The 114,204-nt window shown below is 63.3% G+C and carries 116 protein-coding genes, 1 CRISPR repeat array, 3 riboswitches and 1 other annotated feature (2 of these 121 only partly in view); of the genes, 24 read left to right on the top strand and 92 right to left on the bottom strand.

What is annotated here, in order from left to right; genetic code table 11:
* On the bottom strand, positions 1-842 hold the 5' portion of the coding sequence (locus tag K5554_RS05635; protein ID WP_221040163.1) for a ribonuclease H-like domain-containing protein. 211 nt of this gene lie to the left of the window's left edge; only the first 842 of its 1,053 coding nucleotides appear in the window; the start codon lies at positions 840-842; its stop codon lies beyond the left edge, outside the window.
* The gene (locus tag K5554_RS05630) at positions 839-3,163 is read right to left on the bottom strand and encodes a DEAD/DEAH box helicase (RefSeq protein ID WP_221040162.1); all 2,325 of its coding nucleotides are present in this window, start codon (positions 3,161-3,163) and stop codon (positions 839-841) included. Before K5554_RS05630 ends, K5554_RS05635 begins: the two co-directional genes overlap by 4 nt.
* A 69-nt stretch (positions 3,164-3,232) precedes the next feature.
* On the opposite strand from K5554_RS05630, the gene K5554_RS05625 reads away from it, so the two are divergent.
* The 5 genes from K5554_RS05625 (at position 3,233) to K5554_RS05605 (ending at position 7,786) form a co-directional block, all read left to right on the top strand.
* Positions 3,233-3,373, top strand: a complete 141-nt coding sequence (locus K5554_RS05625) for a hypothetical protein (protein WP_221040161.1) — start codon at positions 3,233-3,235, stop codon at positions 3,371-3,373.
* A gap of 113 nt (positions 3,374-3,486) precedes the next feature.
* Positions 3,487-3,738, top strand: a complete 252-nt coding sequence (locus tag K5554_RS05620; protein WP_221040160.1) for a DUF1540 domain-containing protein — start codon at positions 3,487-3,489, stop codon at positions 3,736-3,738.
* Between the two features lie 192 nt (positions 3,739-3,930).
* Entirely contained in the window at positions 3,931-5,211 is a 1,281-nt protein-coding gene (codB, locus tag K5554_RS05615) for a cytosine permease (protein ID WP_221040159.1), read from the top strand.
* Positions 5,212-5,227: 16 nt separating this feature from the next.
* Positions 5,228-6,514, top strand: coding sequence for a cytosine deaminase (gene codA, locus K5554_RS05610; RefSeq protein WP_221040158.1), 1,287 nt, complete (start codon positions 5,228-5,230; stop codon positions 6,512-6,514).
* A 108-nt stretch (positions 6,515-6,622) separates the two neighbouring features.
* Complete coding sequence (locus K5554_RS05605; RefSeq protein ID WP_221040157.1) at positions 6,623-7,786, top strand: hypothetical protein; 1,164 nt, start codon at positions 6,623-6,625, stop codon at positions 7,784-7,786.
* Between the two features lie 165 nt (positions 7,787-7,951).
* Here K5554_RS05605 and K5554_RS05600 read toward each other — a convergent pair whose 3' ends face one another.
* The gene (locus K5554_RS05600; protein WP_221040156.1) at positions 7,952-8,749 is read right to left on the bottom strand and encodes a bacterial transcriptional activator domain-containing protein; all 798 of its coding nucleotides are present in this window, start codon (positions 8,747-8,749) and stop codon (positions 7,952-7,954) included.
* 37 nt (positions 8,750-8,786) lie between these two features.
* Positions 8,787-8,870: riboswitch (cyclic di-GMP riboswitch) on the bottom strand.
* Positions 8,871-9,133: 263 nt separating this feature from the next.
* Positions 9,134-9,296: riboswitch (M-box (ykoK) riboswitch) on the top strand.
* Positions 9,297-9,577: 281 nt separating this feature from the next.
* Here K5554_RS05600 and K5554_RS05595 point away from each other — a divergent pair.
* From K5554_RS05595 to K5554_RS05585, 3 genes are all read left to right on the top strand, one after another.
* A complete protein-coding gene (locus K5554_RS05595; protein WP_221040155.1) occupies positions 9,578-11,305 on the top strand; it encodes an ABC transporter permease subunit in 1,728 nt (575 codons plus the stop codon).
* Positions 11,306-11,421: 116 nt separating this feature from the next.
* The gene (locus tag K5554_RS05590) at positions 11,422-12,723 is read left to right on the top strand and encodes a nitrate/sulfonate/bicarbonate ABC transporter ATP-binding protein (RefSeq protein ID WP_221040154.1); all 1,302 of its coding nucleotides are present in this window, start codon (positions 11,422-11,424) and stop codon (positions 12,721-12,723) included.
* Between the two features lie 127 nt (positions 12,724-12,850).
* Positions 12,851-13,177 carry a hypothetical protein gene (locus K5554_RS05585; RefSeq protein WP_221040153.1) on the top strand — a complete coding sequence of 109 codons (327 nt, stop codon included), beginning with the start codon at positions 12,851-12,853 and terminating at the stop codon, positions 13,175-13,177.
* Here K5554_RS05585 and addA read toward each other — a convergent pair.
* The 9 genes from addA to K5554_RS05540 all read right to left on the bottom strand — a co-directional run bounded on the left by addA (position 13,164) and on the right by K5554_RS05540 (position 26,574).
* Positions 13,164-16,967 carry a helicase-exonuclease AddAB subunit AddA gene (gene addA / locus K5554_RS05580; protein WP_221040152.1) on the bottom strand — a complete coding sequence of 1,268 codons (3,804 nt, stop codon included), beginning with the start codon at positions 16,965-16,967 and terminating at the stop codon, positions 13,164-13,166. The genes K5554_RS05585 and addA overlap by 14 nt on opposite strands.
* Positions 16,964-20,461: a helicase-exonuclease AddAB subunit AddB gene (addB, locus tag K5554_RS05575; RefSeq protein ID WP_221040151.1), complete on the bottom strand. Its 3,498-nt coding sequence runs from the start codon at positions 20,459-20,461 to the stop codon at positions 16,964-16,966. The genes addA and addB overlap by 4 nt, the downstream gene beginning before the upstream one ends.
* 553 nt (positions 20,462-21,014) lie before the next feature.
* Positions 21,015-21,731, bottom strand: a complete 717-nt coding sequence (sfsA, locus tag K5554_RS05570) for a DNA/RNA nuclease SfsA (RefSeq protein WP_221040150.1) — start codon at positions 21,729-21,731, stop codon at positions 21,015-21,017.
* 47 nt (positions 21,732-21,778) lie between these two features.
* Positions 21,779-22,735 carry an ArsA family ATPase gene (locus K5554_RS05565; protein WP_221040149.1) on the bottom strand — a complete coding sequence of 319 codons (957 nt, stop codon included), beginning with the start codon at positions 22,733-22,735 and terminating at the stop codon, positions 21,779-21,781.
* A 601-nt stretch (positions 22,736-23,336) separates the two neighbouring features.
* A complete protein-coding gene (locus K5554_RS05560; protein WP_221040148.1) occupies positions 23,337-23,627 on the bottom strand; it encodes a hypothetical protein in 291 nt (96 codons plus the stop codon).
* Positions 23,628-23,688: 61 nt separating this feature from the next.
* Complete coding sequence (locus tag K5554_RS05555) at positions 23,689-24,009, bottom strand: hypothetical protein (protein ID WP_221040147.1); 321 nt, start codon at positions 24,007-24,009, stop codon at positions 23,689-23,691.
* A 147-nt stretch (positions 24,010-24,156) separates the two neighbouring features.
* Positions 24,157-24,381 carry a DUF2642 domain-containing protein gene (locus K5554_RS05550; protein ID WP_221040146.1) on the bottom strand — a complete coding sequence of 75 codons (225 nt, stop codon included), beginning with the start codon at positions 24,379-24,381 and terminating at the stop codon, positions 24,157-24,159.
* Between the two features lie 38 nt (positions 24,382-24,419).
* On the bottom strand, positions 24,420-25,469 hold the full coding sequence (locus K5554_RS05545) for a YafY family protein (RefSeq protein ID WP_221040145.1): 1,050 nt from the start codon (positions 25,467-25,469) through the stop codon (positions 24,420-24,422).
* Positions 25,470-25,524: 55 nt separating this feature from the next.
* A complete protein-coding gene (locus tag K5554_RS05540) occupies positions 25,525-26,574 on the bottom strand; it encodes an AbrB family transcriptional regulator (RefSeq protein WP_221040144.1) in 1,050 nt (349 codons plus the stop codon).
* A gap of 223 nt (positions 26,575-26,797) precedes the next feature.
* On the opposite strand from K5554_RS05540, the gene K5554_RS05535 reads away from it, so the two are divergent.
* Both K5554_RS05535 and K5554_RS05530 read left to right on the top strand, forming a co-directional pair.
* Positions 26,798-28,948, top strand: a complete 2,151-nt coding sequence (locus K5554_RS05535; protein ID WP_221040143.1) for a cell division FtsA domain-containing protein — start codon at positions 26,798-26,800, stop codon at positions 28,946-28,948.
* 63 nt (positions 28,949-29,011) lie between these two features.
* Positions 29,012-29,671, top strand: coding sequence for a CoA pyrophosphatase (locus K5554_RS05530; protein WP_221040142.1), 660 nt, complete (start codon positions 29,012-29,014; stop codon positions 29,669-29,671).
* Positions 29,672-29,792: 121 nt separating this feature from the next.
* On the opposite strand, the gene amrS is transcribed toward K5554_RS05530, so the two are convergent.
* Genes amrS through rocF form a run of 3 tightly spaced genes read right to left on the bottom strand, consistent with a single transcriptional unit; the run spans position 29,793 to position 33,091 of the window.
* Positions 29,793-30,785, bottom strand: a complete 993-nt coding sequence (amrS, locus tag K5554_RS05525; RefSeq protein WP_221040141.1) for an AmmeMemoRadiSam system radical SAM enzyme — start codon at positions 30,783-30,785, stop codon at positions 29,793-29,795.
* Positions 30,785-32,188, bottom strand: a complete 1,404-nt coding sequence (gene amrA / locus K5554_RS05520; RefSeq protein ID WP_221040140.1) for an AmmeMemoRadiSam system protein A — start codon at positions 32,186-32,188, stop codon at positions 30,785-30,787. The genes amrS and amrA overlap by 1 nt, the downstream gene beginning before the upstream one ends.
* Before the next feature lie 12 nt (positions 32,189-32,200).
* On the bottom strand, positions 32,201-33,091 hold the full coding sequence (rocF, locus tag K5554_RS05515; RefSeq protein WP_221040139.1) for an arginase: 891 nt from the start codon (positions 33,089-33,091) through the stop codon (positions 32,201-32,203).
* 140 nt (positions 33,092-33,231) lie between these two features.
* Positions 33,232-33,469: a binding site (T-box leader), on the top strand.
* A 112-nt stretch (positions 33,470-33,581) separates the two neighbouring features.
* Here rocF and ilvD point away from each other — a divergent pair.
* The 4 genes from ilvD to K5554_RS05495 all read left to right on the top strand — a co-directional run bounded on the left by ilvD (position 33,582) and on the right by K5554_RS05495 (position 38,183).
* Positions 33,582-35,252 (top strand): dihydroxy-acid dehydratase, encoded by a 1,671-nt coding sequence (ilvD, locus tag K5554_RS05510; protein ID WP_221040138.1) that lies wholly within the window; start codon positions 33,582-33,584, stop codon positions 35,250-35,252.
* Positions 35,253-35,278: 26 nt separating this feature from the next.
* Positions 35,279-36,331 (top strand): TRAP transporter substrate-binding protein, encoded by a 1,053-nt coding sequence (locus K5554_RS05505; protein WP_221040137.1) that lies wholly within the window; start codon positions 35,279-35,281, stop codon positions 36,329-36,331.
* A gap of 95 nt (positions 36,332-36,426) precedes the next feature.
* On the top strand, positions 36,427-36,924 hold the full coding sequence (locus K5554_RS05500; protein ID WP_221040136.1) for a TRAP transporter small permease: 498 nt from the start codon (positions 36,427-36,429) through the stop codon (positions 36,922-36,924).
* Positions 36,921-38,183, top strand: coding sequence for a TRAP transporter large permease (locus K5554_RS05495; protein WP_221040135.1), 1,263 nt, complete (start codon positions 36,921-36,923; stop codon positions 38,181-38,183). The genes K5554_RS05500 and K5554_RS05495 overlap by 4 nt, the downstream gene beginning before the upstream one ends.
* Here the strand turns inward: K5554_RS05495 and K5554_RS05490 are convergent, their stop codons facing one another.
* The 50 genes from K5554_RS05490 to K5554_RS05245 form a co-directional block, all read right to left on the bottom strand.
* Complete coding sequence (locus K5554_RS05490; RefSeq protein WP_221040134.1) at positions 38,184-38,555, bottom strand: EamA family transporter; 372 nt, start codon at positions 38,553-38,555, stop codon at positions 38,184-38,186.
* Positions 38,556-38,570: 15 nt separating this feature from the next.
* Entirely contained in the window at positions 38,571-39,533 is a 963-nt protein-coding gene (locus K5554_RS05485; RefSeq protein ID WP_221040133.1) for a biotin--[acetyl-CoA-carboxylase] ligase, read from the bottom strand.
* A gap of 55 nt (positions 39,534-39,588) precedes the next feature.
* The gene (locus K5554_RS05480; protein ID WP_221040132.1) at positions 39,589-40,305 is read right to left on the bottom strand and encodes an N-acetylmuramoyl-L-alanine amidase; all 717 of its coding nucleotides are present in this window, start codon (positions 40,303-40,305) and stop codon (positions 39,589-39,591) included.
* Between the two features lie 131 nt (positions 40,306-40,436).
* Entirely contained in the window at positions 40,437-40,829 is a 393-nt protein-coding gene (gene rpsI, locus K5554_RS05475) for a 30S ribosomal protein S9 (protein WP_221040131.1), read from the bottom strand.
* A 30-nt stretch (positions 40,830-40,859) separates the two neighbouring features.
* A complete protein-coding gene (gene rplM, locus K5554_RS05470) occupies positions 40,860-41,276 on the bottom strand; it encodes a 50S ribosomal protein L13 (RefSeq protein WP_370636968.1) in 417 nt (138 codons plus the stop codon).
* A gap of 78 nt (positions 41,277-41,354) precedes the next feature.
* Positions 41,355-42,164 carry a tRNA pseudouridine(38-40) synthase TruA gene (gene truA, locus K5554_RS05465; protein WP_221040129.1) on the bottom strand — a complete coding sequence of 270 codons (810 nt, stop codon included), beginning with the start codon at positions 42,162-42,164 and terminating at the stop codon, positions 41,355-41,357.
* 198 nt (positions 42,165-42,362) lie between these two features.
* Positions 42,363-43,163, bottom strand: coding sequence for an energy-coupling factor transporter transmembrane protein EcfT (locus K5554_RS05460; RefSeq protein ID WP_221040128.1), 801 nt, complete (start codon positions 43,161-43,163; stop codon positions 42,363-42,365).
* Positions 43,156-44,016: an energy-coupling factor transporter ATPase gene (locus K5554_RS05455; protein ID WP_221040127.1), complete on the bottom strand. Its 861-nt coding sequence runs from the start codon at positions 44,014-44,016 to the stop codon at positions 43,156-43,158. The genes K5554_RS05460 and K5554_RS05455 overlap by 8 nt, the downstream gene beginning before the upstream one ends.
* Positions 43,992-44,840: an energy-coupling factor transporter ATPase gene (locus tag K5554_RS05450; RefSeq protein WP_221040126.1), complete on the bottom strand. Its 849-nt coding sequence runs from the start codon at positions 44,838-44,840 to the stop codon at positions 43,992-43,994. Before K5554_RS05450 ends, K5554_RS05455 begins: the two co-directional genes overlap by 25 nt.
* A 65-nt stretch (positions 44,841-44,905) precedes the next feature.
* Positions 44,906-45,244, bottom strand: coding sequence for a 50S ribosomal protein L17 (gene rplQ / locus K5554_RS05445; protein WP_221040125.1), 339 nt, complete (start codon positions 45,242-45,244; stop codon positions 44,906-44,908).
* Between the two features lie 126 nt (positions 45,245-45,370).
* Positions 45,371-46,318, bottom strand: a complete 948-nt coding sequence (locus K5554_RS05440; protein ID WP_221040124.1) for a DNA-directed RNA polymerase subunit alpha — start codon at positions 46,316-46,318, stop codon at positions 45,371-45,373.
* A gap of 57 nt (positions 46,319-46,375) precedes the next feature.
* The gene (gene rpsD / locus K5554_RS05435; protein ID WP_221040123.1) at positions 46,376-47,002 is read right to left on the bottom strand and encodes a 30S ribosomal protein S4; all 627 of its coding nucleotides are present in this window, start codon (positions 47,000-47,002) and stop codon (positions 46,376-46,378) included.
* 18 nt (positions 47,003-47,020) lie between these two features.
* Complete coding sequence (gene rpsK / locus K5554_RS05430; RefSeq protein WP_221040122.1) at positions 47,021-47,413, bottom strand: 30S ribosomal protein S11; 393 nt, start codon at positions 47,411-47,413, stop codon at positions 47,021-47,023.
* A 19-nt stretch (positions 47,414-47,432) separates the two neighbouring features.
* The gene (gene rpsM / locus K5554_RS05425; protein ID WP_221040121.1) at positions 47,433-47,804 is read right to left on the bottom strand and encodes a 30S ribosomal protein S13; all 372 of its coding nucleotides are present in this window, start codon (positions 47,802-47,804) and stop codon (positions 47,433-47,435) included.
* Positions 47,805-47,833: 29 nt separating this feature from the next.
* Positions 47,834-47,947: a 50S ribosomal protein L36 gene (gene rpmJ / locus K5554_RS05420; protein WP_178252557.1), complete on the bottom strand. Its 114-nt coding sequence runs from the start codon at positions 47,945-47,947 to the stop codon at positions 47,834-47,836.
* Between the two features lie 52 nt (positions 47,948-47,999).
* Entirely contained in the window at positions 48,000-48,224 is a 225-nt protein-coding gene (gene infA / locus K5554_RS05415; RefSeq protein ID WP_221040120.1) for a translation initiation factor IF-1, read from the bottom strand.
* The gene (locus K5554_RS05410; protein ID WP_221040119.1) at positions 48,224-48,520 is read right to left on the bottom strand and encodes a KOW domain-containing RNA-binding protein; all 297 of its coding nucleotides are present in this window, start codon (positions 48,518-48,520) and stop codon (positions 48,224-48,226) included. The genes infA and K5554_RS05410 overlap by 1 nt, the downstream gene beginning before the upstream one ends.
* Positions 48,521-48,531: 11 nt before the next feature.
* Positions 48,532-49,278 (bottom strand): type I methionyl aminopeptidase, encoded by a 747-nt coding sequence (gene map, locus K5554_RS05405; protein ID WP_221040118.1) that lies wholly within the window; start codon positions 49,276-49,278, stop codon positions 48,532-48,534.
* On the bottom strand, positions 49,275-49,928 hold the full coding sequence (locus K5554_RS05400; RefSeq protein WP_221040117.1) for an adenylate kinase: 654 nt from the start codon (positions 49,926-49,928) through the stop codon (positions 49,275-49,277). The genes map and K5554_RS05400 overlap by 4 nt, the downstream gene beginning before the upstream one ends.
* 35 nt (positions 49,929-49,963) lie before the next feature.
* Positions 49,964-51,226 carry a preprotein translocase subunit SecY gene (gene secY / locus K5554_RS05395; protein WP_221040116.1) on the bottom strand — a complete coding sequence of 421 codons (1,263 nt, stop codon included), beginning with the start codon at positions 51,224-51,226 and terminating at the stop codon, positions 49,964-49,966.
* On the bottom strand, positions 51,227-51,670 hold the full coding sequence (rplO, locus tag K5554_RS05390; RefSeq protein ID WP_221040115.1) for a 50S ribosomal protein L15: 444 nt from the start codon (positions 51,668-51,670) through the stop codon (positions 51,227-51,229).
* Positions 51,671-51,685: 15 nt separating this feature from the next.
* Complete coding sequence (rpmD, locus tag K5554_RS05385; RefSeq protein ID WP_221040114.1) at positions 51,686-51,868, bottom strand: 50S ribosomal protein L30; 183 nt, start codon at positions 51,866-51,868, stop codon at positions 51,686-51,688.
* 14 nt (positions 51,869-51,882) lie between these two features.
* A complete protein-coding gene (gene rpsE / locus K5554_RS05380; RefSeq protein WP_221040113.1) occupies positions 51,883-52,416 on the bottom strand; it encodes a 30S ribosomal protein S5 in 534 nt (177 codons plus the stop codon).
* Between the two features lie 26 nt (positions 52,417-52,442).
* Entirely contained in the window at positions 52,443-52,811 is a 369-nt protein-coding gene (gene rplR, locus K5554_RS05375; protein WP_221040112.1) for a 50S ribosomal protein L18, read from the bottom strand.
* Between the two features lie 23 nt (positions 52,812-52,834).
* Positions 52,835-53,380, bottom strand: coding sequence for a 50S ribosomal protein L6 (gene rplF, locus K5554_RS05370; protein WP_221040111.1), 546 nt, complete (start codon positions 53,378-53,380; stop codon positions 52,835-52,837).
* A 15-nt stretch (positions 53,381-53,395) separates the two neighbouring features.
* On the bottom strand, positions 53,396-53,794 hold the full coding sequence (gene rpsH, locus K5554_RS05365) for a 30S ribosomal protein S8 (protein WP_221040110.1): 399 nt from the start codon (positions 53,792-53,794) through the stop codon (positions 53,396-53,398).
* A gap of 22 nt (positions 53,795-53,816) precedes the next feature.
* Entirely contained in the window at positions 53,817-54,002 is a 186-nt protein-coding gene (locus tag K5554_RS05360) for a type Z 30S ribosomal protein S14 (protein WP_221040109.1), read from the bottom strand.
* A 19-nt stretch (positions 54,003-54,021) separates the two neighbouring features.
* A complete protein-coding gene (gene rplE / locus K5554_RS05355; RefSeq protein WP_221040108.1) occupies positions 54,022-54,561 on the bottom strand; it encodes a 50S ribosomal protein L5 in 540 nt (179 codons plus the stop codon).
* Positions 54,562-54,584: 23 nt separating this feature from the next.
* Positions 54,585-54,911, bottom strand: coding sequence for a 50S ribosomal protein L24 (gene rplX / locus K5554_RS05350; protein WP_221040107.1), 327 nt, complete (start codon positions 54,909-54,911; stop codon positions 54,585-54,587).
* Between the two features lie 18 nt (positions 54,912-54,929).
* Positions 54,930-55,298: a 50S ribosomal protein L14 gene (rplN, locus tag K5554_RS05345; RefSeq protein WP_221040106.1), complete on the bottom strand. Its 369-nt coding sequence runs from the start codon at positions 55,296-55,298 to the stop codon at positions 54,930-54,932.
* 29 nt (positions 55,299-55,327) lie between these two features.
* A complete protein-coding gene (gene rpsQ / locus K5554_RS05340) occupies positions 55,328-55,582 on the bottom strand; it encodes a 30S ribosomal protein S17 (RefSeq protein WP_221040105.1) in 255 nt (84 codons plus the stop codon).
* Between the two features lie 58 nt (positions 55,583-55,640).
* Complete coding sequence (rpmC, locus tag K5554_RS05335) at positions 55,641-55,844, bottom strand: 50S ribosomal protein L29 (protein WP_221040104.1); 204 nt, start codon at positions 55,842-55,844, stop codon at positions 55,641-55,643.
* Entirely contained in the window at positions 55,834-56,268 is a 435-nt protein-coding gene (rplP, locus tag K5554_RS05330) for a 50S ribosomal protein L16 (protein ID WP_221040103.1), read from the bottom strand. The genes rpmC and rplP overlap by 11 nt, the downstream gene beginning before the upstream one ends.
* Position 56,269: 1 nt before the next feature.
* Positions 56,270-56,950: a 30S ribosomal protein S3 gene (gene rpsC, locus K5554_RS05325; RefSeq protein ID WP_221040102.1), complete on the bottom strand. Its 681-nt coding sequence runs from the start codon at positions 56,948-56,950 to the stop codon at positions 56,270-56,272.
* Positions 56,951-56,962: 12 nt separating this feature from the next.
* Positions 56,963-57,295 (bottom strand): 50S ribosomal protein L22, encoded by a 333-nt coding sequence (gene rplV / locus K5554_RS05320; protein ID WP_221040101.1) that lies wholly within the window; start codon positions 57,293-57,295, stop codon positions 56,963-56,965.
* A gap of 18 nt (positions 57,296-57,313) precedes the next feature.
* The gene (gene rpsS / locus K5554_RS05315; protein ID WP_221040100.1) at positions 57,314-57,598 is read right to left on the bottom strand and encodes a 30S ribosomal protein S19; all 285 of its coding nucleotides are present in this window, start codon (positions 57,596-57,598) and stop codon (positions 57,314-57,316) included.
* A gap of 19 nt (positions 57,599-57,617) precedes the next feature.
* On the bottom strand, positions 57,618-58,445 hold the full coding sequence (rplB, locus tag K5554_RS05310) for a 50S ribosomal protein L2 (RefSeq protein ID WP_221040099.1): 828 nt from the start codon (positions 58,443-58,445) through the stop codon (positions 57,618-57,620).
* 27 nt (positions 58,446-58,472) lie between these two features.
* The gene (locus tag K5554_RS05305) at positions 58,473-58,760 is read right to left on the bottom strand and encodes a 50S ribosomal protein L23 (protein ID WP_370636967.1); all 288 of its coding nucleotides are present in this window, start codon (positions 58,758-58,760) and stop codon (positions 58,473-58,475) included.
* Positions 58,757-59,380, bottom strand: a complete 624-nt coding sequence (rplD, locus tag K5554_RS05300; protein WP_221040097.1) for a 50S ribosomal protein L4 — start codon at positions 59,378-59,380, stop codon at positions 58,757-58,759. Before rplD ends, K5554_RS05305 begins: the two co-directional genes overlap by 4 nt.
* 27 nt (positions 59,381-59,407) lie before the next feature.
* Positions 59,408-60,028 carry a 50S ribosomal protein L3 gene (gene rplC / locus K5554_RS05295; RefSeq protein ID WP_221040096.1) on the bottom strand — a complete coding sequence of 207 codons (621 nt, stop codon included), beginning with the start codon at positions 60,026-60,028 and terminating at the stop codon, positions 59,408-59,410.
* A 19-nt stretch (positions 60,029-60,047) separates the two neighbouring features.
* Positions 60,048-60,359 (bottom strand): 30S ribosomal protein S10, encoded by a 312-nt coding sequence (gene rpsJ, locus K5554_RS05290; RefSeq protein ID WP_221040095.1) that lies wholly within the window; start codon positions 60,357-60,359, stop codon positions 60,048-60,050.
* Positions 60,360-60,484: 125 nt separating this feature from the next.
* Entirely contained in the window at positions 60,485-61,687 is a 1,203-nt protein-coding gene (tuf, locus tag K5554_RS05285) for an elongation factor Tu (RefSeq protein WP_221040094.1), read from the bottom strand.
* Between the two features lie 35 nt (positions 61,688-61,722).
* Complete coding sequence (fusA, locus tag K5554_RS05280; RefSeq protein WP_221040093.1) at positions 61,723-63,798, bottom strand: elongation factor G; 2,076 nt, start codon at positions 63,796-63,798, stop codon at positions 61,723-61,725.
* Between the two features lie 30 nt (positions 63,799-63,828).
* Entirely contained in the window at positions 63,829-64,299 is a 471-nt protein-coding gene (gene rpsG / locus K5554_RS05275; RefSeq protein ID WP_221040092.1) for a 30S ribosomal protein S7, read from the bottom strand.
* Positions 64,300-64,317: 18 nt separating this feature from the next.
* Positions 64,318-64,692 (bottom strand): 30S ribosomal protein S12, encoded by a 375-nt coding sequence (gene rpsL / locus K5554_RS05270; RefSeq protein WP_221040091.1) that lies wholly within the window; start codon positions 64,690-64,692, stop codon positions 64,318-64,320.
* A gap of 17 nt (positions 64,693-64,709) precedes the next feature.
* Positions 64,710-64,958 (bottom strand): ribosomal L7Ae/L30e/S12e/Gadd45 family protein, encoded by a 249-nt coding sequence (locus tag K5554_RS05265; protein ID WP_221040090.1) that lies wholly within the window; start codon positions 64,956-64,958, stop codon positions 64,710-64,712.
* Between the two features lie 118 nt (positions 64,959-65,076).
* Positions 65,077-68,553: a DNA-directed RNA polymerase subunit beta' gene (gene rpoC, locus K5554_RS05260; protein ID WP_221040089.1), complete on the bottom strand. Its 3,477-nt coding sequence runs from the start codon at positions 68,551-68,553 to the stop codon at positions 65,077-65,079.
* A 21-nt stretch (positions 68,554-68,574) separates the two neighbouring features.
* A complete protein-coding gene (rpoB, locus tag K5554_RS05255) occupies positions 68,575-71,970 on the bottom strand; it encodes a DNA-directed RNA polymerase subunit beta (RefSeq protein ID WP_221040088.1) in 3,396 nt (1,131 codons plus the stop codon).
* A 309-nt stretch (positions 71,971-72,279) separates the two neighbouring features.
* Positions 72,280-72,786 (bottom strand): polymer-forming cytoskeletal protein, encoded by a 507-nt coding sequence (locus tag K5554_RS05250; RefSeq protein ID WP_221040087.1) that lies wholly within the window; start codon positions 72,784-72,786, stop codon positions 72,280-72,282.
* A gap of 31 nt (positions 72,787-72,817) precedes the next feature.
* Complete coding sequence (locus K5554_RS05245; protein ID WP_221040086.1) at positions 72,818-73,825, bottom strand: ParM/StbA family protein; 1,008 nt, start codon at positions 73,823-73,825, stop codon at positions 72,818-72,820.
* Between the two features lie 309 nt (positions 73,826-74,134).
* Here K5554_RS05245 and K5554_RS05240 point away from each other — a divergent pair, with 309 nt between their 5' ends.
* Complete coding sequence (locus K5554_RS05240; RefSeq protein WP_221040085.1) at positions 74,135-75,712, top strand: NAD(P)/FAD-dependent oxidoreductase; 1,578 nt, start codon at positions 74,135-74,137, stop codon at positions 75,710-75,712.
* On the opposite strand, the gene pdxA is transcribed toward K5554_RS05240, so the two are convergent.
* The 6 genes from pdxA to K5554_RS05210 form a co-directional block, all read right to left on the bottom strand.
* Positions 75,688-76,731, bottom strand: coding sequence for a 4-hydroxythreonine-4-phosphate dehydrogenase PdxA (gene pdxA, locus K5554_RS05235; RefSeq protein WP_221040084.1), 1,044 nt, complete (start codon positions 76,729-76,731; stop codon positions 75,688-75,690). The genes K5554_RS05240 and pdxA overlap by 25 nt on opposite strands.
* On the bottom strand, positions 76,710-77,993 hold the full coding sequence (locus K5554_RS05230; protein ID WP_221040083.1) for a four-carbon acid sugar kinase family protein: 1,284 nt from the start codon (positions 77,991-77,993) through the stop codon (positions 76,710-76,712). The genes pdxA and K5554_RS05230 overlap by 22 nt, the downstream gene beginning before the upstream one ends.
* Before the next feature lie 12 nt (positions 77,994-78,005).
* Positions 78,006-78,908: a 2-keto-3-deoxygluconate permease gene (locus tag K5554_RS05225; RefSeq protein WP_370636966.1), complete on the bottom strand. Its 903-nt coding sequence runs from the start codon at positions 78,906-78,908 to the stop codon at positions 78,006-78,008.
* Between the two features lie 60 nt (positions 78,909-78,968).
* Positions 78,969-80,126: a UxaA family hydrolase gene (locus tag K5554_RS05220; RefSeq protein ID WP_221040081.1), complete on the bottom strand. Its 1,158-nt coding sequence runs from the start codon at positions 80,124-80,126 to the stop codon at positions 78,969-78,971.
* A complete protein-coding gene (locus K5554_RS05215) occupies positions 80,123-80,425 on the bottom strand; it encodes a UxaA family hydrolase (protein WP_221040080.1) in 303 nt (100 codons plus the stop codon). The genes K5554_RS05220 and K5554_RS05215 overlap by 4 nt, the downstream gene beginning before the upstream one ends.
* A gap of 164 nt (positions 80,426-80,589) precedes the next feature.
* On the bottom strand, positions 80,590-82,470 hold the full coding sequence (locus K5554_RS05210; RefSeq protein WP_221040079.1) for a sigma 54-interacting transcriptional regulator: 1,881 nt from the start codon (positions 82,468-82,470) through the stop codon (positions 80,590-80,592).
* Between the two features lie 683 nt (positions 82,471-83,153).
* Between K5554_RS05210 and K5554_RS05205 the strand changes: the two genes are divergently transcribed.
* The 6 genes from K5554_RS05205 to K5554_RS05180 all read left to right on the top strand — a co-directional run bounded on the left by K5554_RS05205 (position 83,154) and on the right by K5554_RS05180 (position 92,414).
* The gene (locus tag K5554_RS05205; RefSeq protein WP_221040078.1) at positions 83,154-84,674 is read left to right on the top strand and encodes a TIGR02677 family protein; all 1,521 of its coding nucleotides are present in this window, start codon (positions 83,154-83,156) and stop codon (positions 84,672-84,674) included.
* Entirely contained in the window at positions 84,671-85,837 is a 1,167-nt protein-coding gene (locus K5554_RS05200) for a TIGR02678 family protein (protein ID WP_221040077.1), read from the top strand. The genes K5554_RS05205 and K5554_RS05200 overlap by 4 nt, the downstream gene beginning before the upstream one ends.
* 4 nt (positions 85,838-85,841) lie before the next feature.
* Positions 85,842-89,933: a TIGR02680 family protein gene (locus K5554_RS05195; protein ID WP_221040076.1), complete on the top strand. Its 4,092-nt coding sequence runs from the start codon at positions 85,842-85,844 to the stop codon at positions 89,931-89,933.
* Between the two features lie 12 nt (positions 89,934-89,945).
* Positions 89,946-91,247 (top strand): TIGR02679 family protein, encoded by a 1,302-nt coding sequence (locus K5554_RS05190; RefSeq protein WP_221040075.1) that lies wholly within the window; start codon positions 89,946-89,948, stop codon positions 91,245-91,247.
* Between the two features lie 205 nt (positions 91,248-91,452).
* A complete protein-coding gene (locus K5554_RS05185; protein ID WP_255565523.1) occupies positions 91,453-91,956 on the top strand; it encodes a nucleotidyltransferase family protein in 504 nt (167 codons plus the stop codon).
* Positions 91,953-92,414 (top strand): HEPN domain-containing protein, encoded by a 462-nt coding sequence (locus K5554_RS05180; RefSeq protein WP_221040074.1) that lies wholly within the window; start codon positions 91,953-91,955, stop codon positions 92,412-92,414. The genes K5554_RS05185 and K5554_RS05180 overlap by 4 nt, the downstream gene beginning before the upstream one ends.
* A 160-nt stretch (positions 92,415-92,574) precedes the next feature.
* On the opposite strand, the gene K5554_RS05175 is transcribed toward K5554_RS05180, so the two are convergent.
* From K5554_RS05175 to K5554_RS05165, 3 genes are all read right to left on the bottom strand, one after another.
* Positions 92,575-93,006 (bottom strand): DUF86 domain-containing protein, encoded by a 432-nt coding sequence (locus K5554_RS05175; RefSeq protein ID WP_221040073.1) that lies wholly within the window; start codon positions 93,004-93,006, stop codon positions 92,575-92,577.
* 4 nt (positions 93,007-93,010) lie between these two features.
* Positions 93,011-93,448, bottom strand: coding sequence for a nucleotidyltransferase domain-containing protein (locus K5554_RS05170; protein ID WP_255565521.1), 438 nt, complete (start codon positions 93,446-93,448; stop codon positions 93,011-93,013).
* A 113-nt stretch (positions 93,449-93,561) separates the two neighbouring features.
* On the bottom strand, positions 93,562-94,026 hold the full coding sequence (locus K5554_RS05165; RefSeq protein WP_221040072.1) for a pyridoxamine 5'-phosphate oxidase family protein: 465 nt from the start codon (positions 94,024-94,026) through the stop codon (positions 93,562-93,564).
* A 256-nt stretch (positions 94,027-94,282) separates the two neighbouring features.
* Between K5554_RS05165 and K5554_RS05160 the strand changes: the two genes are divergently transcribed.
* Positions 94,283-94,630 (top strand): hypothetical protein, encoded by a 348-nt coding sequence (locus tag K5554_RS05160; RefSeq protein WP_221040071.1) that lies wholly within the window; start codon positions 94,283-94,285, stop codon positions 94,628-94,630.
* Between the two features lie 206 nt (positions 94,631-94,836).
* Here the strand turns inward: K5554_RS05160 and K5554_RS05155 are convergent, their stop codons facing one another.
* From K5554_RS05155 to K5554_RS05130, 6 genes are all read right to left on the bottom strand, one after another.
* Positions 94,837-95,973, bottom strand: a complete 1,137-nt coding sequence (locus tag K5554_RS05155) for a stalk domain-containing protein (protein WP_221040070.1) — start codon at positions 95,971-95,973, stop codon at positions 94,837-94,839.
* 139 nt (positions 95,974-96,112) lie between these two features.
* Positions 96,113-96,201, bottom strand: a riboswitch (cyclic di-GMP riboswitch).
* 273 nt (positions 96,202-96,474) lie between these two features.
* The gene (fliD, locus tag K5554_RS05150; protein ID WP_221040069.1) at positions 96,475-97,755 is read right to left on the bottom strand and encodes a flagellar filament capping protein FliD; all 1,281 of its coding nucleotides are present in this window, start codon (positions 97,753-97,755) and stop codon (positions 96,475-96,477) included.
* A gap of 302 nt (positions 97,756-98,057) precedes the next feature.
* On the bottom strand, positions 98,058-98,225 hold the full coding sequence (locus K5554_RS05145) for a hypothetical protein (RefSeq protein WP_221040068.1): 168 nt from the start codon (positions 98,223-98,225) through the stop codon (positions 98,058-98,060).
* A 69-nt stretch (positions 98,226-98,294) separates the two neighbouring features.
* A complete protein-coding gene (locus K5554_RS05140) occupies positions 98,295-99,113 on the bottom strand; it encodes a type 1 glutamine amidotransferase (RefSeq protein WP_221040067.1) in 819 nt (272 codons plus the stop codon).
* Positions 99,073-100,557 carry a Mur ligase family protein gene (locus K5554_RS05135; protein WP_221040066.1) on the bottom strand — a complete coding sequence of 495 codons (1,485 nt, stop codon included), beginning with the start codon at positions 100,555-100,557 and terminating at the stop codon, positions 99,073-99,075. Before K5554_RS05135 ends, K5554_RS05140 begins: the two co-directional genes overlap by 41 nt.
* Before the next feature lie 137 nt (positions 100,558-100,694).
* The gene (locus tag K5554_RS05130; protein WP_221040065.1) at positions 100,695-101,921 is read right to left on the bottom strand and encodes an MFS transporter; all 1,227 of its coding nucleotides are present in this window, start codon (positions 101,919-101,921) and stop codon (positions 100,695-100,697) included.
* 231 nt (positions 101,922-102,152) lie between these two features.
* Here K5554_RS05130 and K5554_RS05125 point away from each other — a divergent pair, with 231 nt between their 5' ends.
* Together K5554_RS05125 and K5554_RS05120 are read left to right on the top strand one after the other, a co-directional pair.
* Positions 102,153-102,584, top strand: coding sequence for an exoribonuclease R (locus K5554_RS05125; protein ID WP_221040064.1), 432 nt, complete (start codon positions 102,153-102,155; stop codon positions 102,582-102,584).
* A complete protein-coding gene (locus K5554_RS05120) occupies positions 102,481-102,807 on the top strand; it encodes a type II toxin-antitoxin system HicA family toxin (RefSeq protein WP_370636952.1) in 327 nt (108 codons plus the stop codon). The genes K5554_RS05125 and K5554_RS05120 overlap by 104 nt, the downstream gene beginning before the upstream one ends.
* A 137-nt stretch (positions 102,808-102,944) precedes the next feature.
* On the opposite strand, the gene K5554_RS05115 is transcribed toward K5554_RS05120, so the two are convergent.
* The 12 genes from K5554_RS05115 to cas1c form a co-directional block, all read right to left on the bottom strand.
* Positions 102,945-104,648: a diguanylate cyclase gene (locus tag K5554_RS05115; protein ID WP_221040062.1), complete on the bottom strand. Its 1,704-nt coding sequence runs from the start codon at positions 104,646-104,648 to the stop codon at positions 102,945-102,947.
* Positions 104,649-104,710: 62 nt separating this feature from the next.
* Positions 104,711-104,830: a cyclic lactone autoinducer peptide gene (locus K5554_RS14680; protein WP_370636965.1), complete on the bottom strand. Its 120-nt coding sequence runs from the start codon at positions 104,828-104,830 to the stop codon at positions 104,711-104,713.
* Positions 104,831-104,838: 8 nt separating this feature from the next.
* The gene (locus K5554_RS05105; RefSeq protein ID WP_221040060.1) at positions 104,839-105,462 is read right to left on the bottom strand and encodes an accessory gene regulator ArgB-like protein; all 624 of its coding nucleotides are present in this window, start codon (positions 105,460-105,462) and stop codon (positions 104,839-104,841) included.
* The gene (locus K5554_RS05100; RefSeq protein ID WP_221040059.1) at positions 105,440-105,916 is read right to left on the bottom strand and encodes a hypothetical protein; all 477 of its coding nucleotides are present in this window, start codon (positions 105,914-105,916) and stop codon (positions 105,440-105,442) included. The genes K5554_RS05105 and K5554_RS05100 overlap by 23 nt, the downstream gene beginning before the upstream one ends.
* A 285-nt stretch (positions 105,917-106,201) precedes the next feature.
* On the bottom strand, positions 106,202-106,330 hold the full coding sequence (locus tag K5554_RS14390) for an AbrB/MazE/SpoVT family DNA-binding domain-containing protein (RefSeq protein WP_255565519.1): 129 nt from the start codon (positions 106,328-106,330) through the stop codon (positions 106,202-106,204).
* A 132-nt stretch (positions 106,331-106,462) separates the two neighbouring features.
* Entirely contained in the window at positions 106,463-107,470 is a 1,008-nt protein-coding gene (locus K5554_RS05090) for an SWIM zinc finger domain-containing protein (protein ID WP_221040058.1), read from the bottom strand.
* Positions 107,471-107,750: 280 nt separating this feature from the next.
* Positions 107,751-108,044: direct repeats of the CRISPR family, unit length 31 nt; unit sequence TGTTTCCATCCCTCGTAGGTAGGCTTAGAAC.
* Positions 108,045-108,100: 56 nt separating this feature from the next.
* Complete coding sequence (locus K5554_RS05085) at positions 108,101-108,298, bottom strand: CRISPR-associated endoribonuclease Cas6 (RefSeq protein ID WP_221040522.1); 198 nt, start codon at positions 108,296-108,298, stop codon at positions 108,101-108,103.
* A 697-nt stretch (positions 108,299-108,995) separates the two neighbouring features.
* Positions 108,996-109,151, bottom strand: a complete 156-nt coding sequence (locus tag K5554_RS05080) for a hypothetical protein (RefSeq protein WP_221040057.1) — start codon at positions 109,149-109,151, stop codon at positions 108,996-108,998.
* 129 nt (positions 109,152-109,280) lie between these two features.
* On the bottom strand, positions 109,281-109,523 hold the full coding sequence (locus K5554_RS05075) for a hypothetical protein (RefSeq protein WP_221040056.1): 243 nt from the start codon (positions 109,521-109,523) through the stop codon (positions 109,281-109,283).
* 370 nt (positions 109,524-109,893) lie between these two features.
* A complete protein-coding gene (locus K5554_RS05070; protein WP_221040055.1) occupies positions 109,894-110,034 on the bottom strand; it encodes a hypothetical protein in 141 nt (46 codons plus the stop codon).
* A 3,862-nt stretch (positions 110,035-113,896) separates the two neighbouring features.
* Positions 113,897-114,187, bottom strand: a complete 291-nt coding sequence (cas2, locus tag K5554_RS05065) for a CRISPR-associated endonuclease Cas2 (protein WP_221040054.1) — start codon at positions 114,185-114,187, stop codon at positions 113,897-113,899.
* A 9-nt stretch (positions 114,188-114,196) separates the two neighbouring features.
* Positions 114,197-114,204, bottom strand: partial view of a type I-C CRISPR-associated endonuclease Cas1c gene (gene cas1c / locus K5554_RS05060; RefSeq protein ID WP_221040053.1) — the 3' portion only. It continues 1,024 nt past the right edge of the window; the window shows 8 of its 1,032 coding nt (coding positions 1,025-1,032); its start codon lies beyond the right edge, outside the window — the gene reads right to left on this strand; its stop codon occupies positions 114,197-114,199.

The raw sequence follows: 114,204 nt of genomic DNA, 5'->3' as shown, positions 1-114,204 counted from the left end.
TCCAGCGTGACCAGGCGCCGATTCGGGAGGTCCTGCGGCAGGCGCCGGGCGTGGAAGTAGAGGTCCACGTGGAAGGGTTCCGCCGGTTGCGGCAGGCCATGGTAGATGAAGCGCTGCTCAATGTAAGGAAGGTCGAAGCGCTTGCCGTTAAAGGTAACCACCGTCCTTACCCCGCCCAGAACGTCCGCCAGGTAGGTGAGGAGCGCCTTTTCCTCCCGGTAGTGGCGGGCCAGGAGCTGCTCCAGCACCAGCCCTCCCCCCTCCGCCCTGAGAAGGCCCACCAGAAAGAGCGGCTGGTTGCCCCAGAGGCCGGTGGTCTCGATGTCGAGGCAGGCCACTTCCTCCGGCTGGAAGAGGCCCAAAAGCTCCGCGTCGCTCGCCCCGCGCCGCCTGAGCTCCGTCGCCCGGCGCGCGGCGATGAGCGCCAGCACGCGCCGCGCCTCCTCGCCCCAGCGCGGGTGTCCCGTAAGGTCGGTGAGGCTCCTCACCCCCTGGGCCTTGAGCGCCGCCTCCGTAACCGGCCCGATCCCCCAGACAAGCTTGAGGTTGGCCAGGATGCGTTCCGGCTGCGCCAGGAGGGCTGACGGCCGCGCGGCCAACGGGCGGGCACGGCAGCAGAAGGTGCCGCAGGCGGTTTTGATCTCGCAGCCGCCGAAGCGCGCCGCCGGCACCGGCGGCCGGGAGGAGGAGTCCTCCTCTTGTGGCCCCGCCAGGCCTGCCGCCCGCGGTTTAAGCCCGGCCGGCTCCAGGCAGGTCGCCGGCGCTGCGCCGCCGGCCGCTTCCGCTTCCCCTGCCGCCGCCCGCTCCGCCCGCAGCCGGGCCAGGCGCTCAAACAGGCTCATGCCGTCGCCCCCTTCAACCGCCCTACTAAGCGGGCCAGGTTGGCCCGCTCCAGGGCCTTGACGCCCGTAGGGGCCGCCGGCTGGTACTCTTGGCCCAGGAGCCCGTGCAGGATCAGGATGGCCGCCTCCTTGTCCAGCGGGCGGTTGAAGTTCGAGCACTTGGGCGAGTGGATGCAGCTCGGGCAACCGTTTTCACAAGGGCAGGTGGCCACCGCCTCCAGGGTGGCCGCCAGCAGTTCTTCCGCCTTTTCGTAGCCTTTTTCCGCGAAGCCCACCCCGCCCTCGTAAGCATCGTGGATAAACACCGTCGGCTCCCCCGTTTGGGCATGGATGGTGGTGGAGAGGCCGCCGACGTCGCTGCGGTCGCACATGGCAAAGAGGGGCAGCAGCGCAATGGCCGCATGCTCCACGGCGTGCAACCCGCCCATGAAGTCGAGCCCCGCCGCCTGGACCTTGGCTGCCAGCTCTGCGCTCGGTGAAAACCACATCCCCACCGTTTCCAGCACCTCCTCGGGCAGAGACAGGCTTTCCCCGCCCAGCACCTGGCCGGTGAGTTCGTGCTTTTTAATGTACCCGGTGACGCGCGTGCGCACCCTGAGCCGGCCCACGGCAAAATGGTGGCCGTAGAGTTCTTTTTCGGCCAGGGTCTCGAGGATCTCCGTGCTCTTCTCCCGCCCCACCATGGTGTAGTAGTCCACATCCACCCGGCGCAGGTAGGCCGTCTCGCCGGGAATGTCCAGCTCCTCCACCCGGTAGGTTTCGCCCTGGTGCAGGTAGACGGCCCCCGGGTGGGCCTCGGAGAAGGCAGTATGCCCGTCCATGGTACCCACCAGGCGGTTCTTCTCTCCCCGGTCGCGCAGCTGGAAAGTCCTCCCGGTGGTGCGCAGGTTCACCTTCTCCGCCGGGTAATCCTGGCCGGTGTAAAACCAGCGGCCGTCGGCGCGCGTCACCTGGCCGTCCTCCTCCAGGAGGGTGAGCAGATCCACCAGCACCGGATCCCAGAGCGCGAGATCCGCCGGCGCCAGCGGCAGCTCCTGGGCGGCGCAGCGGGCCTGCCCCAAGAGCAGGTATGGGTTGGCCGCGTCGATCAGGGCACTCTCGGTGGGCTTGTCAAAAAACGCCTCGGGGTGGCGTAGGAAGTACTGGTCCAGGGGGTTTGCCACGGCGATAAAGATTACCAGCGAGTCGCGCTCGCGCCGGCCCACCCGCCCTGCCTGCTGCCAGGTGGAGGCGATGGTCCCCGGGTAGCCGGCGATAAGGCAGACCTCCATCTCCCCCACGTCGATGCCGAGTTCCAGCGCGTTAGTGGTCACCACGCCTAAGAGCCGCCCGGAAAAAAGCTCGTGTTCAATCTCGCGCCGCTCTACCGCCAGGTATCCGCCCCGGTAGCCCACCAGCCGGCCGGCCAAGGGAGCCGTGAGCTCCTGGCGCACCTGGCGCAGGATGCGCTCCACCACCTGGCGGGCACGGGCAAAGGCAATGGTGCGCGCCCGTTCCGCCAGGAGCACCTCCAAAAGCCACACCGCCTCGCGCAGGTAGGTGGTGTGCTGGGGTACGCGCCAAAAGAGGAAGTCCCGCGCGCCCTGGGGGGCACCGCTTCCTGCGATGAGCGTCACCGGCAGCCCGGTGAGGTGCTGGGCGTGCTCCGCCGGGTTGGCGATGGTGGCGGAGGTAAGGATGAACTGCGGGCCGGCGCCGTGGTGCGCCGCCAGGCGCCGCAGCCGCCGCAGGATGTGGGCCACCTGCGTGCCGAACACGCCCCGGTAGGCGTGGATCTCGTCGACGACCACAAACTTGAGGTGGGCAAAAAAGTCGTGCCACTTGAGGTGGTTAGGGAGAATCCCCAGGTGCAGCATGTCCGGGTTGGTGAGCACAACGCGGGCCGTGCGCCGGATGTCGCCCTTCACCGTATCGGGTGTGTCGCCGTCGTAGACGGCGGCCGGGACAAGGCCGAAGCGCTGCACCCCCTCCAGTTGGTCCTGGGTGAGGGCCTTGGTGGGAAAGATGTAGAGGGCACGGGCGCTCGGGTCGGCCACAAGCTCTGTCAAGACCGGCAGGTTGTAGCAGAGCGTCTTGCCCGAGGCCGTGGGCGTTACCACCACGATGTTCTCTCCCCGCCGGGCGGCATCCAGCGCCGCCGCCTGGTGGGTATAGAGACGCCTTACCCCGGCGCGCTCCAGGCGGGCCTGGAGCTCCTCCGGCAGCGGCGCCGCCGGCTCGGCGTAGGCCGCCGGGCGCTCCGGCAGGTGCCGGCGGTAGGTTATCTGGCCGGCGTAGCTGTCATGGGTCGTAATCGCCCTCAGGATTGCGTTTACATCCATACCCTGGTTCCCCTTTCCCGCATCACTCCCGCCGGGGCGGGCAAACTAAACCACGAGGAGGGAGTGTCAATGCCGAGAAAAAACGGCCGCAAAAAAGGCCGGACGGCCCCGCCGCAGCCCTTCAGCACCGTCGCCGCCGGCTTCGAAGAGATCGAACGGGCCCTGGACCCGAATGAGCGCAAAGTCGACAGTGAAGAGTGGCATCCCTGAGTACCTAAGTACTTATTAGGCACAAAAGCCGCTTTTCCTGCCGCCCGCCCTGCTGGGAAAAGACGCATAATCAGACTCCCTTCTTGGGAATCATAGGGCAGGAGGTGATACAGATGGCGCAAAACCAACAAATTATGTGCAGCGTCAACAGCTGCCACTACTGGAAAAGCGGCAATCGCTGCGATGCGAACATGATCATGGTCACAGCCGACAGTTTTGCCGACAAGGCGCCCGACCGCATCGACGCCCCCATGGCATCCGCCGTGGGCCCCACTCCAACCGAAAATTGCATGGAAACCTGCTGCAAGACCTTTTCTCCCAAGGGCAGCGGCCGCGAACGCGCGGACGACGTCGTAAAAAGTTAGGGGGCGGTCTTGCCCCCTTGTGCTCGCCGGCACGCTGTGGTATAATCAGACAAAATCAAGGGCCTTTAAGCGAGTCCGGCGAGACTGGCAAGGTTCCCGTAGAGCGGGCCAAAACGCCCCTTGCCGTCACGGGCAGGGGGCGTTTTTTGTATGGCCCCGGGCCGGCAGCAGGCTCTTCAGGGAGGTCTTGGCATGCCAAAGTCAAACTGTGTCCGGGACGAAGACTTCGCCCTCGCCCCCGTTCCAGCGGAAAAGAAGCGCGGCTTTTGGTCGGTCCTGGCGGTGATGCTCGGCTTCACCTTCTTCTCCGCCAGCATGTGGGCCGGGGGCACGCTGGGCACCAGCTTCCGGCTCTGGCCTGATCTGGTGCTGGTGGTGCTGGGCGGCAACCTCATCCTCGGCCTCTATACCGGCCTTCTGGGTGACGTTGCGGCCGGTACCAACCTCTCCACCCACCTCTTGGCGCGCTACGCCTTCGGCCGTAGGGGTTCAGCCCTGGCTTCCTTCCTCCTGGCGGCTACCCAGATAGGCTGGTTCGGTGTCGGCGTGGCCATGTTCGCCCTGCCCATCTATAAGGCTACCGGCTGGAACCTGTACCTTCTCCTGGCGCTGGCCGGGGCGCTCATGACCTCCACCGCTTACGTCGGCTACAAGGCCATGGAAATCTTGAGCTTTATCGCCGTGCCGGCCATCGCCCTCCTGGGAAGCTTTTCGGTGAGCCGCGCCGTCGAGGCGGCGGGCGGAATCGGAGCGCTGGCGGGACTCGCCCCGCAGAACGCTCTCAGCGTGGCCGCTGCACTCACCATGGTGGTGGGCTCCTTCGCCAGCGGCGGCACGCTCACGCCGGACTTCGTGCGCTACGCCCGCACGCGCCGCACCGGCGTAGCGGCCACCATTATCGCCTTCCTCATCGGCAACTCCCTCATGTTCTTCTTCGGGGCGGCAGGAGCGGCCGTAACGGGTAAGGCCGACATCTCCGAGGTCCTCATGCTCCAAGGCCTCCTGGGGCCGGCGGTGCTCCTTCTCGGCCTCAATATCTGGACCACCAACGACAACGCCCTCTACGCCTCGGGACTGGGGCTCTCCAGCATCACCGGGTTTCCCAAGAAGAAGATTGTGCTGGTAAGCGGCGTCCTGGGAACGCTCTTCTCCCTCTGGCTGAATAACAACTTCGTCAGCTGGCTGGTGCTCCTGGGCTCCATCCTGCCGCCCATCGGCGGCGTCATCCTGGCCGATTACTACCTGGTACACGGCGGGAAGTATCCCGCGCTCAGCGATGTCGACCTGCCCGACGTTAACTGGACCGCCCTGGCCGCCTGGGCCGGCGGTGTGGCGCTGGCCCGCCTGGTGCCCTGGCTGCCGCCGCTGGCCGGCATCCTTGGGGCCGCGCTCCTGCATACCTTCCTGGCCCCCCTGGCCGGGCGCGGCTGTGTCCGGCCGGCCGGCCACACTGCCGGGCACGAATCGGCTTAAGCGGAGGCGAAGCGACATGGCCGATCTACTCATTAAAAACGCGCGCCTGGCCGGCTCCGGCGCCCGCGTGGACGTCCGGATCAGCGGGGAACGCATCGCCCGGGTAGAACTCGCCGGTACGCTTAAGGCAGCGGAGGCAGGGGCGGAGGTGGTCGACGCCCGGGGGAACCTCCTCACCCCGCCCCTCATCGACTCCCACGTCCACCTGGACACCGCGCTCACCGCAGGCGAGCCCCGTTACAACGCAAGCGGCACCCTGTTCGAGGGAATCGCCGTTTGGAGTGAGCGCAAAAAAGACCTCACCCGCGCCGACGTCAAAGAGCGGGCCCGTACCGCCCTCCAGTGGGAGGTTGGCCAGGGGGTGGGGTTCGTACGCACCCACGTGGACGTCTGTGACCCGAAGCTTACCGCCCTGCAGGCGCTCCTGGAGTTGAAAGAAGAGGTGGCGCCCTGGGTTGAGCTGCAAATCGTCGCCTTTCCCCAGGAGGGCGTTCTGGCCTACGAAGGCGGCCGGGACCTGCTGGAGGAGGCCCTGCGGCTGGGGGCGGACTGCGTAGGCGGCATCCCGCACTACGAATTGACGCGCGAAGACGGGGTGGCGTCCATCGAGATCATCTTCCGCCTGGCGGAGAAATACGACCGCAAGGTGGACATTCACTGCGATGAAATCGACGACGAACAGTCGCGTTTCCTGGAGTCGGTAGCCGCGCAGGCCATCCGCAGCGGCCTGGGGCCACGCGTGACCGCCAGCCACACCACAGCCATGGGTTCTTATAACGGCGCCTACTCCTACAAACTCACCGGCTTTCTGCGCCGCGCCGGGCTGAACATCGTGGCCAACCCGCTGGTGAACCTGAACCTGCAGGGGCGTTTCGACGCTTATCCCAAGCGCCGCGGGCTCACCCAGGTTAAAGAACTCCTGGCGGCGGGGGTGAACGTGAGCTTCGGCCACGACGACATCCTGGACCCCTGGTACCCGCTGGGCAGGGGCAGCCTGCTCCAGGTGGCGCACATGGGGGTGCACGCCTGCCAGCTGAGCGGGCGGCAGGAACTTTATGAGGCCTTTGCCATGGTGAGCGAACGGGCGGCCCGCACCCTGGCCCTGGGCGCGGACTACGGCCTCGCCCCCGGGCGGCCGGCTGACCTGGTTCTCTGGGCCGCTCCCGACGAAGTTACGGCCCTGCGCCTCGAGGCCACGGCCCTTCTGGTGCTGCACCGCGGGCAGGTGGTGGCGCGCACCACGCCGGGGCGCACCACCTTCGCGGGCGGTGGCGTAACAGAAGACATCACGTTCCAGCTCTAAGGCGCTGAACGTTTGAGGCTCCGGCGGCACCGGGGCCTTTTCGTTCCTGTTTGCCGGTACCCGTAAGCGGCCATACTAACCTCGATCACACCGCAAAGGAGCCGGAGCATGGCGAAGAAGCTCTCACCTTTCACCATCGCTCTAACCTACGTGGGAACGGTAGTCGGGGCAGGGTTCGCCTCCGGGCAGGAGGTGTTGCAGTTTTTCTCCGCCTTCGGCGGGTGGGGGCTCTTGGGCACCGCCTTAGCAACCGGCCTCTTTATCTTTTTCGGTCTCGCCATCATGGAGCTGGGGCATAAGGTCCAGGCCAAGTCCCACCTGCCGGTGATCCAGGCGGCAGGCGGGCGCTGGGCCGGCACAACCATGGACCTCATCATCACCTTTTTCCTCTTCGGCGCCCTGGTCACCATGGCCGCCGGCTCCGGGGCCATCTTCACCGAGCAGTTCCGCCTGCCGGCCCTGGCAGGCGGCCTGCTGCTCCTCGGCCTCACGCTGGCCACGGTGCTTCTGGGCATCTCCCGGGTGATCGACTCCATCAGCCTTGTGGCCCCCGTCCTTCTCGCCTCAGTGCTCGGCCTGAGCCTTATTACCATCCTGGCGCAGCCCCAGGGGCTGGCCGCCAACCTGGCCTGGATTGACCCGGCCAAGACCGCCGTGCCGTACTGGCCCCTGGCCGCGCTGCTTTACACCTCCTACAACCTGATCCTGTCTGTGGCGGTGCTCGCGCCGCTCGGAGCCTTAAGCGGGGCGGTGGCACTGCGCCGGGGCGCCGTTTGGGGCGGGCTGGGCCTGGGAGCAGGGGTGCTGGCCATCGCCGCCGCCATCCTCACGGTGGCACCGCAGGTGGCCGGCCTGGAGGTACCCATGATCGCCGTGGCCGGGCTCATCTCGCCTTACATCCGCAGCTTCTACAGCGTGGTGCTCTTTGCAGAGGTGTATACTACGGCGGTAGCCAGCCTGTACGGCTTCACCTCGCGCCTTACCGAACCAGACAGCCGGGCCTACCGCTGGCTGGCCGTTCTGGCAAGCGCCGCCGCCTTTATCCTGGCCCGCTTCGGCTTTTCCACCATCGTCGGCACCCTTTACCCGGCCGCCGGCTTCGCCGGCCTGCTGCTCATGGGCGCCCTCGCCTTCGGCTACTTGCGAACCCTGTTTGTGCGGGCCGCCCTCCCCGCCCCTGCCGCCAAATTGGAGGGTGAGCCCGGCGCAGGCTCCGGCAACGCCGGCGGGAAAGAGGAGCCGTCCTCTGGCCCGCAGGCACCGGATGAGTAGCTCCCGGGCCGCAAAGTTGACGCCCGGCCCAACTACCAGCGCCAGGCATGAGCAGTGCGCCGCAGGCTTGGGCCTTGAGCTCTTCCACTCTCTGCTGCAGGCCCAGAAAAGCCCCGGCCAACAGCCGGGGCAAGCTGGTTCGCCCCCTGCTCCCTTGCGACCGCACTAGACTAAATCACCGGAAACCAGTCTTTCGTAGAGCCGGCGCGTCTCCGGCGCCGGCAGCAGGCCAAACTCCTGCTCCAGCATCTGCTGGCAGGCCTTATACCGGCGCAGGGCCTCCGTACGCTTACCGGTTGCCGCCAGGGCGGTAATGAGCACGCGGTAAGCCTCTTCGCACACCGGGTCGCGCTGCAGGAGCTCGGCGGCGTAATCGGCTGCAGCGGCAAACTCCCTCAGTGTCAGCGACACATGCGCCAGCCCGTCGAGAACGCGCAGGTACAGCTCGCTGAGGCGCAGCCTTTCCTTAATGATCCAGCGCTCTTCCAGGTTTTCCGTGAGGAAGTCCGTCCGGTAAAGGGCATGGGCCGCCAGGAGTTTCTCCTTGGCCACCGCGTTTTTGTCCGTTCGTAAGGCCCCCAGGCCCTCTTCAGCCCGGCGTTCAAAGGCTTCTGCATCATAAAAGTAGGGGAGGTCCGCATTAAAGCGGCACAAGCCGCGCTCGTATACTATGCGCTGCGGCCGCTGCCGATTACTCTTTCCTTTGTTCAGCACCGAGCGCAGGGTATAAAGCGTAACGGCGAAGTTATGGCGCGCCGCCTTGGGTTCCATTTTGGGCCAGAACTCCTTGAGCAGCTCCTCCTGGGGTACCGCCAGCCCCTTTTGCACCAAAAGATACTTGAACAGCAGCACCACCTTCGTCTGGCGCCAGGCAGCCTCGGGTATGACCTCCTGTCCCACCCAGACGCGGAAGCCATTCAGCGCAACTATCTTGAGCATGGGGTAGTCTTCAGCCGTAGGCATACCTCTCGCCTCCTTGACATCAGAATACAAACGGCTGCCTTGCGGCAGCCGGTTGCGCTACTGGCTCCCCGCCGCCCAAGCGCCCAAATAAGGGCGACGGTTCCTGGCCTCTGCTTTAAGGTATTCGTTTGTACCTCCAGGAGTCATCCTTGCAACGGATCTCCGTGCCGGTCGATAATACTCCACTCATCCCTATTATAGCAGAGGTATTCCGTCAGATGTGGTTGGAGTGAACTTTAAGTTTTAAGCTTTTATAAGGTGCTGCAGCCGGACCTTTTTCCGCCGGCGCGAATTCTCCTTTCTTCGTCGCCAGAAATTGCTGCCGGACCCCGGGCGCGGTGGTTGACAGAAGGTGGGAGGAAGCATAAACTTAAAAGAGAATAAGGTAAACCCTGTTAGGCGAGGCTCCTGTACGAATACAGGCCACTGCCCGGAAATGTCGAAAGACACCAATGGGTGAGCAGGTATTACCGGCTTAAGGTTTTACCTAACGTGGCTGGCGCTGCCAAAGTCGTACAGTGCCAAAGCTCAACGAGGAGGGTGCAGTGCGCATGCCCCTCACCCGTTGAGGGGCTTTTCGTTCGACAAAGGAGGTGGTGCGCGCGATGGACGCTGACCCTGAACCCCAGATGGATCATCCTTACCGAAGAAGCAGGTATCGAAAGCTTGCGTTAGAGGAGGGATTGCCGTGCACTGCGTCAAGGCCCTATATGCGGGCGTTGCCGCGGGCAGCCACATACGCCCGCACCGCCGGCTGTAAGCCGATTCATAGAAGCCTCGCTGGCTGGGCATGGTGAGTATAGCACCGGACCCCAGGGAGGCAAGCGAATGCCGGTTTTTGTCCGTCCGGATTTACCGAAAAAGCGCCACTCGCCCTGGATTGACCTCTGCGTGCTCGTCGCCATCACCGGCCTGTTTTACTTACTGATACACCTGGGGCGGCAGATGGGGGCACCCCTGGCCACGGCGCTGGGACCCGGTTTATCGCTCGACCCGCGTGAGCTGCCCTACTACGCGGCGCGTTCGCTCCTGCGCATGGTCATTGCGCTGGTCCTTTCCTTTCTCTTTACAGTCGTTTACGGCTACGTGGCGGCGTACGTGCCGGGGGCGGACAAGATTCTCGTTCCCCTGCTCGACGTGCTGCAGTCGGTCCCGGTGCTCGGGTTTCTCTCGGTGAGTTTAACCGGGCTTATGGCTCTCTTCCCGGGTAGCACCCTTGGAGTGGAGCTGGCCGCGATTTTCGCCATCTTTACGAGCCAGGTCTGGAACATGACCTTCAGCTTTTATTACTCGCTCCGGAGCATCCCGCGGGATCTCAAAGAGGCCAGCGCCGTCTACGGCCTCAACTGGTGGCGGCGCCTCACCTCTGTAGAGCTGCCGTTCGCCGCCATACCCCTGGTGTGGAACGCCATGATGTCCTTCGGCGGCGGGTGGTTTTTCCTGGCCGCCAGCGAGGCCATCTCCGTACTGGGGCGGGACATCCGCCTGCCCGGCATCGGCTCTTACCTGGCCACCGCCACCAGCGAAGGGAACACCCAGGCGCTCTTCTACGCACTCCTCACCATGGCCGGCCTGATTGTTCTGGTGGACCAGGTTTTCTGGCGGCCGCTGGTGGCTTGGTCGCAGCGCTTCAAGCTGGAAGAGACGGCCGGAGGGGAACGGCCCCGCTCCTGGCTGCTGGAGGTACTGCGCCGTTCGCTGATCCTGGACCGGCTGGGCGAGCACGTGTTGCGCCCGCTGGAAGAGGGGTTGGAGCGGCTTCTGGCACCGCCGGAAACCGGAGCGCGCCCCAAACCGGTCCCGCCGCGGCGCTGGGCCAGGTGGATTATCCCTCTGGCCGCGGGGCTTGTGTTCCTGGTCCTTCTTCCCTACGCCCGCGCCGGGGTCGTGCTCATCGCCCGGCTGGGTGCCGCCGAGCTCTGGTACGTGGTGGTCCTCGGCTTTTACACCTTACTGCGCACCTCGGCGGCGGTCCTCCTGGGGGCGCTCTGGGCCGTGCCTGTGGGCGTCGCCATCGGCCTTAACCCGCGCCTGAACCAGGTTGCCCAGCCGCTCACGCAGCTGGCGGCCTCTTTCCCGGCCAACATGCTCTTCCCCTTTTTCGGCCTTCTCTATGTGCGCTACGGTTTGAGCTTTGAGCTGGGGGCCGTGCCGCTCATGATGCTGGGCACCCAGTGGTACATCCTCTTTAACGTCATCGCCGGCGCCTCCGGGCTGCCCGCCGACCTCAAAGAAGCGGCGGTTATCCTCAAGTTGTCGCGCTGGGAAACCTGGCGGGTACTGATTCTCCCCGGTATCCTGCGCGCCCTGGTGACGGGCGGCGTCACCGCTGCCGGCGGGGCCTGGAACGCCAGCATCGTGGCGGAGATACTGGACCTTAAGGGGCACGAACTGACGGCCAGCGGGCTGGGCGCCTACATCACCCAGGCCACCCGCGCCGGCAACTGGGGCCAGATCATCTGGGGGATTCTGGTGATGTCGCTCTTCGTGGTCACGGTAAACCGGCTCTTTTGGCGGCGGCTCTACCAGCTGGCCGAAGAGAAGTACAGCCTGTGAATTGGCCGTTTGCGATCAGCTGTTGGCTTGAGGGCCTGCGGTAACCATCTAGAAGCCGCCGTCCTCTCAACGCCCAATGCCGACCGCTGAATGCTCATAGGGTGAGGTGAACTCCTGTGGCGGATCTGATTAAGCTGGAACATGTCGCGCAGCAGTACGAGGTCGGTGACCAGAAGGTGACAGTTCTGGATGACATCAACCTCACCGTGCGTGAGGGAGAGTTTTTGGGCATTCTCGGCCCCTCCGGCTCGGGCAAATCCACACTCCTTCGGATCATCGCCGGCCTCGTTAAGCCGACCGGCGGCACCGTCCTCTACCGGGGTCAGGCGCTCACCGGTGTCAATCCCGGCGCAGGCTTTGTCTTTCAGACCTTCGCCCTTTTCCCCTGGTTGACCGTCCTGGAAAACGTTGAACTGGGCCTGAAGCAGAAGAACCTGACGCCGAAGGAGCGCCGCCGGAAGGCCCTGGCGGCCATCGACATCGTCGGTCTGGACGGTTTTGAAAACGCCTACCCCAAGGAGCTTTCCGGCGGCATGCGGCAGCGCGTCGGCTTCGGCCGCGCTCTGGCGGTGGAGCCAGACGTGCTGCTCATGGATGAACCCTTTTCGGCCCTGGACGTGCTCACCGCCGAGAACCTGCGCCGCGACTTCCTCGAGCTCTGGCTGGAAAAGAAGCTCCCCACCCGGGCCGTCATCCTCGTAACCCACGGCATCGAAGAGCTGGTGTACATGGCCGACCGGGCGGTGGTGCTCTCCGGCCACCCGGCGCACGTGGTGGCGGACATTCCGATAGACCTGCCCCACTGGCGGGACCGGGAAGACCCGGCGTTTATGGCCCGGGTGGATGAGCTCTACCGCGTCCTGACCCGCAAGGAGCGGGAGACGGACCACCGGACGCTGCCGGCGACGGAAGAAAAGCGCTTCACCCCTGTCCCGCCCGTACGGGCCGGCGCCATGACGGGGCTCATCGAGATGCTGGAAGACATGGACGGCAAGGCCGACCTGTACCGCCTGGCCGACGACCTGATCCTCGATGTGGAAGACTTTCTGCCCATTGTGCAGGGCGTGGAGCTTTTGGGGTTTGCGCGGGTGGAGGCCGGCGACATCGAGCTTACTCCTAAGGGCGCAGCCTTCGCCGAAGCCTCGGTGCTGGAGCGCAAGGACATCTTTCGGCAGCAGGTGCTGGAGCGCGTGCCGGCCCTGAAGCGCATCATCCACGTCATCAAGACCAAGTCCAACCGCCGCCTGCCGCGCGAATTTCTGCTGGAGATCCTGGAGCGGCAGTTCGGGGTTTCGGAGGCCCAGCGCCAGCTGGAAACCCTGGTGGACTGGGGGCGCTACGCCGAGGTGATCGGCTACGACGAGCACACCCACAACCTCTTTCTGGAGGAGTTTTTCGCCGACGGCAGCGCCCGGTAAGCCGGGACCGCACTCGCCGGTTATAGTGAAGGCTGCCCCCTGCGGGGCGGCCTTCAAACTCAACCTGGAATATGGACAGACTTTTTGCTATAATATGAATACATCCTACAAAAAGGAGGGGCCCGACATGGCACAGGTCTGTGAGGTCGACCTCTGTTCTTTGCCCGATCAGGAACGGCGACTGGTGGCGCGCAACCTACACTCCTTTATTGAACAGCGCTTGGATGTGCTGGGACGGCAGCTGGCGGAGGCCGAAGCGCGGGCGAATTCCTTTGCCGTCAAGTACGGGCAGGACCTTAACACCTTCGCCGAAAGGCGGCTTCCGGAAACCCAGGACAGCGAAGAGTACGGGGACTACGTTCACTGGTTCATGAGCCAGCGGGAGGTGGACGAGTACCGGCGCCTTTTACAGGAATACCGCGACCTGGCTCGGCAGCTAGCTATTCTGGGGTAGGAAAGACGCGCACGGCCCGTCCGGCAGCGAGGAAGTACAGGTAGGCCTCGCTCACCGGTCGGCGGCTCCAGGCCGTCACCGCGCGCACATAGAGCTCCACCTGCTTCTGGTAGCCGGGCAGGCGCGCGGCCAAGACGGCCGGTGGCACCGTATCGGTCTTGAAGTCGAGGAGGAGCCACCCCTCGGGTTCGGCCACCAGGCAGTCGATGATGCCCTGTACCAGGATCGGCTCCGTGGCCTCGGTCGGGGTCAGGGCTGCCGCCGGGTATACCTCCCCCGCCGGCAGGCGCAGGCTGAAGGGCACCTCCCGCCGCACGGCGGCCGGTCTCGACGTGAGCCGCCGCCCCAAGGGACCGGCGAAGAAGGCCGCCAAGGCTGCGGCATCCACGCCGGCCGCCTCCTCCGGGTTGAGGAACTCGCGCTCCGTCAACTTCGCCACCTGGGCCTCGATCCCTGCCGGCGAAAGGTCGCCGGACAGGTCCAGGTGCTGGAGCACCAGGTGCGCGGCACTGCCCCGCGCGGCGCCGGCCAGCTCCCCGGAGCCCCCGGCGAAACGCGGCCGCTCCGCCGGCCGGACGGGGTAAAGCCGGCGCCCCGGCGCTTCTTCCTCCTCCCTACCTGCGCCCAGCAGGGCCCGCTGTTTAAGCTCGCTCACGCTCACCTTGGCAGCCAGCCCGCCGGTCGCCGCCTGCGGGTACCGCCAGGTGAGCCGTGCCCGCACCGCTTCTGCCAGCTCCGGATCCTCCGGCTCGCCCGGCGCCGACACCTGTGCAGCGCCGGGCTCATTGCTGTCCGCGGGAGACCCGGGCTCGGCCAGGGCAGCCACCTCCGCCGCCGGGTAGAGGTGGAGCTCCCAGCGCGAAGGGTCCGCCGCCACCGCCGGGTCGGGCGCCTGAACGGGAAGGCCTGCCCGGAGCACCTCCCCCGCCGGGTGGCGGGCCAGGGCGGGCCCCAGCCAGTCCAGGTAGGTGCGCGCGCCCAGGATGTCGCCCGGCGCCAGCTCCCACCCCGGCCCGCCGGCCGCCTGGGCCCAGTGCCGGCAGCGCGCGTCCAGGTTCGGGGCTGAACCGACCAGCACCAGCCGCTCGCGCGCCCGGGTAAGGGCCACGTAAAGGATGCGGAGCTCCTCCGCCAGCGTCTCCTCCCGCCCCACCACCTGGATGGCACGGTAGGCGAGGCTGGGGTACTTCAAGCGCAGGTCGAGGTCCACCACCAGCGGCCCCAGGCCCAGGTCGCGGTGGAGCAGGATGTCGCCCTTAAGGTCGTCCAGGTTGAACTGCTTCCCGAGATCCGCCACGAAGACCACCGGGAACTCCAGACCTTTGCTCTTATGGATGCTCATGACGCGCACCACGTTCTCGTTCTCGCCCAGTGCCCGCGCCGTACCCAGGTCGCCCTCCTGCTCCTTGAGGCGCTTGAGGAAACGCAGGAAGCGAAAAAGCCCCGGCCGCCCGAAGCTCTCGAACTGGCGGGCCCGGTCGTAGAGGGCGCGCAGGTTGGCCTGGCGCTGGGCCCCGGCCGGCAGGCCGGCGACGTAGGCCAGATACCCCGTCTCGCGGTAAATGCGCCAGATGAGTTCCGCCAGGGTCCCCCGTCGCGCTGCGGTGCGCCACTCCTCCAGCTGGGCGCGAAAATGGGCCAGCTTTTCCGTGAGCGCCGCCCCGCACCCTTCGGGAGCGCTGCCGGCGGCCGCCGCCCACACCGCGGCGGAAAACTCCCCCTCGGGCGCGGCCAGCCGGACTGCCGCCAGCTCCTCGGCGCTGAGCCCGACGAGCGGCGAGCGCAGCACCGCCGCCAGGGGGATGTCCTGGTAGGGGTTATCGATAATCTCAAGGAGCGAGACCAGGGTGGCCACCTCAGGCGCATCGAAGTAGCCGCTGGCCAGGTCGGCATAAGCCGGGATCTCCAACTCCCGCAGGACTTCCAAGATTGTAGCTGCCCGTCCCTGTACCGTGCGCAGGAGAATAACGATGTCCCGGTAGGTGACGGGGCGGTAGCTTTGGGCCGCCTTGTCCCACACCTGGAAGGCGGGGCCGGGCCGCTCCGGTGTCCCGCGGACCATGGCCTGGATACGTCGGCCGATCACCAAGGCCTCTTTCTCCAGGGCGCTCAGATCGAGCGAGGCGGCGGCGTCTTCTTCCTTTTCGTTTACCTCTACCTCGGGCACCTGCCGCTCAATCAGGTGTACCTCCACCGGGGCAGCAGCGCTGGCGCCGCCCGCCGGCGGGTCAGGGTAACGCGCCCCGGCCACCAGCTCGGCCTCCGCATCGTAGGTGAGGCCCCCCACCGCCGGCGTAAACAGCTGGCGAAAGATAAAGTTGACTGCGGCGATCACCTCCGCGCGGCTCCGGAAGTTGGCCCGCAAGCTGATCCGGCGCTCCCGGCCGCCCGCAGCGGTAGGGTACCCGTGGTACTTGGCCAGAAAGAGCCGCGGCTCCGCCAGGCGAAAGCGGTAGATGCTCTGCTTGACATCGCCCACCTGGAAGAGGTGCGGCCGCGGCGTGTCCTGGCCAGAGATGAGGCTTAAAACGGCATCCTGCACCGGGTTGATGTCTTGGTACTCGTCAACGAACACCTCGGCATACTCTGCCGTAAGCTCCCGGGCCAGCGCGGACGGCTTAAGCTCCCCCGGCGCGGCCTCCGCCGCCAAAAGGAGGCGCAGGGCGTAGTGCTCCAGGTCGGCAAAGTCCAGCCGCCCGCGGGCGTGCTTGGCCGCTTGGTAGCGGCGGCCGAAGGCTAGCGCCAGTTCTACCAGGGTGCGCACAGCCGGTGCCACATGGGTCAGCTCGGCCAGCAGGTCGGCCGGCGGGCGGCCGAAGACGTCCTCGCGCAGGTCCTTCAGGATCTTCTTTGCCGCGTCGCGCAGGTCGGTGACCTGCTTTTTCAGCTCCGGGTCCACTTCCTCCCGGCGCACGGAGGGCAGGCGGTCAAAGCTGTAGGCCAGGCCGGCCCGGAGCTCCTCCCAGGTGCCGGCACGCGCCTCCCCGGCCAGCGCCTGGATGGCACTTTGTTCAGCGTTGAGCACGGCCAGGTACGGCTCGGGACCGCCCGGCCGGGCGGCCAGGACGGCGGCCCGTTCCAGGCACAGGGCCGCCTGCTCCAGCTGCCGGGCGGCATACTCCCGGAGCGGCCGCGCCCAGGGTGTGGCCGTAAGTTCCGCGTCCGGCGGCAGGCTGAAGGACGCCGCCGCCTCCCGGAGCCAGTGCTCGGGCCAGGGTTGGCTGCGGCTGAAGGCGTGGAGCTTGAGCAGCAGGTCCTTCAGCTCGTCGTCGCTCCCGGCACTGCTGTAGCAATCGAGGAGGTGGGCAAAGGGGCCGGGGGCGTCCACCTCGCGCGCATACTCCTCCTCCCAGAGTTCGTCCAGCACCTCGTGCGCCACAAGATCCGCCTCGGCCTCGTCCATTACTTTAAAGCCCGGGTCCAGCTCCAGCTGGTAGAAGTAGCGCCGCACCGCCTTAAGGCAAAAGGAGTGCAGGGTGGAGATGGCCGCCCGCCCCAAAAGGGCCAGCTGTCGCTGGAGGTAGGCGCTGCCCGGGTCCGCAGCCAGGGCCGCTTCCAGGGCGCGGCCGATGCGCTGGCGCATCTCGGCGGCCGCGGCCTCGGTGAAGGTCACCACCAGCAGCCGGTCGATGTCCACGGGCCGCGCCGGATCCAGCACGCGCCGGATGACCCGCTCCACCAGTACCGCCGTCTTACCGGCACCGGCCGCCGCCGCCACCAGAATGTTGCCCGGCGCGGCGCCGATGGCCTGTCGCTGTTCCTCGGTCCAGCGGTTTTGGTTTGCCGTCACGCCTGCTCCCCCTCCTTCACCGCCGCCTCGAGACGCCGCCACAGCTGCTCCGGCTGGAGGCGGGAGAGGAGCCGGTACGAATTTCCCGCCAAAAGCGGATCGAAGCCGCAGGCCGCATGCAGGCCGCAGCACTGGCAGGCAGTAGCGTTGCCCTGCTTCGCCGGCGCGGCCGCCACCTCCCCGGCCAGCGCCCTCGCCGCCAGCTCTGTCACCTTGCAGCGCACGAACGCGAGGAGGGTGTCAAAGCCGGCCGCCGGCACCGTACCGGCCTGCTGCCGCGGGGTCCCGTCCTTTTTGAGCGCCGCCGCCACCACCGCCGCCTCGCCGGCGGCGGCTCCCTTATCCAGCAGCTTTACCGCCTCGGCCTCGCCCCGCACCAGGCCCTCCAACCGGAACTCCTTAAGGAGCCGGGCCGCCGCCTCCTGCGGCGGCAGGGGCCCCCGCGTACGCAGGAAGCGCTCGCCCAGGGTGAAGTAAAAAACGCCCGCCGGCACCGGCTCCTTAAGCCCCAGGTCCGCCCCCAGCGCCAGCGCGGCCAGGAGGTAGACCAAAAGCTGCAGGGAAAGGCCGTGGTACACCTCGGCGAGCGCCAGCCGCCGGGGGCTGCTCTTATAGTCCACAATCCTTATGTAGGTGCGCCCTTCCACCGCGGCTACATCGAGGCGATCGATCTGCCCGACCAGGGCGAACTGCTCTCCGTCCGGCAGGATGAAGGTAAGCCCGGGCGCCGCGCCCGGCAGGCCGAACTTGAGCTCCGCCGCCCGGGTGCGGAAGGCGCCGCGGCGGGCCTGTTCCGCCAGGATCTCCACCGCTCCGCTCAGGAGACGGGTGAGGCGCCGGGCCAGGTAGATGTAACGCGGTGAGCTTACGAGGACCCCACCGGCAAAAGCCGGCAGCGCCCTTTCCACCTCAGACGCCACCAAGGCCGCCGCCTCTTCGCCGCTCAGCGAGGCAAAGTCGCGTCCTGCCGAAAGGAGCCGCCCGGTGACAGCGCGCAGGATGCCGTGGGTGAAAAGTCCCAGGGAAGGCAGGTCCAGGCCGAACTCCGCCCGCTCGGCCAGCCGCAGGCCGTGCACGGCGAAGTGGCTGAAGGGGCAGCTGGCAAACTCTTCCAACCGTGTGACGCTGGTGCGCAGAGGGCTGCCGTAGAGCCGGCGCGCCAGGGATGCCGGGAGCGGCCCTACCTGGTTCCGGTGATTCAGGCCGGCGGTGGCCTTTTCCGCCAGGGCCCTGAGGGCCGGCGCGGCCAGGAGATGGCGCTGCACCGCCCGCCACAGCGGGCTCAGGGGCCGGCCGGCCCGGGCGAGGCGGAGCTGCCCCGCCAAATAAGCGGCAGCGCGCGCCGGCGAAGTAAGAAAGGCCAGGTCTTCCGCCACTGCGCCGCTCGGCTCGGAAGCAGCATACGTTTCCAGCGCGGCGGGGAAAAGTTCACGCAAGCGGGTGATGATCCGTGACGGGGCCAAGGCCCGCCCCTCCTCGTCGGCCAAGGGAAAACTCACCCAGAGACGTTCGCCGGCGCGGGTGAGGGCAATGTAGGTCAGGTACTGCTCGTGGAGTTGGCGCTGCCGGCTGGTAGGCGCCAGTTCCAGGCCGGCCGCCCGGAGCTCCTCCCGTTCCCGGTCGGTGAAGACGGCGTCCTCGCTCACGCGGCCGGGGAGCACCCCATCGCTTACGCCCAGCACAAAGGCCGCGCGCACGTTGGGGTGGCGGGACCGCTCCAGTCCCCCCACCAGCACCTGGTCCAGGCTCGGGGGCACGAGGCCCAGGCGCAGGCTCTCCAGGCCGCTGGCCAGGATTTCCCCGTACTCCTCCGGCGTAAGCGGCGTGTCGCCCAGCCCGATAACCAGTTCATCGAGTAGCTCCAGGAAGCGGGTCCACACCTGGCTGTGTTCCTGTGCCGCCGCCAGGTCACCGCGCGCCTCGGCCTCCTTGGCCCATCCCGCCAGGGTTTCGCCAACTTTCAGGCCGTCCAGGAAGTGCCAGAGGGCCGCCGTAAGGGCGGCAGCGCTCACCTTCTCGCCGCGGCGACAGGCAGAGGTAAGGGGGGCCAGGCAGGCGGCCACCTGCCGGCGCAGGTCGTCTACCCCTTCCCACGGGGCCGCCCCGGCGTTCCTGCCCCCGCCGGCGCGGGCAGGGAAATCCCAGTCCTGCGGGCGCTGCCAGGTGGCGCCCCGTACCCCGAAGGCGAGGACGTAGTTCTCCAGCCGGTCCACCTCCGGCCGGCTGAGGGGAAAGAGGTCGGTTTTCAGGCAGCGAAAGACAGCCTCATACGACCAGTTGCTGGTAACCACCTCCAAGGCGGCCAGCGCGAGCTGGGCCAGGGGGTGGTGCAGCACCGGGCGCTTGCGGTCGATGAAGCAGGGGATGCCGTGGTCCGCAAACACGGTGGCGACAAGATCGTGGTACAGCTCCAGGTCCCGCACCACCAGGGCCATCTCCCGCCAGCGCAGCCCCTCCTCCCGGGCCAGGCTGATGATCCGGCGCGCCGCTGCCTCCACTTCCGTGCGCCGGTTGGCCGCCGCCACCAGGGAGAGGCCGGGTGCCGGCCGCGACCAGGCGGCGGTGGGGTAGCGGAAAAAGCAGCGCTCCAGGTGGGCCAGCTCGCGGGCGTGGGCAAAGCGCGGGGGCAGGGCCTGAGGATCATCCAGGACCAGCGGCGGCTCCAGGCGCGCCCCGGCCGCGACCGCCAGGTCGCGCAGTTTGACGTACGTTTCCCGCGTGGGGTGAAAAAGGTCCGTCTCCACAAGGGGCCGGTTGAGTTCCCCGGCGTCCAGGCACAGGGTCACCTCCACGCGCGCCGCTGTCTGCAAAAGGGCGGCCAGTACCTGGAACTCTTCAGGGGTGAAGCCGCTGAAGCCGTCGACCCACACCCGCGCCTGCTGCAGCGAAGGCGCCTGCGGCAGGCGGGCAGCCAGGAAAGTTAGGTAGCCCTCCGGGTCGGTGTAGCGGGGAGCCAGGAAGTCCTCCAGCTCCCGGTAAAGGAGGGCCAGGTCGTGGAGCTTGCCCGCCAGCGGGCTCTCCCCCATCCCTGCCGCGGTGAGCGCTGCCAGGCGCCGGCCCAACATTTCCGGGGAAATGTTGTAGAGCTTGAGCTCCGCCAGCGTCCCGGCCAGGCGCTCGGTGAACCCGGCTGTGGCGGCGCTTTTGGCGAAGAGGCGCAGCTCACCCCGGTGCCTTTGGATGAGGGCGCGCAGCACCATGCGCTTGCCCAGCTCGCCCAGCCAGGGCCGCGCGCCGCCGCCCACCTCCCCCAGCACACGGCGGGCAAGGCGGCGGAAACTCAGCACCTGGGCGCGGGCTGTGGCCGCTATTTGCCCCCGAGCCAAAAGTTCGTACTCCATCTGGAAGGCTGCCTGCTCCGGTACCAGGAGGATGAGGGGCGGGCCGTCCTCGCCCGCGCGCAAAAGCTCCCCTTCGATGGCTTTAAGGCAGGTGTAGGTTTTGCCTGCTCCCGCCCGCCCGAGAATAAAGCGCACGCTGGCCTTATCTCCCATCCCCGGTACCCCCTTAAGCTTCCAGACCTGACGCTTTACCACCATTGGGTCAGGTATCGCGCCCGCCGCAAGAAGTTCAACCTACCTACCCTGCCGGCCCGACGCGGGCCGCACCGCCGCGGCGGACCCCCGGCGCAGACCTGACGCTCTACCATTATTGGGTCAGGTATCGCGCCCGCCGCAAGAAGTTTAACCTACCTACCCTGCCGGCCCGACGCGGGCCGCACCGCCGCAGCGGACCCCCCGGCGCAGACCTGACGCTTTACCACCATTGGGTCAGGTATCGCGCCCGACGCAAGGAGTTCAACCTACCTACCCTGCCGGCCCGACGCGGGCCGCACCGCCGCGGCGGACCCCCCGGCGCAGACCTGACGCTTTACCATTATTGGGTCAGGTATCGCGCCCGACGTGAGAATTCCAACCTACCTGCCCTGCTACCCCAACGCGGGCCGTACCGCCGCAGCGAACCTCCCGGCGCAGACCTGACGCTCTACCTCTGAATGTTTTAGACGCCCGTCGCCCCGATTCCTGCCGCCGCCCGCAGGGGCGCGATTCATTGCGCCCGCCCCAGGACAACCGGTATTTCTTCGATGAGCGTGATAGCCGCACGGGTCACCGAACAGCGAAAGGCCCGCAGCTCGACTCCCGCGGTGGACGCTTCCCAGCAGGCGGCGGCAAATTCCGGGTCCAGCCGCGCGTGGGGCCGAAAGCAGCGGGCATCGGCGCGCTGCACGATGAAGAGGGCCGCGGCCCGGCTGCCGCTCAAGGCAAGCGCCGCCAGGTCGCGCAGGTGGCGGGCGCCGCGGGCGGTGGGTGCATCGGGAAAAAGAGCTGTACCCTCCTTCACCAGGGTACAGCCTTTGACTTCGATGAAGCAATCCGGAAGCCCCGCGCCCCGGAGCAGGAAGTCAAAGCGGCCGTGCCTGGAGCGCGGCTCGGCCTTGACGCTGGAATAGGCGGCAAACGCAGGCCAGGCCCCGGCCGCCAGCGCCCGGGCCACCAGGCGGTTGGGCACGCGGCTGTCCACGGAAACCAGGCCCGCCGGCCCCTCCACCAGGCGCAGGTCGTAGGCCGTGCGCCGTCCCGGCGCGCCGGCGGCAGCCACATACACCGCCGCCCCCGGCAGCAAGAGCTCCTCCAGCCGTCCCGGATCGGGCACGTGCGCCTCTACGGCCGCATCGCCCAGCTCCACCCGGGCCAGGAAACGGTTCGGGCGGGCGACGAGCCGGCCGCGCTGCAGCGGCGGCAACGGCTCAGCTATTTCCGGCACTGCCAATCCCCCCAGCGGCCACCTATTGGGTCAGGTCTCGCGCCCACTTACACTTGCTTGTCGAGGAGGGCCACCACCTGGTCCAGCGCCTGCCGGCCGTAGACATCGCCGGGGAGAAGCGGCAGCCGGGCCAGGATCAGCCCGCGAAATTCGCGCTCAATCTCGGCCAGGTGTTCCTCCTCCAGCTCTTTGCGCCGGCCCCAGAACGCGTCCCCGGCACTGTCCGGAAGCAGGCGGTTGACAATGATGCCGCCCACGGGGATGTGGTTCTTCTGCAGCACCGTAAGCGCCTTTTTCGTCTCGAGAATGGGGAGTTTCTCTGCGTTCACCACGAAAACGAAGGTCGCCTGCTGGTCGTCCACCAGAAAAGCGCGGGCACGGGTGAAACGCGCCCGGCGCCGCTTTAACGTGGCCAGCACGGGATCTTCCCTCTCCGCCTTCTCCTTGAGTTCCACCGCTCCCGCCGCCGCCATGGACAGGAGCCGATTGGCCTTCTCGCGCTGTTTGATCAGACGGTCGATCCAGGCCGCCAAGAGCTCGGGGAGCGAGAGGAGGCGCAGGGTGTGGCCGGTGGGCGCTGTATCGAAGACCACCAGGTCAAACTCGCTTGCCAACCGGTCCAGCATGTCGATAAACTTGTCGAAGACGGCCGCCTCTTCCGAGCCGGGGGCGGCATAGGCCGCCTCCACCTGCCGCTCGATCTCCTCCATGATCACCGGGCTGACCACGTTCTGAAGTTGCTGCTTAACCTCAGCGATGTAACGGGCACTTTCTTTGGCCGGATCGATCTCGTAGCCCCGGAGGCCCGGCGCCAGCTCCCCCTCCTCGGCGATGTGCGTGGCAAAGATATCGCCCAGATTGTGCGCCGGGTCGGTGGACACCACCAGGGTCCGGCGGCCCCGCTGCGCTGCCAGCAGCCCGAACGCCGCCGCGCAAGTAGTCTTGCCTACCCCGCCCTTGCCGCCGAAAAAGACAACCTTCTTGTCCCACCAAGACGCCGCCAAGGTAAGACCCCCTATCTTCAGCCCATTCGCGGACCACTTCACGGCACACCCGGCCCACGCGAGAAACGAGCGTCGGGTTGCCGTGGGGACAGGTCAGGCCCTCCATTCCCGCCCCGAATTGCCGACCTGTCCCTACTGACTCAACTCGAAGCTTCACGGCACACCCGGCTCACGCGAGAAACGAGCGTCGGGTTGCCATGGGGACAGGTCGGGCCCTCCATTTCTACCCCGAATTGCCGACCTGTCCCTACTGACTCAACTCGAAGCTTCACGGCACACCCGGCTCACGCGAGAAACGAGCGTCGGGTTGCCATGGGGACAGGTCGGGCCCTCCATTTCTACCCCGAATTGCCGACCTGTCCCTACTGACTCAACTCGAAGCTTCACGGCACACCCGGCCCACGCGAGAAACGAGCGTCGGGTTGCCATGGGGACAGGTCGGGCCCTCCATTTCTACCCCGAATTGCCGACCTGTCCCTACTGACTCAACTCGAAGCTTCACGGCACACCCGGCCCACGCGAGAAACGAGCGTCGGGTTGCCATGGGGACAGGTCGGGCCCTCCATTTCTACCCCGAATTGCCGACCTGTCCCCTTACCTCTTAACAGCACCAGTCGTGCTTCCCGAACTTCTCGGCCACCACGCTCTTGCGCTCCAAGATGCGCCTTTCCCAGCCCTCCAGCTCCTCCGCCAGATAAGGCAGCAGCTCGATGCTGTAATAGGAGGTGGGAACCGGTACGCCGATGAGATCGGCGAAGCAAAGGAGAAGAAAGGTATCGTTCTCCTCGAAAGCCTCCTTGCGCAGCACCGCCACGGCGCGTTCGCGGAAATCAAAGGATCCTTTGAGCACGCCGCGGACATTGGCCCAAAAATCCTGCCACGAACCTGCCACGGCTCTTCCCTCCTGAGCAGAACTACAAGGCAAACGGCCCGGCATCCCGGGCCGCAGCTGGCTAAGAACAGGTGGGCTCTTTTTCTCCGGTAAGTTCCTGGAACTTCCCCTGCCAGTAGCTAAAACGCTCCTCCATGCGCCCCAGCAGCTTCTGGTCGGCCGGCGTGGCGAAACCACTGGCTACCTTCTCGCGCGCCCGGGTCAGGTAGTTCCCGTAAACGGTAAGTCCCTGGGAAAACAAGGCCTTGGCGTATTCGGCGCGTTCCTTCTCATGGGGCCAGGGAGACTTCTGCCACTCACGCAGCACCGCCTTCAAGAGGTCAAAGAACTTCTCCCCGTCCCGGTACAGGTTTACTTGGACGTCCAGGTCAGCGAGAGCCACCTGTACAACCCCCTTGTCTTGTATTCGCCGCTTAACCGGATCTCAAATTTATTATGTAGTTTCCACATTCATAAGAAGAATTCCTCCCGGCTTCGACAAAAGTTGTTGCTGCGGCAAGCAGAAAACCCGGGATTGTCCCGGGTTCTATTACATCGCCCGCACAAAGGCGATGGCCGCCAGGCGAACGTGGTAGCGGGCGGACGGCGTCTGAATGAGGATGTGATCGGGGAAGGCGTCGACCAGGGTACCCTGTACCGTCCCGGCCCAAGTGGCCGCATCCACCACCTGCCCCACCAAGGCACGCATGTGGTCGTTGAAAACCAGATCGGCCGGGCTGTACGCCTCGTACCCGGGCCCGTACCTTTCCGTCATAAGGCTCCCCCCTCGTCAGGGTTCCTTCCAGGAGTAGTCTATTCCGGCCGGCCTGAAAACGTGTCGGGAGCCGGAGGCGATGCAGCGCAGCCGGCGTATTTTTGCGCCAGGAGGGCCACTTCGCGGGCCACCGCCCGGCGCAGCTCCTCCGGAGCCAGCACCTCGGCGTGGGAGCCAAACCCCAGCACCCAGCGTTTTACCTCCTCCAGGCCGCTCACCGTGACTTTAAAGAGCAGGGACCCGTCCGCAAGGACGGTGAGCTCCTGGCTGGGGTGCCACTGCCGTTCTCGGATCCAGCGCGCCTGCACGGCATCAAAACTGATCATCACTTTTCGGAGCTCGCCCCCGCGTTCGATGCCCAGGCTGTGACCCAGGTACTCCTTCAGGGAAAAGTCCGCGGGCGGCTGAAACTTATGGCCCGTGGGTCGCAGGGACCTGATCCGGTCCAAGGCGAAGATGCGCACCTCTTTCCGGGTATGGCAGTAGGCGATCAGGTACCAGGCGCCCTGGTGGCAGCGCAGATGATAAGGATCCACCAGCCGCCGGCTCTGGGCGTTCCGGCTGGCTGTGTAGTAGATTATGTCCATGGTCTCACGCCCCTGGATGGCCTGCACCAGCTGTTGAAAGCACGCTGCCAAGGCCTCCTCTTCCCCGCGCAGCGGCTCCACGTCAAAGGAGAGGAACTCGTCCACCTCGGCGAGGTCCACCTCGACGCCGTCCGGGAGGAGGGTCTGGATCTTGGCGAAGGCCCGGGCAATGGCCGCCTCATACGGCGTGCCCTTGTACTGGCACAGGAGCTTCTGCCCCAGGTAGAGGGCCACCACCTCACCTTCCGTGAGCTTCAGGCGCGGCATGCTGAAACTGTCGTTGGTGTAAAAGTAGCCCCGCCGCTTGAAATCGTACTTAAGGGGGGCGCCCAAGCGATCGCGCAGGAACTCCAGGTCGCGTTCAATGGTGCGGGTGCTCACCTCCAAGCACCTGCTCAGTGCCGGAACGTTCGGATAACGTTTCTGCCGGATCAACTGGTCAATTTTGTGTAAGCGGAAGAGGCTGTGCCGCTCGATGTTCAGGGCCTGACCTGCCGGCATGTGCGCCCACCTCCCTTTCCAAGCTTTACATTCTCCCCCCCGGCTGGAATTCCTGCTACCAGAGCGGCAGGCGCAGAAGGAGCGGCAGAATCCCGAGGATACTCAGCAGCCGCGCCAGCTGGAGCAGGCTCACCTTAAGCGGGTCGGCGCCCAGTTCACAGGCCAGGATGAAAAACTGTGTGACGCCGCCCGGGGCCGCAGCCAAAAGGCAGGTAAGAGAATCCCAGCCGGTGAGGCGCCGCAGCACGGCGGCCAGGACCAGCCCCGAACCGATCAACGCGGCGGTGCTGGTGAGAACAGGGCCGGCCATACCCCACGTCTGCGCCAGCGCTTCGGGAGTAAAGCTCAGCCCTACCAGGCCGCCGATGCCCACCTGGGCCCACACGCGCAGGTCCTGCGGGAGGGGGCTGAGCTCACGGTAGAAGCTCGAGGTAAGCCCCACGGCGAGGAGCGCTCCCAAAAGCCCGGCGGCCGGCCAGTTGAGGTACTGCCCGATGCCGCCGCCCACTGCCCCCGTAAGGAGCGTGGCGAGGGCGGGGCACCCCCAGGCCGGGCCCACCGCCGCCGGCTCCGCCTCCCCGTCCGGCAGCTGGCCTGTGGCCCGGCGCGCCGCCAGGAAGGGAATCACCATCAGAATGCCCAAAAGGCGCATGATTTGCAGCACCGCCACCACCAGGGCGTCGGCATCCAGGCTGAGGGCCAGCATGCTCATCTCCGCCACTCCCCCGGGTGCCGCCCCCAGAACGGCCGTCACGGGGGTGACCTCCGTGAGCTTAAGAAACACCAGGCCCACCAGAAAGCAGCTCGCCAGCATCCAGCCGGAGACGAGGAACGCCGGCCCGGCCAGCCGCCGCAGGCTGGCCGGCGTGTCCTTTTTAAACCGCAGGCCGATGAAGGTACCGAGGATGATCTGCAGCACCAGTTTCAAAGCCCACGGCACGTGTTCCAGCCGCAGGCCCAGCACCTGAGCTACGCCTACAGCGGCAATGGCGCCCAGGAGACTCGCCGCCGGCACCTGCAGACGCTCGAACACGCGCCAACCTACCCAGCCCAGGAAGTACAGGCCGGCGCTGTCGCGCACCGCCAGCCAGAGCCCCTCCCCCATTCCCCGGCCTTCCTCCTCTGTAGTCACATGCGAGAATAATACTACGTTTCCCCCCGCTCCTCCTTCTCCGGGGTCAGGTATCAACTTCTCACGGTTTTTATCATATCTGCAACAGCGTTGTCACCTCTGTCCGGCACGAGCGACATAAATACGCCGCCGCAACCTTCTCCGGCAGGAAACGGGAAGAAAGATGGCGAAATCTGATGAATGAGGTGGTCGAGGCATGCCCGCACAAACGCCGGCTGATAAGGAAGTCTTTGCCCTGGACATCGGCACCCGCACCATTGTGGGACTTATTCTCGCACAAACCCCGAAGGGGCTTCACATCCGCGCGGCGGAAGTGTTCGAGCACACCAGCCGCGCCATGTACGACGGCCAGGTACACGACGTAGCCGCAGTGGCAGAGGGAGTGCGCAAGGTGAAAACGGCCCTGGAACGGCGCCTTAAGCACCCGCTTACCCGGGCCGCCGTGGCCGCCGCCGGCCGGGCCCTCAAGACAGCGCGCGGGGAGGCACAGCGGGAAAAGAGCGCCTCCCAGGAGGTGACGCCGGCCGATGTGCGCGCCCTGGAGCTGGAGGCGCTCCGGGCAGCGCAGGAGTCCCTGGCCCGCAACGAAGGGCAGGCGGCTGCCGCCGGTTATTTCTGCGTGGGTTACAGCGTCACCCAGTACATACTAGAAGGCGCCCCCATCAGCGAGCTCACGGGGCAGTTCGGTCGTGAGATCGGCCTCAGCCTCATCGCCACCTTCCTCCCCCGGGTGGTGGTCGACAGCCTGTTCGCCGTCCTGCGCCGGGCCGGTCTGGAGGCAGCCAGCCTCACCCTGGAGCCGATCGCCGCCGCCGAGGTGAGCATCCCCCCCGGCATGCGCCAGCTCAACCTGGCCCTGGTCGACATTGGCGCCGGCACCTCGGACATCGCCCTGGTGCGGCGCGGCAACATCTACGCCTACGCCATGGTGCCGGTGGCCGGGGACGAAATCACCGATGCCCTCTGCCAGCGTTTTCTTCTCGATTTCACCGCCGGGGAAGCAGTAAAACGGCAGCTCAGCACCGCCGACACGGTTACCTTTACCGATATCCTCGGCCAGAAACAGGAGCCGGCGGCGGGCACCGTGGTGCGCGAGCTGGCCCCGGCCATCGACAACCTGGCCGGCCAGATAGCTGCAGAAATCCTCTCCCTTAACGGCCGCGCGCCTGACGCCGTCCTCCTGGTGGGCGGCGGCAGCCTTACCCCTACCCTGCCCGCGGCCCTGGCCCGAGCGCTGGAGCTGCCGGAAAACCGGGTGGGCCTCCGGGGCCGCGAGACCATTGCCGCCGTGAGCGGGCAGGCAAAGAAGCTCAGTGGGCCGCAGGCGGTGACACCCATCGGCATCGCCGTCACCGCCCTGAAGGGCAGCCCGCTCCACTTCCTTAAGGCCAGCGTAAACGGCCAGCCGGTCTACCTCTGGAACCTGGCCGGCCAAACGGTGGCCCAGGCACTGCTGGCGGCCGGCACCACCTGGAACCGCCTCTTCGGGCGCCCGGGCCTCGCCCTCACGGTGGAGGTTAATGGGGAGCTCACCGTGATTCCGGGTGGGCAGGGCGAGCCGGCCACCATTCGTGTCGATGGGGAGCCGGCCGACCTGGATACGCCGCTTACGGAAGGTGCCCGGGTGGAATTCGCGCCGGGTGCCGACGGCCGGAATGCACAGGCCACGGCCGGGGACCTGGCCGGAGCCGCGCGCTTTTACCGGCTCAACGGGACGGACACGCCTTTTCCGCCGCGCCTAACGGTAAACGGGCTCCCGGCCGATCCGGCGACACCGGTTCCCGACCGCGCCCGGGTGGGCATACTATGGCAGCGGCCGGCCCGTGAACTCCTCCTTTTGGCAGGGGTGCCGGCCGAACAGCTGGTAGAAGAGGATTTCCCCTTCCTGCTCGGCGGCCGGCGCTGTACTTTACCCTTTTCCCCGTGCCGCCTGAGCATCAACGGGCGGGCAGCCGGGTTGAAAGACCTGGTGCGCCCGGGTGACGCTCTGGATTACACCCTGGCGGAGGCAGCTCCCAGCGTGGGCATGGCCCTGGCGGGGCGCATCGCGCCGGTGCCGCCTGTTACGGTAAGCGTCAACGGCCAGCGGGTGAACCTGCCCGGGAGCGGCACCACCATCCTGGTGAACGGCCGCCCGGCACGGCTCCAAGACCCCTTGCCGCGCGGGGCGGCCATCAGCCTGGTACCCGGCCGCAGCACAGCCATCTTGAGCGACCTCTTCGCCCTGGTGGACGTGAAAAAGAACGCCCAGCCCGGTGCCCGCCTCGTCATGACCGTAAACGGCGAGCCGGCCGACTTCACCACGCCGCTCAAGGACGGGGACAAGGTGGAACTCAGTTGGGCCTAATGGAACATCTTTTCCGGCCTGGCAAAAGCAGGCCGTCCCGGGATCTTCAGCGGTTCAGAAGGAGTGATAACCCTGTCGGAACGGCTGAGCCATGACGACCTCGCGGCACGCTTCCGGGGCCGGCGCCGGCAGCTGCTGGATGCCGGGCTGTACACGCGCTCGGCGGTGCTGCTGCCGCTCCTTAAAGATAGCGAGGGCGCCTGGCAGGTGCTCTTTGAAGTGCGGGCGGCGCGCCTGTCCCGCCAGCCGGGCGAAATCTGCTTTCCCGGCGGCCGGGTGGAGGAAGGCGATGCCGACGAAAAAGAAACCGCCTGCCGGGAAACGGCCGAGGAGCTGGGCCTTACCCGGCAGGCAATTACCGTGTGGGGCGAACTGGATTACATAATTACGCCGTTCAACCTTTTCCTTTATCCTTTTGTGGGGGAAATCCGTCCTGCCGGCGAGTTCCGGCCCAATCCCGCCGAGGTGGCGGAGGTATTCACCCTGCCGCTGATCAAGCTGCGCGCCCTTACGCCCGCGACCCACTTCGTCTCCGTAGAGGCCGTGCCGCCGGCCGATTTCCCCTTCGCCAAGATCCCCCACGGCCGCGCCTATCCCTGGCGCACCGGCCTCCTGCCCGAGGTCTTTTACGAGGTCGAGGGCCGCGTTATCTGGGGCCTCACCGCGCGGGTCCTGAAGAACTTTCTTGATCTCGCAGGAGGAAGACCTGCCGGACGTGGTTAACAACGGCCGTCGAAGGATAGAACAAGAAAAGATTGGTTTTTCGGCGCATTTCCTTAACCGGAAACGCTGTTGAAGCGCGTTCTCAAACCCAGGCCAGAGCGAGCAGCAGTGTAGGTCCGGGTCAGCAGGTGACTTCCGTCACCCGGCCGCAGGCGCGGCAGCGGCGGTGCTCAAGGCCGGTCGGCCGGGCGCTGAAGCCGCGGCGTTCGATGAGCAGCGCCCCGCAGCCGGGGCAGTACGTGTTCTGCCCCTTTTCGGTAAGGGCATTGCCGATGTAGACGTAGGCGAGCTTCTCCCGGGCGATTTCCCAGGCGCGTTCCAGCGTGGCCAGGGGAGTGGGGGGAAGCTCCATTTTGTACTGCGGGTAGTAGCGCGTAAGGTGAAGTGGGATGGTGGGCGCAAGTCCCGCTATCCAGCTTACCAGGGCACGGATCTCGTCGGGCGCGTCGTTAAGGCCGGGCACGAGGAGGGTGGTAAGCTCCACGTGGCAGCCGGCACGCACCGCCGTCTCCACGGTTTTGAGCACCGGCTCCAGGCCGCCGTGACACACCCGGCGGTAGTAGTCGCCGGTAAAAGCCTTGACGTCGATGTTCAAAGCATCAATAAAGGGCAAAAGCGCTTCCAGGGGCTCGGGCTGGATAAAGCCGTTCGTCACCAGCACATTCTTGAGGCCCGCCTCCCGCGCCGGGCGCGCGGTATCGAGGACGTACTCGTACCACATGAGGGGCTCGGAGTAGGTGTAGGCGATACCGATGCAGCCGCCTCCTTCGCGCCGGGCCAGGGCCACCGCCTGCTCCGGCCCGAGCCCGCGCGTGGGGGCGTCCTCCTGGGCGATCTCCCAGTTCTGGCAAAAGCTGCACTTAAGGTTGCAGCCGATGGTGCCGAGGGAGAGGACGGTGCGGCCGGGGTAAAAGTGATAGAGGGGCTTTTTCTCCACCGGGTCGAGGGCCACAGAGCTGACGCGGGCGTAGTTGGTGGCGTAGAGCACCCCGGCTTTATTCCGGCGCACGCGGCAGGCGCCGGCCCGCCCGGGCGCAATGCGGCAGTCCTGCGGGCACAGCTCACACTGAACCCTATCCCCTTCCAGCTTGTGCCAGTAAAGCGCTTCTTTCATCAGTAGTACCTCTTCACCTCAAACCGCTCCAGGCTCACCTTGTCGCCCGGTCCCAGCCCGGCCTTCTGCTTGGCGATGGCCACCTGCTCCTCCGCCGTGTCGATCCCTTCCAGGTCGGGAAGGAGCAGGCCGCTCCGCCCGCGCGCCCGCACGATGATACCGTAGCGTTTCGGGTCCAGATCCTGAAGCCCTTTTACCGGCTCCGGCTCGCTCAAGACATCCACCGAGTAGGTGATTTCGGGAAGTTCCTCCGCCTGCACCGGCCAGAAGCGCGGGTCGCGGGTGCCGGCGCTGATGGCGTTCTCGATGATCTCCTCCGCCAGCGTGGGCTGCGTGGGGCCGGTGGTGCCGATGCAGCCCCGCAGCTGCCCGTGCTTCTTCAGCGAAACGAAGGCTCCCGCCCGGCCGGCCAGCTCCGGCGGCAGCGGCGCGGGCACCGGCAGGCGTTTTCCCGTGCGCACGTAATGCTCAAGGCTCTTGCGGGCCAGGCGCACAAAGACACTCTCGTGGGCCCGCCGCTCCTCCACCGCCCGCTCCCGGGCGCCGCGCAGGCGCTGAAGGCGCCTGAGCTCCGGCAGCGCCGCGCCGGGAACGAGCTTCGCCACCAGGTAGCCCACGCCGAAGGGGCCCTCGTACGAGAGCACCTCCGGGCTTACCACGCGCCCGTCCAGGGCACCGGCCATCATCATGAAGCTGCGCCAGCCGCACTCGCCCGCCTTCTCCGCCAGGGCCGGATCGAGTTTGAGCAGGCCTTCCAGGTCCCCTTCCCGCACCTTTTGTACCAACAGCGCGTCGAAGCGCGCCGCCTCAGGGTGGTACCCCGCCGGGGCCTCACGCGTGAGGCGGTGCGAGAGGTCGCCGCTGGCCAGGAAAGCCACCCGCCGCCCGCACTTCTCCGCGGCCCGCGCCACCGCCACACCGAAGGCGTACAGCTCCTCCGGGGGTAAAAACGACATCCCCACCCACACCAGGTGCGCCGCAACGCCGGCGTGCGCCAGGTAGTAAAACGGCACCAGCACCCCGTGGTCGAGCTCCTCCCCGGCCCGCCAGCGGCGCACCTCCTCTCTACCCAGGCCCACCACGGGCACCTTCAGCTCCCCGCCTTCCGCCATAATCGTCCGGGCCAGCTCCAGGTCATTGCCGCGCGTAACCTGCACCTGAGGCGCACCAAAAGCGGCCAGGCCGCCCGTAAGCTCCGGCAGCAGCGACACCGCCACCGCATCTCTAAAAACCGGCCCGTGCGGGCTGGTGATCACCACCGTCTCCGGCGCCGCCGCCTTGAGATCCGCCGCCAGCCGGCGCATGGCACTACAGGTGGCCGTCACCTTCTCGACCTCCGCGCCGCCTACCTCCGGCACGATAATGGGTGGATGAGGGGCAATCCCCGCCCAGACAACGCCCACAACAAAGCCCCCTCAGATGATCTTTTTGCCCAAGGCCGAGGCGATGAGTTCCACCGCCAGTTCCGCCGTCTGGTTGCGGTAGTCCAGAATCGGGTTCACCTCGACCACCTCGAGCGACAGGAGCGCTCCCGTCTCGGCGATGAGCTCCATGGCCAGGTGCGCCTCGCGGTACGTCAGGCCGCCCCGCACCGGCGTCCCTACCCCCGGCGCCTCCAAAGGGTCGAGGGCATCCATGTCCAGGCTCACGGCGATTCCCTCCGTGCCGTCGAGCGCCGCCGCAACAGCCTGCTGCATCACCCGCTTCATGCCCATCTCATCGATGTCCTGCATGGTGAATACCGAGATGCGGGAACGACGCAGGGCATCGCGTTCCTCGGGATCGAGGTCCCGCGCCCCGATGAGGGCCACGTTCTTCTCCTTGGCCTTCGCCACAAAACCGCCGCAGCTCACCAGCCGCTCGTCACCGCGACCCAAGGACGCGGCCAGGGGCATCCCGTGGATGTTACCGCTGGCGGTGGTCTCCGGCGTGTTGAAATCGCCGTGGGCATCGATCCAGATCACACCGCATTCTTTCACCGCCGCCACCCCGGCCAGGGTGCCGATGGCAATGCTGTGGTCCCCGCCCAGCACCAGCGGGAGGTCCCCCGCTTCCACCGCCTCCCGGACCGTTTGCGCCAAAAGCTCGCTCGTCTGCTGGATCTCGGGCAGGTAGCGCAGCCGCGTATCCCCTGCTGTTCGCTCGTCGCGCAGGGAGACAGGGATATTCCCCCGGTCCTGCACGGTGTAGCCCAGGCTCTCCAGGCGCTCCCGCACGCCGGCATAACGGATGGCGCTCGGCCCCATGTCCACACCGCGCCGGTTCGCTCCCAGGTCCTGCGGCACGCCGATGATCTGTACGCGCAAGGTGGCTCCCCCTTTTTGCCTTTATTGTTCCCCTTCATCCAGATTATAGCACGTTGCGGCCGAGCCGGGGGCAGTTTCTCGGCGACAACTTTCTCTTTACAACGGTCGCAAGAGTGATTATAATGGGAGGCAATATAACGCCAACCGCGAGGAAGGGAAAAGTAAGGCCTGCCGCGGCTGGAGAGAGCCGGGGCTTGGTGCAACCCGGTGCCTGGGCCGGCCTGAAAGATCATCCTGGAGCGGCTACCCTGAAAGCTTGCGCCGGTAAGGGCAGACGGCCGGGGCCGTTATCCCCTGGAGATGGGTATACTCTACCCGTCTCGGTGAGGCCGCTGCGGCGAACGAGGGTGGTACCACGGTAGAAACTCCGTCCCTTACCTTAAGGTAGGGGATATTTTTATAACCTATTTGTAGGTAATTCTTGGAAAGAAGCGAATAGGTTGAAGGTAAGGAATGGGGTTTTGTACTACTCGGGAGGGAGGAGAAACAAGTGCGCAGTGATGAAGTCAAGGTGGGGCCGACGCGGGCCGCCCACCGCTCGCTCTTCTACGCCGCAGGTTACACGGAAGAAGAGCTTAAGCGCCCGCTCATCGGAGTGGTGAACGCCCAGAACGAGATCATCCCCGGCCATGTGCACCTGGATACCATCGCTCAGGCGGTGAAGCTGGGGGTGGCCGCGGCCGGGGGCACGCCCATCGAGTTCCCCGCCATCGGCATCTGCGACGGCATTGCCATGGGGCACTCGGGCATGAAGTACCCGCTTCCCAGCCGCGAACTCATCGCCGACTCCATTGAAGCCATGGCGGAAGCGCACAAATTCGACGGGCTTGTACTTATCCCCAACTGCGACAAGATCGTCCCCGCCATGCTGATGGCCGCAGCCCGGCTTAACCTACCGGCAGTGGTGGTCTCGGGCGGGCCGATGCTGGCCGGACGCTGGCAGGGCCGGGACATCAGCGTGACGCAGATGTTCGAAGCCGCCGGGGCACTGGAGGCAGGGCGTATCACCGCCGCCGAGCTTACCGCCATGGAACACGCCGCCTGCCCCGGCTGCGGTTCCTGCGCCGGCATGTTCACCGCCAACACCATGAACTGCCTCACCGAGGTGCTGGGCATGGGCCTTACCGGCAACGGCACCCTGCCGGCCGCCTTCTCCGGCGCCCGCACCGCCCTCGCCAAGCGCGCCGGGATGCGGGTGGTGGAGCTGGTGCAGCAAAACATCCGCCCGCGCGACATCCTGACGCGCGCAGCCTTTGAGAACGCCATCGCCGTGGACATGGCGGTGGGCGGCTCCACCAACACCGTGCTACACCTGCCGGCCATCGCGCGCGAGGCCAAAGTGAAGCTGGACCTGGCCACCTTTGATGCCATCAGCCGGCGCACGCCTTATCTCGCCAGCCTGAGCCCCGCCGGGCCGCACCACATCCAGGACCTGCACGAGGCCGGGGGCCTGCCGGCGATCATGGCGGAGCTGAAGGAACTCGGCCTCATCCACACCGAGTGCCTTACCGTCTCCGGCGAAACCGTGGGCCGGCGCATCGCCGGGGCCAAGGTGCTCAGGCCCGAGGTGATCCGCCCGCTCACGAACCCGCACCGCACCACCGGCGGTATCGCCATCCTGCACGGCAACCTGGCGCCGGACGGCGCAGTGGTGAAAGAAGCCGCCGTGGCCCCGGAGATGCTGGTGCACGAAGGCCCGGCGCGCGTGTTCAACTCGGAGGAAGAGGCCATCGAGGCCATCTTGGGCCGGCGCATCCAGAAGGGTGACGTGGTGGTGATCCGCTACGAAGGGCCGAAGGGCGGGCCGGGCATGCGCGAGATGCTGAACCCCACCGCCGCCATCGCCGGGATCGGCCTGGACAAGGACGTGGCGCTCATTACCGACGGGCGTTTCTCCGGTGCCAGCCGCGGCGCCAGCATCGGCCACGTTTCGCCGGAGGCGCAGGAGGGCGGGCCCATTGCGCTGCTGGCGGAGGGGGACATTGTGAGCATCAACATCCCGGAGCGGCGCCTGGATGTCAAGCTGAGTCAAGAGGAGCTGGCCCGCCGCCGTGCCACCTGGCAGGCACCGGAGCCCAAGGTGAAGTCGGGATACCTCTACCGCTACGCGCTCCTGGTGTCCTCCGCCAGCACGGGGGCCGTCCTCAGGTCCGGGGAGTAGATACCACTATGAAGGAGGAACGCACTATGAAACAGCAGTGGAGAAATCGCATCGTGGTCCTGGGAGCCCTGATCCTGGCCCTGGTCCTCGTCGTCGCCGGCTGCAGCCGGCCGCAGCAACCGGCCGGGCAGAAGCCGGCCGAAAGTCAGGGCGGCCAGGGGCAGGCCGCCGACCGGCCCCGCACCCTGCGCCTGGCCCACGTGGTGAACGAGAAGGACGGCTTCCATGTGGCCGCGACCAAGTTCAAGGAGCTGGTGGAACAGAAAACCGGCGGCCAAGTGAAGATCGAGATCTACCCCAACGCCACCCTGGGCGACGAGCGCACCCTTCTCGAAGGCATGCAGATGGGCACCGTGGACATGGGCGTCATCACCGACGGCCCCATCGCCAACTTCCTGCCGGAGATCGCCGCTTTCGAGCTGCCCTTCCTCTTTAAGTCCCGCGAGGAAGCCTACCAGGTCCTGGACGGCTCAGTGGGGCAGGAGGTGCTGAACAACCTCTCCAAAGTAAACCTCAAGGGCCTGGCCTTCGCCGAGCGCGGCTTCCGTAACCTCACCAACTCCAAGCGCCCCGTGAACAGGCCGGAAGACGTAAAGGGCCTCAAGATCCGCGTCATGGAAAACCCGGTTTATATCGATACCTTCAAGGCCCTGGGCGCCAACGCCGTGCCCATGGCCTGGACGGAGGCCCTCACCGCGCTGCAGCAAGGTACCATCGACGGGCAGGAGAACCCTGTTAACGTGATCTACGCCTTCAAACTGTACGAAACCCAGAAGCACCTGGCCCTCACCCGGCACACCTACGCCCCGGCCACCATCATGATGAGCCAGCAGGTGTGGAGCTCCTTCCCGGCCGATGTGCAGCAGGTACTGGTGGCTGCCGCCAAAGAAGCCGCTGCCTACGAGCGCCGGTGGAACGCGGAGCAGGAGGAAGGCCAGCTCAAGGAGCTAAAAGACAAGGGCATGCAGATCACCGAGCCCGACGCCGCACCTTTCCAGGCCGCCGTGCAGTCCGTATACGAGAAGAACCAAGACAAGTACGGCGCCCTAGTAACCAAAATCCAAGAGGCGCTCAAGTAAGAGCGCGCCGCCCGCGCAGGGCCGCAGGGCAGCCGCCCGCAGCCCCGCCCGGTTCCCTGGTTCCCATCGCCTTATCCCCGAAGGGAGTGAACCTCATGCCCGCCACATCGTTCCTGGCGCGTCTCAGCGACCTGGCCGACCGGGTGATGTGCCGCCTGGTCTTCTTGGCCCTGGCGGCCCTCACCCTTACCATTACCCTCCAGATAGCCGCCCGCATCTTTTTCAGTGCCTTGCCCTGGACGGAGGAACTCTCACGCTACCTCCTCGTCTTCAGCACCTTCGGCGGGGCCAGCCTGGCTTACAAACGCGGCAATCACATCGCCGTGACCTTTCTCATCGGCTTCGCGCGCGGGAAGTTGCGCGAGCTCTGCGGCGCCGTAGTCCAGCTCTTGTCCCTTTCCTTTTTTCTCCTCGCCATCCGCTCCAGCGTGCAGCTCATAACCCTGCAGATTTACCAAACCTCTCCGGCCCTGGGCCTGCCCATGCGCCTGGTGTACCTGGCGCTGCCGCTGGGCTTCGCCACCATGGCCCTCCACGCCCTCACGGAGCTGGCCGCCTGCTGCCGCCGGGCCTTAGGGGGTGAAGCTGCGTGATCGGCCTTCTCTTCGGCAGCTTCGGCCTGCTCCTTCTTCTCGGGGTGCCCATTGCCGTAAGCATCGGCCTGGCCTCTTACCTGGTGCTCAGCCAAGGCCACCTGCCCCCTGTTCTTATCGCCCAGCGCATGTTCGCCGGCGCCGACTCCTTCCCTTTGGTGGCCGTCCCCTTCTTTATCCTGGCCGGCGACCTCCTCGCCAAAGGCAAAGTTTCTGAAAAACTCGTGGAATTCGGCGACGCCGTCCTGGGTTTCCTGCGCGGCGGCCTCTGGCTGGTTTCCGTGGCGGCCTCCATGTTCTTCGCCGCCATCTCCGGCTCGGGCGCCGCCACCACTGCCGCCGTCGGCACACCGCTCGTGCCGGAGCTGAAGAAAAAGGAGTATGACGAAGCCACCTCCGCCGCCCTCATCGCTGCAGCTGGAACCATCGGCGTCGTCATACCGCCTTCTGTGCCTATGGTGCTTTACTGTGTCATCGCCGACCAGTCGGTGGCGCGCCTTTTCCTCAACGGCTTTATTCCGGGCGTTCTTATGGGCCTTTCCCTCATCGGCCTCGCCCTGGTCAAGGCCTACCGGGACAACTACCCGCGCGGTGCCGCCTTCTCCCTGACCAACATCTGGCGCACCTTCAAAGGCGCGTTTTGGGGGCTGCTCACCCCGGCCTTCATCCTGGGCGGTATCTTCTCCGGGTATTTCACACCCTCCGAGGCCGCCGTGATCGCTGTGGACTACTCGCTTTTCGTGGCCGTCTTTGTCTACCGCGATCTTAAGTGGAAGGACATCTACCACATCATCGTCAATTCGGCCGTCACCATGTCGGTGGTAATGTTTATCATCGCCACCTCCAGCATTCTGAGCTGGGTTCTCGCCAACTGGCAGATCCCTACCCTCATCGCCCGCTCCATCCTGGCGCTGTCCCAGAACAAGTACGTGATCATCTTCTTTATTGACCTGATCATCCTCATCGCCGGGGTATTCATGGAGACGGCCTCGGCCCTCATCATCCTCACGCCGGTTTTCCTGCCGCTGGTGAACCAGCTGGGGGTAAACCTCCTGCACTTCGGTCTCCTTGTGGTGGTAGGTCTGGCCATCGGCATGATCACGCCGCCCGTGGCCATCAACCTCTATGTAGCCAGCACTGTGACCGGGCTCTCGCTGGAGAAGATCAGCCAGGCTGTGGCGCCGTTTCTCCTCGGCCTCATCGCAGTGTTCTTCCTCCTTACTTACCTGCCGCTCTTCATCCCGGCTCTCATCCTTTAGCTACGAGCGACCGATCAGGATGACACCGGCGATGATGGCCGCCACCCCGCCCAGGCGCCAGGCGGAGATGCTCTCGCCCAGCACGAAGTGCGAGAGGAAAAGAACAAAGACGTAGCCCAGGCCGACCAAAGGGTAAGCCAGGCTGAGCTCTACACGGGAAAGAACGATGAGCCAGAAAACGGCACTGGCCACAAACCCGGCCAGGCCGGCCAGAAGGTAACCGTTCGTCACGACGCGCAGCGCGAGGGCCGCAAGGCCCGCCGGCGAAAGCTCCAACCGCCCCGCCCCTCTAAGCCCCAGTTTGAGCAGCAGCTGCGCCAGCGAGCTCAGCGCCACCGAACCGATGAGCAGGAGCCAGACCTTGACGTTCATGGATCTTCCCCCGTACTACCGGAGACTTACGTCCCCGCTCAAGATGCGGACGAGGTCTCCGGTTTCTGTCTCGAGAAGCAGGGCGCCCTCGCGGTCGATGTTTCGCGCCAGGCCGCTCACGGTAAAGGTGGGTGCGGTTACAGTGACGCGCCGGCCCAAGGTGACGGAGAGTTCGCGCCACCGGCTGCGCAGGGCCTCGGCCTCTCCCGGCAGCCGGTCGTACCAGAATTCGAACCGTTCGAGAAAAGCCTGCAGGAGTTCCCGCCGCGACACGCTCTCCCCGCGTTCCTGGTAGAGCGAGGTGGCCAAGGCAGCCAGCTCCCCCGGAAAAGAAGGCGTGTTCACATTGATGCCGATGCCCAGGATAACGTACAGCACCACGTCCTGCTCGGCGCTCAGCTCCATAAGGATACCGGCCACCTTGCGGCCGCCGATGAGAAGGTCGTTCGGCCACTTGATGCCGGCCGTAAGGCCCGTCACACGGCGGATGGCCTCCGCCCCGGCTACCGCAGCCGTAAGGGTGAGGAGCGGCGCCTGGCTGGGGAGAAAAGCGGGCCGCAGAAGGAGCGAGGCCCAGATTCCCACCCGGGGCGGCGAAGACCAGGCCCGGCCCCGGCGGCCGCGCCCGCTCTTTTGTTCCTCGGCCACCACGAGCGTGCCTTCCGGTGCGCCCCGCTCCGCCAGATCCTTAGCGACGTCGTTGGTGGAGGTGATGGTTTCAAAATGGTGCACCGCCTGCCCCAGGCGCGCCGTTTTCAGGCCGTGGCGCACCTCCGCCGGCAGGAGTTTGTCCGGCCGGGCCAGCAGCCGGTAGCCCAGGCGCGGGTGGGCTTCGATGTCATAGCCGCTCTGCCTGAGGTCATTTATGTACTTCCACACTGCCGTGCGCGACACCCTGAGTGCCCGGCTGATTTCCTCCCCCGACGTATACCCGCCCTTTTCCCCGGCCAAAAGCGCGAGCAGGGCGTCCTGGTCCATGGCTACCACCTCGCCCCGATTGTAACAGCCGGTTGAGGCCCTGTCAAGGCAGGCTTTACTCCCTTCCCCCGCCGCGCAGGAAGGCCACCGTCCCGGCGAAAATGTGCCAGGCCAGCTTTTTCTGGTAAGTAGGGTCGGCTAAAAGCGCCTCTTCCCGGGGATTGGACAAAAAACCGATCTCCACCAAGGCCGCCGGGCAGGGAGCGTTGCGCAGCACGTGGAAATCGCCCTCCTGCACGTCGCGGTAGTTTTCCCCCAACGGCGAGGGCAGCCTTAGGAGCTCGTCCTGAATGCAGCGCGCCAGCCGCGGGCTTGCCGGGTGGTTCGGGTAGTAAAAGGTCTGGGCCCCATACTCATACGCCGAAGGGAAACTGTTCCCGTGGATGCTGAGAAACACAGTAGCCCCCGCGTCCTTGGCCAGGCGCACCCGCGCCCGGAGATCCTCCACCAGGTCCTCGGAAAGCTCCCGGTCGTCGGTGCGCACCAGCAGCACCCGCGCGCCGCTCTGCTGAAAGTACTCCTTGAGATACACGCATACCGGCAGGGTGATGTCCTTCTCCACCACCCCCGCCGGACCGGCTGCGCCGGTGTCGATGCCGCCGTGCCCCGGGTCCAGCACGATGACCTGCGGCGCCAGAACGCGTGCCTCCGCAAACACCCGCTGGCGCGCCCGGCGTTCCGGTGTGGCCAGGGCAGCCAGCACCAACGTAAGCAAAATGGCCGCCGCCAGCCAGCGCCCGCCCTTTTCTGTCCGCTCTCGCCTTCCCAGCACGGTTAACCCTCCCCCTACCGCCCGGCGCTTGCGGGCGAGCCTTTTCGCTACAGCATACTCAGGAGGGCCGGCCTTTAGACCGGCGGCGGCAGGGCAGAAGAAAACCCCGGCTCGCGAGCCGGGGCGGAAGCTTAACGCTTGGAGAACTGGGGCGCACGCCGCGCCTTTTTCAGGCCGTACTTCTTGCGCTCCTTCATCCGCGGGTCGCGGGTGAGGAGGCCCTCCTTCTTCAACGTGGGACGCAGGATCTCATCCACCCTGAGCAGTGCCCGCGCGATGCCGTGCCGTACGGCGCCTGCCTGCCCGGTAATGCCGCCGCCTTCCACTTTGGCGAGAACGTCGAATTTCCCCAGGTTGCCCGTCACCTTGAGGGGCCGTTCCACTATGGTCTGCAGGCTGCGGAGGGGGAAGTACTCCTCCACCGGTTGACCGTTAACCACAAAACGCCCGCTCCCGGGCACCAGCCGTACCCGGGCTACCGATGTCTTGCGCCGCCCGGTGCCGTAGTAAGTGATCCCTGGCATGCCTGTCTCTCTCCTCCTTTCCCCGTCCGCTTAAAAGCTCCAGACCTCTGGTTTCTGGGCGTGGTGCGGGTGTTCCGACCCGCTGTACACCTTGAGCTTCTTGGCCATGGCACGACCGAGTCGGTTGTGGGGCAGCATGCCCTTTACCGCCATCTCAACGGCCAGCTCCGGCCGCTTGGCCATAAGTTCCCGGTACTTGGTCCGCTTCAGTCCACCGGGATACCCCGTGTAGCGCACCCATTCCTTCTGCTCGGCCTTGCGCCCGGTGAGCACCACCTTGTCGGCATTGACAACGATCACATGATCCCCCGTGTCGATAAAGGGGGTAAAGGTAGGCTTGTGCTTGCCGCGCAGGATGTGGGCCGCTTGAACCGCCAGCCGGCCGAGGGGCTTCCCGGCACCATCGAGAACATACCACTTGCGCTGTATTTCCGCGGGTTTGGCCATATAGCTTTTCACTTTACTTTCCTCCCGCTACGGAGATCCGAGGAGCTCCTGCCGCCGGGGCTCGGGGGCGGTAGAGACTCACAGGGTGATTTTAACACAGGCCCACGGCGGTGTCAAGGCAACGCCGCCGGGCGTTTCCGGCCCGCGGCCCCGCCCGTAGTCCACCTCCCAGAGGATGAGCCCCTGGGGCGGGGCCGTGGGGCCGGCCAAGCTCCGGTCCCGGCCGGCCAGAATGCGCTGTACGTCGTCCGGGGTGAAGGCGCCCCGGCCCACCTCCACCAGGGTGCCCACCAGGTTGCGCACCATCTTGTAAAGAAAGCCGTCCGCCGCCGCCTCCACCAGGAGGAGGCCGCCCTCCCCGCCCAGTGTCAGGCGGCGCAGGGTGCGGACGCGCGTCTTGGCGGCGCCGCCCGCGGCACAAAAAGAGGAGAAGTCGTGCTCACCGATGAGCTGCGCCGCGGCGGCCTGCATGGCCGTGACGTCGAGGGGCCGGGGAAGGTGCCAGCTGTAACGGCGCAGGAAGGGGGAGGGCTGCGGCGCCTGGTGGATGAGGTAACGGTATGTTTTGCCTTGGGCCGCGTAGCGGGCGTGGAAGTCCGCCGGCACCTCCTCTGCCTGCCAGACGGTGAGGTCGGGCGGCAGGCAGGAATTGAGCGCGGCGGAGAGGCGGCCGGTGGGGATCGGGGCGGCGGTCGCAAAGTTGACCACCTGGGCGCGGGCGTGGACGCCGGCGTCGGTGCGCCCGGCGCCGATTACCTTAACCTCTTCGCCCAGGATCTTCGCCAGCGCCGCCGTAAGCTCGCCCTGCACAGTGCGCTTTCCCGGCTGCACCTGGAACCCGGCGAAATCCGTTCCGTCATACGCCAGCACAAGCTTGATGTTCCGCACCACACATCCCCTACCTGGTTAATAGGAGTCGAGTACCGCTCCCCACGCACAGTTCCCCCACCCAGCGGCCGGATGCCCGCCGCCGGCCGCAGGCCATTCCATCAGGCCGGAACCCCGCCGGAGAGCGGAGCCGCGCATAATACTCTCCGCGAGCTTTCAGGAGAGGGGGGGCCCACCGCGGAAGAGATCATGCCCGCATCAGTGCAGCAGGCGGTCGGCCACGCTGAGGACCACGAGGAGGACGCTGACGCCAAGGGCGACAAAGTCGCGGGCAGCGAACTTGAGCTCGCGCAGGCGCGTGCGCCCCACCCCACCCTGGTAGCAGCGCGCCTCCATGGCCGTGGCCAGGTCGTCGGCGCGCCGGAAAGCCCCGACGAAGAGCGGCACCAGGAGCGGGATCATCCCGCGCGCCCGCTGCACGATGTTCCCCGTCTCGAAGTCTGCGCCGCGCGCCATCTGTGCCTTCATGATCTTGTCCGTCTCCTCGAGCAGCGTCGGGATAAAGCGCAACGCAATGGTCATCATCATCGCCAGCTCGTGGGCCGGCACGCCGATGCCCCGAAACGGGTTCAGGAGGTACTCAATCCCGTCGGTGAGCGCGATGGGCGAGCTCGTCAAGGTGAGCAGCGAGGTGGTGAGCACCAAAAGCAGCAGCCGCCAGCCCATGAAGATGCCCAGGCGGATTCCTTCGGCCGTCGCCTTGAGGGGCCCCAGCTGCCACACCACGCGGCCCGGGGTGAGAAAGAAGTTCAGCACCAGGGTAAAAAGAACAATGTAAAAAATGGGGCGCACACCCCGCAGCACATAGCGCCAGGACAGGCCGGAAAGAAAGATGAGGGCGAAGCTGAAGGCGGTAATGATGACGTAACCCGGCAGGTCGTTGAGGACAAAGAGGGCGATGATGTAGAGGATCGAGCCCAGGATCTTGGTCCGCGGGTCCAGCCGGTGGAGCAGCGAGTTCCCTGGTATATACTGGCCGAGGGTGATGTCTTTAAGCATGGGCCCGCCTCCTCAGGTGCGCCAAGATCTCCTCCGCCGCTTCTTCCACTGTGATAACATCCGTGCGCACGCCCGGATGCCGCGCACCCCAGCGGCGCATGAACTCGGTGATCTGCGGGATGCCCAGCCCCAGCTTTTGCAGCTCCTCCGCCCGCTGGAAGAGCTCGCGCGGGGTACCCTGCGCCGCCACCTTGCCGCGGTGTAGCACCACCAGGCGGTCCACCAGACGCGCCACATCCTCCATGCTGTGCGACACCAGGATAACCGTAAGCCCCAGCTCCCGGTGCAGGCGCGCCACCTGGCCCAGGATCTCGTCCCGTCCCCGCGGGTCCAGCCCCGCCGTAGGCTCGTCCAGCACCAAGTAGCGGGGCCGCATGGCGAGCACCCCGGCCACGGCCACCCGCCGCATCTCACCCCCGGAGAGGTCAAAGGGCGAGCGCGGCCCGTACTTGGCCGCATCCAGCCCTACCATCTCCAGGGCCGCCTCGACCCGCTCCTTTACCTCATCTTCGGGGAGGCCCAGGTTGCGTGGCCCAAAGCCCACGTCCTTGGCCACCGTCTCCTCAAAGAGCTGGTGCTCGGGGTACTGAAACACCAGCCCTACCTTCCGGCGCACCTCGCGGCGCGTGGCCCGGACGCGGGTGTCCACCCCGTCCACCAGCACCCGGCCTTCCGTTGGGAGCAGCAGCCCGTTCAGGTGCTGGATCAAAGTGGATTTGCCGGAGCCGGTGTGGCCGATAAGGCCCAAAAACTCGCCGTCGTGAATGGTTATCTCAATGTGGTCCAGGGCGGCGGCCGCAAACGGCGTCCCCGGCTGGTAGGTGTAGCTCACATCGTCGATTCGTATCGGCATAGCTCCGCCACCATCTCCTCTGTGGTGAGAATCCCAGGTGGCAGCTCCACCCCGCGCTCCTTAAGGCGCAGAGCCAGTTCCGTCACCTGCGGGACGTCCAGCCCCAGGCGGCGCAGCTCCGCCACCCTGGCAAACACCTCGCGGGGGGGCCCGTCCAGTACCACGCGCCCGTCGTCCATCACCACCACGCGCCCGGCGCGCACGGCTTCTTCCATGAAGTGGGTGATGTAAACGATGGTGATGCCCTCTTCCCGGTTCAGCCGGACCACGGTCTCCAGCACCTCACGGCGCCCCGCCGGGTCGAGCATGGCCGTCGGCTCATCCAGGATGAGGGCCGCCGGGCGCATGGCCAGCACGCCGGCGATGGCGATGCGCTGCTTCTGCCCGCCCGACAGAAGGTGCGGCGCCACGCGGCGAAACTCGCTCATGCCCACAATCGCCAGGGCCTCGTCCACCCGCCGGCGGATCTCCGCCGGCGGCACGCCCAGGTTCTCCGGCCCAAAGGCCACGTCCTCCTCCACCGCCGTGGCCACAATCTGGTTGTCGGGGTTTTGAAACACCATGCCCGCCGTCTGGCGGATATCCCAGAGGTGTTCGCTCCGGCGCGTATCCAGCCCCTTCACCAGCACCCGCCCCTCGGTGGGCAGCAGGAGGGCATTGAGGTGCTTCGCCAGGGTGGACTTGCCCGAGCCGTTGTGGCCGATTACGGCGACGAACTCGCCGGCGGCGATGCGCAAGGTGACGTCCGCGAGGGCCGGTCGCCCGCCCGCGTCCCCCCCGCTGTAGGCGTGGGAGACGTGCTCGAGCTGAAACATTGCCGTCATGTTTACCACCCGCTTAACAAAACAGGGACCATGCGCCCGGCGAGGCTGGTCCCTTGCTCAGTATCTTACGCCAGCTCCAGGATGGCCAAGGGAGCTGCATCGCCTTGGCGGGGTCCGAGCCTGTAAATCCGCGTATAGCCGCCGGCCCGCTCCTTATAGCGGGGCCCCACCGTATCGAACAGCTTTTTCAAGACTTCTTTATCCGGCACCAGCACCGCCGCCTGCCGCCGCGCGTGCAGGTCGCCCCGCTTGGCCAGGGTAACCAGGCCCTCAGCCAGGCGCCTCAGCTCCTTGGCCTTGGCCTCGGTGGTTTGGATGCGCTCATAGCGGAAAAAGGAGACGAGCGCATTCCTGAGCATGGCCTCCCGGTGGCCGCTCAGGCGCCCGAGTTTGCGGTAACCCATACCTTTCACCTCCAGTTTTGGCGTTCAGCGTTCGGCATTGAGCATGGGCGAATTACCGCCCACTGCGAGTGCCCAACCCTTGGTCCAACGCCCAAGAGCCGACACCCAACAGCTCACCGCCGACCGCTACTCCTCCTTGGGCTTCAGGGACAGCCCCAGCGCCGCCAGCTTGGTCTGCACTTCTTCCAGCGACTTGCGCCCGAGGTTGCGCACCTTCATCATGTCGTCTTCCGTCTTCTGCGTCAGCTGGTAGACGGTATTGATCCCGGCCCGCTTGAGGCAGTTGTATGAGCGCACAGAGAGATCCAGCTCCTCGATGGTCATATCGAGGGCACTCCCCTTGTTCTCCTCTTCGCGCTCCACCATGATCTCCATGTCATTGGAAACCTCGGTGAGGCCGGTGAAGAGGGCCAGGTGCTCGGTGAGGATGTGGGCCGCCAGGCTTACGGCCTCGTCGGGACTTATCGTCCCGTCGGTCCACACCTCCAGCGTCAGCTTGTCAAAGTCTGTCCGCTGCCCCACGCGGGTGTTCTCCACCAGGTAGTTCACGCGGGTAATGGGGCTGAAGACGGAGTCCACGGGGATCAGCCCGATGGGATCATCCGGCTTTTTGTTCCGGTCGGCCGGCACATAGCCGCGGCCCTTGGCCACGGTGATCTCCATGACCAGCTCCGCGCCTTCGTCCAAAGTGGCGATGTGCTGCTCCGGGTTAAGGATTTCAATGTCCGGGTCGGTGGTAATGTCGCCGGCCTTGACATCGCCGGGCTGCCGCGCCTCGAGGCGCATCATCTTGGGGCCGTCGCTGTGCAGTTTCAGCGCCAGCTCCTTCAGGTTAAGCACGATCTCCGGCACGTCCTCAACCACGCCCGGTATCGTCGACAGCTCGTGCAGAACACCCTGGATCTTCACCGAGGTGACCGCCGCCCCCGGCAGGGAGGAGAGGAGGACCCGCCGTAGAGAGTTGCCCAGGGTGGTCCCGTACCCCCGCTCGAGCGGTTCGACCACGAAGCGGCCGTACCGGTCATCGTCGCTGATCTCGGCCACCTCAATCCTCGGTTTTTCCATCTCAACCATGAACCTTGCCCCTCCTTATCCACTCAGTTTCTGGCGAGGGCTTTTCCTTCAGGTTCATTACTTGGAATAAAGCTCCACGATAAGGTGTTCCTGCACCGGCACATCGATTTCTTCCCGTTCCGGCAGCCTGAGCACCCGGGCCTTCAGCTCGGCCGGTACCGACTCCAGCCAGGCGGGGACCGTGCGCGCCGCCGCCACCTGAGCCAGTTCCGCAAAGAGCGGCAGGTTGCGGCTCCCCTCCCGTACGCTCACCTCGTCGCCGGCGCGCACGCGGAAGGAAGGAATGCTCACCTTGCGGCCGTTCACCGCGAAGTGACCGTGGCGCACCAGCTGCCGCGCCTCCGCCCGCGAACGGGCGAACCCGAGGCGGTAGACCACGTTGTCGAGCCTGGTCTCCAGGAGCGTCAAGAGGTTCACGCCCGTCATGCCCTTCATGCGCGCCGCGAGCTCATAGTAGCGGCCGAACTGCCGCTCCAGCACGCCGTAAATGCGGCGCGCCTTCTGCTTCTCGCGCAGCTGCACACCATACTCGGAAATCTTCTTCCGGCCCTGGCCGTGCTGGCCGGGAGCATAACCGCGCCGGTCTATCGAGCACTTGCCCGTGTAGCAGCGGTCACCCTTGAGGAAGAGCTTCATGCCTTCCCGCCGGCACAGCCGGCAAACAGCAGCCGTATACCTTGCCATTCAGCTGGACACCTCCTCTTAGACCCGGCGCCGCTTGGGCGGCCGGCAACCGTTGTGCGGAATGGGAGTCACGTCTTTAATCAGGTTTACCTCCAGCCCTGCCGCCTGCAGCGAACGAATGGCCGCCTCGCGGCCGGCCCCCGGACCCTTAACCTCCACCTCTATCTCCCGCATGCCGTGCTCCATCGCCTGCTTGGCGGCCTTCTCCGCGGCCATCTGGGCGGCGAAGGGTGTGCCCTTGCGGGAGCCCTTAAACCCTTGTGTGCCGGCGCTGGACCAGGAGATAACGTTGCCCGCCGTATCGGTGATGGTAACCAAAGTATTGTTGAAAGTGGAGCGGATGTGCGCCACGCCGCGGTCGACGTTCTTGCGCTCACGCCGCTTCACGCGCGTCTGCGCTTTCTTCGGCATCCCTTTCCCTCCTTAGAGCTTACTTCTTACGCCGCACGCCCACCGTCTTGCGCGGACCCTTCCGGGTGCGGGCGTTGGTGCGCGTCCGCTGCCCGCGCACCGGCAGGCCCCGGCGGTGGCGCAGACCACGGTAGGTCCCGATTTCAATGAGGCGCTTGACGTCCAGAGAAACATCGCGCCTGAGGTCGCCTTCCACCTTGTAGTTCTTGTCGATCTCTTCGCGCAGCCGGGTGGCCTCTTCCTCGGTCAGGTCCTTCACGCGGGTGTCCGGGTTGATGCGTGTCTGGGCCAAGATCTTCTGCGCCGAGGTGGGGCCGATCCCGTAGATATACGTGAGCGCCACCTCAACCCGCTTATCGCGCGGCAGATCTACACCGGCAATACGTGCCATGCGTCACACCTCCATCGGCAGCCCGGGCTTCAGCCCTGGCGCTGCTTATGCTTGGGGTTTTCACAGATAACCATCACGCGCCCCTTGCGCTTGATCACTTTACACTTCTCGCAGATTGGTTTCACCGACGGCCTCACCTTCATCGCCAACCCTCCTTCAGGCGACCCGACGCTGTTCACCTTGGTTTATCTTTACCTATTTGTACCTGTACGTTATCCGTCCCCGGCCCAGGTCGTAAAGCGACAGCTGCAGGCGCACGCGGTCCCCGGGAAGGATGCGAATGAAGTTCATACGGATCTTACCGGAAACATGGGCCAAGACACGGTGGCCGTTATCCAGTTCCACCCGGAACATCGCGTTGGGAAGCGGCTCCACTACCGTACCATCGACCTCTATGGCATCGTCTCTTTCCTTAGGCATCAATCGCCCTCCTTCCACGACGGATCAGCGCCCGCAACCTCAGCCAGAGCCGCGCGCACCATCAGGTCGCTCACCGGCTCCTTGCGCTCGAGCCGCGCGGCCACTTCCTCGGCCACCCGGCCGGTGACCTCGAGGTGTGCGATGTTCTTGACCTTCGGCCTTTCCACCGGGCGGCGCCTGCCGTCGGCCACCCGGAGACGCCGGGCGTCCTGCCAGCCCACCACCAGGTAGTACCGGCCCCGGTCGCGGCCGGCGCGCGAACACACAATCTGCCCCAGTTTCACTTTTCCCGGCATAAGCGTTACCCTCACAGCCGGGTAAGGATCTCCGGGCCCGACTCGGTAACGGCCACGGTGTGTTCGAAGTGCGCCGACAGGCTGCCGTCGGCGGTGACAACCGTCCAACCGTTGTCCAGCACCCGGACCTCGAACGTTCCCCGGTTCACCATCGGTTCAATGGCCAGCACCATGCCCACCTGCAGCCGCGGGCCCCGGCCCGGCGGCCCGTAGTTGGGAATGGGCGGATCCTCGTGCATCTTGGTGCCGATCCCGTGGCCCACGTAATCCCGCACCACCGCAAAGCCGGCGCGCTCGACGTACGTCTGCACGGCGTGCGAGATGTCGGAGAGGCGGTTCCCGGGATGCGCCTGTTCGATAGCGCGGTAAAGCGAGCCTTCGGTCACCCGCATGAGCTCCTCCGCCTCGGGGCTCACTGCGCCCACCGGCGCGGTGAAGGCCGCATCGCCCACATAACCGTCGACGATGGCGCCGATATCGATACTAATAATATCTCCAGCTTTTACCTGCCGTAGACCAGGGATCCCATGCACCACCTCGTCGTTGATGGAGGCGCAGATGCTGCCCGGAAAACCCTGGTAGCCCTTGAAGGCCGGTACGCCGCCGTGGCGGGTGATAAAATCCTCCGCCAGCGCATCGAGCTCGCCGGTGGTAACACCGGGCCGGATGGCCCGCTTGAGTTCCGCGATGGCCTGGGCGGTAAGCCGTCCCGCCGCCCGCATGCAGTCGATTTCCCGCGGTGACTTAAGGACGATCATGCTGCACCTTCTCCTAAAGCTGCTTTAACCCGCGCCAGGATCTCCGCCGGCGTCCCGGTGCCCGGTACGCGCACGAGGAGCCCTCTGCGGGCGTAAAACTCCACGAGTGGTGCAGTCTCCTTTTGATACACCTCAAGGCGCCGCGCGATTACGTCCGTGCGGTCATCTTCGCGCTGCACCAAGGGAGCGCCGCAGGCGTCGCAGCGCCCGGCTTCCTTGGGCGGCCTGTTCACCAGGTGAAAGGATGCGCCGCACTGGGGGCACACGCGCCGCGCCGTGAGGCGCGCCAGCAGTGTTTCGCGGGCCACATCCAGCAGCACCGCGGCCGTGAGCGGCCGCCCCAGCTCCTCTAAAAATGCGTCCAGATCCTCCGCCTGGGCCTCTGTGCGCGGAAAGCCGTCCAGGATAAAGCCGGCCTCGGCGTCCGGTGCCGTCAGCCGCTCCCTGACGATCCCGACAACCACCTCATCGGGTACCAGCTCGCCCCGGGCGACGTAGCGGCGCGCTGCCTCGCCCAGGGGTGTCTCTGCCGCCATGGCCCCCCGTAGGAGGTCTCCAGTGGCGATGTGGGGGATGCCGTATTCCTGCGCCAAGAGTTCGCCCTGCGTCCCTTTGCCTGCCCCCGGCGCCCCCAAGAGTACAAGCTGCATGGCCCTACCTCCCCTCTGGCCGCGCCCCGGCGGTCTTACGACTTCTTAAGAAATCCTTCATAGTGCCGCATCAGCATGTGCGCCTCGATCTGCTTCATGGTCTCGAGCGCCACACCGACCACAATGAGCACACCGGTGCCCCCGAAGTAAAGACCCTGCACGCCGGTCAGGCTGCCCATGAACATGGGAAGCACCGCCACCAGCGCGATGAAGAGCGCGCCGGCCACCGTAATCCGGTAGAGCACCCGGCTGATGTAGTCGGACGTCGGCCGCCCGGGCCGGATGCCGGGAATGAACCCGCCGTACTTCTGCATGTTCTTGGAAATGTCCACCGGGTTAAAGGTTACCGCCGTGTAGAAGAACGTAAAGAACACGTTGAGGCCGAAGTAAAGCACCGTGTTGAGGGTGGTCCCCCACTGCAGGGCGTTGGCCACCGCCTGCGCCCAGGGGTGATGCACAAACTGAGCCACCGTGCCTGGGAAAAGCAGGACCGACATGGCGAAAATGATGGGGATCACACCGGCCTGGTTCACCTTGAGCGGGATGTGCGTGCTCTGCCCGCCGTAAACCCGGCGCCCCACCATGCGCTTGGCGTACTGCACGGTAATCCGCCGCTCGCCTTCCTGCATGTAGATGATCGCCACGATCACCGCCAGCACCACCACAGCCAGGAGCAGAATGTTAAGGACGTTGATGGCCCGCACCTGAACGTACCCGATAACCTTGCCCAGGCCGGCCGGGAGGCGCGAGACGATGCCGGCAAAGATGATGAGCGAGATCCCGTTGCCAATACCTTTATCGGTAATCTCCTCGCCCAGCCACATGAGGAAGGCCGTCCCGGCCGTCAGCGCCACTACGATGATGGACCAGCTCACCCAGCCGGGGTGAGTGACGGCATCCCGCATCCAGGCCACCATGCCGGCCGCCTGGATCAGCGCCAGCACCACGGTGCTGTAGCGCGTGTACTGGGCCAGCTTTTTACGCCCCTCTTCGCCTTCTTTAGCCAGCTCCTCGAGCTTGGGGATAACAATGGTGAGGAGCTGGATAATAATTGAGGCCGTAATGTAGGGGGTTACGCTCAAGGCAAAGATGGAAACCCTCTTTAAGGCACCGCCGGAAAAGAGGTCCAGGAACCCGAGCAGGTTGCCCTGGTTAAAGACATCCTGCAGCACCCGCGGGTCGATGCCGGGCACGGGAATGTGGCTGCCGATCCGGAACACCAGGAACATGAGCAGGGTAAAGGTGAGCCGCCGCCTTAGGTCCGGAATCTTCCAGGCATTCCGCAGCGCATCCAGCACTTAAATCACCTCAGCTTTGCCGCCGGCCGCAGCGATCTTCTCCTGGGCAGCGCGGCTGAAGGCATGCACCCGGACGGTAAGGGGTTTGGTTATATCCCCCGTGCCCAGGATTTTGATCCGATCGTTCGCGTGCTTCACCAGCCCGGCCGCACGCAGGGTCTCGGGTGTCACTTCGTCCCCGGCCGCAAATTTCTCCTCTAAAGCAGCCAGGTTCACCACGGCGTACTCCACCCGAAACGGATTATAGAAACCCCGCTTGGGCAGGCGCAGCTGCAGCGGCTTCTGACCGCCCTCGAAGGCCGGTCCTTTAACGCCGCCCGAGCGGGCCTTTTGGCCCTTGTGACCACGTCCGGAGGTTTTGCCGAGCCCGGAGCCGATGCCGCGCCCTACGCGCGTCTTCGCCTGGCGGGAACCGGGAGCCGGTGACAGCGTAGACAGATTCATGGCTACACCTCCTTACTATTCGTCATTCTCAACAAGAAGCAAGTGCTGCACTTTATGGATCATGCCCTGGACGGCGGGACTCACTTCTTTCACTACCGACTGGTGCAGGCGGTGGAGGCCCAGAGCCCGCACCGTGGCCCGCTGATCGGCCGGACGGCTGACCAGGCTCTTCACCAGGGTGATCTTAACCTTGGCCATGCTCTCCTACCTCCTCAGCCGATCAGTTCTTCGACGCTCAGGCCCCGCAGGCGGGCCACATCCTCCGCCGTTTTCAGGGATTTCAACGCCGCAATCGTCGCCCGCGCCACGTTGTTCGGGTTGGCCGAGCCCAGGGACTTGGTGAGAACGTCCTTCACCCCGGCGAGCTCCAGGATGGCCCGGACCGCGCCGCCGGCGATCACGCCTGTGCCCGCGGCGGCCGGCTTAAGGAGTACCCGCCCGGCACCGAAGTGGCCGATCACCTCGTGGGGAATGGTCGACTCCCGCAGCGGGACGACAAACAGGTTCTTCTTTGCATCGTCTACGCCCTTACGAATGGCATCGGGGACCTCCGCCGCCTTGCCCAGGCCGACGCCCACCTTGCCCTTGCCGTTACCCACGACCACCAGCGCGCTGAAGCTGAAGCGCCGGCCGCCTTTGACCACCTTGGCCACGCGGTTGATGGTTACTACTTTTTCCTGGAACTCGCTTACCGCCTGCTCTTCCCGGCGCTCGCGCCGCCTTCTCGGTTGCTCGTGCTTCTGCAAGTCGCTTCTCCCTCCTTTACCTCGGCCTACAGTTCCAGCCCAGCCGCCCGGGCTGCTTCTGCCAGGGCCGCCACGCGCCCATGGTACAGGTAGCCGCCGCGGTCAAAAACCACCTTGGTGATTCCCCGTTCTTGAGCCCGCCGCGCCACCAACTCGCCCACCAGCTTGGCCGCTGCCACGTTGCCGCCCTTTACCCCCCGCGCCCGGATCTCCGGGTCCAGGGTGGAGGCGGAGACGAGGGTGGTGCCGGTCTCGTCGTTAATCACCTGGGCGTAGATGTGGTTGAGGCTGCGGTACACTGCAAGCCGCGGCCGGGAGGGAGTGCCCGCCACCCTTTTCCGCACCCTGAGGTGCCGGACCTGGCGCTTTTCGTTGCGGTCTTTCTTCGTGATCACCCGTGCACTCTCCTTTCCGGGGCCTACTTCGCAGCCTTGCCCGTCTTACCGACCTTATGGCGCAGCCGTTCGCCCTCATAGTGAATGCCTTTGCCTTTGTACGGCTCGGGCGGCCGGCGCCGCCGCACATCCGCGGCCACTTCGCCGACGAGTTCCTTATCCAGTCCCCGCACCACAATCTTGGTCGGCGCCGGCACTTCGAACTCTATCCCCGCCGGCGGCTCAATCTCCACCGGGTGCGAATAACCCAGCTGCATAACCAGCTTGCGCCCCTGCTTGGCGGCACGGTAGCCCACGCCGGTAATCTCGAGCGCCTTGCTGTAGCCGTGCGTGACACCCTCCACCATGTTCGCGACCAGGGTGCGCGTAAGGCCGTGGAGCGCCCGCTGCTCGCCGGCGTCGCCCGCGCGGGTCACCTTGAGTACGGCCCCCTCGCGGACAACGCTGATGTCCTGGGGCACCGTCCGCGCCAGTTCGCCTTTGGGCCCGCGCACGCGCACGGTGTTCCCTTCTATCGCCACCTCCACCCCGGGCGGTACCGGGATGGGCTTTTTCCCGATCCTGGACATATCAACTCCTCCTCACTACCATACGTAGCAGAGGACTTCGCCGCCGACACCCTCGCGCCGGGCCTGCTTGTCGCTCATAACACCCCGGGGTGTGGACAAAATGGCAATGCCCAGCCCCTTGAGCACCCTGGGAATCTCGTTCCGCCCCACGTACACCCTAAGGCCAGGCTTGCTGATCCGCCTCAGGTCCGAAATGACGCGCTCCTTGTTCGGCCCGTACTTCAGGTATACCTTGAGAATACCCTGCTTTTTATCGTTAACGTACTCGTAGTCGCGGATGAAGCCTTCTGCCTTGAGGATTTCTGCGATGGCCTGCTTCATGCGTGAGCCCGGGATCTCCACCACTTCGTGGCGTGCCACGTTGGCGTTCCTGATCCTGGTCAGCATGTCGGCGATGGGATCAGTCATGGTCACTTTCTCTGCCTCCCTTCTGGCCCTACCAGCTGGCCTTCCTTATTCCAGGGATCTCCCCGCGGTAGGCCCGCTCCCGGAAGCAAATCCGGCAGATCCCAAATTTGCGGAGGTAGGCATGGGGACGGCCACAGATCCTGCAGCGGTTGTGCTCCCGCACCTTAAACTTGGGCTCACGCTTCCACTTCTCAATTAGGCCCTTTCTGGCCACTCCCGTTCCCTCCCTTGCATCAGCTCTCCCGGAAAGGCATACCGAGAAGCCTCAAGAGCTCCCGGGATTCCTCGTCCGTTTTCGCCGTAGTCACAATGGTGATATCCATACCCCGGACCTTCTCCACCTTGTCGTAATCGATCTCGGGGAAAATCAGCTGTTCGCGCACGCCCAGGGTGTAGTTGCCGCGCCCGTCGAAGCCCTTGGAGGAAACGCCGCGGAAATCGCGCACCCTCGGCAGCGCCACGTTCATGAGCTTCTGCAGGAAGTCGTACATCCGCTCGCCCCGAAGCGTCACCTTGCAGCCGATGGCCGCGCCGGCCCGCACCTTGAAATTGGCGATGGACTTCTTGGCCCGCGTCACCAGCGGCTTCTGCCCCGCGATCTGGGTGAGGTCCGCCACCGCTGCGTCGAGGAGCTTGGGATTCTGCAGGGCATCGCCCACGCCCATGTTGATGACGACTTTCTCCAGCTTGGGCACCTGCATCTTGTTGGCGTAGCCAAAGCGCTGCACCAGCGCCGGTACCACTTCCTGCACGTACTTTTCTCTCAGGTCCACTGGCCCTACCTCCTTTCCCCCGCCTACTTGTCGACGACCTCGCCGCAGTTCTTGCAGAACCGCACCCGGCGGCCGTCTGCGAGAGTTTTCTTCCCGGTGCGCGTGGGCCGGCCGCAGCTGCCGCACACCAGCTGGACATTGCTGGCGTCGAGCGGCGCCTCCTTGCTGATGATTCCACCCTGCTGCACCTTTTGCGTCGGCCGGGTGTGGCGCTTCACCATGTTGATCCCTTCCACCAGCACCCTGCCCTTGGCGGGGAAGACGCGGAGGATCTTGCCCTTTTTCCCCCGATCCTTGCCGGCGATCACCATAACGGTATCGCCCTTTTTGACGTGTACCTTGGGCTGCAACCTTAACGCCTCCTTCCCCTACAGCACTTCCGGCGCCAGGGAAATGATCTTCATGAATTCCTTCTCGCGCAGCTCCCGGGCCACCGGCCCGAAGATACGCGTGCCGCGCGGTTCCTTGTCGTCCTTTATGATCACAGCGGCGTTCTCATCGAAGCGGATATAGGAGCCGTCGGGACGCCGCACGCCTTTCTTCGATCGAACAACCACGGCCTTCACCACGTCGCCTTTTTTAACAACACCACCGGGCGTTGCCTGCTTGACGCTGGCGACGATGATATCTCCCACATTCGCATAGCGCCGCTTGGAGCCCCCGGCGACGTGGATGCACATCAGCTCCTTGGCCCCGGTGTTGTCCGCCACCACGAGCCGTGTCTGTGGCTGAATCATCTTCTAACCCCCTTTCGGCAAGGGCGTACTTAACGGGCCTTCTCGATGATCTCGACCACCCGCCACCGCTTATCCTTCGACAGCGGTCTTGTCGAACTCACCCGCACCCGGTCGCCGACCCGGCAGGCGTTCTCCGGGTCATGCGCCTTAAGGCGCGCCGTGCGGTGAACGGTGCGCTTGTAAAGAGGATGCTGGACGGTGTTTTCCACCTCAACGACCACCGTCTTATCCATTTTATCGCTGACCACGGTCCCGACACGGACCTTCCTCTGCCCTCGTTCCAAGCTCCTGGCCTCCTTTCATCAGGCCTCGCGGGCGCAGCGCTCTGCGCCCCCAGTGTTCCTAGCCTCTCTCGCCCGCCAGCTCCCGTTGCCGCAGGATGGTTTTAATCCTGGCGATGGACTTACGAACCTCGCGGATGCGCATGGGATTATCCAACTGCCGCGTGACCATCTGGAACCGGAGGTTGAACAGCTCTTCCTTGAAGCCGGCCAATTTCTCCTGCAGTTCGCTATCGGTCAGGTCCTTGAGTTCCTTAGCTTTCACCGGCCTCACCACCCACTTCAATGCGCTTGACGAAGCGCGTTTTAATCGGCAGCTTCTGCCCGGCCAGCCGCATAGCCTCCTTGGCCACTGCCTCATCCACTCCCGTCAGTTCAAAAAGGATACGCCCCGGCTTAACCACGGCCACCCAGTACTCCGGCGCGCCCTTGCCGCTGCCCATGCGTGTCTCGGCCGGTTTGGCCGTAATGGGCTTATCCGGGAAAATTTTGATCCACACCCGCCCGCCGCGTTTGATGTACCGCGTGAGCGCCACACGGGCGGCCTCGATCTGCCGCTGGGTGATCCAGCCCGGCTCGAGGGCCGCCAGCCCGTAGTCACCGTAAACGACCTCCGTACCCCGCTTCGCCACGCCCTGGGGGTTGGGACGGTGCTGCTTGCGGTACTTCACCCTCTTGGGCATCAGCATGTTACTCGCCTCCCTCCGCGGCGGCCTCTTTCTTGGTTGCCCGGGCTGCCTTCGCCGCGGGCAGCACTTCACCCTTGTAAATCCACACCTTAACGCCGATACGCCCATAGGTGGTGCGTGCCTCGGCAAAACCGTACTCAATGTCCGCCCGGAGCGTCTGCAGCGGCACCGTGCCTTCACGGTAGCCTTCACGCCGCGCAATCTCCGCGCCGCCCAGACGGCCGCTTACCGCCACGCGGATTCCCTTGGCGCCCGCGCGCATCGTCCGGCCCATGGCCTGTTTCATGGCCCGCCGGAAAGACGTGCGCTTCTCCAGCTGCTGGGCGATACCCTCCGCCACCAGCTGCGCATCCAGCTCCGGCACCTTGATCTCCAGGATGTTGATGTGCACCTGTTTGCCCGTCAGCTTCTCCAGGTCTTTGCGCAGGGCTTCGACCCCGGCGCCGCCGCGGCCGATGATGATGCCGGGCTTGGCGGTGTGCACGGTGACCTGGATGCGCTTCGCCACCCGCTCAATCTCAATATGCGAAACGCCCGCTATAAAGCACTTCTCCTTGATGTAGTCGCGGATCTTCACATCCTCGAGCAGGAGGTCGGAGAAATCGCGCTCGGCATACCAGCGTGCGTCCCAGTTGCGAATAATTCCCAGGCGCAGGCCATTGGGATTAACTTTTTGACCCACTCCTATCCCTCCTTACTTTTCACCCACCACAACCGTGATGTGGCTGGTGCGTTTTAGAATGGGAAACGCCTGTCCCATGCGGCGAGGATGATACCGCTTGAGCGTCGGCCCCTCGTCGGCGTACGCCCTGAGCACCAGTAGATCCGCCGGGTTAAGGTCCAGATTGTTCTGGGCGTTGGCGATGGCCGAACGCAGCACCTTCTCCACCAGGCGGGAGCCCCGTTTGGGCGTAAACCGCAGGATCCCCAGGGCCTCGGCCGCGCTCTTACCCCGGATCAGGTCCAGGACGATCCGCACCTTGCTGGGGGAGATCCGCACGTAGCGGGCAACCGCTTTTGCTTCCATGCCTGTCCCTGCCCTCCTCTACTTGAGCGCCGTAGACCTTTCAGTGTGCGCCCCATGGCCCCGGAAAAGCCGCGTAGGCGCAAATTCGCCGAGCTTGTGGCCCACCATCTCCTCGGTGATGTAGATGGGCACGTGCTTACGCCCATCATGTACCGCAATGGTGTGGCCGACCATTTCCGGAAAAATCGTCGAGGCGCGGGACCAGGTCTTGATGACCCGCTTCTCCCGCTTCTCGTTCATCTCTTTGATTTTCTTCATGAGACTGGGGTGAACGTACGGCCCCTTTTTGGCTGAACGCGACACGAGCTAACCCCCTTTCAGCCTATCCACGCCGCTTCACGATAAGGCGATCCGAGGCCTTGTTCCGCTTGCGCGTCCGCACGCCCCGGGCGGGCTTGCCCCAAGGCGTCATCTGCACCTTGCGGCCCACCGGTGCACGGCCTTCGCCGCCGCCGTGCGGGTGGTCCACCGGGTTCATGACCACGCCGCGCACGGTCGGCCGGATACCCAGCCAGCGCGAGCGCCCGGCCTTACCCACGGTGATGTTCTCGTAATCCAGGTTGCCCACCTGGCCGATCGTCGCCCGGCATTCCACCGGGAACATCCGCATCTCACCCGAAGGCATGCGCACCGTAGCCAGGTTGCCTTCCCGCGCCAGCAGCTGGGCCGCCGCGCCGGCCGCCCGCACCAGCTTGCCGCCCTGCTTGGGCGTAAGCTCGATGTTGTGCACCATGGTGCCGACCGGGATGTTGGCCAGCGGCAGCGTGTTACCTGGTTTAATGTCCGCGTCGGGCCCGGAAACCACCTTGTCGCCCACCTCAAGGCCGAGCGGCGCCAGGATGTAGCGTTTCTCCCCGTCGGCGTAGTGGAGGAGTGCAATCCGCGCCGAGCGGTTCGGGTCGTACTCGATGGCCGCCACCTTGGCCGGCACACCGTCCTTGTTCCGCTTGAAGTCGATAACCCGGTACCGGCGCTTGTGGCCGCCACCCTTGTGGCGCACCGTGATGCGGCCCTGGTTGTTGCGCCCGGCCTTTTTCGGAAGCGGCTCCAAGAGCGCCTTCTCCGGGCGCTTCTTCGTCACTTCCTCAAATGTCGCTGTGGTTTGAAACCGAATGCCTGGGGAAGTAGGCTTATACTTCTTAATGGGCATCGCTGCCCCCCCTTTCCGCGCTCAGATTCAGGCACCCTCGAAGAAGGGAATGCGCTGCCCCTTCTTGACCGTAACGATGGCCTTCTTCCAGTCCGACGTCCGGCCCACGTGCCGGCCCACGCGCTTGAGCTTGCCCGGCACCCTGAGGGTGGCCACCTTGATGACGTCTACTTTGAAAATCTCTTCTACGGCGTTCTTGATATCGATTTTCGTCGCCGCCGGGTCCACCTCAAAGGTGTACTTGCCTTCCTCCAGCTGGGAGGTGGCCCGCTCGGTGATCACCGGCCGCTTCAGAACGTCCCGCGCCTCCATCAGCCGAGCACCTCCTCTACCTTGGCCACGGCGTCTTTCGTGATGATGAGACGGTCGTGGTTCAAAACATCGTACACATTGAGGCCCAGCGCCCCGGAGGCCAGCACGCCGGGAAGGTTCCGCGCCGAACGGTCCACCAGCTCGTCGCGCTCGGCCGTAACAATGAGGGCCTTCTTCGGCGCGCCCAGCCTCCTTAAAACATTCACCATCTGCTTCGTCTTGGGTTCCGGCAGCTTGATGTCCTCCACCACCGTCAGCCCGCCGCTCCGGAGCTTTTCCGAGAGGGCTACCTTCAGCGCCAGGCGCCGCATCTTGCGCGGCATGTCCTGAGCATAGCTCCTCGGGTGAGGCCCAAAGGCCACGCCGCCGTGCCGCCACAGCGGCGAACGGATGCTGCCTTGGCGCGCCCGGCCGGTGCCCTTCTGCCGCCACGGTTTGCGCCCGCCGCCGCTCACTTCGGCGCGGGTTTTGGTGTCGGCCGTGCCCAGGCGCCGGTTGGCGAGGTGGCGCACCACGGCCTGGTGAATGAGTCCGCTATTCATCGGCACGGCGAAGACGCTGTCGGAGAGTTCGATCTCCCCCACCGCCTCGCCCTGGAGGTTATATACCGGTACACGTGGCATCTCGTCTCCTCCTTTCACCGCCGCCTGTCACTCGGCCGCGCGCACCGTGACCAAACGGCCGCGCGCCCCGGGCACTGCCCCTTTAACGAGGAGCAGGTTCCGCTCCGGGTCCACCCGTACCACCTGCAGGTTCTTGACCGTCACCCGTTCGTAACCCATGCGGCCGGGCATGTGCCGTCCCGGGAACACCCGGCCGCCGCCCCTGGGGCTGCCCAGCGTACCGGGCGCCCGGTGGAATTTGGAGCCGTGCGCCATGGGACCGCGGTGCCCGCCCCAGCGCTTAATGAGCCCGGCGTAGCCCTTGCCGCGGGAGATACCGGTAACGTCCACGCGCTCACCGGGGCTGAAGATGTCTACCTTGATCTCCTGGCCCACCTCATAGGCCTCGGGGTTTTCCACCCGGAGCTCCCGCAGGTAGCGCACGGGTTTGAGCTTGTTCTTGCTGAAGTGCCCTTTGAGGGGCTTCCTCACCTTGTTCTCGCGCACGGCCCCGAACCCAAGCTGCAGCGCAGCGTAGCCGTCGCGGGCAGGCGTCTTTTTCTGCACCACGACGCAGGGGCCGGCCTCGATAACCGTCACCGGCACCATGGTGCCGTCTTCCTGGGTGATCTGGGTCATCCCCAGCTTTTTTCCGAGAATCCCTTTCACCGTCCTCGCCTCCCTTCCCTTACAGCTGCTTGATCTCGATGTCCACGCCGGTAGGGAGGTCCAGACGCATCAGGGCGTCCACTGTCTTAGGCGTGGGTTCCAGGATATCGATGAGACGCTTGTGAATGCGCATCTCGAACTGCTCGCGCGAGTCCTTGTACTTGTGCGGGGCGCGTAAAATGGTGTAGATGCTCTTTTCCGTCGGCAGCGGGATGGGACCCGACACCAGAGCCCCGGTGCGCTTGACGGTTTCGATGATCTTCTGGGACGATTGATCGATCACCTCATGGTCATAGCCCTTGAGGCGAATGCGTATCTTGTGTTGAGCCACAAAACTTCCTCCCTTCGCCCGATTTCCGGACAGTTCTCAGTGGAAATTCCCCAGCGCCCGCTGGCAACCTTCCACCTCATAGCGGCCAAGGTAGAAAAAGAGGGGGGGAGAGTGTCTCCCCTCGCTTATTCGAAGATCTCGGCCACCACGCCGGCGCCCACGGTGCGGCCGCCCTCGCGGATGGCGAAGCGCAGCCCGTTCTCGATGGCGATGGGGGTGATAAGCTCGATGTCCATCACCACGTTATCGCCGGGCATGACCATCTCGACGCCCTCGGGCAGCTTGATGTTGCCGGTGACGTCGGTGGTGCGGAAGTAGAACTGCGGCCGGTAGCCGTTGAAGAACGGGGTGTGCCGCCCGCCTTCTTCTTTGGTGAGAACGTACACCTGCCCTTTGAACTTGGTGTGCGGGTGAATGCTGCCGGGCTTGGAAAGCACCATGCCGCGCTCGACTTCCTTGCGGTCGATGCCCCGGAGCAGCACGCCGATGTTGTCGCCGGCGACGCCTTCGTCCAGGGTCTTTCGGAACATCTCGACGCCGGTGACGACGCTCTTTTTCTTCTCGGGGGTCAGCCCCACCAGCTCGACTTCGTCGCCCACCTTCACTTTGCCGCGCTCGACACGGCCGGTGACCACGGTGCCGCGGCCGGTGATGGTGAACACGTCTTCTATGGGCATGAGGAAGGGCTTGTCGGTGTCGCGGTCCGGGGTGGGCACGTATTCGTCTACGGCGTCCATGAGTTTCCAGATGGGGCCGCAGTTCGGGCAGTCGCGCTTGCCGCAGCCGCACTCGAGGGCCTTGAGGGCGGAGCCGGGGATGATGGGGATCTCGTCGCCGGGAAACTCGTACTGGGAGAGAAGCTCTCTGACTTCCATCTCGACGAGCTCCATGAGCTCGGGGTCGTCCACCATGTCGGCTTTGTTGAGAAAGACTACGATGTAGGGCACGCCCACCTGCCGCGCCAGCAGAATGTGCTCACGGGTCTGCGGCATGGGGCCGTCGGCGGCGGAGACCACCAGGATGGCGCCGTCCATCTGGGCTGCGCCGGTGATCATGTTCTTGACGTAGTCGGCGTGGCCGGGGCAGTCGACGTGGGCGTAGTGCCGCTTTTCGGTTTGGTACTCCACGTGGGCGGTGGCGATGGTGATGCCCCGCGCCCGCTCTTCCGGCGCCTTGTCGATCTGGTCGAAGGGAACGAAGTCCGACAGGCCGGCGTTGGCCAGCACTTTGGTGACGGCCGCGGTGAGGGTGGTCTTGCCGTGGTCGACGTGGCCGATGGTACCGATGTTCACGTGGGGTTTGGTCCGCTCAAACTTCTTCTTTGCCATGTTCTTCTCCTCCTTTGGCTACCGCCTGCCCGGGGTCAGCCCCTGGTCTTGGCGATTATCTTTTCCGCCAGGTTCTTCGGAACCTCAGCGTAGTGCGAGAACTGCATGGTGTAGTTGCCGCGGCCCTGGGTGCGGGAACGGAGGTCGGTGGCATAGCCGAACATCTCGCCCAAGGGCACCACGGCATCGATCACTTGAATGCCGTTGCGCGGCTCCATATTAGTGATGTGCCCGCGCCGGCTGTTGATGTCGCCGATGACATCGCCCATGTACTCCTCCGGCACCAGCACCTGTACCTGCATCATGGGCTCCAAGAGCACCGGCTGCGCCTGCTGCACGGCATTCTTGAAGCCGATGGACCCGGCGATCTTGAAGGCCATTTCCGAGGAATCCACATCGTGGTACGAGCCGTCGTAGAGGGTGACGCTCACGTCCACCATGGGGTAGCCGGCCAGCACACCGTTCTCGGCAGCTTCACGCACACCCGCCTCCACGGCCGGGATGAATTCCTTCGGCACCACGCCGCCCACGATCTTGGACACGAACTCGAAACCGGCGCCGCGCTCGCGCGGGGCCACCTCCAGCCAGACATCGCCGTACTGGCCGCGGCCGCCCGTCTGCCGCACGTAGCGGCCCTGGGCCTTGGCCGGGACGGTGATGGTCTCTTTATAGGCCACCTGCGGCTGGCCCACGTTCGCTTCCACGTGGAACTCCCGCACCAGGCGGTCCACGATGATCTCCAGGTGCAGCTCGCCCATCCCGGAGATGATGGTCTGCCCGGTTTCGTTATCCGTGTGCATGCGGAAGGTGGGGTCTTCCTCGGCCAGCTTGCCCAGCGCCACACCCAGCTTATCCTGGTCGGCCTTGGTCTTGGGCTCAATGGCCACCGAGATCACCGGCTCCGGGAACTGCATGGACTCGAGCAGAATGGGCGCCGCCTCATCGCAGAGCGTATCCCCGGTCCCGGTGTCCCTCAGGCCCACCGCCGCCGCGATGTCCCCGGTGAAAACCTCGTCGATCTCCTGCCGGTGATTGGCGTGCATCTGCAGGATGCGGCCGATGCGCTCCTTTTTGCCGCGGCTGGCGTTGTACACGTAGGAACCGGACTTGAGGCTGCCGGAGTACACCCGGAAGAAGGCCAGCTTGCCGACATAGGGGTCGGTCATAATCTTGAAGGCCAACGCGCTGAACGGCGCGTCGTCGCTCGTGGGCCGGTCTTCCTCCTCGCCGCTGGCCGGGTTTACCCCCCGGATCTCCGGAATATCCGTCGGTGCCGGCAGGTAGGCCACAATGGCGTCGAGGAGCGGCTGCACGCCCTTGTTCTTATAGGAGGAACCGCACAGCACCGGTACCAGGCTCCCGGAAATGGTTCCCCGGCGCAGGGCCGCGTGGATCTCCTCCTCCGTAAGCTGCTCACCCTCCAGGTACTTTTCCATGAGGGCGTCATCCACCTCCGCCACGGCCTCCAGCAGCTTTTCGCGCCAGGCCTTGGCGTCTTCCACCATGTCGGCGGGAACAGCCACCTCTTCGCTCTGGGTTCCCAAATCATCCACATAGATAATAGCCTTCTCGGCAATAAGGTCCACTACGCCGCGGAAGTCCGCCTCCTTGCCGATCGGAAGCTGGATCGGTACGGCGTTCGCTCCCAGGCGCTCGCGCATCATCTCGACCGCGCGGTAAAAATCGGCCCCCATAATGTCCATTTTGTTGACATAGGCAACCCGCGGCACGTGGTAGTGGTCCGCCTGGCGCCACACGGTTTCGGACTGGGGTTCCACACCGCCCTTGGCACAGAATACGGCAACTGCTCCGTCCAGTACGCGCAGCGAGCGCTCCACCTCTACGGTGAAATCAACGTGGCCGGGCGTGTCGATAATGTTGATGCGGTGGTCCTTCCAAAAGCACGTGGTGGCCGCCGACGTAATAGTGATACCGCGCTCCTGCTCCTGCACCATCCAGTCCATGGTGGCGGCACCGTCATCCACTTCGCCGATTTTGTGTACTCTCCCCGTGTAGAAGAGGATCCGCTCGGTGGTGGTGGTTTTACCGGCATCGATGTGCGCCATGATGCCGATGTTGCGTGTCTTCTGCAGCGAGTATTGCCTTGGCACAGGTTTCACCCCTTTCCGTAACCCAGTTTCTTACCACCGGTAGTGAGCAAAGGCCTTGTTGGCCTCAGCCATCTTGTGCGTGTCTTCCCGCTTTTTCACAGCGCCGCCCGTGCCGTTCGCCGCGTCCATAATCTCCGCCGCCAGCTTTTCCTTCATGGTGCGTTCGCCGCGCCTTCTGGCATAGTCCACAATCCAGCGCATAGCCAGCGACATGCGCCGCTCCGGGCGCACCTCCACCGGCACCTGGTAGTTGGCACCGCCCACCCGGCGCGCCCTTACCTCGACGATGGGTGTGACGTTTTTAACCGCCTGTTCGAAAACATCGAGCGGATTTTTGCCCGTCTTCTCCCGCACGGTCTCAAGAGCCTCGTAGCAGATTTTCTCCGCCGTGCTCTTTTTGCCGCTGAGGAGCACTTTGTTGATGAGGCGCGTAACCATCGGGCTCCCATAAATGGGGTCCGGTTGCACCGCGCGCCGCCCCACATGGCCTCGCCTTGGCATCGTCTTCCCTCCTTACCGCTACTTCTTCGGCCGCTTCGCGCCGTACTTCGACCGGCCCTGGCGCCGGTCCTGCACGCCGGCGGCATCCAGCGTCCCCCGGACAATGTGGTACCTTACGCCCGGCAGGTCCTTAACACGGCCGCCGCGCACCAGCACCACGGCGTGCTCCTGCAGGTTGTGCCCGATCCCGGGGATGTAGGAGGTTACCTCCGTACCGTTGGTCAGGCGCACACGCGCCACCTTGCGCAGGGCCGAATTCGGCTTTTTGGGCGTGGTTGTGTATACGCGAGTGCAGACTCCGCGCTTCTGCGGTGAACCCTGCAGAGCGGGAGCGGCGGACTTCTCCTGCACCTTCTTGCGACCCTGGCGGATCATCTGGCTGACTGTCGGCATCTTGCCACCTCCTTCCGCTACTCGATGATACCTGCTGCCGCCGCACCTACTTGAATGCCGCAGGCCCGGCCCAGCTCGCGCATGCTCTCGGCGTACTCGCAGGGAGTACCCCGGCTGGCACACAGCTCCAGGAGCGGAGCAATGATGTGGGCTTCAGCGTCCCTGGCTACGTAGACCCGGCGGGCCAGACCCTTTTCCACCGCCTTGAGCGTCTGCTTGGTTCCAACGGTCTTTTTCTTCGCCGCCCGCAAACCGTCCAGTGCCATCGCGCTTCCCTCACTTCGCACTCTTTTGGGGTAATCACTCGCTCGCCCGCCCCGCAGAGCGGGGCGGGCCATAGTCACACTCGGTTATTGTACCATCTCACCCGGGTACTGTCAAGAATCAGCGCCCGGCCAGCTCCTGGGCCGCCGGCACGGCCGGAGACGGGACCGGTTCCACCTTGGCGCTGCGGTAGCGCGCCATGCCCGTCCCGGCCGGGATGAGCTTGCCGATGATCACGTTCTCCTTCAGGCCCAGCAGCGGGTCTGTTTTTCCTTTAATGGCTGCTTCGGTGAGCACGCGGGTGGTTTCCTGGAAGGAAGCCGCCGAGAGGAATGACTCGGTGGCCAAGGACGCCTTCGTGATGCCGAGGAGCGTGGGCCGCGCGGTGGCCGGTTCGCCGCCGGCTTCCAGCACCCGGGCATTGGCGTCCTCGAACTCCTGCACATCTACCAGGCTCCCCAAAAGCAGGTCTGTATCCCCCGGGTCCTCCACCTTTACCTTCCGGAGCATCTGGCGCACGATAACCTCGATGTGCTTGTCGTTGATCTCCACGCCCTGGAAGCGGTACACCCGCTGCACCTCCTGCAGGAGGTACTGCTCCACGGCTTCGATGCCCTTGATGCGCAGCAGCTCGTGGGGGTTCACCGGGCCTTCGGTGAGCTGGTCGCCCGCCGCCACCTTGTCGCCGTCCTTGATATGCAGGCGCGCGCCGAAGGGGAGGGCGTAGGAGCGGGTCTCGCCGGTCTCTTCATTGACCACCGTGGCCTCACGCCGGCCGCGGTTCTCGCCCAGGTGCACCGTGCCGTCGATTTCGGTGATGATGGCCTGGCCTTTCGGCCGCCGGGCTTCAAACAGCTCTTCCACGCGCGGCAGACCCTGGGTGATGTCGTCGCCGGCCACGCCGCCGGTGTGGAAGGTACGCATGGTAAGCTGCGTGCCCGGCTCGCCGATGGACTGCGCCGCCACGATCCCCACGGCCTCGCCCATATCCACCAGGCGCCCGGTGGCGGGGCTGCGGCCGTAGCACTTGGCGCACACACCCAGCTTGGAGGCGCAGGTGAGGACGGTGCGGATCTTCACCGCCTTGATGCCCGCCTTGACGATGGCACCGGCGGCGTCCTCGCGGATCTCCTCCCCGGCCGGCACCAGGACCTCGCCCGTCTCCGGGTGCACCACGTCTTCAACCGCCACGCGCCCCAGGATGCGGTCGTAGAGGGACTGGATGACCTCGTTGCCGTCCATCATGTCCGTGACCACCAGGCCGTCGGTGGTGCCGCAGTCTTCCTCGCGGACGATGAGATCCTGAGAGACGTCCACCAGGCGGCGGGTCAGGTAACCGGAGTCGGCGGTGCGAAGCGCCGTGTCCGCCAGGCCCTTGCGGGCGCCGTGGGTGGAGATGAAGTACTCCAGTACGGTCAGGCCCTCGCGGAAGTTGGAGCGGATGGGAAGGTCGATGATGCGCCCGGAAGGGTCGGCCATCAGGCCGCGCATGCCGGCCAGCTGCCGCAGCTGCTGGATGTTACCGCGGGCACCGGAATTGGCCATCATGAACACCGGGTTGAACCTGTCCAGATGGCGCACCATGGATTGCGTAACCTTTTCCGTGGCGCCGTTCCAGATGTCCACCACGCTCTGGTAGCGCTCCTCGGCGGTGATGAGGCCATGGCGGTACTGGCTTTCGACCTCTTCCACCTCGCGCTCCGCCTCCGTCAGGATCTCCTTTTTGTCCGTGGGCACCTCGATGTCGCTCACGGAGATGGTGACGCCGGCGCGGGTGGCGTAGTGGTAGCCCAGGGCTTTGATGCGGTCCAGCATCTCCACCGTGGTCTCGACGCCGTGGCGGTGGTAACACTCGGCCACGATCTTGCCCAGGGCTTTTTTGTCCTGTACCTCGTTGAGGTGGTAGCGCATGTCCTCCGGCAGCGCCTGGGCAAAGAGCACGCGCCCCAGGGTGGTTTCCGTGAGCTTGCCGTCCAGGCGGACCTTAATCGGCGCCTGCAGGGAAAGATACCCGGCGTCGGCGGCCATCTGGGCTTCGTCCACCGAGGCGAACAGGCGGCCGGCGCCTTTGGCGTCTTCCTTCACGCTGGTCAGCCAGTAGCAGCCGATGACCATATCCTGGGTGGGCACCGCCAGGGGCTTCCCGTTGGCCGGGGACAGGATGTTGTAAGCTGAGAGCATGAGCACCCGCGCTTCCGCCTGGGCCTCGGCCGAAAGCGGTACGTGTACCGCCATCTGGTCGCCGTCGAAGTCGGCGTTGTAGGCCGAGCAGACCAGGGGGTGAATCTGGATGGCGCGGCCCTCCACCAGCACCGGCTCAAAGGCCTGGATGCCGAGGCGGTGCAGGGTAGGCGCGCGGTTCAGGAGCACCGGGTGCTCCCGGATGACCTCCTCCAGCACGTCCCAGACCTCGTCGCGGACGCGCTCCACCATGCGCTTGGCGCTCTTGATGTTGTTGGCGTAGCCCTCGCTCACCAGCTTCTTCATGACGAAGGGCTTAAAGAGCTCCAGCGCCATCTCCTTGGGCAGGCCGCACTGGTGCAGCTTCAGGTTCGGGCCCACCACGATCACCGAACGGCCTGAGTAGTCCACGCGCTTGCCGAGTAAGTTCTGGCGGAAGCGCCCCTGCTTACCCTTGAGCATGTCGCTCAGGGACTTCAAGGACCGGTTGCCGGGGCCGGTCACCGGGCGGCCGCGGCGCCCGTTGTCGATGAGGGCGTCCACCGCCTCCTGCAGCATGCGTTTCTCGTTGCGCACGATGATATCCGGCGCCTGCAGCTCGAGCAGCCGTTTCAACCTGTTGTTGCGGTTGATGACCCGCCGGTAGAGGTCGTTGAGGTCCGAGGTGGCGAAGCGGCCGCCGTCGAGCTGCACCATGGGGCGCAGCTCCGGCGGGATCACCGGGATAACATCCAGGATCATCCATTCGGGGCGGTTGCCGCTCTTGCGGAAGGCCTCCACCACCTCCAGGCGGCGGATGGCGCGGATCTTGCGCTGGCCGCTTACGTCCTTCAGCTCCTGGCGCAGTTCAGCCGCCAGCTGCTCCAGGTCGATCTCCTCGAGCAGCATCTTGATGGCCTCTGCGCCCATGAGGGCGGTAAAACGCGCCCCGTACTTGTCCCGCGCTTCGCGATACTCGCTCTCGGAGAGGATCTGCTTTTTCACCAGGGGGGTATCCCCGGGATCCACCACCACGTAGGCCGCAAAGTAGAGCACCTTTTCCAGAGCCCGCGGCGACATGTCCAGGATGAGCCCCATGCGGCTCGGGATGCCCTTGAAGTACCAGATATGAGACACCGGCGCCGCCAGCTCGATGTGGCCCATGCGCTCGCGCCGCACCTTGGCCCGCGTGACCTCTACGCCGCAGCGGTCGCAGACGATGCCCTTGTAGCGAATCCGTTTATACTTGCCGCAGTGACACTCCCAATCTTTGGTCGGACCGAAGATTTTCTCGCAGAACAGGCCCTCCCGTTCGGGCTTTAAGGTCCGGTAGTTGATGGTCTCCGGCTTTTTCACCTCGCCCCGGGACCAGGCGCGGATCTGGTCCGGAGAGGCCAGCCCGATCCGGATGCGGTCAAAGTTGTTGGCGTCTAGCAAAGGGCCTCTCTCCCTTCTCCCTTATTCCTCGTCCTCTTCGGGGTCGCCCACCAGGTCTTCTTCCAGAGCCAGCACGTCTTCGTCCTGCGGTTCCTCTTCCTCGCCTTCATCCTCCACCGGCTCCTCCTCCGGCTCCGGCGGCTCGGGCAGCTCGCGTCGCCCTTTGCCCCGCGGCTCTTCCACCTCGCCGGCGATGTCCAGGTCAAGCTCCTTGGCCGTTACCGTGACATCGTCGTCGTCGTCCTTAATCTCAATCTCCTGTTCGTTCTCGTTGAGCACCTTCACGTCCAGGGCCAGGCTCTGCAGCTCCTTAATGAGCACCTTGAAGGACTCCGGCACGCCCGGCTCCGGGACGTTGTCGCCCTTCACCACCGCTTCGTAGGTTTTCACGCGGCCCACCACGTCGTCCGACTTCACCGTAAGAAGCTCTTGCAGCGTATAGGCGGCGCCGTAGGCCTCCAGCGCCCACACCTCCATCTCGCCGAAGCGCTGTCCGCCGAACTGCGCCTTACCGCCCAGGGGCTGCTGGGTGACCAGAGAGTAGGGGCCGGTGGAGCGGGCGTGGATCTTGTCGTCCACCAGGTGGGCCAGCTTCAGCATGTAGACGTAGCCCACGGTGATGCGGTTTTCGAACGGCTCGCCGGTACGCCCGTCCCTCAGTTCGAGCTTGCCGTCCTCCGGCAGGCCGGCCTTCTTCAGGAATCCGATGATCTCCTCCTCGCGGGCGCCGTCGAACACCGGGGTGGCCACCTTAAAGCCCAGGGTGTTGGCGGCCCAGCCCAGGTGCGTCTCCAGCACCTGGCCGATGTTCATACGCGAGGGCACGCCCAGGGGGTTCAGGATGATCTGCACCGGTGTGCCGTCGGGCAAAAACGGCATGTCTTCCTCCGGCAAGATGCGGGCGATGACGCCCTTGTTGCCGTGGCGGCCGGCCATCTTGTCGCCCTCGGAGATCTTGCGCTTCTGGGCGATGTACACGCGCACCAGCTGATTGATCCCCGGCGCCAGCTCGTCGCCGTTTTCCCGCGAAAAGATCTTCACGTCCACCACGATGCCGGCCTCGCCGTGGGGCACGCGCAGCGAGGTGTCGCGCACCTCGCGCGCCTTCTCGCCGAAGATGGCCCTGAGCAGCCGCTCCTCGGCGGTGAGCTCCGTTTCGCCCTTGGGGGTGACCTTACCCACCAGGATGTCGCCCGGGCGTACCTCGGCGCCGGTGCGGATGATGCCGTGCTCATCCAGGTCCTTCAGCGCTTCCTCGCCCACGTTGGGGATGTCGCGCGTAATCTCCTCCGGTCCCAGCTTGGTGTCGCGGGCATCGCACTCGTACTCTTCGATATGAATTGAAGTGAAGACGTCGTCTTTCACCAGCCGCTCGGAGATAAGGATGGCGTCCTCGTAGTTGTAACCTTCCCAGGGCATGAAGGCGCAGAGCACGTTGCGCCCCAGGGCGAGCTCCCCCTGCGCCGTGGCCGGGCCATCGGCGAGAACAGTGCCCGCCTCGACCCGCTCGCCCTTAAAAACAATGGGCCGCTGGTTGATGCAGGTACCCTGGTTCGAGCGCAGGAACTTCTGCAGGCGGTAGCGGTCGAGCGTCCCGTCCTCGGCGCGCACCACCACCTCGTCCGCCGTCACGCGGACCACCACGCCGGCGCGGCGGGCCGTAACCAGCACGCCGGAATCGTAGGCCGTTTTGTCCTCCATACCCGTACCTACGTACGGGGACTCCGGCACCAAGAGCGGCACCGCCTGGCGCTGCATGTTGGAGCCCATGAGGGCGCGGTTGGCGTCGTCGTGCTCCAGGAAGGGGATGAGGGCCGTGGCCACGGAAACGAGCTGCTTCGGGGACACGTCCATCAGGTCCACCCGGTCGGACGGCACCTCAATGATGAGCTCGCCGTCGCGTACGGTTACCTTGCTGTTGGCGAAGCGGCCGTCCGGCGTGAGGGGCTCGTTGGCCTGGGCGATGACATACTCGTCCTCTTCGTCGGCGGTCAGGTAGACGACCTCGTCCGTCACCACGCCGCGTTCTTTATCCACCTTGCGGTACGGCGTTTCAATGAAGCCGTACTGGTTGATGCGGGCGTAGGTGGAAAGGGAACCGATCAGGCCGATGTTCGGACCTTCCGGCGTCTCAATGGGGCACATGCGCCCGTAGTGGGAATAGTGGACATCGCGCACCTCGAAACCGGCGCGCTCGCGCGAAAGGCCGCCCGGCCCCAGGGCCGAAAGGCGCCTTTTGTGGGTGAGCTCCGCCAGGGGGTTGGTCTGGTCCATGAACTGGGAAAGCTGCGAGCTCCCGAAGAATTCCTTGACGGAAGCCACCACCGGGCGGATGTTGATGAGCGCCTGCGGGGTAATGATGTCCACGTCCTGAATGGTCATACGCTCGCGCACCACACGCTCCATGCGGGCGAGCCCGATGCGGAACTGGTTCTGCAGCAGCTCACCCACCGAGCGCAGGCGGCGGTTGCCCAGGTGGTCGATGTCATCCGTCTTCCCCTTGCCGTCTTTCAGGGCCAGGAGGTAACGGATGGTGGCCACAATATCCTCCCGGGTGAGAATCCGGACATCCTGCGGGATGTTTAGTTTAAGCTTTTTATTGAGCTTGTAACGGCCGACGGCGGCCAGGTCGTAACGCTTGGGATCGAAGAACAGGCTCTCGAGGAGCGTCCGCGCGCTGTCCACCGTGGGCGGCTCACCCGGACGCAGGCGCTTGTAGATCTCCACCAGGGCTTCCTCTTCGGACTTGGTGTTGTCGCGCTCCAGCGTGGCCCGGATACGGGCATCGTCGTCGAAAAGTTCCAGGATGCGCCCGTCGGTGCTGTAACCCAGCGCACGCAGAAGAACCGTGACGGGAATCTTGCGCGTGCGGTCCACCCGCACCCCGATGAGGTCGCCGGCGTCCGTCTCAAACTCCAGCCAGGCACCGCGGTTCGGCATAAGGGTGGCGCCGAAAAGTTCCTTCCCCTGCTCTGTGGTGCGGGCGAAGTAGGCGCCCGGCGAGCGCACCAGCTGGCTCACCACCACGCGCTCGGCCCCGTTGATGATAAAGGTGCCCTTGTCCGTCATGAGGGGAAAGTCCCCCATGAACACCTCCTGCTCCTTCACCTCGCCCGTTTCCTTGTTGTGCAGGCGTACACGGATGCGCAGCGGAGCCGCGTAGGTTACGTCGCGCTCCTTGCACTCGTCCACCGAGTACTTGGGCTCACCCAGGCTGTAATCCACAAACTCCAAAATGAGATTGCCGGTGAAGTCCTGGATGGGCGAAACCTCCTGGAACGTCTCCCGGAGGCCCTCATCGAGGAACCACTGGTACGAGCTGCGCTGGACCTCGATGAGGTTCGGCAGTTCCAGCACGTCCACCAGTTTGGCGAAACTGTGGCGCGCGCCGGCGTGACCCCGGACCGGATGCAGCAATGCACTTCACCCCTCGGCAAGCTATTTAGGGGTCGCTCCCCAAAACGCGGAAAAGCAAGGCGGCCATAAGAGTGCGCAACCTCGCTTGAAGACAAAAAAGTGCCACTAGGTATTATTCCCGTTTTTGCCAGGAGCTATTCTTTGTGCCCTTGTGCGGCCAAAAAAGGCAAGAACTACCCCTGGTTTCGCATTTAGTTATGATATCATAAGTCCCGGCTTTCGTCAATAGAAAGATCGCGCCCTGGTTGACGCGACCGCAGGTTAGGGCAGGGGCGGCGCCGCTACACTAAAATGGGACGCCCGACAAAACTAATAGCTGCTGTAAAAGTGCGGTTCTCTCGGCTCGCCGAGCTTGGCGACGGCAACCGCCCCGTCAGTATCGGCCGTCTCCGGCTTGGATTCACGGAGGACGTCTTGTTTTTCCGCCTGTTCGGGGGGAAGCGGGCGGTTGCCGGCCTTCGCCGACGGCGGGGACAAATTCTCCTCCTGATCGGAGGCCAAAATCCCGCCGTCCTGCACCATCAGGTTAAGGTACTTCGCCCGGCCGTACAAGCGCCCTGTAGGCTCGATCACCAGGTTCTTAACCTCGACGTCTCCATGCACTTCCCCCGCAATATCGATAGAGTCGGCTTTGATGTTGCTCATGCACAACCCGGTCGGCGTGATGATCACCTTCCCGGCGTGACTGCAGATCCCGCCTTCTACTCTGCCGTGAATTTCGATTACAAGTTCCGGCCCGGCATTCTTTCCCGGCCCGCGCCGGCCCAGCGTTCTGATGCAGTTCAGCAGATAATTCAGGGGAAAACAGGCCGGCATCGGCTCACACCCCCTGCCTCGCCCCCCGGCCTCAACTTTGGATCGCGCCCCCCCAGAGCCTGTTGGCCCAGGACAGATAACCTTTACTGTTGGCGGTGAAGGAGTCGGATATGAGCTCACCTTGTACAAGCTGCGGCAGCAGGTAACCGCTCAGGGCCTGACCGCCGCCGCCGCTGAGCAAAAGGTGGTCAAACTCCGGCACCCGCCACTTGGACATGATCTCAACGAGGACCTTGGTGGCCAGTTGTTGAAAGACCGCGTCGCGCAGCTCGGAAATGTCGACCGTACGCCCGGCTATGTTGACCCTGCCCTTAATCACCGCTTCGTCGAGAGCGAAGGTCTCCCGTTCCAATCCGTAATCGGCCAACAGCCTGTTCCCGATCTCGCTGTAGGCGCCGGCCATCCCCACCGGAACCGTGCAACTGTTTTCGGGAATGAACTCGCCGTCTTCGATGGCGGCCAAGTCCGTAGTCCTGAACCCGATATCTATGACGCCGATGCGGCCGCCTTCCAAAGCGTGCCTGTCCCGCCCCCAGAGATCCAAGGCCTGAGACCAGTAGGTGCCGAGGGGCTGGGGCACAACTTCCAGATGGGTCACCGCGACACTGACTTCTTCGGGCGACTGGTTGCGGTACAGCGTAATGGTGTGCTCGCGTGTAAACTGGCGGACCAATTCATCCATAAGGTACATCCGCCCGGGCGGAAGGCCGGTCACAACCCTGAACTTATTCGTGGGACCGGAGCAGAAAAGGCTGAGCGCGGCTAGAAAAAGAATCTTAAGATCGCCGCCTACGGTGCGCGTGGTGGAAAGGTCACGGAAAGCAAACGCGGAATGGCGTACGGCGGACTTACCGACAAAATAGAGCTGCTCGTCTACGCCCAGCCGTAAATGATTTATTTGTTCCACCGGCTGCGAAAAGGTGCGATACACCGACTTGGTATGGCCGTTGCCTATCACACTGGGAAAAGCATACCCGCTCTCACCGTCGGTCACCTTCACAAAACCGTAGCCCACATCCAGACCTATGAACTGGCCCACGCTTCTTACCCCCCTTAACACGGTAGGCGGAATACCGGAACACTCTGGACAAATTCCGTGTTCCTGGTTCTACTTTAGCCAAAATTGTAAGCTTTTGTCAAGACATGGTGACAAATATTGGTCAAATCAGCAGCCTGAACCTGCCTGTCGAAGGCAAACAGCAGGGTTGATTTGCCCGCGCCGGCCGGCGGCAAATCCCCGGCCGATAAAATTGTACGCCGTCAACAGGCAGGTAACCCGGCCACGAAGGGTAAATTATTATCTAAGCGGTACGTCCGGACACGGAGGATGCCCGAGGGAGGTTAGAGTTTGCTACGAATAAGCGGGATTCGTCTCGGTCTTGACGAGGACCAGAGTGCCCTGGAGAAGAAGCTTCTGCGCCGCCTGGGCGTGCCGGCACGGGAGCTCAAGAGCTACCAGATACATAAGGAAGCCGTGGACGCCAGACGGCGCGGCGAGATCACCTTCGTTTACACCGTCGACGTCGACGTGGCGCACGAGGCGCGCGCGGCCGCGCGCCTGGGCGAGGCGGCGCGCCGCGCCCCGGACGCGGAGTATCATCCCCCCGGGAAAGGAAGCGGGCCCCTGCCCCACCGCCCTGTGGTGGTAGGCAGCGGCCCGGCCGGCCTCTTCGCCGCCCTGCTGCTCGCCGAAGAAGGGTACGCACCCATCGTCCTGGAGCGCGGCCTCGCTGTGGAAAAGCGCACCCGGCGCGTGCAGCGCTTCTGGGAAACGGGCGAGCTGGACCCGGAGTGCAACGTGCAGTTCGGCGAGGGCGGTGCCGGCACCTTTTCCGACGGCAAACTCACCACCAACATCCACGACCCGCGCTGCCGCAAGGTGCTTAAAGAGTTCGTGGCCGCCGGCGCCCCGCCCGAGATCCTGTACAGCGCCAAGCCCCACGTGGGCACGGACCGCCTGCGGGCCGTGGTGCAGGGCCTGCGCGGGCGCATCACGGCCGCCGGCGGCGAGGTGCGCTTTCAAAGCCGCTTAACCGATATCGTAAGCCGCGAGGGTCGCCTCACCGCCGTGCGGGTGAACAAAGAGGAGCTTCTCCCCTGCTCCGTCCTCATCCTGGCCATCGGCCACAGCGCCCGCGACACCTTCCACATGCTCCTTCAGCGCGGCGTGACCCTGGTCCCCAAGCCTTTTTCCGTCGGCGCACGCGTGGAGCACCCCCAGGCCCTCATCGACGCCGCGCAGTACAAAGAATTCGCCGGGCACCCGCGCCTGGGCCCGGCCGACTACAAGCTGGTCTACCACGCCCCTTCCGGCCGCTCCGCCTACACCTTCTGCATGTGCCCCGGCGGCGTGGTGGTGGCCGCCGCCTCCGGGCCGGGGCGCGTGGTGACGAACGGCATGAGCGAGTACGCCCGCTCCGCTCCCAATGCCAACAGCGCCCTCCTGGTGGGCGTCGCCCCAGCCGACTTTGGCAGTGACCACCCCCTGGCCGGCGTGGAGTTCCAGCGCCGCTTCGAGGCGGCCGCCTTTCAGGCGGGCGGCGGCGCCTTCCGGGCCCCCGCCCAGCTCATGGGGGACTTCCTCGCCGGGCGCACCTCGGCAGGCCTGGGCAGCGTCGCCCCCAGCTACCCGCGCGGCGTCACGCCCGGAGACCTCGGCGCGTGCCTCCCGCCCTACGTCATCGAGACCCTGCGCGCCGCCATCCCCGTCTGGGCGCGTAAGCTTCAAGGCTTCGACCTCGCCGATGCCGTCCTTACCGGTGTCGAGACCCGGAGTTCTTCTCCCGTGCGCATCGTGCGCGACGAAAACGGCGAAGCCTCTTTAGGCGGCCTCTACCCCGCCGGCGGCATCGTCTCCGCCGCCGTGGACGGCCTCCGGGCCGCCGAAGCCGTCATCCGCCGCTACGCCCCGCCCGGATCTCCTTGATCCCTCCTCGCCGCACTCTCCGCCTCGCGTTCACGCCCTGCGTATTTCACCATCGCGGCGGCAAGTTTGATGGCTTCCACCATACTCTTCTCCGAGGCGATTCCCCTGCCCGCTATGTCGAAAGCAGTACCGTGGTCCGCCGACGTGCGGATTATGGGAAGACCTACCGTTACGTTTACTCCTCTTTCAAATCCCGCCATCTTGACGGCTATATGCCCCTGATCGTGGTACATGGCCACAACCACATCGTACTCGCCTCTTGACGCCTTCCAAAAAACCGTGTCGGGAGGCAGCGGTCCGTAAACGCTGCAACCCTCCTTCCGGGCCATTTCCACGGCGGGCGCTATCTCGCACATATCTTCGTCCCCGAAAAGCCCTCCTTCCCCTGCATGGGGGTTGAGTCCCGCGACGGCTATCCGGGGATTGCGCACTCCCACGGAATTGGCGGCAGCGGCCGCCAAGGTTACTGTCTTATAAACCCTTTCCTTTTCAACCAGAGCGCACGCCTTTCTAAGGGCCACGTGCGTGGATACGTGAACCACCCGCAGGTTCCCCGCGACCAGCATCATGGCGTAATCTTTAGTTCCGGTCAGCTTGGCCAGCATCTCGGTGTGACCGGCGAAGTCCAGGCCGGCCCGGTGAAGGGCCTCTTTATTCAAAGGAGCTGTGGCAACGGCCGAAACTTCGCCCCGGAGGGCCATCCTTACGCCGGCCTCCACGTACTCGTACGCCGCCCGCCCGCAGAGCGGCGAGACCTTCCCTGTTTCAAAGTCGGACGGGGAAAGATTATTCACGGGTATATAATTTACACATCCATCCTGGAAATCCGCCGCCGAATCTATTCTCCGCAGCCGCACGGGCAGCTTCAGCAGGTCCGCATAATGCTGGAGCACCGGACCGGAACCCAGAAGCAAGGGCCTTGCCGCTCCGGAAACTTCCGCCGACGCCGCGGCTTTCAGGCTTATCTCCGGGCCGACCCCCGCCGGGTCCCCCGTGGTTATCGCCACGAAAGGTCGCATCTGCCATCCCCCCTCAGAGATATCACCGACTGCAAAATCGCTTCATCGCTCCCGAAAGCCCCGGCCTTCGTCACCACTCTGAGGCCGTTTGCCGGTCCTCCAATCAGCACGAGCTCCGGTACGCCCGGTTCCAGCTCAGAATTTATCCTGCCTCCCGCAGCGGCAAGCCTCTTCACCACGTGTATGGCCGTATCTCCGCCGGTGAGCACCAGACCTGCCGGCCTTCTTGACGCTACCAGCGAGCAGGTGGTTTCGCCCAGAACATGCGCCAGGGCCTCACTGGTATCCCAGGAAGAAAGCCCCTTTTCCCTCCCCGCCGTAAGTGCCTCGGATATCGCGTCTTCCTCCACCGCCGACGCTATTATTACATCCTTTGCCGCGTTCATAAAATCCAGGGCTGTTCTTCGGACTCGCTCTCTCTCCTCTTCGGGATGCGTCAGAGCCCTTTTCACGTCGAGTTTTACCAAGACGATGCGGCTGTCTTTCAGCGCTCGGAACACCTGCCTCCTGGTTACCCGGCTGACGCTCCCCGCTATAACGAGTACGGAATTCTTTTTTCCTGCGGTCCCAAGAGAAGCCATTAAAGCCTCGGCCAGCCCGGCGGAACCAACCCAAAGTGTTTTTTTCTTCAAGTCCAGCACGCCGGTAGCTATTCTTGCCAAATCAGCGTCGGTCTTCGCATCAAAGGAGAATACAGCGCATTCTCTCAGCTCAGCTTCCAGGTACTTACGTAAAGCCTGGTTTGTTTCCCCTTCTTCCAGGATCTTATGTTTAACCGCGACTCCCAGGCCTTTTTCCAGGATTCTTTTAACATCCGCCGTCGTTACTGGGTTTTTGGGGTCCCTGGCAAGTTCAGTCTTATCCACCGGCACGCCCTTCAGGTAGTGAATGCCCTTTTCAGTGGTGCGCCCGTTTTTGGGGAAGGCCGGGGCGAATATCGTAAGCTCAGGCTTGAGTCCCTCGCGCAGCGCCCTGATTTCGGCTCCGATGTTGCCCCGCAGGGTAGAGTCGATTTTTTTGTAGACCACCGCCTCCCCATACTCACCGACAAGGTTTGATACTTCTTTCAGTTTTTCATAGGCGCTTGCAGCCGGTATACTTCGAGTCTCGGTGTCGATCACCAGGGCGTCGGTAACATCCTCGTATTTTTTTATCTGCTTCGTATCAGTCAGGGTGATCGCAGAGTACCCGTGCTTTACCAGTTGCACCCCGGTATCGTTGCTCCCGGTAAAATCATCGGCTATGACTATGACTCTGTACAACTTCCTTTCTCCTCAAAGGACATCGTTTCCCCGCTCCAACTTGTCTAAGTAGGAGACCAGCAGTGGACAGAGTACGGCCGTAATTATGACCGATGCCGCAATCTGAGCCGTAGCACCGGCGACCAGAGGCGCCAGGGTCGGGTCGGCGGCGGCAACTGCGGCAGGGGTGGCCACGGCATTGCCCGCCGTGGTACCGATAGCCGCTCCAACGCCCTTTTTCTCCCGGAAAACGTATTTTATTGTAAAATAACCTCCCAGGCCCGTAAGTACCACCGTTACAAGTCCCAACAGGACTCCAGGCAGGCCGGCCTTAAAAATCGTCCTGAAGTCCAGGGCCGCGCCCAGTGGAAAAGCGAAAAACGGTATGAGGAGTTTTTGCCCCGGCTCTAGGAATTTTTTCCACTCCTCATCCAGATTGCCCAGCACCATGCCGATAACAATCGGAACCACAACCGCTACAAGGGTCACGAAGGGGATGTCGGCCAGGCCGGTGGCCCCCATGGCCGCCATAGTGAGGAAGGGACCATCGTTTATGGATATTACCGCCACCGCTCCCACATCGGTTGGGTCACCGTACTGAGAAGCGAGGGCCGTATAAAGGCCGCCGTTGGAATTAGTAACTGCCCCGATAATGGCCAGCGACGAAAGGCCCAGCAATCCGGACGGACCCATGAATTTCCCAACCAGCCACCCGAGAACGGCACCTATAAGAAACTTCACGGCCGTTAGTGCAACGCCCTTGCCCAGAGAAACTCCGGCCTGTCTGATCTTAATCTGCGCCCCGTTGCACAGCAGGAACAGGCCAAGTAAGGGCATAGCTCCCTGTTTTAAGAGGGCCGTGGTAAAGCCCCCTATCTGCAGGACTTGCGGGAAGAGCGTGTTGATTATCGCCCCGAGTAAAAGCGGAACTACCATCAAACCTCCGGGTACCCGGTCAACGGCTTTCCAAATCTTCACCAGACCTCATCCTCTGCTTCAGAAAGTGGAGATAAGCTTGTACATCCCAAACTCCCTGTGCTTGAGCACCTCGGCTTTCGTAAGTTTACCGTTGCAGACTTCGACCAGCTCTTGGAACAGCCGTTCCCCAGCCTCTCTGACGGTTTCGTCGCCCTCGACTATGGTGCCGGCGTTGAAGTCGATGTTGTCCTCCATCTTTTTATACGTATCGGGGTTGGCGGTTATTTTTATAACCGGTGCAATCGGCGAACCGGTAGGCGTGCCTCTGCCGGTCGTAAAGATCACCAGCTGGACTCCGCCCGCAGTCATCCCGGTGATTGATTCTATGTCCTGCCCGGGGGTATCCATGATATAAAGGCCCTTCCCCGCAGGCGATTCCGCATAATCCAGGACTCCCTGAACCGGCTTCGTACCGCCTTTATATATACAGCCCAGGGATTTTTCCTCTATGGTGCTTATGCCTCCCTCGATGTTCCCGGGAGTAGGCTGTCCTCCCCGCATGTCCACTCCCATCGTCTTGGCCTTTTCTTCGCACCTTCTTACGAACGTCAGGAGTTTATCAGCCACCTCTCTGGAAACGGCGCGCTTGGCGAGCAGATGCTCAGCCCCTATTATCTCGGTGGTCTCCGAAAACATGGATGTGCCGCCCAGTTCAATTAATTTATCTAAGACGTAGCCCGCCACCGGATTCGAAGCAAGTCCTGAAGTCGTATCGGAACCGCCGCATTCCACCGCGAGTATTAAATCAGCCATATCCACTTCTTCCCTCTTCAGCAGCGCGGCTTCCTGGGCCATCTGCCGTGCTATTCTGGTCCCGATCTCTTCAGCCTTCAGCGTCCCGCCGCAGTCTTGGATTGTTATATACTCCACCCTTTTGCCGGTCGTCGCTATTTCCCCGGCAACCTTTTTTGCGGGAACGCCTTCACAGCCCAGCCCCACCACCAGTACGGCCGCCACGTTCGGGTTCTTACCCAGACCGATGAGGGTATTGGTTACAAGATCCAAGTCGGCACCGACCTGGCAGCAGCCGTGCTGGTTGGGAAGAGCCACCGCTCCTTCCACGTGGGAAGCTATGCGCATGGCCACCTCGCCGGCACAAACCGAAGAAGGTATTACAACCGTGTGATTTCGAATGCCTACCCTACCGTCCGGTCTGACATAGCCCATTATTTTCATTTTTTCTCATCCTCCCAATCACCCCTGCCCCGCAGGCTTTCTATGTTCTGAACGTGAACGTGCCGTCCCGTTTCAATGGGCCGGGTGGCCCTGCCGATCACCTCGCCGTATTTTACAACCTCCATTTCCGCCCCGATGTCCCGGAGCGCAAACTTGTGGCCGAAAGGAATGTCATCCATCAGTTTCACCGATACCTCTTTGCCTTCTACATCCACATGCACCTCTTGCCCCTTGCTTAGATTCTGTACCGCAGTGGCCACATTATCTTCAGGGTGCACCACCACCGCCAGTTTTTTCATGGAAATCACCTCCGCAAAACAGTTATGCAAGGGTTGTGCCATAACACTGGTTATTGGCCAGCACGTCTATTCGAGCTCAGTTGATCATGGGGCGATAGAAGTCTGCAACAGATGGTGTTGCAGAATAAAACCGCTGCTGCCTTTTGCAACAGCGGTTTCAGCGACTATCCTTGAGCTCTCTTCCTCAGCTTCCTCCAGAGAGTCGTCCTGTTCACGCCCAGCTTCCGGGCGGCCTCCGATAAATTGCCTCCAGTCAGCTTTATAGCCTTGACAATATATTCCTTTTCCATCTCCTCCAGCGGCTTTATTTTAATAATTTCTTTTTCCGGCGTTGTATCAGTCTCCTCCCGGTAGTAAAACCGTATGTCCCCAGTGTCTATCAAAGTTCCTCGGCAGAGGGCGCACGCCCTTTCTATAATGCTCTCCAGCTCCCTCACGTTTCCCGGAAAGCTGAGGGTTCTCAAAAGGTCCATCGCCCCTGAAGTTATACCCTTTATACGCTTTCCGCAGCCGAGCGAATGTTTTCTTATGAAGTGGGGCACCAGCACATCCAGGTCATCTTTTCTCGCCCTGAGAGGCGGTATATTAATCTGCAAGACGTTTATGCGGTAGAACAGATCCGCCCTGAATTTGTCCTGTTTTATCATTTCAGCCAGATCTTTGTTTGTGGCACATATCACCCTCACGTCTACAGGGATCAACCTATCATCCCCTATCCTCATAACCCTTCTTTCCTGAATTACCCGCAGCAGCTTCGACTGCAGGCCCGGGGGCATTTCGCCGATCTCGTCAAGAAAAATGGTCCCCCGGTGGGCCAGCTCGAACAATCCGGCTTTTCCACCCTTCCGGGCACCGGTAAAAGCGCCTTCCGCGTAGCCGAAAAGCTCGCTTTCCAGCAGGTTTTCGGGTAGGGCGGCGCAGTTTATGGCTACAAAAGGGCCGTTTTTCCTCCTGCTGGCGTTGTGAATGCTCTGGGCAAAAAGTTCTTTGCCCGTGCCGGTCTCACCGAAGATAAGCACCGTGGAATCCAGCAGCGCGTATCTTTTCGCCTGATTCACCACATCCTTCACTTTTTCACTTGAAAAGACAATATCCTCGAATTTGTACACAGCCGCCAGGCCCTTGTCGACAAGCTGCCTCCTTATCTTTTGTTCCATTTTCTGGAGCATGGTGACGTCCTGGAAAGTCGCCACCGCCCCCACGACCTCGTCCCCTACTGTAATCGGTACCCGGTTAGTGGCGATCCTGGTCTCTGCAACTTCCTGCAGCTCACCGATCTGGGACTTACCTGTCCTCATCACTTCGTAAAGCCTGGTGTTGGGAATCACCGTCTCAACTTTTTGACCGAGGACTTCAAAACGCGGTTTGTTGAAGATTTTTTCGGCCGTACGGTTGTATATGGAAATTCTGCCTTCTTTATCTACAGCGATGATCCCATCGTGTACGAAGTCTACTATAGTCTTGATCTGTTCGGCTCTTTCCTTCTCCGCCTTAAGCGCGTAGGCCAGTCTGAAGGCCTCGTTTACGGCGGCCGCCACGGCCTGCTTTCCGGAAGTAATGAGACGGCTTTTCAGCCCTATCTTCTCGGCGCTGTGAGCGCCGACCGTGTCACCGATGATCAAACTTACACCCTTTTCTTGGGCCGCGGTGACCCGCCGCAGGCCTTCCTCTTCCTTTTCAATGATGATCGTGACCAAATTCAAATTTAATATCTCGCCGATAACTTCACAGCCGTAGATTACACTTTTATATCCGGCTACGCCTACAGTTTCTTTACATCCTATCAAGCCCTTAAACTGTCGTAAAATATCAAAGGCGCTCACCTTGATTTCTACTACGGGGACAGAAACCGAGTCTCTTATAAGCTGGTACGTGCCCCCGCGGCTTATTATGACGTCGGCGCCTCTTTTTTCCCAGTCTCTCGCCACTTTAACGCCTTCGCTCATATCCCCCAGCTCTAGTTCGACATCAACATCCAGGTCCTTCTTAACCTCCCTGGCGGTTTCTAGAAGATCCCTATATGGAGCAATAAGTACGATTTTCATTTTGCCCCTCCAAAACCAACGTTTTGTAAATCTTTCCTTACAGCCAACGAGCCGAGGCCCATGAATAACATAACACCTTCGGAGCAAATTAGACAAGCATTCGTGAGCCACGATGGTGACAATGCCATCCCAGTTATGTCGGACGTAAGTCCGGCACCTTTGTACTGCCTGTCGGCGGTTTTCCGTCTCCGGCGCGTTACCAGGTTGCCGCTTTACGCAGTGCCGTATCTTTCTCTTTGAGTCCTGGTCAACCGGCAAATTATCCTTCGTTCTCCCGTTAGGGCCGGGAGGCGCTCGAGAAAAAACCCTCGAGCGCCTCGGCATCTCCGCCCCGGAGCTCCGGCCTACACGATACATAGGCGGCGCGGCGAGATCACCTTCGTTTACACCGTTGACGTCGACGCAGTGCACGAGGCGCGCGCGGCCGCGCTCCGGACGCGGAGTATCGCCCGCCCGGGAAAGGAAGCGGGCCCCTGTCCCGCCGCCGTGTGGTGGTAGGCAGCGGCCCGGCCGGCCGCTCGCCGCCCTGCCGCTCGCCGAAGAGGGGCACGCACCCATCGTCCTGGAGCGCGGCCTCGCTGTAGAAAAGTGCGCCCCGTGCGGGAAGACCCGGCTGGAGGAGGAATCCCCGCCGTATCAGGAGAAGTATAAGCCCCAAAGGACCCGTGCAAAGGGGTGCCGCAATGTCGGAAACGCTGCTCAAACCCATCGTGGAACTCAGTTACCTCACCGCCCCCAATGTGGGGCGTTACCGCCTGGTAATGCGCTACTTTTACGAGCAGCACCAGCGCATGCGCAACTGGCTGCGCCCGGAGGATGTCCACGCCGGCGTCCTGGCTTACGGCCTTCTACCCAGCTACACCCCGGAGGAGTGCCAGCAAGACCTGGACCGCCTGGTGGAATGGAAGGACCTGATTCCGCGCCACGACGGCGGCCGGGCCACCAGCGTGGAGGAATACCTGCGCAAGAAGTTCCGCTACCAGATGACCCCTTACGCCATCGAGATCGAGCGCCTGGTGGCCGGCCTCGAGAACATCCGCGGCTACGGCGGTTCGCTGGAGCCGTCGCTTTTCGATGCCATCCTGGGCGGCCTGGAGCGCCTGGCCGCCTCGCGCGGGTTGCTCCCGGAAGGCGAGGCCGAAACCTTATGGCGGGGTATCTACAACCCCTTCCAGGAGCTGGTGAAGAACGCCTCCAATTATCTCGCCGCCTTAAACAGCGCCCGCGCGGAAGAGCTGATGCTCACCGAGGCTTTCCTGGCCTACAAGGATTCGCTCACTGTGTACCTGCGCGATTTCGTGCACAGCCTACAGCGCACCGCCCTTAGGATTCAGGGCGTCATCACCCAGATCCCGGAAGACACGCTCAGCGCCTTTGTCACCGCCCTGCGCCGCGACCGGCACCGCATCCCGCAGCTGGAGGAGCCGCCCACCCCCGAAGAAGAAGAGCAGAAGCTGCGGCAGGAGTGGGAAAACCTCAGGCGCTGGTTTGCCGGCGGGCCGAGCGAGGTGAGCGACGTGGCTTTTCTGGAGCAGGCCACCAAAGATGCCATCGCCCGCGTGGTGCGCTGCGCCCTGCGCATTCAAGACCGGCAGCGCGCGGGGGTGAGCCGGCGCCAGGAGCTGGACTACCTGGGACGCTGGTTTTTCGCCTGCCCCGACTTAGACGCCGCCCACCGCCTGGCCGCCTACGCCTTCGGCCTTTACCGCACGCGCCACTTTCAAGGGTACGACGAAAAAGGCACGGACAGCGCCGAGGTTTCCATGTGGCAGGTGCCGCCCAACGGCCGCGAGCTGAGGTCACGCAGCCGCAAGCGCTCCGGCGAGGGCGGCCCCCACCCCATCCGCACCCGCCGGCGGGAAGCTGCGCGCGCCCAGGCGGAGTATCTGGCCAAGCGCCGGGTGGAAGAGACCCTGCTCCGCTCCTTCTTGGCACGGGAAAAGGTGGTTCTATCGGCCTTGGGGCTCCAGCCTCCGGCGGTGCGCCAAACCCTGCTCACCTGGATCGGGCGCTGCCTGGCCAGCCCGAGCCGCCAGACCTTTACCCCCGAGGGCGTGCGCATCACCCTTGTGCCCCCGCCCGCCGGGGAGCGCACCGTGCTTCACTCTAGCGACGGGGACCTGGAGCTGCCGGATTTCACCCTGCGCTTTGCGGCGCTGAGCCCGCCGGCTGCCGCCGCCGCTTCCACGGGGGGAAAAGCATGAAACAGCAAGATCGCTTTCAGGAGGAAAAGCAGGCCTGCGTGGAGGCCCTGCTCAACCGTTACTGGATAGATAAAGCGGCCGACCTGGAGCTTTTCCGCGCCATTCGCCAGCACTACCTGGAGCTTAAAGAATGGTTTCTGGAAACGTGCGGCTTCAGCCTTATCCTCACCCGCCAGTTCGCGAAGCTGGAGAAGGTGCCGGGCGAAGCCCAACCGTGGATGGGTTTTCCAAGCTTCATGCACCCGCGCGACTACGCCCTCTTCACTTACTGCCTTTGGTACCTGGAGGACAAAGGGGAAAATGAGCAATTCCTCCTCACGGACCTGGTGGAAGCCGTTCGCCAGCACCTCCTGGGGCTGGGCGTAACCATGGACTGGAACCTCTACGACCACCGCCTGTCCATGGCCCGGGCTTTGCGCCAGCTCAAAGCGCTGAGTGCGCTGGTGGCGGTGGACGGAGATGAAATGGAGTGGGCCCAGAGTAGAGAAGAGCACAATGTACTCTACGAAAGCTCCCTCTACGCCCGCTACGTCCTGCGCCGCTTCCCGCGCGACCTCCGCGAGTACAGCACCCCGGAGGCCCTGGGGGAGGGAATGTACCCGGACACCCCGGAAGGAAAGCTCAAGGCCCGTAAACACCGCATCTTCCGCCGCCTGCTTCAGGAACCGGTGGTGTACGACGCCGAGTGGTCCGAGGAAGAACGTTACTACGTTTTGACCCAACGCCACTTTATCGTGGAGCAGCTGGCGCGCCTGGCGGGGCTGGAGGGCCAGCGTTACCGGGAAGGACTGCTCTTTTTTTACCCCGAGGCCAGCGGCGAGATGGAGCTTTTCCCCACCGCCCGGGCCATCTCAGACATCGCCCTGGCGCTGGCGGGGGAGGTGCGGCGCCGTGCCGCCGCCGGCCGCTCCCTGCCCACCGACGGAGAGGGGCGGCTCCATCTCACCCGCCTTGAGTTTGAAGGCCTGCTCCTTAAGCTGCGCGCAAAATACGGGAGCTACTGGTCCCAGCAGTACCGCCGCGCCACCACCGCGGAACTGGCCGCCGAGCTGCTCCAGCATCTTAAGGAATGGGGGCTGGGCGGCGAGCTGGACAGCGCCACGGTTTTCCTGGCACCGGCCCTGGCGCGCTGGAACGGCGAGTACGACGACGAGGAGGAATGAAAGCGTGGCCACGCGCTGGCACATAGAACGAGCCGGTCTCTTGAACTTCTGGCTCTACGACGAGGCGGAGTTTCAGTTCTCCGCCGGGCGGCTCATCCTGCGCGGGGCCAACGGCTCCGGCAAGTCGGTCACCATGCAGAGCCTCATCCCCCTGGTGCTCGACGGCGATAAGCGGCCCTGGCGGCTGGACCCCTTCGGCTCCCGCGACCGCCGCATCGAGTACTATCTCCTGGGTGACGCCGACAGCAGCACCACCGAGCGTACCAGCTACCTTTACCTGGAGTTCCACCACCCGGAGCAGGCGCACTACCTCACCATCGGCATCGGCCTCCGAGCCCGGCGCAGCTCCCCGGTGGGTTTCTGGGGTTTCGCCTTGACCGACAACCGGCGCATCGGCCGCGACTTTCTCTTGTACGAGCGTGACTTCAGCCAGGGCAAGGAGGCCCACATTCCCCTGACCCGCCCCCAGCTCGAAGCAGCCATCGGCAGCGGCGGCTGGGTGGTTACTGAGCAGGGCGAGTACAAGCGGCGGGTCAACAAGCTCCTCTTCGGCTACGAAGACCTGCAGTCCTACGACGAGCTCTTGGACCTCCTCATCCAGATACGGAGCCCGAAGCTCTCTAAAGACTTCAAACCCTCCACCATCTACGAGATCCTCACCTCCGCCCTGCCGCCCCTCAAGGAAGACGACCTGCGCCCTCTGGCCGAAGTCCTCGGCGACATGAACGAGATCAGCGACCGTTTAAGCGAACTCGCCGCCCACCGCCGGGAGGCGGAGCGGCTGAGCCGCGCCTACGCTCAGTACAACGAGTTCCAGCTTTACGCCGTCTCCCGCACCCTGAGCGAGCGCTGGGAGGAAAGAAGGGCGAGGATGGAGGCACAGGCGGCTAAAGAACAGGAAGCGGCCGCACTGGACGAAGCCTTTAAGGAGCGCCAGGACGCTGTTACCCACCTCGGGGAGAGACTCACCCAGGTGCGGGCCGAGTACGAAACCTTAAGCGCCAGCGAGGCGCTGGACAAAGAAAGGGACCTGGAACGCGTCCAGGCGGATGAAAAAGAAGTGTCCCGGGCACTGGCGGCGGCCGAGGAGCGCCTCCGCGACTGGGACAAGCGCCGGCGCCAGGCTGAGGAGGTAATCGCGCGCCAGGAGCCCGCGCTCCAGGCGAAAACCCGGGAGCAGCAGGATCTGCTCCAAGCCATGGAGGAACGGGCGCGCGCGGCGGAGTTTCTCACCCACGCCGCCTACCAATCCTACTGGCAGGCGGGCACGCCCAGCGGCACCGATTTCTGGCCCGCCTGGCGCCGCGACATCGAAGAGCGCCGGGCGGAGCTGGAAAAAGCCCTCGACCTGGCCCGCGCCGAAGCCCGGCTCAAAGGGAGCGCCGAGCAGGCCGAACGTGAGCTCAGCGCCGCCCGTAAGGTGCGCGACGAGCGCGAAGCAGCGCTGCGCCGGGGAGAAGAAGCGGCGGAAAAGGCCCGCGACCGGGTGCAGGAAGAGATCTTCGCCTGGAAAAAGGAGCTGCACCGGCTCCCCCTCTCCCCCGAAACCCTCCAGGAAGTGCTGTACCGCCTGGCGCACTTCGACGAGCTGCCCTACGACGAGGTGAAGGAGCCGGTGGCCACGGCCTACCGTGCGGCGGCGCGCGACCTGGACCGGCTCCACGCCAAGTGCGAAGCCGCACGGGACAAGCACCAAGAAGCCAAGGAGGAGCTTCAGCGCCGGCTCGAGGAGTGGCGAAGCCGAAGGGAGCCGGAGCCACCGCGGAGTGCGGCCCGGGAAGCTGCCCGGCGCCGCCGCCAGGCCGCCGGCGAGCCCGGTGCTCCGCTCTTCGCCGCCTGTGAGTTCCGCCCCGACCTCCCCGAAGCCGCCCGGGCCGCCCTGGAAGCTGCGCTGCAGCAGGCCGGACTCCTGGATGCCTGGGTGACGGCAGAGGGCCTGGCCCTGGAACCCGGCGAAGAAGAGGTGTGGATAAAGCCACAGCCCCAGCTTTCGGCCCGTACCCTGGCCGACTACCTGGTGCCCACCCCGCCGGAAGGAAGCGGCCTGGCGGCCGTGGATGCCGTGCTGCGCACCATCCGCGTCGACCACGGCGGGGAAGCGCCCGGGGGCTACGTGGCCGCCGACGGCACCTTTCAGCTCGGTCCCCTCTGCGGCCAGGCGGTGCCCAAACCCCGCGCCGAATTCATCGGCAAAGAGAGCCGCCGACGCACCCGCCTGGCGGAGATGGAGCGGCTCCAGCAGCTTATTGCGGCCGAGGAGGCAGAGATTGCCGCCTTGAGCGCCCGACTGGCGGAGCTGGAGGCACAGGCGGCGGCCCTCACCCGCGAATACGAAGACTTCCCCACCGGGGAGGAACTGAGAAAGGCCTTCCGCGAACTGGAACGCTTGCGCCTTGCCTTTGACAGCGCCCGGAAGGAGGAAGAGGAGCGCCATAAGCGGCATCAAACCCTGGTACAAGAGTGGTCGGCCGCCCGTGCACGGCTGCACCAGTTTATGGCCGGCTGGGGGGTTCCCCGGACCGAAGCCGGGCTGTCGGCGGCGCTTGACGCCCTCCGCTCTTACGAAAAGTTCTTCGGCGACCTGCGCCTCTGCTGCGAAGAATGGCGCCGCCTCCACGGCGAGCTGACGCAGGCGCGCGCGGGCCGGTCCGAAGCCGAGAAAAACCTGGTACGCGAAAGCGAACAGGCCGCGAACCTGAAGGAGCGCCAACAGGACCTGCTGGCCCGGCGCAAAACCCTGGAAGGCCTGCTGCGCGAGCTGGGCCTGTACGACCTGCACGCCCGCCTCGCGCGACTAAAAGAGGAAGAAGAGAAGCTCAGCGCCGCCCTGAAGCAGGAAGAAAAAGCCCAGCACGAGGTGGACAAACGTCGGGCCGTCTGCCGGAGCGAGCTACAAAACCTGGCCGCCGCCCGCAGCGCTGCGGAGGAAGCCTGGGCCGAACAGCTCGCGACCTGGCAGCGGGAGTGGCAAAGGCAGCTGCTACCGCAGTGGGCCGCCACGGAGGTCCCGGGCGGGGACGGGGCAGAGCTCGTGAAACTCTGCCGCACCATCATACAGCACTACCGCCGCTACGAGGGTACCCGCCCCGACCAGGCGGCCAACCGCCTGCACGAGGAGTTTTACAACACGCGCCAGACCCTGCTCCCCTACGTGCCGGAGCTGGAGGAAGACCCCGCCGGCCGCCTCTTGATCCTCCTGCGCCGCGACCGGCAGAACCCGCTGACGCCCGACATGCTCCTTACGGAGCTTAAGGCGGCCGAGGAAGAGCAACGCCTGCTTCTCAGCGAAAAGGACCGGGAGCTTTACGAAGAGATTCTCATCCACAGCGTCGGCCGGGCCATCAAGCAGAAGATCGCGCGCGCCCAGCAGTGGGTAAAGCAGATGAACCAGCTTATGCAGGCGCGGCAAACCTCCAGCGGCTTCCGCCTTTCCCTGCGCTGGGAACCGCGCGCCGCCGAGAGCGAAGAGGAACTCGACACCGAGGAGCTGGTGCAGCTGCTGCGCACCGACCCGCAGCTTCTGCGCGAAGAGCAGCTCGACCGCATGGTGCGGCACTTCCGCGCCCGCATCAAACGGGCACAGGAAGAATCCGAGGCCGGCGACACCCTGCGGGAATGGGTGGGCCGGCTCCTGGATTACCGCCTTTGGTTCCATTTTACGCTTTACTACGAAAAAGGCGAGGGACCGCGGCGCGAGCTCACGGACGGGCGCTTCAACGTGCTCAGCGGGGGCGAAAAGGCCATGGCCATGTACATCCCCCTCTTCGCCGCCGTGTACTCCCGCTACAACGATGCCAACCCCGAGGCACCGCATCTTATCTCCCTGGACGAAGCCTTCGCCGGCGTGGACGAAGAGAACCTGCGCGACATGTTTGCCCTTCTCACGCAGATGGACTTGGATTACATCATGACCAGCCAGCACCTCTGGGGCTGTTACGATACCGTCCCGGCCGTCTCCATCTACGAACTCTACCGGCCCAAGGACGCCCCTTACGTCTCCTTGATCCACTACGTCTGGAACGGGCGGCGGCGCGCGCCGGCCGCCGACACCGCAGCGGCCGAAGCAGCCGCTGCCGCTGAAGAAGAAGGAGAATAGGAGTAGAGCGCCATGACCGACCTGGAAGCTTACCTCAACCAGAGCGGCCTGAAACGCCTCTGGCCTGCGGTGAAAAGAAAATACGAAGCGCTGGGGCGGGTGGGCGGAAGCGTAAAGCTCACCGCCCTGACCCCTCCCGAGCGCGAGGCTATCGGCGGCCTGCTGGCGCTGGATCTCAGCGGGCAGGCGAAGTGTAAGGTGGCGCTGGCCCGCGTGGATGCGGCCCTGAGGGCCAGCCGTTTCGGCTGTACCCTGGTGGAAGCCCTGGAGGTTATCTACGGCGCCGACCTCAAGACCCGCCGGGACCGCCGCCGCGCCGCCGCACAGGCCTGGGAAGGCTTCTTCGCCGCCCTGGAAAAAACCCCGCGCCGAAAGGAAACCGCTCGCTGGCTGGCCGAACTGAAAGCCGGCCGCGGTGCCGGTTACCGCACCCTGCTCGCCCTCTACCGCCGGAGCCGCGAGCAGGCGCTGGCCACGCTGGACACCTGCCTCCGGGCTCTGGACAGGCTGCCCGTGTGGGAAATATCCCGCACGCGGCTGCCGGTTTTCGCGGCAGAGCTCACCGGCAACCCCCACGCTCTGGACCTGAACACTTCCCTGGGGAGGCTTGTCCTCTCGGGCATTACCTGCGTCCTCGGCCTGGGTGAGACGCCCCTCACCGCCGCCGAGCAGCGTGAGGCCTGGCGTCGGGCCGGGCTGGGCGATGACGACATCTCTTCCAGCGTGGCGGTGGCGGGGCTCAAGGTTCGGCCCCATGACCCACGGGCGGCAATCTTCGCCGCGTCCCAGGCCACCGCCACCCCACTGCTTCTGCCGCTGCGTTTCTTTCAGCAGGAGACCGCCTGGGCCGCGGCCCCGGTGTATGTAGTGGAAAACCCCACGGTGTTCAGCGCCATCCTCGATGCCGCAGATGCAGGCTGGGAGCTGCCGCCCCTCATCAACGTGAGCGGGCAGCCCAGCGTCGCCGCCCTCACCCTCCTCGACGAGCTGGCCGCAGCGGGCGCACCCATCTACTACAGCGGCGACTTCGATTGGGAAGGGCTGCAGATAGGCCTACGGGTGGCCGAGCGCTGCGGCTCCGCCTTTCGCCCCTGGTTCTTCGACACCAGGGCGTACCAGGCTGCTCCCGCCGGCCTGCCCCTCACGCCCACCCAAGCCGGGCGCCTGGCCGCCCTGAGCGTCCCCTGGGACCCCCAGCTGCCTGCCGCCATCCGGGCGCGCGGCGTCGTGGTCTACCAGGAAGCCATGGTCCCAAATCTTCTGGCCGACCTGCGCGGCAGGCCGCCGGTTCCGGTTCAGCGACGACGAGATTGACCAACCGGTGCAATTCCGGTAACGCCCCCTGTCACCGCGGAAGCCGCCGGAGGCTGGACCGATGGTTCGGAATTGGTTGCATATTTCTTGTCCAGGTAGTACAATGTGCTTGCAGTGCGCTGGTTCCCGTCCGGCTGGAGACTGGGGCAACCCGCGCCGGGGACTGGCGGGGCGGCGCAAAAGTATCAGGGAAGGGTTGTTGACTTTGCACGGCACCACAATGCTGGCAGCCTTTGAGAACATACTGGCCGCCCTGCCGGGCGCCGCGCACCAAGTATACGGGGAACGGCTCGTTTCTCTTGTGGTGTTCGGGTCTGTGGCCCGCGGTACCCCGCGGCCGGATTCCGACATCGATCTCCTCGTTGTGGCGGAAGGCCTGGCGCGGCGCCGGCTGGCGCGCGTGGAGGAATTCGCAGCGATAGAGGACCTCCTTGCCCCTACCCTTGCCAGCGCCAAGCAGGCCGGCGTGGAAACATACCTGGCACCGGTCTTCAAAACCCCCGCGGAAGTCAGGCTGGGCAGTCTGCTCTTCCTGGATTTTGTGGATGATGCACGCCTCTTGTACGACCGGGATTCATTCTTCGCTACCTTCCTCCAGGAATTCAGGGCCCGGTTACAGCGCCTCGGTGCTTACAAAGTGCAGCGCGGCGGCGCCTGGTACTGGGTGGTAAAAGCCGATTACCAGCCGGGGGAGGTTTTCGAGCTATGACCAACGAAGCGCTGGCTCAAAGCTACTTGACGAAGTGCCGGACCAGGCTCAAGGTCCTCGACCTGCTCTTGGCCGAGGGGGCTTTTTCCGACGTCGTGCGCGAGGCCCAGGAAACTGTAGAACTGGCCCTTAAGGGCATCCTGCGCCACGTGGGCGTAGAGCCGCCCAAGCTCCACGATGTCGGCGGCCTGCTGCTTGACTTTGCCGACCGCCTGCCGGCTCCCGTACGCGCGCAAGCCAAGGAGCTGGCAGAAGTCTCCAAGTGGTTGCGTAAAGAGGGCGAGTTCGCTCTTTATGGTGAAGTCGACTTCATCCCAACGGAAGAATACACGCAGGCGGACGCCGAGCGGGCCATTGCCGGGGCACGAGGGCACGCCAGGTACACCGGGCCGCCGATGCTGCCACCTGGCGCTTACCCCGGCGTCGCCCGCGCGATCCCCAAGAGGAACAACTGCTAACCCAGCTTGACAGGCGGCGTTGGCAGGAGGCCCTGGCTTCTGGGCTGCTGGAAAAACTGGGGCCGAGGAGGTACAGGCTCAATGACTAAGGATCCTGCCTGGTTCCTCGCTGAAGCTGCCCGCCTTCCTCAAAAGTAAACCTGGCACATCCCGGGCAACTTCAAGAGAGCCACCTCTCGACCACGGCTACAAACCTTTCCGCTTCCTTTACATCATGAACCAAGAACTCCCGGATGTACTGCCACTTGATGTCAAGATACTGATGCGCCAGCACATTGCGCAGCTTCGTTGCCCCGGCAAGTGCAGCAGCCACGTCCTGGTCGATAAAGCCCAACGCTCCCAGCCGAACGAAAACCTCTTTATAGGTCTCCGGCATCTCATCATCCGACTGCGCAATGATAATCTTCCCGATGTCTGTGAGCGCGTTGCAGATGTTCTCGATCATGCGCTCGACATTGCGCCGAATTACTCGCTGGGTGCTGTATGTCTGGTAGTCCAGGTTTGTGTACTCTTTAAGGTCGTTGAGCTCGCTGCGCGCGAACTCCAGCCGGCGGAGAAGGCTGTGTTTTGTCGCTTCTTCCAGAGGGAACACCTCCTTAGCCTACATCTTGGGACTGCCGCTGCCGCCGCTCCTGCCGCAGGCGCCAAAGGTCAAAGATGAACTCGCGAAAGTCCTCCGCCTCCCGCGAGACGTCCAACATGTATTCCAGGTAGAAGCCACGGTCCGCTATCCGGAGGGGAATGCCGCGCAGGGCCGACCACGCCAGGGAGGGGTTGGCGTCGTTGAGGACGATCAGGTCAACGTCCTTGTGCAGCAGGTTCTCCAGTTCCCCGCTTAGCTTCCTGAGTTTCTGCACATCGTAGGGAGTGCTGAAGTATACGGCTACATCCACGTCCGAGCGCTTGGTCGCCTTACCCTTGGCCACCGAACCGAAAACAAAGGCTAGTGCGACATCCTGCCGCGTACGAAAATAGTCCTTTAAGACGCCGGTCATAGCCTCTCTGTCCGCAGCCAGTTCATCTTCTGCCTGCAAGCCATCACCCCCCGGGCACGTCCCCCTCTTCAGCTTAACGATACCATGTTTTTCCTTTAGCTGCAAGGGAAGCCGCCCCGGCCCTGACTCGACCCTCCGGCAGCGGGACGGCATCAGTCCACGTTCTCTTTTCCGCTGATTTCCTCCACGTCTATCGCCAGCACCGCCACGCGCTCGAGCTCGGCCGCAGGAATCGGGCCGAGCTCCCGGCCTTCAGCAAACTTGGCCACCAGCCGGCTGAGGGCCGTTTGCTTTTCCGCCGGGTCGCTCACCACCCGCGCACGCCCGGCAAGGATCACGCTCTGGTAGCGCTGGCCGAAGCGGCAGGGCGTCTCCCCCCGCACCAGCTTCCCCGGTACATAGACCAGAAAGCGCACCTTGGGATTGGCCTGGATGTTCGCCAGTTTGCGCCCCGTGGGCGCCGCGTGCAGGTACACCCGCCGGGCCGCCGCGTCGTACACGAAGTTCATCGGCACCGCCCACGGCTGGTCCCCCGCGCACGTGGCCAGCACCCCCACCGGGGTCCGTTCCAGGAGCGCAGTGATGGTTTGTTCGTCCTTCAGCACTCGCTTGGGCATGGCACTTTCCCCCTTCTGCTCACGCGCGGCGCCACTAAACCCAGGCACACCCCGGGCCCTGGTATCACCTATCCATTTCGCCCTCGTCGGGCGAAATCCTTTTGACCCAAGCAGACACCTCTGCCGTCCATAACCAGCCCGTGTGACCAAGCTTACAGGGAGTACAACCACATCCTCATCAAGCGCCGGCGGGACGAAACGCCCATCTTTGACACACCTTTTAGAGAATGCCAGGGCATGAGTAGGGGAGGTGGCGTTGGGTCTCTGGCGCGGCGCGAGCCGTATTGGAAGCCATGCGGCGCGGCGCCTGGTGCAGGCGGGCTACGAGGTGGTGGTGTACGATAATCTCAGCCGGAGGCGCCGTGAGGCAGTGCCGGCAGGAATACCGTTTATGGCGGGGGTACGGCAGACAACCGGCTGCCCCACCCGTTACCAAAACGAGCATCGCACCCGCTCCTTTTGTATTTTTACTCTGGTATTTTTGCACAGGTTACTTCTCTTTTCCTGCCCCCAGTTCTACCCCCGGGACTGGTTCTTCGCAGGATTTCTGACGGAGCTTAAGGAGAAGCCGCCAGGGCCGGGGAGGTATCGCCCTAAGGACTAAAACGCCGGGAAGGCACGTACATGCCAACGCAGCGTTTGGCGGTCTATGCGTAGCGCTTCGCCAGTCTCATTTCCTTTCAGGATTAGGTTGGGGGGAACCAATAAGGAATGTCTATGTTTTTATTCTTTCGATTAGCGTTAGGTCGATTCGACTGCTAGCTAAAAGTCTGACATCCTCCGACCGGACGCCGGGCTCTATGTCAGCTCCTACTGCTCGTTGACCGCCACCACCTGCCCCTCCTCGAACCACTTAACGTCCGCACCCAGGTTTTCGCTCACAAAACGGAGCGGGACGACCATCCGCCCCGGCGGGACCACCCGGGCAGGCATGTCGAGGGCCATCTTCTGCCCGTCAACCATCGCCTCGGCGCGACCCAGGTAAAGGACCAGTGTCTTACTGCTGTCGGGGTTCGAGATGACGACCACGTCTTTCTTGCCGTCGTAGTCTACCTTCAGCCCCAGGGCCTGCGCGATAGCCCGGACCGGTACCATGGTGCGGCCATTCTCGACAAAGGGTTCAGCGTCACTAGAGAGTTTTCTGCCCTTCACGAACACCTTGATACCTTTCTTGTCCGCTTTCTTGTAGAGTTCGCCGACTTTCTTGTACAGGTCCTCAGCTTTCGGTTCGGTAGTGATGGCATTCTCCATGTCCTCCGTCGCTTCCTCTACCTTGCCGAGCTCCTCTTTCAGAATGCCTTCGTAGGCGTACACAGCACCTGGCACGGTCGCGGGCGATTCAAGCAGCTTTCCTAGTTCGGCGAGCGCTGCCTCGCGGTCGCCCTTGGCCCTGAGGCACTGGGCTAGCAGCACTGTAACTTTCGCCGTGGGGTGTGGCAATTGCTTCTGCAGTTCCCTGAGCACCGCGATGGCCTTATCGTACTCTGCAGCATTGCGGTAGGCCACCACCAGCTTCCAAAGCAGTTTCGTGTTGTTAGGATCTTCCGCCAGCTTCTTTTCCAGTTCGGCGATGCGCTTCGCGAGGCCTTTTGCTCCCGATTCAGTAAATTCCCCGTCTCCAACCTCTCCGTCTCCAACCTCTCCGTCTCCAAATTCGCCGTCTTCAAATTCTCCGTCTTCTCCCTCGGCGATCCCCCACTCGGACCCCTGCTCCATCCCTACCTGCAGTTCGTCGCCTTCGTCGTGTGTGCGGGTCTTGTCCTTAAAGTCGTCCTTCTCTCCATGCTGGTATACGTCCGCCGCAACGGAGTTCTCCTGGAATACCTTCGCAGCATCACCCGCACCACCGCGCCACCTTCTCTCCATGCTGAACGCCACTTTTATTGTCCCAAAGAGAAAGGCTGCCACAATCAACATAACCAAGAACAGCCTGGTTTGCTTGTTCATCTCTGTTCCCTCCTGTTGGATAAAATTGACGTATTAAAACACACCAAAAGCTAACCAAAAAACACCCCCGGCCGCAAGCTCCCACCCCCTTCTTTTTCCACGGACTGCTGGCCGCCGGGGGACAGTCTCGTTTTGCCTCCCCAGCAGCCGGGCTGCCGTAGCGGATTAACCGCTTTAGGCCCCATGGCTTTGCGCCCCCAGCTTTCGCCGGGTTTACCTTTGGTAGGGACTCCTTTATAAATAATACGGCATTTCTTTCCCCTATTTGTTAGGGTTTTCTTCAATAATCTTCTCTCGCCTTGTCGGGGCGTGCAGGCGAATACCGCCGGGTCAACCTATAGCTCTCCCTTCAGCGCGGTCATCCTCTGCCAAGCTGGAATCCCTCTGCCCGCAGAAGCCTTCCGCCGCTGTCGGACTGAAAAAGTATATGGCTGAATGAAGGAAGCTGGCGGACCAGTCCCGGATCATATACTCTTTCCTGTTTACTGAACACCTGCCTTTTCATACAAGAAGGTTTACTAGAGTTCCGGTTGGGAGGATCGCTGCGGTAAACCGGCTCTGGTTCAGGGTCAACAGGTAGGAATAAATCCTGGGAAAGAAAACCGTTTGGTAAGCCTGCGGTGCCGCAAAATTCCAGAGCGGACTGGTGGTGATTTCCTGGCCTAGAAGTGCCAGGTTAACTGCAAAACCGTCCGCCCCTCCAAAGGCAGATTTTACTGCTCCGAGGCTCTGGCTGACCGCCATGGTAAGTCTACTCTGGTCCACGGTCAGAGTTCCGTTGGAGTTGCGGGTAATACCCAGGGCGTTAAGCTCAGGAGCTTTCAACTCATAAGCATTAGTTAGGCTCTGGCCGATCCGGGGGACCAGGAAGCCTGCGTTCAGAGTAGCATAACTTTTAAGTGAGTTGTAGGCATTGACTAAGTTATTCACCGCACCGCTGATGGCCTGGGTATCCGGCCCGACCGTAAGGGTGACCTGAGCCGTGCTTGTTTTAAAAAAGTTTACGGTAAGGCGCCCCTGATCAAGCAACACCGTATTCGATTGGGAGGTATAGCTTATACCGTTTACGGTGTACTGCGCGTTGGCTGCCATAGTGTTAACCGTATTCGCCCCGGTGGCAGTAACTACGTTTCCGGTAACATCGGCCAGAGTGAAGGCGCTGGCCGTACCGGTTTTGTTGGCCATGATCTGAAGTCGCGAGGTGCCGGCAGTTGTGTCGTTAATCACCTTGGCGGTTACCCCAGCGTTGGCCGCGTTGATTACATTGGCAATCTTTCCTAGTGCAGTCTGGTTAGTATCAGTGCTGAGGATGTTCACGGAAAGGTTGTAAGTGGTCCCGCCTACTGTGAGCGTGAAGGTGTTCGTTCCTGGGGTAACTGCCGTAGTACTGGTACTGGTCAACGCTGTGCCAACGTTCTGCTGGGCGACCGCCAGTTGCGTAATCGTTATCTGGTAGGAGGTAATTGTAGCATTGGGAAGGGCCTGAGCCGTGAGTATATCTGGTGCCGAAGAGGTAGTTGCTCGCTGCGCGAAAACGTTGTTTACATTATTAAGAGTAAGCGCGTTAGCGGCCGTATACAGCTGCTGCCCATAACTTTGAAGCCCGGTTAACGTTTGGATAAGCAGCGCTTGCCGTTGGGCGATAGCTTGAGACGCAAGAAGCCGCTCAAGAGCAATGGCCTGGACTGCACTGCTCAGCGGGTTTGAAGCCTGAGTGCCTAAAAGACCGGTCCAAAAGGAAAAAGGATTAACCGCAGGATAGCCGTAAATGTTCAGTACCATGGTCTTCCACCTCTGCATTCAAAATTGCCCTTTTTCAATAAATTCACTTGACGTTTAGACAAATAAAGATGAGTAAGACCTGCATGGCTGCCCGGAAACGACCACGATAACGCATCCGGCCTGTAGCGTGTTAGATCTTAGCTTCAGCTTATCACCTCGGATTACCTTATATATGTTTCGCGCATAAGCGATTCATTTCCTGCCATTCTTTCGATAAATCAGTATTTGCACGTACTCTTAAGAAACCCCGCCTACTAATTCTTGACACTATCTCAGAAGGTTTCTAACTTGAAATTGCCTAGTTAGAAATTCCTAAAATAACCAATTAAAAAGTTCCGCTTTTGGCCGATAGCTTCGCCCAACGCTTCCCCGCCATCGCCCGCCAGGTCTACCGCGTAGCCTGCTTTCCTTAACCCGCCGAACGATACCTGGGCCAGGCCCGACTCATATTCCACCACTAAGAGACGCACAAGGCACCATCCCTGATGGGGCTATTGTACACGAAGCGCATTAAGATTCTGTTGAGAAAATCTGTCCACTTAGTGTCGCCGGTCGAGGAGCGTCGGCCTCGGTCCCCGCCGTTGTCTCAGCAGGCGCGCCCACCAGCCGGGGCGGTACCGCTGGTAAACCGCACTATTGGCCTGGTACTCCAACGTATCGGTGAGCGGTGCCAGACGCACCGGGCCATACCGGCGCGCCAGGGCCAAAGTCAAAAGGTAGTCCGCAAGGTGGGGATTCTTGGCCAGAAGCGGCCCGTGCAGGTACGTCCCAAAGGCGTTTTTGTAGCGGGCGCCTTCCAACCCCTCTGATGCGTTGTTGCCAAAGCCGAACAAAACGTGGCCCAAGGGAAGGGTGGTCTCCTCCCCTCTGCTTGCCGTATCACTCAGAAAGAAAGTCTGTCCTGAGTGGTTCTCAAACCCAATCACTGGACAGGCCGCCTGAAGGAAGGGCACGCTAACGGCAATGTTACCCTCCAGGCGGCGGGTACCAGCCTCAGTATAAACAGAAAATAAACCGATTCCCGGTATTTCCTCCCCCGCACGCGTCCGATAGTACTGGCCGAGGAGTTGGTAACCGCCACAGATGCTGAGGAGCACCGCCCCATCCTCCACAGACTCTAGCAGTGCGGCAGCCTTTTGCTGCAAATCCTGCCCGACAATTGACTGCTCTTGGTCGGGGCCTCCACCGAGAAAAAGAAGATCGTACGCACCGGCAGGTAAAACATCACCTAAGGAGAGCTCGTCTACTTCTACATCGAGATCCCGCCACTTGGCGCGCTGCGTCAGGACCAGGATGTTTCCCCGGTCACCGTAAAGGTTAAGAAGCCCGGGGTAAAGGTGGGCGATTCGCAGTTTCACTGCTTATGCCTCCTTGGCGCAGCAGAATGCGGCGATAGGCAGCCAGATTCGTGTAGGTGCAAAGAACGGCAAAGTGACGTCCCGTACCTTTGAGCCCTACGCGCACGCTTTCCTCTAGGTCGGGAAGCACACACAGCCGCTCGGGCGCCACCCCGTGGTACTTGAGGCAAACAGCTAGGTCGCCGGCCCGCCGGCCGCTGCAAACAACGGAGGTGTTCCCGGCAACGGCCAGCGCGCTGAAATCCACATCCCACAGCCAGGAAACATCGCGTCCATCGGCCGCTAGGTCGTTGATTGCCAGCACCAGGGTAGCGGGAGGCGTGTTTCCCTTCCCACCGGCTAACACTGTGCGCAGCGCCTGGCTTAGTCCAGCCGGGTTTTTCACTAATACCAACGTCGCTTCCTTGCCTACCGCCGGCCAGTGGAACCTTTCCGCTCGGCCGGGTGGACCCGCAAAACGCGCCAGTCGCTTGGGCAATGCCCCTTCAAGCGGCAGGCCGAGCTCGGCCGCGGTCGCCAAGGCGGCCGTCATGTTGTAAACATTGTACAAACCAGGAAGATGAGCCTGCAGGGTGATCTCCCGCTCTCCTGGCAGGCGCAGCCTAAAGCTGGTGCCGGCTCCCGCAGTTGTTGGTTTAAGGAGCTCGGCTTCGTACTGCGCTGGTGGCCGGGCGAACCCACAGCCAGGGCAGCGAAAATAACCCAAGTGGCTGTAGTTGCGCTGGGTAAAGCTGAGTGGACGTTGGCAGTGGGGACATAGTACCGTATCGTTGGCCTCCTGTTCACCGCCTGACGCGGCAACACTACTGCCTCCGGCTGCCCCAGCAACGCCGTAGTACACGACCCTGCTGCGCCCCACCGCAAAGCTGGCCACCATTGGGTCATCCGCGTTGAGCACCAATTGAGCGTCCGGCCAGGCTTTAAGGCCGCGCGCCATGTGGTTGGCTAAGACAGCCACCTCGGTGTAACGGTCGAGTTGGTCGCGGAAAAGGTTGGTCACTAGCACCACATCCACAGGTCCTATCTCGTTACTTAGCGCCTCGAGGCTCCCCTCGTCCACCTCCAGCACGGCAACACGTCGGCAGTACCCTGTCTGCCGCCCACGCCGGGCCAACAGCAAAGGCTGGGTCTTAAGGAGAGCAGTGGTGATTCCGGCCAGCATGTTAGCGCCCTCGCCATTGGTGACAACCTCAACCTCCCTATCTGCTCGAAGCAGTCCTGCCAACAGGGCGGTGGTAGTGGTTTTGCCGTTGGTACCGGTGATGAGCACCACCTGCTGACAGCAGCTCCTGAGGTGACCGAGGATGCTTGGGTCTACTTTTCTGGCCGCCAGGCCGGGGAGCGAGGTGCCGCCCCACCCGGTCCGAAAGCGGCTCAGCAGTAGGCAGAGGGCCAACGTCACTTTTCCAGTTAGAACAGCCAGCCAGGTCCGCAGACGCCGCACAGGGAAAACCTCCTGGAACGAAATACGACGAATCCTTCTCATATAGGATACCCCGCTTAGATTAAAAGGGCATGAAAAAACCTACTTATTGGTGGCCGGCAATGAGGTCGACGGCGCGTGAGCCTTGGGGTTTGGCATCAGGCCTCTTCAGCCAGAGCTCCAAATCCCATGCCCACCAGCACCACTACCGCTCCCAGGTAAAATGCTCCGGTAAGGCTCCCGGTGAGGTCCTTCACCACCCCGCTCACGAGGGGCGCTACAATGGCCGATGACATGCCGATGAGGTTGAACACCCCCACCGCGGCGCCCAGCGCCTGCGGCACCTTGCGGGAGGCATGGTCCCCGAACCAGGAGATCACGATGGTGTCCGAGACCGTGCGGCCGATAAGCCCGTAGATGATAAGGAGCGTAATCAGGGCCGGCAGCGAGCGCACGTACGCCAGGGCGAAAATGGCGAGCGCCGCCAGCGGATAGAGTAGAAGCGTCAGTCGCCGCCGCCCCACCCTGTCCGACAGCCGGCCTACATAGAGCGCCGCCGGTATGGCCGAGACGGCCGGCAGGGCCGTGAGCGCCCCCGCGCCGGCGATGCTCAGGCCCCGCTCCGTGGCGAAGAAGCTCGGGCCCCAGGTGAGGGCCACCCAGAAGCCGTAGCCCGAGCAAAAGGCCGCCAGGTTCAGCGCCCAGAGGTCCCTATCGCGCAGGATCTGCCCCAAAGAAAACCCGGCGTTCCCTGCTGCGCCCCTGGGCCTGGCCTTTCGCACCTCCGGCAGGCCGCGCCAAAAGAGCACCGGCGCGATAAGCGTGGGCACCGCCGGCACCAGGAAGGGCAGCCGGAAGTTTCCGGACCAGAGGTAAAGGGGGCCGGAAAAGGCAAGCCCCAGCGCCGTGCCCACCGACATCCCGGAGTTGATCACCGCCGAGGCCAGGCCCCGCCGCTCCTTCGGCACCGTGCCGATGTTGATGCCGTAAGACGTGGGGTACACGGCTCCCATGCCCACCCCGTGCAGCCCCACAAGGAGCACCAAGAGTGCGTAGCTCCGCGCCAAAAGGCCGAGCAAAAGGAGCGCAACTCCCCCCAAAGCGAAGAACCCGGCCAGCACGCGCTTCAGCCCCAGCCGGTCGCCTAGGAGCCCGGCCGGCACCTGCATGGCCACGTAAAGAAAGAAATAAGTGCTGGTTATCGCCCCGGTAGCCGTCCCGGAAAGGCCGAAACCCTCGCCAATTACCTTCAGCATGGGGTAGAGCGTAGTCCGGTCCGCATACATAAGGAGCGCGCCCAGCGCCAGAAGTGCTACTGTGCGGATGAGCAGCATGCCGTTCTGACCCGCACCCACCCCTTGTTCCTCAACTGCGCACCCTTGCATGCCCTGCCCCCGCGCCACACCACTTATGCTGATGTCCTTCCCCTCCCCGTAAAACTAAACCCGGGCGCACCCCGGGCCATAGCACTCTGTATTTATTCACCCTCGCCAAGCTAAATCCTTCCTACCCAAGTAGCACCAAAGGAAATAGTCTCCGCTGTTCGGCATATCCTAAGAACGCCACTCTGTACAGAATGCCGAGAATGGATTAGAATGGAGGTGGGAGGAATGTCAATGCTACCGGAGCTTAACCTTACTGCTGCCCGGAACAACTTCTCCAGCCTGTACGACCAAGCTTACAGGGAGTACAACCCCATCCTCATCAAGCGCCGGCGGGACGAAGAGGTTCTTATGCTGCGCCGCGACCTGGTGCAGGATACCCTGCGCGCCTACCCTTTGCAGGCACAGGAAGTGCAGGAACCGGACAGCTCAGTCACTCTAGTTATGCCCGTCCTCGAACTGGTGGTCAATGGACCTACCCGCGATAAGGCCGTCGATGAGCTGGTCACCGAACTGAAAGCCTACGCTCGGGACTTCTTTGCGCAGTCGGCGCTCTTCTTCCATGCCCCCAACCGGCGCCACCATTTCCCCTACCTGCTGCGGGTGCTGCTCTGCAACTCCGACGAAGAAATCCGTAGCCTTATTGAGGTTGAAAATGCCGCCTAGATTCCGCGATCTGAAGCGTTACTTAGAAACCCACGGTTGGGTCTTGGTGCGGAATACAGACCACTTTTATTATCAGAAGGTCCTGGCCGACGGCACCGTATTGCGGACTAGAGTAAGCCACGCCTTGCACAAGGAGATCCCACCAGGTCAGTGGCAGGCGATTCTCAAATACCAGCTCAAAGTAACTGAGGCCGAGTTTTGGCACGGGCCGGCCGTGGACTGAATGACCCTTTTTCCGGTGCCTGCAAGCGCCCATCTTGGACAAGCCTTATTGGAATGCCGTGTTCACATGGCATGACAAGTAGTGAACCCGGGGTTGTCCCCGGTCTTTCGTCTTTTTACCTATTATGTTCCCAAAATTCAGATCCCTGCCGTAGCCGATTTCTCGCCGCCGGCACTCTGCGATGGTTTGAGGGTTGCGCCGCCTTTTCCGCCCACCAGCAGGCTGCGGAAGGCCTCGACCACCTGTGGGTCGTACCAGGTACCTGCGTAATGCCGGATCTCCTCCAGCGCTTTCTGTGGAGACATGGCTTTCCGGTAGGGGCGGTCGGTGGTCATGGCGTCGTAGCTGTCCGCCACCCGGATTATCCGCGCCGGCAGGGGAATGCCCGCGCCCCTGAGCTTCGCCGGGTAGCCCGAACCGTCGTAGTTCTCGTGATGGTAAAGGATAACCCCCGCTATCTCCCGCAGCGCCGGTATGGAGCCCACTATCTCGCTCCCCCAGCGCGGGTGCTGCCGCAGCGTGCAGAGGTCCTGCTCGGTGAGCGCCTCCACCTTGTTCAAGAGGTACCGGTCTATTTCAAGCTTCCCCACATCATGGAGAAAGGCGGCGCAGCGCAGCAACCTGGCCTCCTCCGTGCCCAGGTGCAGGCGCTTCGCCAGGTCGCTCGCGTACCGGAGGACGCGCAGCGAATGGCCGTACGTATACTGGTCCTTCGCATTGATCACGGAAACCAGCGTCTGAACGGAGTTTATCAGCTCTTTCTCTTTTTCTTCCGCAGCGCCCAATAGGTCCTCAAACACGCCGGAGTAGACACACACCCGGTTCTTTTTGAGGGACTTGGCTTCATAGAGCGCGTGGTCGGCCCGCTTGATGAGCTCCTTGTAATTTGGGGCATGCGTAGGCAGCGAAGCCACGCCGCAGGAGACGGTAATGGCCACTTCCTCCTGCTTCGCCTCCGTAAAAAAAGGATGCTCCTCCACCTGCCGTCGGATCTTTTCCGCCACCTTGGCAGCCTTCTCCGTACTGTAGCCGGGCAAAACCGCTACGAACTCCTCGCCCCCGTAGCGCGCCGCAAAGGCCGGCGGCTCCAGCGCGCCCTGCAGGATGCCGCCGATAGCGGCCAGTACCCTGTCCCCCTGCTGGTGCCCGAAGACATCGTTGCAGTACTTAAAGTTGTCCACGTCGATAAAGACGAGCGACAGGGGCCGCAAAGCAGACGCCTCCCTGTCCAACGCCGTCAGGCGCTCGTACAGGTAACGCTGGTTATACACGCCGGTGAGGTCGTCGGTGTACATCAGGTGGGTCAGCTTCTGGCGGTGGTTCTCCTCCAGCTCGGACAGGCCGCCGGCGTACCAGGCCACAAGGGCGATAATAGCAAGGAGCACGAAGTTGGTATTCGCGGCCGCAGCCGGCGGCGTCCCCCGCCACACATCATAACCCAAGAGGGCCAAGCCGGCAAAGGTTCCCGTACCATACGCCGCCCCCCGCCCCGCCAGCGAACCGGCCGTGAGCACCGGCAGCAGGAGAACCACTTTAGCATAAGGCACGTGGTCCCCGGTGATGAAGAGAACCAGCGCAGCTACTACAGTAGGGAAAAGCGTATACAAGAGCCCCCGCACGCGCTCGCCCAGGCGGGATTCATCATAATCGCGGAGAATAAAGATTTCGACGAGAAAAAGGGAGGACAAGCCAAGAAAGTAAAGGATGAAGGTCGGATGCGCATCCTGGGGTTTCAGATCCAAGTACCGAAACACTGTGCCCATAAGAACAAACGTGCACCCCAGGTGCATGGCCATTATGTGATTATGAATACGTTTTTTCCGTTCCAGCTCTGGGCTCACCATCATCACCCCAAAAGGCAAAGAGGTGGGTTACCGCCACCTCTTTGCTGCTAAGACCGGGACTACTTCCGCAACGTCTCGGGAACCTCCGGCTGGTAATGCCCCAAGTAACAGGCGGATGCCGAAGCTGCGTTGGCGACAAGAGCAAGGCCTACGACGGCAACCCTTAGAAGCCAGTTCATAAGTTTTCTCACTTCTTTTCACCTCCTCTCCACCAAATACCAAGAGAATCAATGAATTGAAATAGCTTATGCCCAGCGGGAGTGAGGACGAACGCACTCCAGAGGATGCCCAGGCTTATTGCGACTCCAAGAGTACGGTTTGCCAGTACTAGAGCAAGTCCTGTAAGAAGTGTGACCATAAAAACCGAACCATTCTTAAGGCGCTTTCTCCTTGCTTGTGAGATAATCGGTGCTGCCGGACAGTCCACCGGTGCAAATGTAACCATCGCTACAATCCCAAGAATAAAGGCAGCAGTTAGTAGACCCATCGGTAGTGCGGGATTCAACCCTGAAACTGCTATAGAAGCTATGGCTAACAAAGGGAATACCGAACCTGTTACCATCGTACACCGAACACGTGAGGCACTGTGTGCTCCACCTGCAAAAGTCCTAACGGCAGCCACTGTTGCCATGACAACAAGTGTTTCGGGAAGTGCCCTGGCCCAGAGGCCAAGGAAGACTGTTACCAGTACGTTAGCCGTGTTTAATAACACAACTTCGACCGCGTAGGCAAGAACATCTTCCGAAACGCGTGTAGCCGTCCGTGTTGACAAGTATCCGGCGATTCGCCTACTTAAGCCGAGATAACTCATCTTTTTCCCTCGAATACGGCTTCATCACCCTGCTTGCGCCCCAAGCTGACAATATCATCACAATTCCCTGAGGAAGGCCTATTAGTGCCCATCTTATCGGGTTCGTCACCACAACCTCACCGCTAATGTGAAGAACGGAAAGAAACAACTCATTGAAAGCGAACTCCAGTAAACCAAGGAAGAAGAGGCTTAGAAAGGCCGCCATGAAGCTTCTAGCAACTGAAACCTTCTCACATCGGATTAGGTACACGGTGGATATCAGCAACCCGATTAGTGTATGTAGCCCAAAGAACAGAGGTAGGTGCCGGACAATCTGCAGGACAACAAACAACCCTGACCCGACAAGAAAGGCTTTTTTCCAGGAGAACTGCGTACGCGCAAGCACGAGAGACAAGCCCACCGTTCCCGTCATTTCCAGGAGCCCCTGTAAAATAATCAATCCCACTAACTTCATTCTACGGCTCCGTTTCCCATGAGTTTATAAGTCCAATTTTATGGTACATTATTCCACCGCAGGAGTCAACACCCAGTCACAAAGCTGCAAACACCGCCCGCGACTTTTTCCCGCGATCGGAAGGTAAGAGGGCGTAAAATGATTATCGAACGCTAGAACTACATTTACCTTCAGCCAGGTAGTGATCATGTTTGGCGGCAACATCTTTAAGACCGGAATCTCCGGCACCAACTAATTTCCAGATGGGGTCTTCTTTACTCAAGGGCTTCACCAGCCGAACTTTTTTTAAACGTAGCCCATCGCCATTAACCTGACGGTCAAATAATCGCCCGCCTTCAGGCCCAAGTTTTCTCTGACCCTTTGAGGAATAGTGATCTGTCCTTTGCTGGTTAAGCGCACTAACGGTGCGGACATGAAGCATCCCCTCCTTTCTTGTATTCGTTTGGTTTACTATAACTCGAGTCATAGATCACACCTCCTGTGATCTCTTCCTGCTTTAAGCTTCTGGTATCCATTAGCATCTACCAACAACCCAGGCTTGTCCTCTCACGACATTATCTGCTTCGGGGTGCCCAGCTCGCGGATCACTCGCCGGGCCTCCTCGTGCCGGCCGTGTTTTTCGTTCCACTTTACCAAGAGAGCCACCAGATTATCTCTGGCCCAACCGTCGCTTTGGAGAATAAGCGCGCGCACCCGCTCCTCCAGGGGAGGCCACTCCTCGGGAGTAGCGAGATCCAGAATTACCTCGAAAGCGCCTTCGCCGAAGTCCACCCCGCCGACCGCGATATCGGCCAGTTCGGCCTCCAAGAGAGCAGCCAGCCACGCCTGCCTCGTGCCCGTATCAACGCAGCTTTTCCTCAAGCATTCGCTTAAACCTTCCACGCAGTCCCCCGCCAGGGCAGCCAGGATCCCATCATCGTCCATGCTGCGCAGATTAGTTTCGTAACAGGCGGCCAGGACGGCCAGCAGCTCTTTATAAACCAAACCTGCTCCCACCCACTCTCCTTTAGCCGCCAGGCTTTCGGCCATCGCCAGCAAGTCCTGCAAACCCTCTTCCATGTCGTAGGGATCCCTGTAGCGCAAAATTCGCTGCACCTCCCGGCGCAGCATGGCCGCGTCCACCTCGTCGGCAGACAAAGAGACCGCCCGCCTCACCGCTGCCAAGAGAGAGGTGTCGCACTGAACCAGATCGATTATTAGCCTCACGAGTTCTTCTTTACTCAAGCGAGCCAGCATGGCCTCCAGCTCATCCAAGCCAGAAAAAGCCTCGGGTTCATGAACGTACGTGAGTAACAAGGCCACGATATGCTTGCAGAACCCGCCGCGGGGGCAGGTACAGTAGGCCTCACGAATACCGCTGTCCTCCAGAACAACTTTCACCCTGTAAGGCTCATCTCTCGATCCGTAACACAATCCGTAAAGCTCGTTTCTGCGGCGTGCCGGCTCCTGGACGGCCCCATCCTTGTAATAATCCCACCCGCGCTCAAAGCTACGCTCATCTGCCAGTTCGCGGATGGCCGCCTCGGTTAAACGCTGCGCACTGCCATTCTTCATGGAAAGCCGCTCTTCCTCCCGCTTAGCTTATAAATCTTTACGCATCGTTGGCTCGAGCTGAAAACTTCTTTTATCCAGAGGCTTTACTACTGAGCCTGTGTCTCCTCCAGCAAGTAACCTTCCTGCAAGATTTGTCCGGGCTGTGCAGGGCACGACTGATATCATCACGCCGACGGGGTGGCATTGTGCACCTCCTTAACTAGAGTCCCCTGAAAAACCATGGTGCCGAAATGGGAAAAGAATCCTCCGTGCGGTGGATGGTGCGGCGTTGGCTTTTGGGTGTTTCCATCCCTCGTAGGTAGGCTTAGAACGGTTGCTGCCAACACCTGAAGCCACCAGCGAGCATTGTTTCCATCCCTCGTAGGTAGGCTTAGAACGAATCCAGGGCGTGGGAACCGTACCATGTTTACGGGTTTCCATCCCTCGTAGGTAGGCTTAGAACAGCGAGCTGGCCGCTACGAGGAAGGCCGAGGTCGAGTGTTTCCATCCCTCGTAGGTAGGCTTAGAACTTCCCAGTCTCGGAAGTTTGGGTATGATGTGATTTGTTTCCATCCCTCGTAGGTAGGCTTAGAACCCGTCACGGGGCTGAAAATGCTGGCCTTTTCCTTACGCCTTCTTGGCTCTTTTGAGTCAGTCTGCTTGGGAAAAGGCCGTGACTCTGTGGTTTGTGCTGGTGTCGATCTCCACGGTTCTTGACACTACTGAGGATCGACGACAAGGGCTAAATCGGCTCCAGCATCCAAAGCCCTGGCTGTTCCTAGCGCCGATACCGCAATCGAGTGCCACCTGCAGCATAGCGGGGTCACCTTTTAATACATATTGTCCCAGCCGGCCCTTTTTTCCGTGAAGAGTTCCAGGAACCGTTTGTTCAAGTCAAGCTTTCCGGACGTGGATCTCACTGATTCTTCCACGGGTAGGAAGCGTTTCCCTTCCTCGGTTACGAGGCAGAGCGTGTTGGCTTCACGCTTTACGGGAACACTGCCTTTGGCACCGCGCACCAGGTCAATCTTGATGTTGCCGATAAAACCCAGTTCACGTAACGCCCCGCAAAATAGAGGAGGAGGTTCCGTATCCGTGGCGCCAGCAGATCCTCTCCGAACGGTACGAACGTATCAACGTGAGGGTAATCGGACCCAAACGGATCTTGGCCAGCTGGCGCGTTCCATCTCCCGCAGGCGGCCTCGAGTTCTCGTCGAACGGGTCTGGAACGCTAGAGATTTCATACCTTCTCGGCGATTCCACTTCTGGCGCCAGGGGGCAGTCGAAAAGAGTATCCGGCAGCCATTAAGCTCCGTTGCGGCCTGGAGCATTCGCAAGAAGAGGTTTCATACCGTCCCACCGATAAGGTTCGGCGATGATTATAAAGGCATCAGACAGGCTGTTCAGTCTCAAGGTGTGTTGAGCCCTCACCGGAAACAGTGCCCGGAAAAGCTGGTTGAACGTAGTCGTCACAATTGGAGACTGTGCCGCTTTCTCTTGCTTCACTATAACAAACTCACCCCGCCATCTACAGACGGTGTTGACTTTACGCGATATTTTTGATCAGGCTGCGTCTATCTACTTCAAACCTTCCCGGTAGTTCAGCAGCCGCATAGCGTTTGAGGATCACGAGGAGCACGCTGGCCTCGTGGACCAACATGCCGAAACCCAGTACTACCGCCTGTCCGATGACCCCGCCCACCAGGAGCAGCACCACCAGTACAGCGAAGGCAACACTTTTTTTGATGTTGCGCAGGGTCTGGCGGCATATCTCCGTGCTCTAAGATCCGCACCGTCTGTTGGCACCCCTCCGCCGAAAGCGTGTAGAGCTTCACACGGCCGTGCGCACAATGCAGAGCCGGTTCTCCAGCTCCCTGCGCTTAAATAGGAGCTCTCCCTTTTTGAACTCCTTCTTCGTCAGCAGCAGGTCGTTCACCTGCTGCAGTTCGGCCCGGCTGAGAGCGGCAAAGATCGGCACCGTGCTGAGACAGATGTGCTCGCCGTCGGCACAAGCGGGCAAGCCCGCCCCTTGACCCGTACACGCTGCCACCTCGGCACTGCTGGCGGTAGACATCACTTCCAACTCTTAGCTGTTCATCCCAGAGGTCGAGCAACTGAACCATCATGGTTAGACTCGATTAGTATCCAGCCGCAAACTCTCCAAGCAAAAAAGAAAGGCGGAGTGGCACGCTACCCGCAATAACCGCTGCAATAGTTAACTAGTATAACGTTTCAATCCTCACCTGCTTATCAATTCCCGATTTGCAGGTGCTCTAAAAAATGTCGGTAAGACCTTGTCAATCTTATCCTTTGCTGCTCGCGTTTCATTCTTCTCCTAGCGTAATGCAGCCCTGAATCGCTCCCAGACTACTGAAAAGAGATGCGTTTTATTGTAATTATGACATGCCAACCCGCCTGTTGCAATCCTTACCTTGTTTCAATCTTCACCTGGCTTGGATGCCGGGTGCGACGGCGGCGATGAGTTCATCGTCGTTGCCGGCAGGGCGTTTCAATTCCCACCCGGCTTGGAAGCCGGGTGCGACGGTGATGAGAAGGTAAAGGTTACGGTTGTGCTTCCGTTTCAATCCTCACCTGGCTTGGTGGCCGGGTGCGACGCGGCCTGTCTTTGATTACCAGTTTGCCGTTCACGTTTCAATCCTCACCCGGCTTGGTGGCCGGGTGCGACGGGTATCGGTTCAGATTTCGCGTTCTCGGGCCGGTTTCAATCCTCACCCGGCTTGGTGGCCGGGTCCGACTGGCAGGCTGCAGCAGCCGTTGTGCAGTTTGCTAGTTTCAATCCCTCACCCGGCTTGGTGGCCGGGTGCGACCTCCTTCCCGCGAATAACAGGCCGTACGCTAACAGGTTTCAACCCTCACCCGGCTTGGTGGCCGGGTGCGACGACCCGAGGAGGGGAGCGTGGTGCCCGTGGCTGAGTTGTTTCAACCCTCACCCGGCTTGGAGGCCGGGTGCGACGACTTTGCAGCGCTAGCGAGAGAAGTTGGGGAGTGGTTTCAACCCTCACCCGGCTTGGAGGCCGGGTGCGACGAAAACGTGCGCGTTTTGTTGCCCTTACTTCGGTGAGTTTCAACCCTCACCCGGCTTGGTGGCCGGGTGCGACTGAGCTTGTCGGCGGTTCTCACTCCCTCGACGGCGTTTCAATCCTCACCCGGCTTGGTGGCCGGGTGCGACTGGCCATGTGTCCATCAAGGGTGCCAGCTGGAGCAACGTTTCAATCCTCACCCGGCTTGGTGGCCGGGTGCGACACCTTAGTCTCTGCCCACCACTTACCACCATCACGGTTTCAATCCTCACCTGGCTTGGTGGCCGGGTGCGACGGTCAGAGGGCAGGACTATCATGTGATCCGGCAGGTTTCAATCCTCACCCGGCTTGGTGGCCGGGTGCGACCTGGGCGTGGCGTGGCAGGAACCACCGGCGGCGCCGTTTCAATCCTCACCCGGCTTGGTGGCCGGGTGCGACGGGACATCGCTGGTCAGGTAGGGCAGAGTATGGCGTTTCAATCCTCACCCGGCTTGGTGGCCGGGTGCGACGCAACTTCTTGAGTCTTGAGTGGAACCATATCCGGAGTTTCAATCCTCACCCGGCTTGGTGGCCGGGTGCGACGGGCGAAGCGCCAAGCCCAGAGGATACCAAGGACGTAGGTTTCAATCCTCACCCGGCTTGGAGGCCGGGTGCGACGCACAGTGCCGCCGGCCTTACGAGATAGGGTGCTGTTTCAATCCTCACCCGGCTTGGAGGCCGGGTGCGACGGCAGGGGGACGAAAGCAATGGCAACGTACTATGTCTTTCAATCCTCACCCGGCTTGGTGGCCGGGTGCGACTTCGACGCGGTGGCAGGAAGCAAAGATGCCATCCCTTTCAATCCTCACCCGGCTTGGTGGCCGGGTGCGACGCGTACCAGCGGCTGCATGAGGTTATTATGGGCGAGTTTCAATCCTCACCCGGCTTGGAGGCCGGGTGCGACTAATCGCCAGGATTCCAGCCAGCAATATCTTCGGTGTTTCAATCCTCACCCGGCTTGGAGGCCGGGTGCGACGACGTTCGTGATAGAGGGTGCGAAAAAGATAGCTGTGTTTCAATCCTCACCCGGCTTGGAGGCCGGGTGCGACACTAGAAGCCTATGTGATGGCACAGGACTTTGTGGTTTCAATCCTCACCCGGCTTGGAGGCCGGGTGCGACCTGTCCAGTGTGTGGCGGGGATGGCGGCCCTGCTGTTTCAATCCTCACCCGGCTTGGAGGCCGGGTGCGACGGGTCTGGTTCTCGCCGATGTTCACGCGCTCGACGTTTCAATCCTCACCCGGCTTGGAGGCCGGGTGCGACGTATCCAGGTCGCGCAGGTGCCGCTCACAGGCTAGGTTTCAATCCTCACCCGGCTTGGAGGCCGGGTGCGACGTTCACCGAAGCCCATGCTCGTGAACATGACGTTGTTTCAATCCTCACCCGGCTTGGAGGCCGGGTGCGACTGTGGCCTGGCTCCTGCACGACCAGCCGAATGACGTTTCAATCCTCACCCGGCTTGGAGGCCGGGTGCGACGAACAGACGTGCGTTAAATCTACCCCAAAGGTCGGAGTTTCAATCCTCACCCGGCTTGGAGGCCGGGTGCGACCTATAACGACTACGGCTATGATGCTGTGCTGGAAGTTTCAATCCTCACCCGGCTTGGAGGCCGGGTGCGACTCTAGCACAGTAGAGCAGGTTATGACCGCCGTAAGGTTTCAATCCTCACCCGGCTTGGAGGCCGGGTGCGACCTTTAAGCCATGTGACGACTTGATAGAGATACGGGGTTTCAATCCTCACCCGGCTTGGAGGCCGGGTGCGACCGGCGATCCGGAATACGTCTGCCAAGTACTTTATTGAGTTTCAATCCTCACCCGGCTTGGAGGCCGGGTGCGACGATAAAAACGGCATTGGAGAGTTGGAAAGCAAAAGATGTTTCAATCCTCACCCGGCTTGGAGGCCGGGTGCGACTTATACTGGGCGGACATCACTGCCCAGTATAAGCGGTTTCAATCCTCACCCGGCTTGGAGGCCGGGTGCGACGTGCGGCGGCGCGCAAACTGGTGCGGCTGTACGCGGTTTCAATCCTCACCCGGCTTGGAGGCCGGGTGCGACGTTAAGGTAGTCGAAGTGTGGACAGAATCGCCTATGTTTCAATCCTCACCCGGCTTGGAGGCCGGGTGCGACAGGCGCAGGTGCCTTTCTTCTTTAAGCAATGGGGGGTTTCAATCCTCACCCGGCTTGGAGGCCGGGTGCGACACGCTGGTGCCCGCTGGCGTGGTAGCATTCCATGGTTTCAATCCTCACCCGGCTTGGAGGCCGGGTGCGACGGGTCTTGACGGGCTGCTGGATCGACACCCGGTGCCGTTTCAATCCTCACCCGGCTTGGAGGCCGGGTGCGACGGCAAACCAATACGCCGGCGGCCTTGGCACCGAGGTTTCAATCCTCACCCGGCTTGGAGGCCGGGTGCGACCCACTCCACGGCGGTGTTGCCCGTAACGGCCTGCGTTTCAATCCTCACCCGGCTTGGAGGCCGGGTGCGACGGGTCTTGACGGGCTGCTGGATCGACACCCGGTGCCGTTTCAATCCTCACCCGGCTTGGAGGCCGGGTGCGACGCGATCTGCCGAATAGTTAGCTGGGCCGTCTCCAGGTTTCAATCCTCACCCGGCTTGGAGGCCGGGTGCGACACGAACCAAGCGGGCGGCAGCCTTTAGGGATATTGTTTCAATCCTCACCCGGCTTGGAGGCCGGGTGCGACAGTCTACGGCCTATTGATGGGATTACTTACTACCAGGTTTCAATCCTCACCCGGCTTGGAGGCCGGGTGCGACAAACACGCCGCCCCACGTGGTGGTCAGGTTGGTGTTTCAATCCTCACCCGGCTTGGAGGCCGGGTGCGACTGCCCACCTCGTACTGACGGTCATCCATAGGCAGGTTTCAATCCTCACCCGGCTTGGAGGCCGGGTGCGACCATAATCACCAAGACCCGCTGCAAGGCCTTGGATGTTTCAATCCTCACCCGGCTTGGAGGCCGGGTGCGACAGACGTGCTCAAAACCCTGTCCCCTGTAGACCGGGTTTCAATCCTCACCCGGCTTGGAGGCCGGGTGCGACTCCCGAGCAGATTGCAACCGTTACCCGGTTAATGGAGGTTTCAATCCTCACCCGGCTTGGAGGCCGGGTGCGACGTTAATCTGCTTGGGAAGTAAGTCCGACTCAATGTTTCAATCCTCACCCGGCTTGGAGGCCGGGTGCGACAGCATTCGCGCCAGCAGGCTTGGGCTCTTGGTTCCACGGTGCAAATGCGCGAACCCGCTCTTTCCAGCTCTTCTTCTAAAGGAGATCTTAATAAAAGAGCGGACAAGCCCTTGACTGGCGTGCATCGCGAATCCTCCTACTTTTTGTCACGGCTCCCGGTTCGCGCTACAGAACTAGCGGGTCGTTGAAGTCTATCCTTAGGTCTACGCCAAAGGTTTCTACATATTTAGCGCGGGGTTCACGAAGCATGTAGATGCGAAGGCTGTCTTCTTTTTCATCGATATACTCCAGAAGCCGCTGCTTTAGGCGCTCGTACTGGACGTCATTAACTGAGCACTCGAAGACAGACTTTTGGACCCGCTGGCCGTAGTCCTTACAAGCCTGGGCAACCTTTCGCAGTCGTTTGCGGCCGCCTTCTGACTCAGTGGAGACATCGTAGGACACCAAGATCTCCATAACTACCACCTACCGGT

Origin of the sequence: Gelria sp. Kuro-4 (genome assembly GCF_019668485.1) — a bacterium.
Taxonomy (GTDB): Bacteria; Bacillota; DTU030; order DUMP01; family DUMP01; genus DUMP01.
Note: the sequence above shows the minus strand (reverse complement) of the source record. Positions and strands in the feature narration are given on the sequence as shown.

Coding starts and splice junctions, on each gene's coding strand:
- rpmJ (WP_178252557.1), bottom strand. CDS start 47,947: ATGAAGGTGAGGCCGTCGGTGAAACCAATCTGCGAGAAGTGTAAAGTG.
- K5554_RS05410 (WP_221040119.1), bottom strand. CDS start 48,520: ATGCCGGGAAAAGTGAAACTGGGGCAGATTGTGTGTTCGCGCGCCGGC.
- rpsK (WP_221040122.1), bottom strand. CDS start 47,413: ATGCCGAAGAAAGCGCAGACGCGCGTGAAGCGGCGTGAGCGCAAGAAC.
- K5554_RS05600 (WP_221040156.1), bottom strand. CDS start 8,749: ATGCCTACGGCTGAAGACTACCCCATGCTCAAGATAGTTGCGCTGAAT.
- K5554_RS05595 (WP_221040155.1), top strand. CDS start 9,578: ATGCCGGTTTTTGTCCGTCCGGATTTACCGAAAAAGCGCCACTCGCCC.
- rplM (WP_370636968.1), bottom strand. CDS start 41,276: ATGGCCAAACCCGCGGAAATACAGCGCAAGTGGTATGTTCTCGATGGT.
- K5554_RS05500 (WP_221040136.1), top strand. CDS start 36,427: ATGCCCGCCACATCGTTCCTGGCGCGTCTCAGCGACCTGGCCGACCGG.
- K5554_RS05075 (WP_221040056.1), bottom strand. CDS start 109,523: ATGTCTACCGCCAGCAGTGCCGAGGTGGCAGCGTGTACGGGTCAAGGG.
- K5554_RS05225 (WP_370636966.1), bottom strand. CDS start 78,908: ATGGTAGTTCCGCTTTTACTCGGGGCGATAATCAACACGCTCTTCCCG.
- codA (WP_221040158.1), top strand. CDS start 5,228: ATGGCCGATCTACTCATTAAAAACGCGCGCCTGGCCGGCTCCGGCGCC.
- K5554_RS05200 (WP_221040077.1), top strand. CDS start 84,671: ATGAAACAGCAAGATCGCTTTCAGGAGGAAAAGCAGGCCTGCGTGGAG.
- tuf (WP_221040094.1), bottom strand. CDS start 61,687: ATGGCAAAGAAGAAGTTTGAGCGGACCAAACCCCACGTGAACATCGGT.
- K5554_RS05540 (WP_221040144.1), bottom strand. CDS start 26,574: ATGGGGGAGGGGCTCTGGCTGGCGGTGCGCGACAGCGCCGGCCTGTAC.
- rplB (WP_221040099.1), bottom strand. CDS start 58,445: ATGCCCATTAAGAAGTATAAGCCTACTTCCCCAGGCATTCGGTTTCAA.
- rplV (WP_221040101.1), bottom strand. CDS start 57,295: ATGGAAGCAAAAGCGGTTGCCCGCTACGTGCGGATCTCCCCCAGCAAG.
- rplN (WP_221040106.1), bottom strand. CDS start 55,298: ATGATTCAGCCACAGACACGGCTCGTGGTGGCGGACAACACCGGGGCC.
- K5554_RS05190 (WP_221040075.1), top strand. CDS start 89,946: ATGACCGACCTGGAAGCTTACCTCAACCAGAGCGGCCTGAAACGCCTC.
- K5554_RS05400 (WP_221040117.1), bottom strand. CDS start 49,928: ATGCAGCTTGTACTCTTGGGGGCGCCGGGGGCAGGCAAAGGGACGCAG.
- rplD (WP_221040097.1), bottom strand. CDS start 59,380: ATGCCACGTGTACCGGTATATAACCTCCAGGGCGAGGCGGTGGGGGAG.
- K5554_RS05100 (WP_221040059.1), bottom strand. CDS start 105,916: ATGAAGTTAGTGGGATTGATTATTTTACAGGGGCTCCTGGAAATGACG.
- K5554_RS05620 (WP_221040160.1), top strand. CDS start 3,487: ATGGCGCAAAACCAACAAATTATGTGCAGCGTCAACAGCTGCCACTAC.
- K5554_RS05585 (WP_221040153.1), top strand. CDS start 12,851: ATGGCACAGGTCTGTGAGGTCGACCTCTGTTCTTTGCCCGATCAGGAA.
- K5554_RS05605 (WP_221040157.1), top strand. CDS start 6,623: ATGGCGAAGAAGCTCTCACCTTTCACCATCGCTCTAACCTACGTGGGA.
- K5554_RS05120 (WP_370636952.1), top strand. CDS start 102,481: ATGCCCCCAACCGGCGCCACCATTTCCCCTACCTGCTGCGGGTGCTGC.
- K5554_RS05125 (WP_221040064.1), top strand. CDS start 102,153: ATGCTACCGGAGCTTAACCTTACTGCTGCCCGGAACAACTTCTCCAGC.
- K5554_RS05090 (WP_221040058.1), bottom strand. CDS start 107,470: ATGAAGAATGGCAGTGCGCAGCGTTTAACCGAGGCGGCCATCCGCGAA.
- K5554_RS05130 (WP_221040065.1), bottom strand. CDS start 101,921: ATGCAAGGGTGCGCAGTTGAGGAACAAGGGGTGGGTGCGGGTCAGAAC.
- K5554_RS05180 (WP_221040074.1), top strand. CDS start 91,953: ATGACCAACGAAGCGCTGGCTCAAAGCTACTTGACGAAGTGCCGGACC.
- K5554_RS05250 (WP_221040087.1), bottom strand. CDS start 72,786: ATGCCGGCCTGTTTTCCCCTGAATTATCTGCTGAACTGCATCAGAACG.
- rplF (WP_221040111.1), bottom strand. CDS start 53,380: ATGTCCAGGATCGGGAAAAAGCCCATCCCGGTACCGCCCGGGGTGGAG.
- addB (WP_221040151.1), bottom strand. CDS start 20,461: ATGGGAGATAAGGCCAGCGTGCGCTTTATTCTCGGGCGGGCGGGAGCA.
- rplP (WP_221040103.1), bottom strand. CDS start 56,268: ATGCTGATGCCCAAGAGGGTGAAGTACCGCAAGCAGCACCGTCCCAAC.
- K5554_RS05220 (WP_221040081.1), bottom strand. CDS start 80,126: ATGAAAATAATGGGCTATGTCAGACCGGACGGTAGGGTAGGCATTCGA.
- rpsM (WP_221040121.1), bottom strand. CDS start 47,804: ATGGCACGTATTGCCGGTGTAGATCTGCCGCGCGATAAGCGGGTTGAG.
- K5554_RS05210 (WP_221040079.1), bottom strand. CDS start 82,470: ATGAAAATCGTACTTATTGCTCCATATAGGGATCTTCTAGAAACCGCC.
- K5554_RS05265 (WP_221040090.1), bottom strand. CDS start 64,958: ATGGCACTGGACGGTTTGCGGGCGGCGAAGAAAAAGACCGTTGGAACC.
- K5554_RS05545 (WP_221040145.1), bottom strand. CDS start 25,469: ATGCCGGCAGGTCAGGCCCTGAACATCGAGCGGCACAGCCTCTTCCGC.
- map (WP_221040118.1), bottom strand. CDS start 49,278: ATGATCGTCCTTAAGTCACCGCGGGAAATCGACTGCATGCGGGCGGCG.
- K5554_RS05155 (WP_221040070.1), bottom strand. CDS start 95,973: ATGAACAAGCAAACCAGGCTGTTCTTGGTTATGTTGATTGTGGCAGCC.
- rpsI (WP_221040131.1), bottom strand. CDS start 40,829: ATGCCAGGGATCACTTACTACGGCACCGGGCGGCGCAAGACATCGGTA.
- K5554_RS14390 (WP_255565519.1), bottom strand. CDS start 106,330: ATGTCCGCACCGTTAGTGCGCTTAACCAGCAAAGGACAGATCACTATT.
- K5554_RS05625 (WP_221040161.1), top strand. CDS start 3,233: ATGCCGAGAAAAAACGGCCGCAAAAAAGGCCGGACGGCCCCGCCGCAG.
- amrS (WP_221040141.1), bottom strand. CDS start 30,785: ATGAAAGAAGCGCTTTACTGGCACAAGCTGGAAGGGGATAGGGTTCAG.
- K5554_RS05630 (WP_221040162.1), bottom strand. CDS start 3,163: ATGGATGTAAACGCAATCCTGAGGGCGATTACGACCCATGACAGCTAC.
- K5554_RS05105 (WP_221040060.1), bottom strand. CDS start 105,462: ATGAGTTATCTCGGCTTAAGTAGGCGAATCGCCGGATACTTGTCAACA.
- K5554_RS05215 (WP_221040080.1), bottom strand. CDS start 80,425: ATGAAAAAACTGGCGGTGGTGGTGCACCCTGAAGATAATGTGGCCACT.
- K5554_RS05550 (WP_221040146.1), bottom strand. CDS start 24,381: ATGACGGAAAGGTACGGGCCCGGGTACGAGGCGTACAGCCCGGCCGAT.
- rpsG (WP_221040092.1), bottom strand. CDS start 64,299: ATGCCAAGGCGAGGCCATGTGGGGCGGCGCGCGGTGCAACCGGACCCC.
- K5554_RS05455 (WP_221040127.1), bottom strand. CDS start 44,016: ATGCCGATACGAATCGACGATGTGAGCTACACCTACCAGCCGGGGACG.
- rplQ (WP_221040125.1), bottom strand. CDS start 45,244: ATGGGTTACCGCAAACTCGGGCGCCTGAGCGGCCACCGGGAGGCCATG.
- fliD (WP_221040069.1), bottom strand. CDS start 97,755: ATGGTACTGAACATTTACGGCTATCCTGCGGTTAATCCTTTTTCCTTT.
- K5554_RS05490 (WP_221040134.1), bottom strand. CDS start 38,555: ATGAACGTCAAGGTCTGGCTCCTGCTCATCGGTTCGGTGGCGCTGAGC.
- K5554_RS14680 (WP_370636965.1), bottom strand. CDS start 104,830: ATGAACTGGCTTCTAAGGGTTGCCGTCGTAGGCCTTGCTCTTGTCGCC.
- rpsD (WP_221040123.1), bottom strand. CDS start 47,002: ATGGCAAGGTATACGGCTGCTGTTTGCCGGCTGTGCCGGCGGGAAGGC.
- K5554_RS05205 (WP_221040078.1), top strand. CDS start 83,154: ATGTCGGAAACGCTGCTCAAACCCATCGTGGAACTCAGTTACCTCACC.
- K5554_RS05460 (WP_221040128.1), bottom strand. CDS start 43,163: ATGCTTAAAGACATCACCCTCGGCCAGTATATACCAGGGAACTCGCTG.
- infA (WP_221040120.1), bottom strand. CDS start 48,224: ATGCCTAAGGAAAGAGACGATGCCATAGAGGTCGATGGTACGGTAGTG.
- K5554_RS05505 (WP_221040137.1), top strand. CDS start 35,279: ATGAAACAGCAGTGGAGAAATCGCATCGTGGTCCTGGGAGCCCTGATC.
- codB (WP_221040159.1), top strand. CDS start 3,931: ATGCCAAAGTCAAACTGTGTCCGGGACGAAGACTTCGCCCTCGCCCCC.
- pdxA (WP_221040084.1), bottom strand. CDS start 76,731: ATGCGACCTTTCGTGGCGATAACCACGGGGGACCCGGCGGGGGTCGGC.
- K5554_RS05535 (WP_221040143.1), top strand. CDS start 26,798: ATGCCCGCACAAACGCCGGCTGATAAGGAAGTCTTTGCCCTGGACATC.
- K5554_RS05485 (WP_221040133.1), bottom strand. CDS start 39,533: ATGGACCAGGACGCCCTGCTCGCGCTTTTGGCCGGGGAAAAGGGCGGG.
- K5554_RS05165 (WP_221040072.1), bottom strand. CDS start 94,026: ATGCCCAAGCGAGTGCTGAAGGACGAACAAACCATCACTGCGCTCCTG.
- cas2 (WP_221040054.1), bottom strand. CDS start 114,187: ATGGAGATCTTGGTGTCCTACGATGTCTCCACTGAGTCAGAAGGCGGC.
- rplO (WP_221040115.1), bottom strand. CDS start 51,670: ATGAATCTGTCTACGCTGTCACCGGCTCCCGGTTCCCGCCAGGCGAAG.
- rpsL (WP_221040091.1), bottom strand. CDS start 64,692: ATGCCGACAGTCAGCCAGATGATCCGCCAGGGTCGCAAGAAGGTGCAG.
- K5554_RS05440 (WP_221040124.1), bottom strand. CDS start 46,318: ATGGTTGAGATGGAAAAACCGAGGATTGAGGTGGCCGAGATCAGCGAC.
- K5554_RS05450 (WP_221040126.1), bottom strand. CDS start 44,840: ATGACGGCAATGTTTCAGCTCGAGCACGTCTCCCACGCCTACAGCGGG.
- rpmD (WP_221040114.1), bottom strand. CDS start 51,868: ATGGCCAAGGTTAAGATCACCCTGGTGAAGAGCCTGGTCAGCCGTCCG.